Raw genomic sequence first — 115343 nt, 5'->3', positions numbered from 1 at the left:
AGAGTCCGACGATGCCGGTCCAGTCCGCGTTGACGAAGTCGTGCCAGTGCGGCTTCTCGGCGGGCAGGCCCGCGATCAGCAGCGTGACGAGCGCGATGCCCACCGGCAGGTTGATATAGAAGCACCACGACCACGAGATGTTTTCCGCGAGCCAGCCGCCGACCACGGGTCCGAGCAGCGGCCCGAGCAGCACGATCAGGCCGAACATCGTCATGCCGATCGGCATCTGCGAGCGCGGCAGCCGGGTGCGGATAATGGTCTGCGCGGTCGGGATCATTGCGCCGCCGACGAAGCCCTGGCCGATGCGGCCGACGATCATCATCGGCAGCGAGTCCGAGAGGCCGCACATCGCCGAGAACAGCATGAACAGCACCGCGTTGCCGAGCAGGAAGTTGCGCAGGCCGAACACGCGCGTGAGCCACGCCGCGAGCGGAATCATCACGATCTCGGACATCAGGTAGCCGGTCGAGATCCACGTGCCTTCGGTGCCGGTGGCGCCGATTTCGCCCTGGATCTGCGGTAGCGCCGAGTTCGTGATGGAGATGTCGAGCGTGGCCATCAGCGCGCCGAGCGCGCCCGCCGTCACGGCGATCCAGTCGGTCAGGTGCGCGCGCTCCTCGTGGTGCGGAGCGGGCTGCGCACCGGCTGCCGCATCACTCATGACGGTTCTCGGCTTCGATGCGGCGCGCGTCGTCGTTCGCCGAGCGCGTGTCGACGTCGACCGTTACGGAGAGGCCCGGCAGCAGCACCTTGCGCGTTTCCGGACCCGTATCGATACGGATGCGCACCGGCACGCGCTGCACGATCTTCGTGAAGTTGCCGGTGGCGTTTTCCGGCGGCAGGAGCGCGAACTGCGCGCCGGTGCCGGGCGCGAAGCTGTCCACCACGCCGTGCAGGTCGGTGCCCTTCAGCGCGTCGATGTGCAGCGTGGCTGGCTGGCCGACCCGCATCCGGCCCACCTGGGTTTCCTTGAAGTTCGCTTCGAGATACACGTTTTGCACCGGCACGACCGTCATCAGCCGCGTGCCGGGCTGCACGTACTGGCCGACGCGCACCGTGCGGTCGCCGACGCGGCCGTCGAGCGGGCTGTAGAGCGTCGTGTCGTGCAGGTCGAGCCGCGCCTGACGCAGCGACGCCTGGCCGGCTTCGACCTGGGCCTGGGCCTGAGCGATCTGCGCCTGGGTCGCGCCGATCTGCGTCTGCGCGGCCTTCACCGCTGCCGCGTTCGCGGCGAGCGTGGCGCGCGCCTGGTCGCGCGTGCTGACGAGGCTTGCGAGCCGCTCGCTGGTTTCCGCTCCGGTCGCAACGAGCGGCGTGTAGCGGCGCACGTCGTCTTCCGCGTGCTGCAGGCTCACCCGCGCCACGTCCTGCTGCGCTTTCGCCTGCGTGACGTTGGCCTGTTGCTGAAGAATGTCCGCCTGTGCGCGCTGGATGTCTGCTGCGCGCGCATCGATGGTGGCCTGCGCCTGGTCGAGCGACGCCTGGTACTGGCGCATGTCGAGTTTCGCGAGCGGCTGGCCGGCCTTGACCGTCTGGTTGTCGCCGACAAAAACGTCCGTCACGTAGCCGCTGACCTTCGGCGCGATCGTCACGCTGTCGGCCTGCAGGTAGGCATCGTCCGTGCTCTGGATGAAGCGGCCGACCGTCCACCAGCGCGCGAGCCAGAGCGCGCCGACGACGAGCGCGATGAGCCCGATGATGATCAGCACGACGCGCGTAGTCGGTCGGCGCGCGGCCTCGGCCTTGGGTTCCTGCGATGCGCCGCCCCGTGGTGGCGCGCCTGCGGTTGTAGACATGATTCCGGTTCCGTTTGAGCAGAGCGCGCACAATTATTCCAGTTGGAAAAATTGTGTCAAGTGATATATTTCTGTCGGTAAGCAGCCGGATCAGGAAGACAGGAGGACAATTCAGGGATGAACGAAACCAGACGATTGCGACGGCCGGCCGAGGGCGGCTATGCGCGCGGCGACGAAACGCGGCGGCGCATCATCGAGGCGGCGATCGAGCTGTTCGGCGAGAAGGGCTTCACGGCCGCGTCGACGCGCGAGATTGCGGCGCTGGCTGGCGTCAATGCGCCCGCGCTGCAGTATTACTTCGAGAACAAGGAGGGCGTGTTTCGGGCGTGCGCCGAGTCCATGGCCGACGACGTCTGGACCACGTTCGCGCCGGTCGTCGAAAGTGCGCAGGCGACGCTTGAGACACACGACGACGTTGACGCGCTGGTCGACGCGTTCATCGCGATCCAGGATGCGCTCGCCGAGCGCATGCTGCACGCGCCGAAAACATCGAGCCAGAAGCTTTTCTTCATGCGCGAGCAGTCAGGCCACGAGCCGCAGATCGGCTCGGAAATCCTGGAAGCGCGGGTGCGTCGCCCGCTCAATCAGGTCAGCGCGCGCCTGGTGGCGAAGATCTCTGGCAGTGCACCTGACGATCCCGTCACACTGATCCGTATGGTGAGCCTGTATGGCCAGTTGATGCTTTTCCATATCGCGCCGCGTTCTGCGCTGTCGATACTCGGCTGGTCGGAAATCGACGCGGAGAAAGAGGTGCTGCTGAGATCGACGGTACGGGAGCAGACGCGGGCGCTGCTGCGGATGTGGCACAGCGAGGGTGCGGCACTGGCAGCGTCACCGGACGGCGGTGCTGCGCCGCGACGCAGGACTTCCACGCGTCGAACTGGCTGAGCGCCTTCCGGTCGAGGTGACGTGATCCGGTGCCAGCAGGCGTTCTTGCGATGAGCGTAAGGCAGGACGGACTGGATTGATGGATACGTACAACCCCGAGCGGGCGCCTGAGCCCGAAGCATGGCTTGAGCTTGACGAGCATGAGCGGATCCTGCTCATCGAGACTTGGCATCGATTCGCGCGAATCAGTCTCCCCAGCGTCACGATGCACGCCGCATTGCATGCGGTTGTCGAAAACCAGATTGCCCTCGGGCTTGAGCCTGTGGTGCGGGCGATGGAGCGCCTCAGGAGCGGGGGACTCACGCGGCACGATGCTGTCCATGCGATCGGCTCGGTCGTCGCAGAGTACCTGTTTGACATCCTGAAGTCCGACCAGAAGAACGATGCCGCAACGTCGCAGGCTCAATACATCGCAGCGGTGGAGCGGTTGACGGTGGCGAGCTGGTCTCATGGCGGGCGCTGATGCGCCCGCCATGAGGACTGCAACCCTGGTTGTCTCGCACGAGGCCGGATTGCCGCATGGTTGCGGAGGTGAGATGCTGGCAGCCGCAGGCGTAGCGCCTCCGTTAAACTTTCCCGGAGGGGCCATCGCGGGCATGGTGGGCAGGGGTATTGAGGACTGCTCAGGGGTATCCAGGTGTATCGAGCGCGACGGAAACCAGCGTCCGGCTGCGGGAGGTGATGTCCGCTTCAGGCGGCTCGAGTTTCACGAGAAAATCGGTATCCGGCTGCATCAGTCTGCCGAGCTGCTCCTGCACCGCTCCAAGCCGCATGAGACACTGGACCTGCCAGTTCAGTCCAACCATCAGCCAGTCTGCCGTACCGTTCCAGTCGCTGCGCAGAATGGTTCCTGTTGTGCCATGCTCCTCGGCGAATCGCTCGATGCGCTTCTCGATCACCCGAACATCGTCCCGAAAGATGGTGCCCGCGATACGTAGTGCGATGGTGTTCGAAACCTTGTCGTGCGACAGATATACTTCAGCGATGCCGTTCAGATGCCGCGACACGCTTTCGATATCTTCCGGTTCAATGTCGTCCTGCACGCACATCGAACCCGACAGGACGTAGGGACATTTTTCCATCAGGAGCTCCGGTTCATGCTGATGCAGATCGGATAGCCTTCTGCGTTAATCGTTGAGCCGGCTACGATCAGACTGGTGCCGGGCACTGCGTGCTGACGAACGGGGCGCGCCTGTGCGCGGCAGCTGCCGTCCGGGCAGGTCGCGCAGTCTGGCAAGCAGCCTGACATGATCCGGAGGGCCGAGAGCGAAGAATGACGGTTCGCCGTAACGAATGCGGCTGAATATCGCGCCGGCACTCGCCCATCTGCTGGCGAAGCGCCCCAGCGCGTCTTCGACCACCTGTTCGTCGTCGGCGGCAAGCGCGCCACGTATGCGGAGGACGAGTGAATGGGTAACGTCGTCGGTTGCAAAGTAGACCTCGGCCGGATTGGCGATGCTCTCGGCGAACTTTCTCGCGTGAACGTGCCTGAAGTCGGCGCGAACGGGCAGCGCGCCCTGGATCTGGTAGTTGACCGTCATGGTGAACCTCCGGGAAGCGATCTGCGTTGGCGGGCGCCGTGCAGGCAGTTGGGCTGTCGAGACTGTCAATCCGACGCCTTCACCGGTGATTTTATAGTCGTTTGATATTTTGTCAAGTGGAGAATTATATCAAATGGATGTGTTCGGGGAACGCCTGAAGAGCGAGAGATTGCGTCTGGGCCTGAGCCAGTCTGAGTTCGCGGTATTGGGCGGGGTGAAACAGCACGCGCAGTTTCAGTATGAAAAAGGCATGAGGCGGCCGAACTCGGACTATCTGGGAGCGCTCGCGGACGCGGGCGTGGACGTCTACTACCTTCTTACCGGCGAAGAGGCGGCCTGTCTGCAGAGTGAGGAAGAACGGCGGGTTGTTGCCGGTTTCCGGCGACTCGAGGCACATGAACGCGAAGCGCTCCTCGCGCTCATCGAGGCGTTTGCCGAATCGAAAGGGCGATAGGTCCGCTGCCGCCATGCGGCTGTACCGCTGAACGTTGAAGGCTGTGGCCGGTTGCCTTTGTGCTGGCGCGTCAAGAACCGGAATTGCGGCTTGCGGTTGACTCCACCGACTTCGCCCTTGCTGCCTTCATGAGGCATTGCCAGCTTTGAGCCGTGAGCCCGAGGCTGGTAATGCCGGCCGGCACGCTCAAGGCGTCGACGTGGCAGGATGTCGGCGCCCGACCGAGCAGGATCCGGTTGCCTCGGGCCGGGCTCGAACCCGGGCTGGTGGATCTGATCCATCATCGGACGCCGTTGACGTGTGAGTTGGCTGACTTGCCCGGAAATCGGCGTTCCGGATCACAGGCAGGACCACGTGCCCCGAACAGGAACGCTACAAGCCGGGTATCCAGTAATGTCTCTCCCGATCCTGCACGGATCCATCAAGGTTTCCTCCACTCTCCTCCGTCACAGACCCGCGCCTGCGATTTGGCGAACGTGAGATCGAGCTCCATGCTGCGGGACCGGGTGCTCGAAAAATTGTGGACGTCTCGATCTACTGTTCGAACCGCACGAGCACTTTCTCGATCGTGGTGAAGTCTCCCGGACCCTTGACCATGGGTTGCGGAGCAGCGTAAATCAGTGTGCTGATGATCTCGCCGTCTACCCCGGTGCCCACCTGCGAAATGCCAGGATGGATCGGGCCGTACTCGTTCAACAGGTTGATCGCAGTAGACTTGCCGCCCGTAGACGGGGCGCCGAGCTGGCCGACACTGTTCAGCGTCACGATTTCAGCGAGGCCCATGGTCACATACCTGGTTGGCGCTTTGACAACGATGCCGTCCTTGTACTGGATGCTGCCAGATATCTGATATTGCGGCACCCACGAGAAGTCATTGTCCTCGAGATACTCGAAGGACGCAGGGGGCATCCAGCGCGGGTCCGGTTTATATGTTTGCCGACATGATCGATCAGGTCATTCACCCGCATCTGCTGTTCACGTAACCGGACAAAAAGCGGAACGCCGTGGCCGGCATCGGACACTAGCGGCCGTGCGCGCCGCGCTGCCAGCCGGTGGCAAGCAGCGCGCCTGCGTCCTTCGCACCCATCGGGCGACCGAGATGAAAACCCTGCCCGAACATGCAACCTTTGACCCGCAGCCGATCGAGACACAGCTCGTCCTCGATGCCTTCCGCCACTGCCTGCATGCCCAGGCTGCGCGCGAGAGCGAGTACCGCGTCGACGATCCGCTCGCTGTCGCGGTTGGTCCGCATCGACTGGACAAAGGACCGGTCGATCTTGAGCTTGTCGAACCGGAGTTCCCGCAGGTAATAGAGGCTCGAATACCCCGTGCCGAAATCGTCCAGCGCGATCCTCATTCCGGCCAGCCGCAATGCCTGCAGGACGGTTCGCGCTGCGTCGAAATCGCCGACGAGCGCCGTCTCGGTGATTTCGATTTCGAGCCGTGCGGCCGGGAAGCCCTCTTCGCGCAGCGCGGTGAGCAACCGCTCCGGAAGCTCGCGATCGCCCAACTGGGCTGGCGAGATATTCAGTGCGAGCGAGACGGCTTCGCCGGGCCACTTCGCGGCGTCCCGGCATGCGCGGCGCAGCAGGTTTTCCGACAGACGCTGGATGAGCCCGAGGTGTTCCGCGACAGGAATGAACCGCTCTGGCGAAATCCAGCCGCGCTCGGGATCGTGCCAGCGCGCGAGTATCTCGAAGCCGAAGATCCGGTCTGCCTGGATATCGATCAAGGGCTGATAGTGCGGAACGATGGCTGCGGTCTCGATCGCGCTTCTGAGTCCGCTCTCCAGGGCCGCCGTTTCTCGCAGCATTTCGTGCATGCGGTTTTCGAAGAAGCGGAAGCCGCCCGGGGATTCGCGTTTGGCCTCGCTCATTGCAACGTCGGCTGCGCGAAGCAGCTCGCCCGCGTCTTCGCAGTCCGACGGCATCAGCGCGACGCCGATCGCGGCGTCGAGGCTCACGTATTTATCCCGCACCTTGACAGGCTCTCGAATCTCTTCGAGCAGTCGCGCCGCAAGGCGTGCCGCGGCGTCGGCGTAGGCTCTGCGGTCGAACGTCGCCACGATCGCGAATTCGTCGCCCGACAGGCGCGCAACCGCGTCGCCGCTTCGCACGGCCACGCTCAGGCGGCGCGCCACTTCGAGCAGCACCAGATCGCCGAACTGGTGGCCGCACAGTTCGTTGACCGCCTTGAAGCGGTTCAGGCTGACGACGAGGACCGCGGCGGCGCACCTGCCGCTCTGCACGTTGCCCAAGGTCGACTCGATGCGGCCCGTGAGCGAGTCTCGGTTGTACAGCCCGGTCAGGCGGTCATGCCGCTCGAGGCGTTTCACGTCGGCCGTGCGCTGGCCGAGCGACGCTTCGAGCATGCTGTTCAGTTCGCGAAGTTCGTCGTTCTGCGCCCGGGTGATGGCAGTCAGCCGCGCGGTTTCGCTGGCGAGGCGCTTGTGTTCGAGTGCCTGACCGATGCTCGACAGCAGGTCGTGCTCGTCCCACGGCTTGTTCAGATAGCGGAACACCGCGGCCTCGTTGATCGCTCGCACGACCGCGTCGATTTCCGCATAGCCGGTGAGCAGGATCCGCATGGTCTCCGGATACAGGGCACGCACCCGCGCGAGCAGGTCGGCGCCGCTCATGTGCGGCATCCGCATGTCCGAGATGACGAGATCGACTGTCGTTGTTTCGAGTATCTCGAGTGCAGCCGCGCCGCTGTCGGCCGCGATCACGCGGTAGGGATGCGCCCTCAGCACGCGCCTGAGCGACGACAGCACGCCAGGTTCGTCATCCACGAGCAGCACGACTGGCAGGAGCGAGCATGTCGCGGGCTGCTCGATGGCGGCATCCAGGCTTGCGGTCGGGTTCATTCGTCAGCCTCTGTCCCTGTCTCGGCGGTATCCCTCATGTATAACGTCCGCGAGCGACGGGTATCGTATGAGGAGAAACGCGAGCCTCTGGCGCCAGGCTCAGCGCATACGCGCCGGCGGTCCGGTCAGTGCGTGACGACAGGCCGTTGCGTGGCCGTCGCGGCCGGGCAGCCGATCGGCAGCAGAACCCGGAAACAGGCGCCCTGGCCCGGTTCGCTCGTCACCTGGATCGTGCCGCCGTGATGCGTGACGATGCCGTACGAGATCGACAGCCCGAGGCCCGTGCCGAGCCCCACCGGCTTGGTCGTGAAGAACGGATCGAAGATCCGCGCGAGGTGTTCCCGCGCGATGCCGCTGCCGGTGTCTTCCACCTCGACCCACACGTTGCCGTCCTCGTGCCCGGTGCGCAGCGTGATGCGGCCGTGACCGTCGATCGCCTGCACGGCGTTGACGAGCAGGTTCATGAACACCTGGTTCAGCTGCGACGGTATGCACTCGATCTCCGGAACCGGCAGATACTCCCGTACGAGTTCGGCCTTGTGCCGCAACTCGCTGCCGACGATCCTGATCGCGCCCTCCAGGTTGTCCTGAAGATTCGCGAGCTGCCTTTCCGTCGCGTCGACGTGCGCGAAGTCTTTCAGACCTTGCACGATGGCCCTGACGCGTTGCAGACCGTCCATCGATTCGTGCAGCAGCGTGCCGACGTCCTCGCGCAGATAGTCGATGTCCAGCTGCTTCTTCAGGTTGACGAGCGCGTCGCGCGACGACCTGCAGAGGTCTTCTTCCTGCTGCTCGTAGGCCCGCAGCATGTCGAGCAGATCGTTCGCATAGCCTCGCAGCGTGCCCAGATTGGCGGTCACGTAGCTGATCGGATTGTTGATCTCGTGCGCGACACCGGCCGCAAGCTGACCGATCGAAGCCATCTTCTCCGCATGGACCAGCATGCCGTGCGCCCGCGCCAGCTCGTGAATCAGCGCCTCCTGCTGGGCGCGCTCACGCTGCAGCTCCGCGTGCGCGAGCGCGAGCTGGCGCCGGTCCTGCTGGAACGCTTCGACGGCGTCCGCCATCTGCGCGATCTCGTCGTCGCCGTGCACCGCCGGCGGCGTGGCGTGGCTGTCGCCGAGCCGCAGCCGCTGGCTGACGCGCTGCAGGCGCGCGAGCACATACCCGACCAGAAACACACGAATAAAAATCCACGCGAATGCGAGACTCGCCGCGACCAGCAGCGCCATCCAGCGCTGGGTGCGTTCGGAGTGCGCGGCGAGCGTTTGCACCGCGTCCTGGAAGTCCTGCCGGTAGCGCGCGGAACAGCGTTGTGCCGCGGTGACCATCTCGCCTGCTGCGATGCGGGTCTCGTTGCGAAGCTGGCTGGAGCGGGCACGCGCACGGAGGGCGGCGCGCGTCGCCGCGGCCTGGGTGGTGGCTTGACTCGCGGTTTGCGTGGAGGCCGCGGCCGCGTGGCCCCCTTCCAGGTCCCTCAGTTCGCTTTCGCGCAGCTGCGCGAGCACGTTCGCGACGTTTCGCAGCAGCTGGCTCGACTGGCGCAGATCGAGCACGGCTGGATCGTCGGTCGACGCGGCCAGCTGATCGGCTAGCTGGTCGAACACGGCGAGGTCGCGCGCGAGACCCGCATAGTTCTCGTTCATCGTCCGTACCGAATCGGCGCTGTCGAGCTGTGCCGATTCGCGCTCGATGAGCAGCGTCTGCTGGACGAGCGCCTGCGCCTGCTGCAGGCGCAGCAGCTGCTCCTGCGCGAGCGAGCGCGTCGCGTCCGTGACCGCGCGCAGCGAATACAGCGCGGTCACGCCGGCGCCCGCGATCAGCGCAGCAAGCACGATCGCCGCGACGAGCATCTGGTGACGCAGCGAGCGAGGCAGCAAGGTACGGATCATGTCGATGAGTGCATGAAAGGAATCGCAGGCGATGCGTTACCGTTTCCAGATGCTTCGGTAGACGTTCCGATAGCCGTTGTCGGGGTCGTACCTGCCTTCGGGGCCGCCATCGAACGCGATGTTGGCCGAGTCGACGAGGTGCACCGGAGCCACATAGCCGGTGACGGGCTGATGCGCGAGCAGACGGTTCAGCTCGTCGATGAGCTGCCAGCCCTGCATGTTCAGCGGGTCGGCCACCGTGCCCGTCTGGAACGTGCCGGCTTCGATGCGCAGGAACGCTGCCGCGCTACCGTCGCCCGCCGAGAGCATGCTGATGCTGCCGCTGTGGATGTCCGCCCGGGTCAGTTCCGGCGCGGCATAGTCGAAATAGATGTCGTTGATCGCGAGCGCGACGTTCCAGTCGCTGCCGTAGCGCGCGAGCAGGTCGCGCGTCACGGCCGCCATCTTCGTCGGGCACGCGGAGATTGGCAGGTCTTGAACTTCGAGCAGCCGGCAGCCGCTGCAGGCCCGTATCACCTTTGCCATCGCGTCGGCCTTCGCGCGGGCAATGCCGAATGTACGGTCGGTGAAGATCACCACGTGCGCGCGGCCTGCCGATGCCTCCACCGCGGCCATCGCGGTGACACGCGCCACGTCGATGGGATCGGTCGACACATTCATCGCGACGGGGCCGTCGTGCATCGCGCCGGCCTCGGCGGCGACGTGCCAGCCGACCACTGGAACCTGTCCATCCGAAAGCGGGTCCAGCAGCGAGCGGACGCTGGCCGCATCGATGCCGATCAGAACGATGCCGTCCGGCTTCTGCGCGATTGCCGACTGGATCGCGTTGCGGCGGCCTTCCGGCGTTCCGCCGGCGTCGACTATTCGCGTTTTCCAGCCGATCACGCCAGCCGCTTCGCGCACGCCCTGCGCGACGCCGAGCACACCGCCGTTGCGCAGATCTTCCGCGACAATCGCCACGGTCGCATGCGCGCGCGCCGCGGGTCCGGTCCGCGGACCGGACCACCGCAGGTCGTGTGCGGTGGCGTTCGCTACGACCTGGCGCACGCTGTCGTCAACGTGGGCGTCAGCCGCTGACGAGGATCCTGCGGCGTGCGCGCACAGCCGCAGGCCTGCCAGCCCGATGGCCAGTGCGACGATGAACTGCCTCGTATGGGAATGCACGTGCTCCTCCAGTGCGGCGGCCGCGGCTGACACCTCGTGTGGGCGTTCGGCCGGGAGTGAAATGCACCGCTCCTGTCCGCTGTTTACGGTCAACCGCCCACCATGCTTGATGCGCGCGTGGTACTGGATAACCCTGTGCGCGATGCGTCGGCGTCCGTCCGCCTGCTCGGCATGTACCGTCAGCACCGCCGAATATGCGCATCGCATCAATGCGGTCGTGCTCAGGAAATCCCTGATATACGGACGGCCCATCGCGGCCGACATGCAGTCATACCGTGCGCAACTGGTACGGGTGGCAGGAGCCGCAATGGAACCGGTAGGAGCAGACAAGCTCGCATTCGCAATCGCCGATCTGGTGGATGTCGGCGTATTTGCCGTGGATCGAGGCATGCGCGTGGTGATCTGGAACGGATTCATGGAGCGCCATAGCGGCCGTGCCCGCGCCGACATGCTCGGCGGCAGCCTGTTCGACGTGTTCCCGGATCTGCCGGAGAAGTGGCTGCGGCGCAAGTTCGAATCGGTTTTCCTGCTGGGTTCGTATGCGTTCAGCGGCTGGGAACACCGCCCGTACCTGTTCCGCTTCGACCATAACCGCCCGATCACCGGCGGCCTGGACGCGATGCGGCAGAACTGCACGTTCATTCCGATCCGGGATGGCGAGGACGTCACCGCGGTCTGCGTGACCATCACCGACATGACCGACATCTGCATCGCCTATCAGGAGCTGCAGAAGCGCGAACGGCTGGTGAGCGACGCACTCGAGCAGCTGACCGAACGCAACCATGAGCTTTCATCCGCGAACGCCCAGCTCGAACAGGCACATCAGCAACTGCTGCAGTCGGAGAAGCTGGCTGCGATCGGGCAACTGGCGGCCGGCGTTGCGCACGAGATCAACAATCCGGTCGGCTTCGTGCTGTCCAACCTGAATTCGCTCGAAAGCTATGTGCACGACCTGCTCGAGGTGATCGACGCGTATATGGGCGCTGAAGCTTCGCTTGGCACGGAGGAGCGGGGACGCCTGTCGGCCGCGCGCCGCGATGCGGATCTCGACTACGTGCGCGAAGACGCGCCGGCGTTGCTGCGCGAGTCGCGCGAAGGGCTTGCGCGCGTGCGCGAGATCGTCGTGGACCTGCGGGATTTTTCGCGGGTGGACACCAGCCACGCGTGGGAATGGGTCGATCTGCACCGGTGTATCGAGTCCACGCTGAATATCGTCGGCAAGGAAGTCCGGTATCGCGCGGAACTGGTGCGCTGTTTCGGCGAGTTGCCCCAGGTGCGCTGCATCCCGTCGCAGATTGGACAGGTCGTGCTGAATCTCGTGATCAACGCGGCGCATGCCTGTGCCGGCACGGGCACCGACGCCGTGTCGGGCATGGTCTGCGTGCGCACCGGTATCGTGGCCGGAGAAGATGCGGTCTGGATCGAGGTGCAGGACACGGGATGCGGCATCGCGCCGGAAAACATGAAGCGCATTTTCGAGCCGTTCTTCACGACGAAGCCGGTTGGCCAGGGCACCGGTCTGGGGCTGTCGGTGACCTACGGCATCGTGAGCGCGCACGGCGGCACGATCGACGTGCGCAGCGTCGTCAACCAGGGCACCACGTTCCGGATCGTGCTGCCGGTCGATCACGCCGGGCCGCGGCCTGCGGTGGAACACACCGCGCTTGCGGTCGGCAGGTCTTGAAGTCTTGAGGGAGTACGGTCGCCATGAGCGAAATGCTGCTTAGCGACGTGCATCGCGACGTCCTGCAGGAGATTACCAACATCGGCATGGGTCGCGCGGGCGCGGCGCTGGCGTCGCTGCTGGGTACGTTCGTCACGCTCAGCATCCCGTCGGTGCAACTCGTGCCGCCCGCCGCGCTTCCGGCGCTGCTTGCCGGCTGCGCGCCGGGCGTGCTGGCGAGCCCGGTGATCAGACAGGCGTTCAAGGCCGGCGTGAACGGAGAGGCGGTGGTGATGTTCGGGCCGAACGGGATTGCCGGGCTGCGCGGGATGATGGGTTACGACGACGAACTCGCCGCGCACGAGCATGAAGTCCTGACGGAAGTCGCCAACCTGCTCGTCGGCGCGTGCGTGCAGCGCGTGTTTGAACAGCTTGGGCAGCAGATCACGTTTTCCGCGCCGACCGTCGAAGAAGCCATCCGCCTCGATGCCAGCGCGCAGCGATGGAGCGTCGCGCTGCTGCTGCACGTGCATTTCAGTCTCGAGCAGAGCGGTTTCATGGCGCATCTGGCGATGCTGCTTCCCGACAGCGCGATCGTGCGCATACGCGCCGAGATCGACCGGATCATCGGCGAATGATGTCCACAACATGAACGAGAGAGGGCCGCGATGAGCGAACCTGAAGAGATGAATGGGCCGGCTGCGACGGCTGCCGAAGTCGAGGCGGGGCAGGCGGGTTCGATCCTGATCGTCGACGACGAGCCGGGCGTGCTGTCGGCGTTGCGCCGGCTCCTGCGCAGGACCCGATACGAAGTCCATACCGCCGAAAGCGGGGCCGCGGCGCTGGAGCTGCTCGAAGCGCATTCGATCGACCTCGTGATTTCGGACATGCGCATGCCGCATATGAGCGGCGCCGAATTTCTCGCGCGCGTTCAGCAGCGCTGGCCGGACACCGTGCGTTTGCTGCTGACGGGTTATGCGGACATCGGCTCGGTCGTGAGCGCGATCAATGAAGGCGGCGTGCATCACTACCTGCACAAACCGTGGGACGACCAGGACCTGCTGCTGACCGTCAGGCGCTCGCTCGAGCAGCATGCGTTGCGACAAGAAGCGGCCCGGCTCACCGAACTGACGCGGTCGCAGAACGAGCAGCTGAAGCAGTTCAATGCCACGCTCGAAGCCCAGGTGAAGGCGCGCACCGAGGAGATCAGCCAGACGGTCATGTTTCTCGAGAAGGCCGAGGAGGAGCTGAAGCGCAACTTCACGGCGATGCTGAAGGTGTGCGCGAACATGATCGAGATGCGTTGCGGCGCACTCGGCGGACAATCGACACGGGTAGCGGACCTTGCGCGCCGGCTTGCGCTCGCGTCCGGCATGAGCGTGTACGAGGCGCAGGAAATCTATTTCGCGGGGCTGTTGCTCGGCATCGGCAAACTGGCGTTGCCCGATGCGGTCGTCCAGAAATCGATCGACAAGTTCACGCCGCCCGAATCCCGCTGCTACTATCAGCATCCGTTGCACGCGCAGATGGCGCTGATGCCGGTCGGCAACCTGCAGCCGGTTGGCGTGCTGATCCGGCATCAGCACGAACGCTACGATGGACGAGGAACGCCCAGCGGACTGAGCGGTGCCGACATTCCCGTCGGCGCGCGGATCCTGTCGATCGCGCGCGACTATGAAGGCTTGCAGTCCGGCGCGCTGCTCGGCAAGGTGGTTTCGGATCCGCAGATCGTGTCGATCTTCCGCGCGCAGTCCGGACTGCGCTACGACCCGCTGCTCGTTGAGAGTTTCCTGAAGCTGCTCAACGAGAAGCTGACAGGGGACAATGATCACGTCTGCATCGAGACGGCCCGGCTCAAGCCGGGCATGAGGCTCGCGGACGACCTTCGCACCCCAAAGGGGGTGCTGCTGATGACACGCAGCAGCGTACTGGAGGCGCATCACATCGCCCAGATCAGGCGCTTCGAGGAATCCGAGGATGCGCGTTTTTCGGTCTATATCGCCCGGGACAATCCGGTGGTTGCTGACCGGACGGCGGAATGTAGTGCCGACACAGGTGTGGACGGGGTCCAGCGTGTACGGGTTACTGGGGCCTGAACCGCGTTTTCGCCGTCTGGGACACTCGAATGCCGATTCCCGGCTGGCCGGGATCGATGCGGAGAAAGTGGTGCTGCCGGGGACTGTGGGGGGAGAGCAGGCGCGGCGCTGTTGCGCATGAAAAAGGACGCGCATTGGTTGCGGGTGCCGATGCGGGTGGTGGTGCGAAGCCGCGGGAGGACGGCAAAAGAATAGAGCGGTACCCCGGATGCGCAGGATGAGGGGACAAACCCGGCTACGACCATGGTGCACTACAGCGTGTACACACGTGTATCTACATTTGTGCGGCGTTGGTCTATAGTACATCCATAGTACACACGCCGTGAGGTTCAGATGCATACCACCAGGATTTTCAGGAACGGCAATTCCCAGGCCGTGCGTATTCCTGCTGATCTCGCCTACGACCGCAGTGACGTCGAGGTTGAGATCGAGCGGGTAGGTGACGAGCTGCGTATTCGCCCGGCGCGCCGCCCCCTCGCAGGTGTGCTCAAGAAATTCGCGAAATTCGGCAGCGACTTCATGGCCGAGGGCCGTGGCGACCCGGAGCAGACCGAACGAGAGGGTTTGTGATGCCGCGCTACATGCTCGATACGAACATGTGCATTTACCTCATGAAGAACCAGCCGGAGCAGGTGGCCGTGCGGTTTGCGCAATGCTATGTGGGTGATGTGGTGATGTCTGCGATCACTTATGCCGAACTGGAGCACGGTGTTGCAGTTTCGGAAAATCGGGCTCGGGAGCGGCGGAACCTCGCCGCGCTGATTGAGGACATCCCTGTATTGCCGTTCGATGCGAACGCGGCTGCGGCGTATGGTCCAGTTCGCGAGGCGACGCGCGAACGCAAGAAAGATCAACTCGACAAATTGATTGCGGCGCACGCAGTCTCATTGGATGTCGTGCTGGTCACGAACAACGAGCGAGATTTTGCGAGCTATCCCGGGATTCAACTGGAAAACTGGCTCAATAGCTGAACGCCGAGACGTCCATATGGCGTTGGACGCGCGGCGCCTCGATGGCGGGATCGAACTGCGATGTCTTGTCGGCTACGCTGACCTTTCATCTCGCTGAGCATTTATGCCCGCGCACCTCACCCTCCACCCCCCCGCCCAACCCGACGCCGCGTGGCTCTTCGACACCTATCGCGACTGCATGCGCGAATACGTCGAGCCGGAGTACGGTTGGGACGAAGCGCGTCAGCGCAACGGTTTGACGAACAGCCTGACTCAGGGCGTGTGGCGCATCCTGTTGCTCGACGACGTGCGTTGCGGCTTCGTGCATTGGGAGAACACGCCCGAGGACATCACGCTGAAGCTGATCTGCATCGCGCCCGCGATGCAGCGCAAGCGCATCGGCAGCGCGGTGCTCGATCGTCTCGAAAACCACGCGCGAACGAGCGGCAAGCCGCTCTGCCTGAAAGCGCTCGCCACCAACCAGATCGCGTACAGCTGGTACCGGCGACGCGGCTTCGTCGAGATCCAGCGCGACGCGCACACACGCACGCTCATCTACCACGTTTGACCGACGCACGAAGCGTGAAGCGGACGGACGTCGCGCCCTGTGTCAGCGCCCACATCAACCCATCGCGCATGACAAACATCATACGAACGGCTGTCACGCTGTTTGAATCGCATCGCGACGCATCGTGTCGCGCATGTGCTCCTGCACACGGCACTAGCCGCCGCGCGGGTTCTTCATTAGGATAAGTGCCAGTTCAACTGGCTGCTCGCGCATGACGCGCCGCATCGTGGATGACCGCACCCGTCATTGAAACGCTATTGCGATTCGTACTCTTGTGGCTGCTGACGTCCATCCTCTGGACGGCGCACGCCGCAACGGGCACATCACCGGCATCGGCCGATGCATCGACCACAACGCAAGGGCAACCGTCGTTCGCGCTCTATTACGGCGACGATCCACCCGTCGAACAACTCTCCGCGTACGATGCGGCCGTCGTCGAACCCGACAGCCACTTCGACCCTCGCGCCCATCCGCTGCCGCACACCACGTGGTTCGCCTATGCGAGCGTCGGCGAAGTGCAGCCTTCGCGTCCGTACTATGCGGCGCTGCCGAAATCGTGGCTGGCCGGTACGAACGAATCGTGGGCGTCGCGCGTGGTCGACCAGAGCCAGCCCGACTGGCCCACGTTTTTCGTCGACCATGTGATCGCGCCGCTGTGGGCCCGCGGCTATCGCGGCTTCTTCCTCGACACGCTCGACTCGTACCAGCTCTTTGCCAAAACCGACGAAGCCCGCGCGCGCCAGCAGGCGGGGCTCGTCGCGGTGATCCGCGAGATCAAGGCGCGCTATCCGGACGCGAAGCTGATCTTTAACCGCGGCTTCGAGATCCTGCCGCAGGTGCACGACCTCGTGTACGCGGTCGCGTTCGAATCGCTGTATCACGGCTGGGACCAGGCGCAGCAGCGCTACACCGATGTGCCCGATGCCGATCGCGCGTGGCTGCTCAACCAGGCGCACATCGTCCAGAACCAGTACCACCTGCCGGTGATCTCGATCGACTACTGCGCGCCATCCGACGACGCATGCACGCGCGATACCGTCGAGAAGATCCGCGCGGACGGCATCGTGCCGTACGTGACCGACGGCACGCTGCAGACGATGGGCGTGGGGCTGGCGCAGCCGGTCGAGCGCCGCATTCTGGTCCTGCAGGATCCGCTGCCGCACACCGATCTGAACACGTCGCCGGGCGTGCGCTTTCTGGCGATGCCGCTCAATTACCTCGGCTACACGATCGACTTTCGCGATGCGCACGATCCATTGCCGCAAGGCGATCTGCGGCGCCGCTACGCGGGCATCGTGCTGTGGCTCAACAACGATGTCGCGCGCCCGAACGATTACCGCGCGTGGCTGCTCGCGCAGATCGACGCGCATCTCCCGATCGCGGTGTTCACGACCTTCGGCATCCAGATGGACCCGGTGCTCGCGCAGAAGCTCGATCTCGAGCCCGTTGCAGGCACACCGGCCAACAGCAAGCTCGAAGTGGAATCGTTCGACCCCAAACTGATGGGCTTCGAGATGAAGCCGCGTCCCGATCCGCACGACTACACGCCGGTTCGCGTCGGTGCGCATAGCCGTTCGCTGTTGCGCCTGCGCTCGGGCAACTTCGAGATCGATGGCGCGGCGATCACGCCATGGGGCGGCTACGCGATGCGTCCGTTCGGCGTGTTCGATCTCGGCGCGATCAACCAGTCGCGCTGGGTTCTGCAGCCGATCGAGTTCCTGCGTACCGCGCTGCGTCTGCCCACCGACGTGCCCGTGCCCGATACAACCACCGAAAACGGCCGGCGCCTCGCGATGTCGCATATCGACGGCGACGGGTTCGCGTCGCGGGTCGAGTTCCAGGACGGCGAGCATCCGAATACCGACGCCCAGCCCGAATACTCGGGCGACGTGCTGTACCGCGTGCTGCGCGACACCGGGATGCCAACCACGGTGTCGCTGATCGAAGGCGAAGTCAGCGACGACGGTCCGTTCCGCAAGTTCGCGCCGCATCTGCGCGACATCGGCCGCCGCATCTTCGAGCTGCCGAACGTTGAAGTGGCCACGCACACCTACACACACCCGCTGCAGTGGATGCGCGTGACCGGCCTCGGCAATCCCGACGAGAAGAACGCGACCACCGAAGGCGCGAGCCAGACCAACAACACGGGCCGGTCGATCGATATCCCCGGCTATCACTTCAGCATCGATCGGGAGATCGGCGGCTCGATCCAGTACATCGACACACGCATCGCGCCCGCGTCGAAGCCGGTGCGCATGGTGCTCTGGAGCGGCGACTGCCAGGTACCGGCGCCGGTGCTGAAGGCCGCGTATCAGGCGGGTGTGCTGAACATGAATGGCGGCGACACGCTGATCACGAAAAGCGACCCGACCTGGACCGCGATCGCGCCGCTCGGTGTGATGAAGGACGGCTACTACCAGGTGTTCGCGCCTAACCAGAACGAAGAGCTGTACACGGGGCTCTGGCACGGACCGTTCTATGGTTTCGACCGCCTGCTCGAAACCCTGCAGATGACCAACACGCCGATCCGCTTCAAGTCGATCGACGTCTACTACCACATGTTCAGCGGCACTAAATATGCGTCCGTCGCGGCGCTTAAGGAAGTGCTGAACGCGGTACTGAAGCAGCCGGTGACGCCGGTGTTCACTTCAGAATACGCGCGCATCGTGCTCGATTCGCTCGACACCAGCATTGCGCGCCACGACAACGCGTGGGTGGTGCGCAACGCGGGCTATCTGCGTACGGTGCGGCTGCCGGTGGGCAAGGTGCCCGACATGGCGAACGCGCAGGGCGTGGCGGGCTATCTGCCGGGGCCGGGCGGCACCTACGTGCATCTGGCGGACAGCGAGGCGCGCTTCACCGTGATCGATGCGTCGCGCGCGCCGCGGGTGCCGTATCTGGCCGAAGCGAATGGCAGGCTCGATCATTTCGAGCGCGCCGGCCGCGGCTTTTCGTTCGACCTGCGGGCGCATGTCGCGCCGCAATTCAGGCTGGCCAACGCGGGCGCATGCCGCGTGAGCCAGCGTTCCCTTCCTGGCTCTGCGGATAGCGTGCATGTCGACGTCGCGTGCGGCTCCTGAACGGCAGCGGCTGTTTTCGCCGGCCGTGATCGCCATCCTCGGCGCGCTCGTCGCGCTGATGCTGGCGCTCGCATTTCCGCGCGAGAAACTGGAGGAGCGGCTGCTCGGCGGCGCGAACGTCGACAGCCTGACCATTGCGTATCTGGAAGCGTGGCTGCGCGTCGATCCCGACAATGCCGACGTGCTGTCCGAGCTCACGCGCGAATATCTGAAAGGGCAGCGCATCGCGGACGCGGAGCGCATCCTCGCGAGGCTCGCGCGTTCGCACGATCCCGGCACGCGGCAGATGTCGCTGGCCATCCGGCTCTCGATCGCGCAACGCCGGTTGTACGGGCTGAAGCAGGACGATCCGCTGCGGCCCGCGCGCATTGTGGACGTCGACGCGTTGCTGCACGAAGCCGCCGGCTATAGCTGGAACGTCGACCAGCTGAAGGCGCTCGCGCAACAGGCGCGCGGCCTGAACGACGGCGCGCTGGCCAGCCAGTTCTATACGCAGCTGATCGACGCGGACCCGCTGCATGCAAACGACTGGCGAATCGAAGAAGCGAAGGTATCGCTCGGCAGCGGCCACTATCGCGAAGCCGCGGATGCGTACTTTGCCGCGCAGGTGAACGCGCCGACGCTCGGCGAGCGGCGCACGCTGTTCCTCGCTGCGTTGCACGCGCTGCAGGGCGGCAACCTGCTGCAGCAGGCGCTCGATGCCGCGAACCAGCACATTGGCGATCTTGCAGACGATCCGGAGACGCTGCGCTATCTCGCGAATCTCGCGATCGCGGCGGGGCGGCCGGATGTCGCGGAGGGCTATGTGAAGCGGCTGCTCAAGATGTCGATGCGCCGTCCGCACGATGAAGGCCCGCGCTTCGACTACGCAGTGTGGCATCCATCGCGCCATCGCGAAGGCGCGGATACGTTCGCACAGCCAATGCGCATTCCATCGCGTGGCGTTGGCGGTGCGCGCTGGATACGCGTGGCCGCAGCGTTAGACCGCACCGCTTCGGATGCTCGCGCAAACGTTAGCGCGGGAGCGGCGGCGAGTACATCGGCGAATGCGACGACGAATGCGGCGGCGAATGCGACGACCACTGCCACAACAGCCGCAAAGCCCGAAGACCCACTTTCGCCCGCAACGAGCGACGAAGACCTCGCGTATCGCGTGTTTCTCGCGAACGGTGACGTCGCCAGTGCGCAGCGCGTCGCACAACGGGCGCTTGATAAGGCGCCCGGTTCGATGCTGTGGCTGGCGCGGCTCGCGCAGGTATCCGAATGGAACCATCAGCCCGACGTCGCGCTGCGCAGCTGGCTGCAGATCGCGCAAACGCGTGGCGATGAACAGGCGTGGCAGCAGGTTGCGCGTCTCGCGCCGGGACTCGACGACGTGCATGCGCTGCTCGTGGTCACGATGCATCAATCCGCGCTCGATCCGGACAACCTGAAGCTCGTCGACCGCGTCGTCGATGCGTATGAACGTCTGGCCGATCCCGACGGCGGGCTGCGTTTTCTGGAGGCGCGCGAAGATGGCCGCATGCGCCGGCCGATACTCGAACGCTACGCGGCGCTCGCCGAGCGCAAAGGCGACGACGATCTCGCGCTGCGCACCTGGCAGACGCTCGAACATGAGTACGGTCCGAATGTCGCCTACGCGTACAAGATCGCGACGATGCTCTACGCGCGCACCCGCTTCGACGCCGCGCTGGCCGCGATGCACGACGCGCAGAAGGTGGCGGGCAAGGACGACGCCGACTACTGGCGCTTCCTCGCGTTGCTCGCGTCGATCGACCAGAACCGGCAGGCGGCGAACCAGGGCTACCAGGGGCTGATGCGAAGCGGCCAGACGACGCCCGACGACTACGACATGATGGTCGGCTACTACAGCGATTCGCCGCTGGACGCAGGGCGCCTCGCGGAACTCTCGTACCGGCGCACCGGCCAGGTGCGGATGCTGCAGCAGGCGGTCTACAACTATCAGCGCGCACACGCGTGGGGAAGACTCGCCGCGCTGCTCGATTCGCTTACGCCAAACCAGCTAGTTGCCGCGGAAAAGTCGCCGGCCTTTCTGCTGGCGCGCTCGGAGTACGAACATCAACGCGGCGAACTGGCCGCCGCGACCGCCGACATCCGCCGCGCGGTGACGCTCGCGCCGGACAACGGCGACGTGCGCGCCGCCTACGTGTGGGACCTCGTCGATCGCGGCAGCGACGTCGATCTGCGCCGCGCGTTGAACCGCTACGCAAGCGCTGCCGAAACGGATCCGGCACTGTCCGCGCCCTACGGCGCCGCGTACCTGCGTCTCGGCGAGGGCCGCGCGGCGCTGCACTACCTGCATCAGCAGGCCGCCACGTCGAAACACGATCCGCTGTGGCGGCTGACCTGGGCCGATGCGCTCGACCTGAACGGCCGCGCGGACGAAGCGTGGCGCCTGCGCCGCCAGGTGTGGACCGAACTCGCCGAGCGCCGTCGCGATCCGCACGCGGCAGCGTTGCCCGACGCGGAGCAGGACGATCTGCGCGGCCGGATGGTCGGGCTGACGCAGCTGTTTGCCACGGGGGACACGTCGCGCGCGGTGCTGATCGAGATGCTCCGCGAAGACCGCGCTGCGAGCCGAACCACGAAGCTCGGGAACGACACGTCGCAGCTCGGCGAGATGAGCGAGTTCGACAAGCTGCCGCCCGCGAAGCAGCAGGCGCTGCGCAACCAGCAGGCAACCTATTCCGCGATCGCTCGCGAAGCCGCGATCTCGTGGGCGCAGAACGAGAACGAAAGCGATCTGGAGCGGCTGTGGCTCGAGAAGCAGTACGTCGATCGCAGCACGCGCCCGGTGTATGCGCAAGCGCAGCTCGCGATCAACGATGGCGACGTCGTCACGCTCACGCGCCTGCTCGACAGCGTGCCCGACCTGATTCCGCGCGAGAACAAGGTGGATGCCGAAGCGCTGACTGGCCGCTACGCGGATGCGCAGACCGACGCGTTCGATGCCGCGTCGCGCCTGCCGGATAACCAGACGATCCAGCCGCTCTTGAAGGAGCAGTTGCTGCGCAACGCGCAGTCGGTGGCGGCGGCGCAGCGCTACGTCGACCAGGGGCCGCTGCGTTTCAACGAACAATCGGTGACGGCGGGCATGCGTCTCGGCGATACGCAGTCGCTGCAGCTGCGTCTGATGCAGCGCGAGCAGTCGTCGGACGGCACGACGCTGCCGACGGTGCCGAAGAACGACCGGCTGGCGGAAGGGGTGTACACCCATGAAGGGCAGAACGACGAGGAGCACGTGACGCTCGGCCAGCGCGACGCGCTCGATTCGTTTACCGAAGCGAAGCTCGAAGGCACGCTCAACGTTACGCCGTCGCTCACGTTCGCCTATGCGCTCGGCTATCACCAGCTCGCCACCGAAACGACGCAGCTGCAGGTGGGCGGCACGAAGGACTTCGCATCGGCGGGCCTCACGTGGCGCTTCGACCCGCACTGGTTCACGGGCGGACGCTACGAATACGCGCGCTTTCACGGGCAGGACTGTGGCTATCTCGGCAGCGGCCAGCTGTTCGAGCTGAACGGCGGCTACAAGCTGCGCGTCGATTATCCGGACTACACGGTGCGCGCGGTCGTCGCACATGGCCAGTACAGCGCGGACGGCACGCCGGGCACGCAGCTTCGGCAACTGCTGCCGGTCGGCACGGCGTTCGACGCGCAGTCGTTCATGCCGCAGACCTTCACTCAGGCGGGCCTCCTGTTTTCGTTTGGCGATGACCTGACCGAGAGCTACAGCAAGGCATGGCGGCCAATGTTCTCGGCGGGCCCGATACGCGACTCGCGCGCGGGATGGTCGGGCGCGGTGATGCTCGGCGTCGCGGGCAGCGTGTTCGGCGATGACCAGATGCTCGTGTACGGCCTGTATCAGGGCGTATCGGCGACGAACTCATCATCGGTGAAGGAAATTGGTGTGCGGTACCGCTATCTGTATTGAACCAGCACGACGAATGGAGAACGAGATGGAACAGACACACATCGAAGCGCGGCCCCGCACCTGCATACGCACGCGCAGCTCGGCACGCGCGGCCGGCTGGATGACCGCGGCGGCGCTGGTGCTGGCAGGGACGTTGAGCGGCTGCGCGGTCGTCGATCGCAGCAGCGCGCCGCAGCTCTCGAAAACCGATACGTGGGCGCTGCTGCCGCTCGCGAACAACACGGAGACGCCGCAGGCGGGCCAGCGCGCCGCGTCGATCGCGCAGAGCCTGATGACGTCGTATGGCTACACGAACCTCGCGCGCTATCCGGCGTCGAGCGACGACGAGACGCTGTTCGACCCCGCGAAGCCCGACCAGCAGCAGGCGGCGCTCACGTGGGCGCGCCAGCAGAACGCGCACTACGCGCTGACCGGCGCGGTCAACGAGTGGCGCTACAAGGTGGGCGTGGACGGCGAGCCGGCAGTCGGCATCACGTTCGACGTGATCGACGTGCAAAGCGGCAAGGTGATCTGGAGCGGCACGGGCAGTCGCACCGGCTGGAGCCGCGATGCGGTGTCGGGCGTCGCGCAGAAGCTCGAACGCGAACTGCTGTCGCAGCTCGCGCATTGACGCGGCGAGCCGATGCGCGCAGCCTTTCCTTTACGCGAACCGGTCAGGGCAGAGCATGAACACACGCGTTCCTGATGACGTGCCAGCCCGCTCGAGACTGCGACGACGCCAGCAACAGAGCGTCGGCGCCGGCTCGCGCTGGGCGCAATGGATCGCGCCGTCGCGCGGGGTGATGCGGCGGCGCATCGTGGCGCTCGTCGAGACGATCGTCGCGACGGTCGGCGAGATCGCGATCTGTGCGCTGTTCGCGCCGCACAATCCGCTGCTGATGCATACCGGCTTCGTGTGGACCTGGATCGTGCCGGTGGTGATCGCGCTGCGTTACGGCAGCATCATCGGCGGCTGCTCCGGGCTGATCCTGCTCGCTGCCTGGTATGTGTTCTATCCCGGCGGCGACGTGGCCGTGACCCACTTCGGTTCGATCGCTAGCACGCTGGAGCAGCGCGGCGCGCGCGTGTTTCCGGTCGGCTTCTTCTTCGGCGGCTTCGCGCTCACGCTGCTATGTGGGCAGTTCGGCGACATCTGGACCACGCGGCTGCGGCAGGCGCGCGTCGCGAACGACTACCTCGCGGAACGGCTGTCGATCCTCACGCGCAACCAGTTCATGCTGCGCCTGTCGCACGAACGGCTCGAACAGGACCTGATGAGCCGTCCGGCCACCTTGCGCGATTCGCTCGTACGGCTGCGGCAACTCGCGTTCCTGCAGGACGCGACGCCCGCGCAGCAGGGCGACGTCACGTTGCGCGGCGCGCAGGCGTTTCTTGAAACCGCCGCGCAGGCGTGCCAGTTCGATGGCGCGCGCATCTATGCATGGCGCGGCGGCAACGCGTTAAGCGAGCCGGCCGCGAGCATCGGCCAGCCGTTCGAGCTCGATGTCGAAGACCCGCTGGTGCTCGAAGCGCTCGAATCGCGCACGCTGGTGCACGTCGGTTCGGCCACGCAACAGCAGGCCGCGCGGTCGGCATACGTGGTGTGTGTGCCGCTCGTCGATGCGCTGAAGGAGCCGATCGGTCTGCTCGTCGTGCACAGCATGCCGTTCCTCGCGCTCAACAACGACAACCTGCAGTTCCTGCTCGTGCTGTGCCACTTCTATTCGGACGGCGTGCGGCATGCTGCGGTCACGCGCGAAATCGTGCAGGCGTTGCCGTCGTGCCCGTACGAGTTCGCGCTCGACTACGCGCGGCTCGTGCGATTGACGCGCGATTCGGGCGTGGCGTCGTCGCTTGTCGCGCTGGTGTTCGACAATGACGAGCGCAGCCAGACGTGGTTCCAGAACCTGCTGCGCACGCGCCGCGCGCTCGACGCGCAATGGGCGATCCGCGACGACCAGCATCTCGCGATGCTCACGCTGATGCCGCTGTCGGGCGAAGGCGCGGTGGACGGCTATCTGCTGCGGATCGAGGAGAGCATGCGCGCGCAATACGGCGTCGATTTCGAGTCGGCGCACGTCGCCGTGCATGCGATATCGGTGCCGCCCGATGCGGCGCTCGATGCGTTGCGTCGTCTGCTGGAGCGCTGCGATGTCCGCCTCTGAAACCGCGCGCGAACCGCTGGCATCGCCGCCTCCGCCTCTGCCTCCGCCAGATAGCGGCAGCAATGGCCAGCGCCGCGCCCGCTTCTGGCTCGGCGTGATCGCGAACATCGTCGGCGTGACGCTGCAGATCGGCGTCGCGGTGCTCGCCGCGCGCAGCATCGTGGACCCATCCGCCGATGTACTGGCCGGCTTGCCGTCCGAGGTCGTTGCGCTGCCCGCTGCACAGACGCACAGCAACACCGGCTTGCTGCTGCTGTGCCTCGCGATCAACGCGCTTGCTGCCGTGGTGCTCGCGCTCGGCACCGGCTGGGTGTTGCCTGCGCGCTACCGTCAGCCGAAGCGCTCGGTGTTCGCATACCTGTGGGTGCTGTATTTTGCGGTGCCGTTTGGCGGACTGCTGTGCACGCTGGGTTCGCTCGCGGTTGCGGCATCGTTGCGACATCGCGACCGCAATCTGCCGATCGAGCGCGTCGAGGAACCCGAGTTTTCGTCGAGCCTGATGGGCACCGTGTCGTACGGCCGCGGCGCGCGGCTGAAAGCGGAACTGCAGAACGCGGATGCGTCCACGTCGTTTCGGATGACCGCGCTGCTCGCGATGCAGTCGATGCCGGTGCGTACCGTCTCGCCGCTGCTGCAAAGCATGCTCGCCGATCCGCTGGACGACATTCGCCTGCTCGCGTATGGCATTCTCGACAGCCGCGAGAAGCTGCTGACGCAGCGCATTCTCGCCGAGCGCGCGAAGCTCGACGGCAAGAATCAGCGGTCCGCCACGGGTGTCGCACGGCGCCGCGCGAACAAGGCGCTCGCCGAGCTGTACAGCGAGCTGATCTACGAGAACCTCGTGACGGGCGACGTGTACCGCAACGCCGCCGATCAGGCGGATGCGTACGCGAGCGCGGCACTGGCCGACGGGCCGGACGACGCATCGCTCTGGCGACTGCGCGGCCGTCTCGCGCTCGACCGGCGCGATCTCGATGCGGCGGAGACGCTGCTGCAGCGGGCGATCGATCAAGGTTTTCCGCGCGAACGGATGCTGCCGTATCTCGCCGAGGCCGCGTATCTGCGCCGCCAGTACGCGCGAGTGCGCGAACTGCTCGCGGAGATCGGCCAGCACGGCACGCTTCCGACGATGCGGCCGGTGCTCGAATTCTGGCATCCGCGCGCCACGCCCGCGCCAGCGCCGCGCCCAGTATTCAAACCTCAGCCGCGCCCGCGCGGCGCGTGATTCACGATACGCCATGCGATGAGCACATCCGCCAACAAGACGACCAGCGCGAAGACCAACGCGGCGACCAGCGCTGGCTATCCGAACGACCTGCCGCGCGCGCAATCGGCCGACATCGGGCTGTTGCTGGAAGGCACATTTCCATACGTGAGCGGCGGCGTGTCGAGCTGGGTCAACCAGGTGATCCGCGCGTTTCCGGAGTACACGTTCGCGCTGTGCTTTCTCGGCAGCCGGCCGCAGGACTATCCGAAGCAGTCGTACCCGCTGCCGGACAACGTCGTGCATCTCGAAAACCACTACCTGTACGACTTCCCGCCGCCGCCGATGGTGCAGCGACAGCAGGGCGACGCGCACGCGTTCGGGCGCTCCGCCGAACTGCACGAGCATCTGCGTAACCCGGCGATGCGCAACGCCGCGGGACGCATGCTGAAGGACATGCTCGCCGATCTGCGGCCAGGCGGCGCGCTCGGCGAAGACGCGTTTCTCTATTCGAAGGAAGCGTGGGCCTATCTCACGGACCAGTACCGGCAGTTCTGTACGGACCCATCGTTCGTCGATTACTTCTGGACCGTGCGGATCATGCACAAGCCGCTATGGCAGCTTGCGCAGATCGCCGAGGGGTTGCCGGACGTGCGCGTATTCCATACGGTATCGACGGGTTATGCGGGCTTTCTCGGCGCGCTCGCACGTTATCGTCACGGGCGGCCGCTGCTCGTATCCGAACACGGGATCTACACGAAGGAACGCAAGATCGATCTGTTCCAGAGCCAGTGGATTCGCGACAACCGCACGATCTTCGAGCGCGACGTCGCGCAGATCGGCTACTTTCGCGACCTGTGGGTGCGCTTCTTCGAAACGCTCGGGCGCGTGTGCTACGACGCGGCGCACGACATCATCGCGCTGTACGAAGGCAACCGGCGCCGGCAGATCATCGATGGCGCGCCCGATGCAAAGACCGCGAGCATTCCGAACGGCGTGAACCTCACACGGCTCGCGCCGCTGCGCGCGCAACGCGCGCCGGGCGTACCGAAGACACTGTGCCTGATCGGGCGCGTCGTGCCGATCAAGGACATCAAGACCTTCGTGCGTGCGATGCTGACCGTGGTGCGCGAAATGCCCGATGCCGAAGCGTGGATCGCGGGTCCGGAGGATGAAGACCCGTCGTATGCGTCGGAGTGCCGCGCGCTCGTCGAGAGTCTCGGCCTGCAGGACAAGGTGAAGTTTCTCGGCTTCCAGAAGATCGACGAACTGCTGCCGAAATGCGGCGTGCTGGTGCTGAGCTCGATCTCCGAGGCGTTACCACTCGTCGTGCTCGAAGGGTTCGCGGCCGGCGTGCCGTCGGTCACCACCGACGTCGGTTCGTGCCGGCAGCTGATCTACGGACTCGAAGGCGACGATGCGGCGCTCGGCGCGGCCGGCCGCGTCGTGCAGATCGCCGATCCGCGCGCGCTTGCGGACGCCGCGCTCGATCTCTTCGCGGAAGCGAACTGGCATGCGGCGCAACGGGCGGGCATCGCGCGCGTGGAGCGTTACTACACGCAGGAGCAGATGATCGGCTCGTATCGCACGCTGTATCAGCGCCTGACCGCGCTGCCCGATCTCGCCGACGCGGAAGACACGGCGGCGCATGCACATGCTCATGATCCAGCTCACGCGGCGCATGGCCGCGAGGAGGCCTGAATGGCCGGCATCGGTTTCGAACTGCGCAAGATGCTCCGGCGCGACACGCTGCTGGGGATGATGCAGGCATACACGTACGCGGGGCTGATCAGTTCCGGCCCGTGGATCCTGTCGATCGTCGGCATTCTGATGATCGGCGTGCTGAGCCTGCCGTTCGTGCTGCCCACCTCGCTAATCACGCAGTTCCAGGTGTCGGTCACGTATCTGATTTCGGTGTCGCTCGTGCTGACGGGGCCATTGCAGCTCGCGTACACGCGCTTCACGTCGGACCGTCTGTTCGAGAAGCGCGACGATCTCGTGCTGCCGAACTTCCACGCGGTCGCGTTCGTCGTGACGGTCGCCGCCACAGTGCTCGGCGTTCTCGCCGTGTGGCTGCTGTTTCCGCAGCAGACGGCGGGCTACCGGCTGCTGATGCTCGCGGGCTTTGTGATCGTCGCGAACATCTGGATCGCGACGATCTTCCTGTCGGGCATGAAGCAGTACATGTCGATCATCGTCGTGTTCCTGATCGGCTATGCGCTGACCACTGGCGCCGCGCTCACGCTGAACCGCTTCCGCCTGAACGGCCTGATGAGCGGCTTCGTGCTCGGGCAGACGGTGCTGCTCGCGGGGCTCCTCACGCTGATCTACCGCGACTACCGTAGCGACCATTTCATCTCGTTCGAGGTGTTCCAGAAGCGCTACCGCTATCCGTCGCTGATGTGGACGGGCTTCCTGTACAACCTCGGCATCTGGATCGACAAGTTCATGTTCTGGTACGCACCCGGTACCGGGCAGCCGGTGATCGGGCCACTGCATGCGTCGATCATCTACGACATCCCGGTGTTTCTCGCGTACCTCGCGATCATCCCGGGCATGGCGGTGTTCCTGCTGCGCATCGAGACCGATTTCGTCGAATACTACGACGCGTTCTACGACGCCGTGCGCGAAGGGGCGTCGTTGCAGCACATCGAGCGGATGCGCAACGCGATGGTCGAGGCGCTGCGCATCGGGCTGTGGGAAATCATCAAGGTGCAGACCATTGCCGCGATGCTGCTGTTCGCCGCGGGCGCGGTGGTGCTCGCATGGCTGCGTATTTCCGCGCTGTATCTGCCCCTGCTGTATGTCGACGTGATCGCCGCCAGCCTGCAGGTGGTGTTCATGGGCGTGATCAACGTGTTCTTCTATCTTGACCGGCGGCCTATCGTCACGGGGCTCGTCGGCGGCTTCGTGGTGTTGAACGTGATCCTGACCAGCGTCACGCTCGCGCTAAATCCGGCGTGGTATGGCTACGGGTTCGCAGGTTCGCTGCTCGTCGTCGTGCTGGCGAGTCTCTATCTGCTCGATCGCAAGCTCGACGTGCTCGAGTATGAGACGTTCATGCTGCAGTGACTCGGCGCATCGTCGTTACGGCCGCGCCTGCGTTCGCCGGATCAGGCGATGCCATGCGAACTTGAGTCCACGGCGCAGTTCGCCGTTCAGCACGCGCCCCGTCACGGTCGTGACGATGCCCCACAGCAGGGCGGCCGGACGAGGCAGCCGCATGATCGGCGCCACCCAGAGGTGAAACAGCGGGCGACGAGCGAACCTCGCGTGGAAACGTTCGTACATATCGTGCAGGCTGCCGCGCTCGGCAATGCGCCGGCGCAGCAGATAGAACGGATGGTGCGACAGCAGCATCCGCGTTTCGAAGTCGCGGATATCGTCCTGGGTCAGTCCTTTTCCGCGGAAGCTGTCGAGAATGCCGCCCAGACGTTCGACGAAGATATCCGGCGCACCATAGCCTCCGGAATTATTGCGCTTGCAGGCCAGCATGTATTCGGTCACGTACGCGTTTTTGTTCGCGAGAATCGCGGCACGCATGGCGAGATGAACCTGCACCAGATTGCAGCCGCAAAACTGGCGCGCGTCGACGTCGGCCTGGATGCGCCGGTTGATCACGATGGCCGAAATGAACGTGATGAGCGGGCCGACCGCGCGCAGGAATCGTCCCGCCTCCGTGTATTCGCGCATCGCGCCGGCGCGGCCTGGATATTCCGCATCGGGGTCGTTGTCGTAACCGAATGGACGCAGGCACAGCACGCCGTAGTTGTCCGCTTCGAGCAGCGCGACGACGCGCGCGAGCGTGCCGCGTACGTACAGGTCGTCGTCACCCATGATCTGCACGTAGTCGCCGCGCGCTTCGTTGAAGCACTGCGCGATATTCGCATCGGAGCCCAGGTTCTCTTCGTTGCGGATGTAGCGAACGGGCAGCCCCGCTTCCACCGCGCGCGCGACGACCTCGGTCGTCTCATCCGTCGAATGGTTGTCTGACACGAGAATGTCGACCTTGCCCGCTGGCAGCGACGGCATCTCGTCCCGCAGCCTGTCGAGATTCATGCGCAGATACCGCGCGCGATCCAACGTAGGAATTGCGATCGTCAGCTTCGGCGAAGTCGCTGCGTTCATGCCGTGGTTCTCCATGTCATGTTGCAGCGACGCCAGATGACGATGGCCGCCGGCAGGTTCAGCGCGCAGTTCAAGGTGACCAGCACGGCGACGAGACCGGCGGACGAATAGTGCAGCGATGCATAGAAGGCGGCCGGCACCGTGATCGAGGTGCCCACCACCGTGAGCCAGACGAACGGTTCGCGGCGAAAGCTGCGCAGATGCAGCGCGAGGCCGCCGGTGAACTGGCTGGCGAACGCGAACACGAAGAGCCCGAGCAGTTGCGGCCACGGCAGCAGGCGACGCATGACCGGCAGCGGCGCCATGAGCCACGCCAGAACGAGGATGGCGGTCGCGCCCGCTGCAAATACGCCCAGGGTGACGCCGAAATCGCGCGAGAACAGACGGTCCAGATGTCGCCAGTCGCGCGTGGCCGCGGCGTTTGCCATGCCGGGCACGTGGCGTAGCAGCCAGGACTGCGCCACGAGTCCCAGCATGTTGACGATCGCGAGCGACAGGCCCAGTTGCCCCGCGACCACCGGACCCTGGGTATGGAACAGGATCGGGATGTTGATCTGCGTGAGCAGGTAGCCGCACAGCCAGTTGACGCCCAGCCGCCATTGCAGCGGCCAGACTTCGCGCCGCCACCGATACGTCTCGTCGGGTGCGCCGCATGCGATCGCGACGAGCGGCCGATGACGTTGCGCGAGCCACAGGAGCGGCACGCACAGCGCCATCGCGGGCATCGTCGTGACGGCCCACAGGCCGCCGCCGGCGGCAAGCGTCGACCAGCACGCGACCGAGCCGAGCACCGCGAGCGTGAGCCGCACCGAATACACCTGCGCGATCTGCCCGCTACCTTCCAGTACCGCGAGAAACGGCAGCACGACGAGGCCGCCCGCGGTGAATACACAGAGCACGAGCCAGCACGACGTCCATGCGAAGCCGGCCGGGGCCTTCGCGCCGAAGAACAGCCAGCCTCCAGGCAACAGCAGGAGCAGGAACGCGATCGCCGCGATTGCATACCAGCGCACCGACTTGCGCAGCAGCGACCGGAAGTGGGTCTGGCGCGCCCCCTCGAGCCGGTTGCCGGCGGTCCAGCGCAGCCCGACGAATGAGTGAGCGGCGACCTGCAGCAGCACGGTGGAAAGCCCGAGATCGAACAGCGTATAGAGCGACGCGACGCTCGCGAAGCTGTAGTACCAGCCCTGCAGTTCCGGCGTCAGGAAGCGCACCGCGAGCACCGTCGTGACGAGGCCCGCGCCTGCCTGCCAGACGCGCAGCGCGAGGATCGACGCAAGCTCGGGCCGCAAGCGCCGGCCGGGCAGCGAGACGGTTTCCTGCGCGCTCATGCGTGCTCAGAACAGTTTCGCGGCAAGGTCATAGTCGCTCGGGCGGCCCACGTCCAGCCAGTGCTCGAAGATCGGAAAGCACGATACGCGTACGCCGCGGCGGATCTGCTCGTGCGCGACGTCGGTCATATGGTAGGCGCCGTTCCTCGGCAGCGTCGCGAACACGCGCGGCGACAGGAAGTAGATGCCGCTGTTGATCAGAAAGCTGAACTTCGGCTTCTCGTCGATATGCACGACCTGCGAATCCGTGGTGCTGACGACGCCGAACGGCACCTGGAAGCTGTATTGCGTCGCGGCGATGGTCAGCGCCGATTCGCTGCGCAGATGGTACGCGAGGAACATGCTGATATCGAGGTTGGTCAGGATGTCGCCATTGAAGACGAGCGTCGTGTCGTCGCGGCAGGGCAGGAGCGATAGCGCGCCGCCGGTGCCGAGCGGCTCGTCTTCGTGCAGATAGTCGATCGGGATACCGAAGCGTTCGCCGTTGCCGAAGTGATCGACGATCTTCTCGGGCAGGTAGTGCGTCGAGATGAAGATGCGGCTTGCGCCATAGCTGACCAGCTTCTCGATGCTGATTTCCAGCATCGGACGTCCATTCACATGCAGCATCGGCTTCGGTGTATCTTCGGTGAGCGGCCGCAGCCGCGTGCCGAAACCGCCTGCCATCACGACCGCCGTGAAGGGCCGGTTCACATAGGCGGGCGAAGAATTCATGCTCTCGTGATCGACGATGTCGACCGGCGCGCCGAAGCTGTCGACGAGAATCAGCTGGCGCAGCGAATAGCGGCGAAACAGCGCGATCCGTTCGGCGTGCGTCGAGCCGATGTGCGCCGTAACCGGCAGCGGCCGCGAGGTCTTTTTCTTGACCTCGTGAATGTCGCGCGCGGTGGCGTCGAGCCGTTTGCCTTCGAGAAAGGCGCGCCGCACGTCGCCGTCGGTGACAATGTTGACGAAGCGTCCCGCGCCGTCGTAAATCAGTGCGCATCCCAGCGATCCGCTCGCCTGGATGCGGCTGACGACCTCTGACATGCTGTCGTCGAGCGATATCTTCAACCGGTCGATGCGGCTCTCACGCGCGTCGCTGAGGCTGCCGTACGTGGGTCGGGTTCGAAGCAATGACGGGTTGATCAATGATGGATTCATGATTGCAAGTGCTCCCAGTGCCGGTGTCCCGGATTCGAGTTGCTACCGAAGGTCGTGAAAGGTTTTGCAGCGCAAGCCGGCCAGATCCCGCGATACGAGTTCGCGGACGATCCGCTCGGTCGTGCCCGGCCTGTCGTACGGATTGGCCGCGCGCGCGGTGAGCTGTCGAAACTCGGGGGAGAGCGCGCGGCCGATCGCCTCGGCGATGTCGGCCGCGTCTTCGCCGCATGAGATGACGCTCTCGCCGCGTGTGCGTCCCGCCTGGCGAGGGCCGATGTCCACGCTCGGCACGCCGAGCGACGGAACCTCGATGATCGCGCTCGACGAATTGCCGGCCACCGCCGCGGCGTGCCGCGCGGCCGACAGATACAGCTGCGTTCCGAGCGACATGAAGAAGCAGTAGCGCCCGCTTCGACGCGCCGCGTGTTCGGCCAGCAGCCGGTTGATCGCGAGCCCGCCCGCGTCCGCGTTCGCGCCGGTCATCACGACGGCGTAATCCGGAAAGCGGTCCAGCGCATCGAGCAGGCCGCTCAACTGCGCATCGGGCGCGCGGTTCGATAGCGTGGCGGGATGAAATGTCACCAGCAGATACGGGCGACGAGGTTCGAGATCGAGTCGGCGCGCGGTGTCCGCTTCGTCATACAGGTCCAGCGTGCGGATGTTTTCGACGCCCAGCGCGCCGACCGCGAACACGCGATCCGGCCCTTCGCCGAGCTGGATGATGCGGGTTCGATACGCTTCGGTGCTCGTGAAGTGCAGATGGCTCAGCTTCGTGATCGCATGCCGGAACGAGTCGTCGATCGCACCATACGTGAGTTCGCCGCCTTGCAGGTGGGCTATCGGAATCCCGCACACGGTTGCGGCGGCGGCCGCGGCAAACGCTTCGTAGCGGTCGCCTAGCAGCACCAGCAGGTCCGGCGCGATCCGCTGGAACGTGTCGCCATAGCGGATCATGCCGAGTCCCATCGCGGTGTGCACGCCCGCTTCCGTCGCGCTGTCCATCAGCACCTCGACGCGTTCGTCGATCCGGATGCCGTCGCTCGCGATCTCCCGCCACGTCGCTCCGTGCGCGCCGGCCAGATGCGAACCGCTGACGAGCAGCCTGACCGTCACGTCCGGCGCGGCCTCGAGCGCGCGGATCAGCGGCCGCAACAGACCGTACTCAGCGCGGGTACCGGTGAAGACGCAAATCGTGCGCATAGCGTGAATCCTGTGTCGGGTAGTCGTGATGGCCTCACCAGGTTTTCGCACCGAACGTCCAGGTGCCGTAGGCCGGTCGCATCGGATCGATCAGTGCCGGATGCGCCTGCTTCGCATACGCGAAATCCGGCGGGTCCGCAAACACGAGCTTGAAATCGACGCCATCGGACATGTACAGCCAGGTCGGATCGCCGGCGGGATGCGGGGCCATCGACGCCATGCGCGCAAGATAGCCGGGGAACAGCCCCGGAATGTCGCCGCGCACGATAGGCGGCCCGATGCGCTCCGTAGGCAGCAGCGTGTGGGTGGGCACACCGTTCGCGGGCGCCACCGACGTAGCGGGATACTGGCCATGGTCGCGTTTGTACGCAGCCAGCGCGTTCGCGATGTCGAACGCCTCGGCGACGCGTGCGTCCGCTTCCACGTGTTCGTACGCCATGCTGATATCGATGTAATCGCCGAGCTGCCGCTGCCACGGCACGCCGCGCAGGTAGGCGCCGACCACTGCAAGCACGCGCGGTTCGGTGAGCGGGATGATGCCGTTGCGGACCGTGATGATCGCGTGCGGTCTGTCGAACTGGTAGTCGCCGAAGTTGAAGCGCTTGCGCAACGCTTCGTTCGCGACGATTTCGACTTTCGGCGGCCAGGTGGCGTACTCGTCGACCGCGACGCCGAGCCGTTCGCGCGTGCGATAGACGGCGACCAGATTGCCCGTGTATTCGTAGTTCCACACCTTGCGGTCGCCGATGCGATACGCGGCGTCGTCGAATACGAAGGTGCGGACGTCCGCGAGCGGCGCTTCGTGCGTGCGGATGAACGCCATGATCGCGCTCTGACGGATCCAGTCGCGCCACAGGTCGAGCCCGGTGACAATGCCGCTGCCTATGGACGCGCCGATCACGTAGCCGAGCAGCAGATCGCGTCCGAAGCCGCGCAGCAGGGCGACTTTCGCGAACGCCAGATCGAGGAGGTTCGCGAACGAGATCAGCACCAGCGCGAGCCCGGCAAGCGCCGGCAGCACGTTGCGGCTTTCGTAGAAGTTCGGCAGTTCCGGCGCCTTGCCGACGATCAGGTACGGATAGGTGGCCGCGGCGAACAGCACCCAGCCGAGCGCGGCCTGGGCGAGCGCGGCGCGCAGCGTGGTGCGGCGTTGCCGCCGCGGCGCGATGCGCAGCAGCAGGAAGCAGAGCACACCGCAGGCCGCCAGCATCAGATGAGGAACGCCGCGCGACGAGATCGCGAAATAGTCGCGCAGCACCGGCCGGATCGCGCGGAACGAGTCGACGAGCGACGAGATCAGGATGCGCCGGTCGATGTCGTTGTAGTCGCCGTATAGCGTCGATTTGACGCTCGTGAGCCGCTTCACCAGCGCGAACACGAACGGTAGCGCGAGCAGCGCCGCGTTGTGCGCGGCGAACCGGCGAAGCGGCGCGCGCGCTTCGCGCACAATCGCGCGCAGTGCCGCCGGTACGTCGCGACGATGCGCGTACAGATTTCGCCAATCCGGCAACCACGCGCGCGCATCGATCTGTTTGCCCACATCGCGCGCCGCCAGCAGCACGAGCACCGCGACGAACAGCACGATCAGCGAGTTGAGATAGAACGAAAAGAAGAAGAACGGCAGGCTCGCCAGCAGGTGTCCGCGCCGGCCGGGCGAAGCCAGCAGCAGCGCGCATCCGGTCCAGAAGGACGCGATATACACGTTGTACATCGCGACGCTCGTGAGGAAGCGGATCGACGCAACGTGCGTCGCGGCGTAGATCAGGAACAGCTGGATTGCATCGTCGCGGGACACCACGCGCTGCCGGTGCAGCACGTACGCGGCGACCGCACCGGCGACGACCCACGCGACGAGCGCGGTTGCGCGCATCGTCAGCGATGGATCGGCGGTCGCGTTGATCGCGTTGGTCAGATAGCCGCCCCAGAAGATGCCCAGCTCCTTGCCGATGCGGATGCTCTGCGCGGGTGGCTGGAAACGCCACACCCAGTCGTCCCAGAAGTAGCCCGGATTACACGCGATCAGCGCGGTGCCGCCGAAGATCGCGATCAACGCGATAGGCGTCCATCGCATCCACGTCACGAGCGACCACAGCCGCGCGGGCGTGCGCCGCGGGTCGCGCTCGCGTTGCGGCGCGACGGCGTCCGCGTTCGCGCGCGGCGGTGTCAGCGTCGAGACGTCGTCGCGATCACTCATGGCTCACCATGCGCACCAGCCACCGTCGACGACGATGTTCTGGCCGGTGACGTAGCTCGACAGATCGCTTGCGAGGAACAGCGCGACGCCCTTGAAGTCCTCTTCCGTCGCCATGCGGCGCAGCGGCGTGCGCTGCGTATAGCGCTCGACGAACGCGGCAGGTTGGTCGCGCCACACGCCGCCCGGGCTCATCGCATTCACGCGCACGTCGGGCGCGAGTGTCGTCGCGAGCCAGTTCGTCAGTTGCGTCAGCGCGCCCTTGCTTGCGCCGTAGGCGGCTGGATTGCCCATTGTCGTGCCCTCGTAGAGCCGCCAGTCCGGACCCACGACGCCGTACAGCGACGACACGTTGATCACCGCGCCTTTGCCGGAGCGCCTAAGCCACGGCAGCGCCTGCTGCACGAGTTCGAATGCCGCGGTGACGTTGACCTCGAACGCCGCGCGCCACGCTGCGCTCAGCTGCTGTTCGAACGGCACGGCCCAGCCTTCGAGCTGCGTGGTGCCGACGAACGCCGCGCAGTTCACGAGCACGTCGAGGCCGCCGTACTGTCCGGCAACGCGGCCGGGCAGCGCGCGCACGCTCGCTTCGTCCGCGAGTTCGACGTCGAATGTGGCAACCGTCGCGGACGCCGACCGGCGTAGCTGCGCCGCGCTTCGTTCGAGTTCGGGCAGCGTGCGGTCCGCGAGCGCGATCGTCGCGCCGGCCTCGGCCAGCGCCTCGGCAATCGCCGAGCCGATATGCCCGGCTCCGCCCGTGATCAACGCGGTCCTTCCCGACAGAGACATCAGTTCCGATATGGCGCGCATCGTTTCGTGTCGATCCATCCTGGTGGTCGTTACAGGCGCGGCAGGTCCACCCAGCGCCGTTCTGCCGCGGCTGCTTCCGCGGCTGCAATGAAGCGGACGACTTCGCATCCTTCGTCGAAGCTGCACAGCGACGACGCGTCGCGGTCGAACCACGCCTGCAGTTGCGCGCGATACGTTGCGTCGCGATCGTCGCCGCAATGCGTGATCTCGCCGTTGAGCGTCAACGTGCCGTTGACCAGATCGATACTCGCGCTCAGATCGCGTGCATTGATCGCGATCGTGCGCGTCGGCGTGCGGTCGAGATAGTTGAGCGAGATCGTCACCGCGGGGCAGCGCTCGTGTCGCGACAGCATCGAATAGACGTCCTCGCTGTCGATTTCGAGTCCGCTCAGATGTCCACCGACAGCGGCAACCGAAAGCGGGCGCCCGCACAGCCAGATTGCGAGATCGATTTCGTGCGACAGGTCGCGCAGCACGCCGCCGCCCTCTTCGCGGCGCGCGGAGTACGACGCGCGGTAGTCCACATGCGGCCGCCATTGCGGCAGGTATTGCCCCGCATAGAAGCAGGCACTGTAGAGCGGGCGCTGCGCGAGCGCGTCGCGCAACGTCTGGACGTGCGGATGAAAGCGCAGGTTGTACGCGACCGACGTATGAAACGCCCGCGCGAGCGGCATGTCGTCGCTCGCGCGGAAAAGCGGCTTTTCCACGAGCGTATGTCCGCCGAAGCCGGCCCGATCCAGTTCGCGCAGGGTGTCGGCGTGGCGGCCGGTGGCGTTGGCGATCACGACATACCGCGGGTCGCACGCGGCGATCGCATCGGCCACGCTCGCGAAACGCGCCGCGACCGGGAAGGGCGCGTCGGCACGCTTCGTCACGCACGCGACGTCCGCACCGAGTGCGGCCGCGAGCCTGCTGTGGCGCGCGCCGATCGATCCGTAGCCGATGACGAGAAGCCGTGTGCTCATGTCAGATCGGCTCATCGGTGGCATAGGCGCGCGTTGCGAGCGTGCCGACTACACGATCCCATTGCGCCGGCGAAATGCCCGAACCTGGCCGGCGCACGGTCAGGTTGTCAGGCGACAACGCTTCGCCTTGTTCGATCGGCCGGCTCGCGACGATCGACTTGCGTGCGACTACGCGATTCGGCAGCTCGGAAGCCGACGGGCGCTTGCGGCCATCGCCGAGCGCAGACGTGATGCGTCGTACGGCGTCGACCATGCGCTTGAGCTCGTGCGGTTCGATGCTCGCGCGATGGTCGGGACCCGGCATCGCGCGATCCAGCGTGACGTGCTTTTCGATCACCCGCGCGCCGAGCGCCGCCGCGGCGACCGGTATGTCGATGCCCTCGGTGTGATCCGAATAGCCGGTCGATGCACGTGGAAATGCGGTGCGCAGCGTCAGCATCGCGCGCAGGTTGACCTCTTCGACCGGTGCCGGATATTCGGTCGTGCAGTGCAGTAGCGTGACGCGTTCGAGCGATGTGCCTGATGCTTCCAGCGCTTCAAGCGCGTCTTCCACTTCGCCGAGCGTGGCCATGCCGGTGGAGAGAATGATGGGCAGCCCCATCGCGCCCAGCTGGCGCAGGAACGGAATGTCGGTGAGATCGCCCGACGAGACCTTCAATGCCTGCATGCCGATGCTGGCGAGGAAGATGGCGGATTCGATGTCGAACGGCGTGGACAGGAACGCGATACCTTGCTCGTCACAATAAGCGGCCAGTTCGCGAAACGCCGACGCGGGCAGTTCGAGACGCTTCAGCATGTCGAACTGCGATTCGCTCGCGCCGCTCGTTTGCTTCTGATAGTCCGCTTTCGGCGCGTGACGGGTGACGAGCTTTTCGGTCTTGAAGGTCTGGAACTTCACGAAATCGGCGCGCGCTTTCGCAGCGGCATCCACGAGGCGGCAGGCCAGCTCGAACGAACCGTTGTGATTGACGCCGGCTTCCGCGATGATCGCGCAGGTAGGGTTCACGTCGTGGGTCCTCCGATGAACAGCGTGCGGTCGGGCAGCGGCTTGACGACACGCGCGCCCATCGCGACGACGCAGTCGGCGCCCACCGCGATGCCTTCGCGGCACACGGCGCCGCTGCCGATCAGGCTGCGGTCGCCGACCGTCGCGCCGCCGTTGACGACCGCGGCGGTCGCCACGTGACAATGACTGCCAATCGTGGCGTCGTGCTCGATCAACGCGCGCGTGTTGACGATCGTGTTCGCGCCAACGCGTGCCGCGGGCCCAATGTGCGCCGTATGCATGACGACCGTGCCTTCGCCGAGCGTTGCCGAGCGCGATACGTGGGCACGCGGCGACACGAGCACCGGCAGCGTGAATCCGGCCGCTTTCAGCGCGTGAAAGAGGCGCATCCTCGGCTCCGGCGACTTGATCTGTCCGCAGGTGACGAGCGCGAACTCGCAGTGCGCGCGCAATGCCGCGAGGTCTTCGTCGCAGCCGATCACCTCGTAGCCCATCACATTCCGGACCGGACTGTCGTGACGCTCGACGATGCCCGCGACGCGCCACGCCGCGGTCGCTTCGAGCACGTCGATGACGGACCTGCAATGACCGCCGCCGCCGATCAGCAGAATGTCCTTCATGTCGGCTCCATCGCGCGCACGCCGCTCGGAATGTTGATCAGACGCCGGCTGACGTCGTGGGTGACCGTGAGCGGACCGCACGGGCTTTGCGCGAACATTGGCAGCGAATGCAGCGGCTCCCACACCGGACGCGTCATCACGCCGGCGTCGTTGGTGATATCGAGGCAGGCGTCGCGCTCGGCCTCGTCGTCGAGCAGCAGCGCGCACAGCCAGTAGTTCGCGCGCGTGTCCGGCGGCTCGACGAGGAAGCGGATGCCGGCCGAGTCGAACGCGCTGCAATAGCGTTGCGCCAGTGCACGCTTGAACGCAAGGAACGCGTCAAGCTGTTCGAGCTGCGCGCAGCCGAGCGCGGCGTTCAGATTGGGCAGCCGGAAGTTGTAGCCGATCGCGTTATGCTCGAAGCGCCAGCGGTGCGGAATCTTGGCGGTCGTCGTCAGGTGCTTCGCGCGCTTTGCGATCAACGCGTCATGGGTCAAGATCGCGCCGCCGCCGCCCGTCGTGCAGACCTTGTTGCCGTTGAAGCTCAGCGTGCCCAACAGTCCCGCCGTGCCGCAATGCCGCGCGCCGCGCCAGCTGCCGAGTGCTTCGGCGGCGTCTTCGACGAGCGCGACGCGCCACTGCGCGCAGAGTCGCGCGATCTCGTCGATACGGCACGGAAAGCCGAACGCATGCATCGGCACGCAGGCGGCCACGCGCCGCCCTGAAGCGCGATGCCGGACGCCGCCTGCCACGCGTTCGCAGTCGCACTCGAAAAAATCGCGCAGCGCGTCGGGCGACATGCCGAGCGTTGTCATCTCGACGTCGACGAATGCGGGCGTAGCGGAGGCATGCGCGATCGCGTTTGCCGTGGCGACGAAACTGAGCGACTGCGTGATCACGAGATCGCCGGGCTCGACGCCGGCGAGCAGCAGCGCCATCTGCAGCGCCGTCGTGCCGTTCGTCGTTGCGATCACATGCGCGGCTCCGGTGATCTCCACGAGCATGCGTTCGAACTGGTCAACATACGCGCCGACCGACGACACGAAGGTCGACTCGATCGTCGCCTGAACATAGGCGAGCTCGTTGCCGGCGAAGATCGGCGCGTGCAGTGGCAGCGGCCCATCCGCGCCGCCATATGCGTCGCGAACAATCCGGATGATGTCGTGTGCGCGCGTCATCGCTCAGATGTTGTAGATGCCAGTCTTGTAGCCGGCGAGGTTGTCGCGTTCGACGAACCACCGCACGGTCTTGTCGATGCCGCGACGAAAGCCGTCGAGACCTTCGTGTTCGGGCTTCCAGCCGGTCAGCGCGCGCAGCCGGCTTGCATCGGCGAGCAGGCGTTCTACTTCGCTGTGCTCCGGGCGTAGCCGCGCTTCGTCGGTTTCGATGCGAATGTCGGCGTTCATCGTTTCCGCGATCAGCTTGACCGTGTCGCCGATGCTGATCTCGAAGCCGCTGCCGGCATTGAGCACCTGGCCGACCGCCGCGTCGCAGTGCATGACGGCTTCGAATGCGCGCACGGTATCGGCGACGTAGTTGAAATCGCGCGTCGGGTGCAGCGCGCCGAGCTTGATGGCGCGTCGCCCGTCCGCGATTTGCATGACGATGCTCGGAATCACGGCGCGTGCTGACTGACGTGGCCCGTAGGTGTTGAACGGACGCAGCACGGACACCGGCGTGCCGAACGAGCGATGGAACGACAGCGCGATCTGGTCTGCGCCGATCTTCGATGCGGAGTACGGCGACTGGCCCTGCAACGGATGGTCTTCGGAGATCGGCACGGTCCGCGCGGTACCGTAGACCTCGCTCGTCGACGTGTGCACGACGCGCGCGCCTGAATCGCGCGCGGCCTGCACGACGTTCAGCGTGCCCTTGATGTTGGTGTCGACGTAGGTATCCGGCGAGTGATACGAATACGGAATCGCGATCAGCGCGGCCAGATGCAGCACGACGTCGCAGCCTTCCATGGCCTTGCGCACACCGTTCGGATCGCGGATGTCGCCGGCGAAGATGTCGAGCTCGGAGCGGATCTCGGCGCTAGAACGGTCGAGCCAGCCCCACGAGTTGAACGAGTTGTACAGCACGAACGCGCGAACGTCGTGCCCCGCACGGACGAGATGTTCGGTCAGATGCGAGCCGATGAATCCGTCGGCACCGGTGATCAGGATTTTCCGTGTGGACGACATGCGTTTCCTTGTCAGAAGTCGGCGGCCTTGCGGCGCTCGTGTGGCAACCCGGATGCATCTCGCTAGTCGTCGTCGAACAGGGTCATGTTGCGTTCCAGTTCTTCGCGCGGCAGCAGCGGATCCATGTCTTCCATCGGGCGCGACGCCAGCGTGCCGTCCGGCTTGCGGTACGAACTCGCGCGGAAACGCTGCTGCGTCTGCGAGATTCTCATCTCGACGATCCACGGGCCATCGTCGTCGAACACGCGCGCGATCGATTCCTTCAGTTCCGCGTTCGTCGAAATCAACAGATAGTTGAGCCCGAACGCCGCGGCGAGCTGCTCGAAGTCCGGATTGCCGACGCCGGAATGCGCGTCAGTGCCGACCTGACGGCCATCGAAAAAACGCGTCTGCGTGTTGCGGATGCTTTGATAGCCGTCGTTGTTGCTGATGAAGAGTTTCGCGTTCAGCCGGTTGTGACCGAGGAACATCAGCTCCTGGATGTTGAACATCACGCTGCCGTCGCCCGTGACGAGCACACCGCGGCGGCGGCGATCGTCCGCGATGCAGGCGCCGACGAGCGCGGGGAGGTCCCAGCCCATCGCGCCCATGCATGCGCTCGTGAACGCGATCTGTCCGTCCTTCACGCGATGGTTCTGGTACGCGATGATGCAGCCGTCGAGCGAGTTGCCGCTCACGACGATGTCGGTGTCGCCGAGCTGGCGCGAGAGTTCGTCGTACGCTGCGTAGATGTCGACGTGCTCCTTCTGCAGATGCTCAGCGGCGGGCATGGGCGGATACTCGCGCTTCCACATTGCGCACGCGTCGAGCCAGCGTTGCGGCATCCTGCTCGCGGTCAGCGCGCCGCGTGCGTCGAGCTGCGCGCGAAACGCCGCGATGAATTCGTTCACATCCGCGAGCACCGGCAGGTCGATCGCGATGTTGCGTTTCTCGAGGTCGCCCTCGTCGATGTTCACGAGGATCTTTGTTGCCTTCGGTGCGAATTGGTCGCTGAAGCCGATGGCGGAGATCGACAGACTGGTGCCGATCGCGAGCACGAGATCCGAATTCTGCAGCGCGAAGTTCGCGCGACGCTGGCCGCCGGGGCCGATGCGCCCCTGGAAGCACGGATGCTCGTCGGGGAGCACGTCCAGCGCGCTGATGGTCGACATTGCCGGCACGCGCAGATCTTCCAGCAGCCTGCGGAACGACTGACGCGCGCCGCCCAGCACCACGCCGTTGCCGTACAGCACGACGGGCCGCTTCGCCGCTGCGAACAGTTCCGCCACCTTGCCGACCGCATCATGATCGAGCTTCGGCGTCGCGCGGTGCTCGGGCTCGTAGCCGCGCTGCTCGTCGGGCTCGATCATCGCGGACTGGATATCGAGCGGCAGATTCAGCCACACAGGCCCAGGGCGGCTCGCACGCGCGAGGTACAGGCACTTCTCCAGTTCATGGCGAACGTCCTCGCTGCGCGTGACCGTCACCGCGTGCTTCGTGACGGGCTGCGCCATCGGCGTGATGTTGATTTCCTGCGGACCGACCTGACGCTGGCGCCCGTAATCCGCCATGATCGCCGTTCGCACCTGGCCGGAGATCACGAGCACAGGGATCGAATCGACCCACGCGCCAGCAACCCCGGTGAGCGCGTTGGTGCTGCCGGGGCCGGTTGTGACGAGGCACACGCCGAGGTTTTCGCTCACGCGCGCATACGCGTCCGCAGCGATTGCGCAGGCCTGCTCGTGGTAGTTGCACCAGTAGCGCAAACCGGGCGCGCGGCCCAGCGCGTCGCATAGGTACATGATGCCGCCGCCGGACACCATGAACACGTCCTTGACGCCCGCTTCGGCCACGCGCTGGAAAACATAGTCCGCCACACTGATCGTCATCTCGGTTAGCCCGGTCGAAAGTTAGTCTGCGCCCAACATCGAGGCCTTCATGGGTTCGCGCGTGCGCGTCTGACGCATGGCGCGAACGCCTGCGCTTCTGTCATGCTCCGCTCGCCGCGTGCGACGTGCCATGCCAGGGTCCTGTGAATCGCGTCGTCGAGCGGAATCGCGGCACGTACACCCAGTTCCGCTTCGACGCGCGCAAGCGAAGGCAGATACGCGGACGGCGCCGCGCCCGGCACCGGCGTGCCCTTGACGACGACGGCATCCGCGGGCGCGCCCGCCGCCTTCGCGACGCGCTGCGCGAGCTCACGGATCGATACGGCTTCGTTGCCGCCGACGTTGTACGGTGCGCCGCTGCGGCCGCGACTCATGATCGTGAGCAGCCAGACGACGAGATCGGCCGCGTAGAGATACGAGCGCAGCGGCGCGCCGTCGCCGCCCACGACGATCGTGCGTCCATGCAGCGCATCGCGAATGAAGTTGCCGATCGCGTAGTTGTGCTCGAGCGGCAGATACGGGCCGACGAACGCGAAGCAGCGTGCGATCCGCGCATGGAAGCCATGCTGTTGCGCGGCCGCGGCCGTCATGATCTCCATCATGCGTTTCGTCTGTCCGTAGACGGTTCGCTCCGATGCGTAGTCGGCGAGCCCGTTCGGACCTTCGGCGTATCGCGTGCCGTCGCTTCCTTCCGACGGCAGATAGACCGAACCCGAACTCGTCAGCAGAATCGATTTCGACTGATGCCGGACGGCCATTTCGATCACGCGACGCGTTCCGTCGATTGACGTACGCAACTGCCGTTCGGCCCAGTCCGCGCGCTGGTCCACATTGCTTTCGGATGCGGCATGCAGGATGTGCGTGCACGGTTGCGCGGGCATCTCGAAGCCCGTTACGTCTCCCTCGACGAAACGCAATGCGTCGTGGTCGCGCAGATGCGGCGCGCGCGCGTCGAGAAAGTGTTCGGGCGCGCGGCTGAGCGCGGTAACGGTGAGGCCGAGCCGATGCGCGTCGTTCGCCCAGAGCACCGACTCGATCAGCCAGATGCCGAAAAAGCCGGTGGCGCCGGTCAGAAACAGATGCGCGCCGCGCAGCTCGGACCAGACCGGCGCGAGTTCCCGGCAGACGTGCTCCAGATCGTCGCGAAACAGCGAGTAGCCGTGCGGAATGTCATGCATCGCTATTCTCGAAGTTGATGCGCTCGTGTTCGACGACCATCGGGCGCCGCACGGTGTGCGTGACGAGCAGGCCGATGTATTCACCGAGCAGCCCGACGAGCAGGAACAGCATGCCGAGGAAGAAGAAGAGGCTGATGGCGAGCGGCGCGATGCCCATCTGGAATTCGCTCCATGCCATCAGCTTGCGAACGAGGTAGTAGATGCCCATCAGAAAGCTCAGGCCGCTCATGCAGACACCCATGACGGTTGCGAGCCGCAACGGCGCCTTCGTATGATTGACGATGCCGAGCAGCGCGCTGTCTAGGTACACGAAGAACGTGCCCTTCGATATGCCGCGCTTTCTGACCGGCTTGTCGAAGGGCACCTCGGAGCGCGGGAAGCCGAGTTCGCAGATGAGGCCGCGAAAGTACGGGTAGGGGTCGTCGATGTCGCGCAGGATGTCCATCACCGCACGGTCGTACAGACCGAAGCCGGTGAAGTTCTGTACCTGCTCGACGTCGGAGATGCGTGTGATCAGCTTGTAGTACGCCTTGCGCAACAGCGGCTTGATGCCGCGCTCCTCGTGCTTCCTGCGCACCCCGATCGCGATCTTGAAGCCTTGTTCCCAGCGCCGGAGGAATTCGGGCAACAGTTCGGGCGGGTCTTCCAGATCCGACGCCATGCCGATCACCGCATCGCCGCCGGCGAGCAGCAGCGCGTGATAGGGCGAGCGGATGTGACCGAAATTACGCACGTTGACGATCGCTTTCAGGCGCTTGTCCTGCTTCGCGATCGCGCGTATCACGTCGACCGTTCCGTCGGTCGATGCGTTGTCGATCAGGATGATCTCGTACGCGTACTGCGGTACCTGAAGCATCGCCTCGGTAATGCGGGCATGCAGTTCCGCGATGTTGTCCCGTTCGTTGAAACAGCCCGCGACGATGCTGATCAGTTTCCGGTTGCTCATCCGCGCTGTGCCCCCTTGAAAGTGAAGCGGTCGTGGCCGACGTACGAGATCACCATGCCAGCGGCCATAAGCCCGCCCTGTGCGATCCAGAACGGCACGCCGATCACGTTGACGAAAAGCCACAGCCCAGCGATGCCGATCAGCGCGTTGCCCCCATAGACGACGTAGCAGCGCAGGTACTCGCGCAGCCAGCCGCCGCTCGAACGGAACACGAACAGCTTGTACGCGAAAAACGCCTCGGTAATGCAGATGACGTTGGCGATCGCACCGATCGCGACGATGTGGAGCCAGCGGGTCAGTGCGTAATAGAGGCCGGTCGACACGCAGTACGCGAACGCGGTATTGAACCCGCCGATCAGCAGGAAGCGGAGGCCCTTGCCCCCGGTGCGGCGATTCGCGATCGCGAGCAGCGCTCGTCGGGGGCTGTGCGTCATGACCGGTCCGGGAGCGGCGAAGGGCCGGGCATCAGAAGTTGACGCCGAGATACGTTTCGATCCTGCTTGCCGCGTACTCCAGCTGTGCTTCGCCGAGCCCCGGAAATACGCCGATCCAGAACGTGTTCTCCATCACGATGTCCGTATTGGTGAGTTCGCCGCTGACGCGAAAGTGGCGCCCGCTCATGTACGGCTGGCGGGTCAGGTTGCCGGCAAAGAGGAGACGCGTGCCGATCTTTTCCTGGTCCAGGTACGTCAGCAGGTCGACGCGGCGCACGCCGGCTTCCGGCCGGATCGTGAGCGGAAAGCCGAACCACGACGGATCGGCGTTCGGCGTCGCGGTGGGGAGCACGAGCTGCGCTTCGCAGGTCTTCAGGCGCTCGGCGAGCCACGCAAAATTGCGCCGGCGCGCTTCGATGAAGCGGGGCGCGCGCTCCAGCTGCGCAAGCCCGCACGCGGCCTGCATGTCGGTGATCTTGAGGTTGTAGCCGAGATGCGAGTACGTGTACTTGTGATCGTAGCCTTCGGGCAGTTCGCCGAGCTTCCAGCAGAAGCGCTTCGTGCAGGTGTTGTCCTTGCCCGGCGCGCAGTAGCAGTCGCGACCCCAGTCGCGGAACGACGCCGCGATCTGCTTCAGTTCGTAGCTGTTGGTGAAAACCGCGCCGCCTTCGCCCATCGTGATGTGGTGCGCGGGATAGAAGCTGAGCGTGCCGATATCGCCGAAGGTGCCGACGAGCTTGCCGTCGTAGGTCGAGCCTAGCGCGTCGCAGCAATCCTCGATCAGCCAGAGGTGGTGGCGCTTGCAGAGCGACGTGATCGCATCGAGATTGAACGGATTGCCGAGCGTATGGGCGAGCATGATCGCTTTCGTTTTCGGCGTGATCGCGGCTTCCACCTTCGATGCATCGATGTTGTACGTGCCGAGCGCGATGTCGACGAATACCGGCACCGCACCGAACTGCAGCGCCGGATTGACGGTGGTGGGAAAGCCCGCGGCGACGCCGATCACTTCGTCGCCCGGGCGGATCGCGCGGTCGCCGAGCTTCGGCGACGTCAGCGTCGAGAAGGCAACGAGGTTCGCGGACGATCCGGAATTCACCGTGATCAGGTGCTCGACCCCGAGGAACGATGCCAGCCGCTGTTCGAATGCATCGTTGAAGCGGCCAGTCGTCAACCAGCCATCGAGCGATGCGTCGACCATCGACACCATTTCGCGGGCGCCGATGACCTTGCCCGATGGCGGCACCGTGGAGACACCGGGGATGAATTCCGGCGTCCGGGCGGCTAGCGCGCCGTACTCGTTGACCAGTTGAAGAATCTGCGTGCGAAGCTGTGCGAGGTTCGAGGTCAAGAATCTACTCCAGGTAAGCGCGAATCTGGGCGTGACTCAATCGATGCATGTCGGCGCTGTCAATAAAGGCCTGGTGCCATTCGACGATCCGGTCGATCGTCTGCGCAAGCTGCCAGCGGGGTCGCCAGCCGAGCAACTCGCGGGCCTTCGAGCTATCGAGCCTGAGCACGTTTGTCTCATGCCTCGCGTCGTCGCCTTGCGCTCGCCATCCTGCATGGCCGCCCCATTGCGACGAGAACCGCTCGACGATCCATTGCACGGGCCGCGTATCGGCGTCGTCTGGAGCGAAGTTCCACGCGCCGGCGTACTCGGAGCCTTTTTCATAGAGCGCCTGCGCGAGCTTCAGATAGCCGCCGAGCGGCTCCAGCACGTGTTGCCACGGCCGTACGGCCGCCGGGTTGCGGATCGCGACGGGCTCGCCCGCGGATAGCGAACGGACGATGTCCGGGATGAGCCGGTCCTGCGCCCAGTCGCCGCCGCCGATCACATTGCCCGCTCGCGCGCTTGCGAGCGCCACGCGATGCCGCGCGAAATCCGTGGCATTGAAGAAGCTGTCGCGATACGACGCGGTAATGAGTTCGGCGCAGGCCTTGCTGTTGCTATACGGATCGAAGCCGCCGATGCGGTCGTTTTCCCGATAGCCCCACATCCATTCGCGGTTCTCGTAGCACTTGTCGCTCGTCACGTTGACGACCGCGCGCGCGAAATCCGTGCGCCTGACGGCCTCGAGCAGATTGACGGTGCCCATCAGGTTCGTCGAATAGGTTTCGAGCGGCGCTTCATACGAGCGTCGCACCAGCGGCTGCGCGGCCATGTGGATGACGATCTCCGGGCGATGCGCGTGCAGCGTCCCCGCGAGTCTGTCGAAATCGCGAATGTCACCGATGACGGAACGCATCGACGCGCCGACGTTCGCGACCTCGAAGAGACTCGGCGCGGTGGGCGGCGCAAGCGCATAGCCGGCGACATCCGCGCCAAGCTGCTGGAGCCACAGGGACAGCCAGCTGCCTTTGAACCCCGTGTGTCCCGTAACGAGCACGCGCTTGCCGTGCCAGAACGCGCGGTCTACACCCATATCTTCCATGGCGCGTTACCCGTGGACCACAGCTGTTCGAGATAGGTCTTGTCTCTGAGCGTATCCATCGGCTGCCAGAAGTCGCGATGAAACCACGTCTGCAGTTCACCCTTCGACGCGAGCCTCTCTAGCGGCTCGGCTTCCCATGCGGTGTCGTCGCCTTCGATGAAGTCGATCACTCTCGGGTTGAGGATGAAGAAGCCGCCGTTGATCCACGCGTTGTCGCCGCGCGGCTTCTCGCGAAAGCTGCGCACGACATGACCTTCGAGGTCCAAAGCGCCGAAGCGTCCCGGTTGCTGCGTGGCGGTGACGGTAGCGAGCTTGCCGCTGGAGCGGTGAAATTCGATTGCAGCGGTGACGTCGACGTTGCCTACGCCGTCTCCATACGTAAAGCAGAAGTCTTCGCTTCCGAGGTAGCTGCGGACCCGCTTCAGACGACCGCCCGTCATGGTTCGCTCGCCCGTGTCCACCAGCGTCACTCGCCATGACTCGGCGCTGTTCTGATGAACGTCCATCTTGTTGTTGCGCATGTCGAGCGTGATGTCGGACATGTGCAGGAAATAATTCGCGAAATACTCTTTGATTACATATCCCTTATAGCCGCAGCACACGATGAAATCGTTGATGCCGTGCTGGGAATAGATCTTCATCACGTGCCACAAGATCGGCCTGCCGCCGATTTCGATCATGGGCTTCGGTTTCAGATGCGTTTCTTCGGAGATTCGGGTGCCCAGTCCACCGGCAAGCAAGACAGCTTTCATGTCTCGTGGCGTCCTTAGTATTCCGACCGCGCTAAGATAGCGCGATGCCGGTTTGAGTGCCAGCATTGTTTTGGTGTTTTCGCCTGCTTGATGCTGCGCTTAAGAGTTACGCATAGATGAAACAGCTTCAGGCGCTCTTCTGGCTGCTGCCTAAGGGTTTACGTCAGATTGGAGAATGCATTTCCGTGAATTTCTATTTGAATATTTGCTTGAATTACATTAGCTTTAGGACAATCTATCTAGGGCAGTTGTATCCGCAGCGGATATTGAATGGGTATGCGACACATGGCGATGTGCCGGTGCATCGCCGTCAAGACGCGCGCGAGACGTGTGTCGACGCGCTGCTACTGGAGTTCCGGAATGATGAAGGTGCGGTAGTTGAATGACGTGGGAACGTCGGGAAAGTCGCCGGGCGAGATGCCGCACATGCCCAGGTACTTCGCGTCCCACGTCTGGTCCGCTTTGCGTTCAAGGCGGAAGTGCCGTTGCGGAGAGCACTTCCTGTCCATGTTGTTCAGGTTGGACAGCATCTGCCATTCAATGGTCACGCGTTCGCCATCTACCTTGCATATCTTGCCTTGCAGCAGCAGTGTCGAGGCAGGCGTCGCACACACATCGGGGCGATTCTCAGCGGGAGAGAACGACAGCGCCACCTGACTACCAGGCTGAAAATAATTCAGCGGCGTGCGCAGGAAGCCCTGGCCGATTTCGTCGGTGGCAGCGGCCCCATAGAGCTGCACGAACATGTTCAACGTGCGGCGCCTGTCGAGCTTCGTTGCGAGGCCGAGCGACTGGGCCACCTGCAGACGGTCGTCCTGCATCAGCACGGCTTTGAGGGTGTCGGGGTCGTCGGCGAGAACCGCTTCGGTTGCCGCGGAATGGTTCGAGCGGTTGAGCAGATAGGGATTGGGGTGATACTGCATCAGCAGCGTGGTGATTTCATCGTCGCCGGAGCGGACCGCTAGCATCAATGGCGTATCGCCGCGCGCGTCCTGGGTGTTTTGCCGTGCGCCCTTGGTGATCAGAAGCCGGATCAGCGGGGGGTAATGCGCTGCGACCGCGCGCGTCAGGTCGTCGTTGTAGTCGAACTGCGCAAGCGCGCTGAGCGGAACGGTGGAGCACGCAATGAACGCCAGAAGGGAAGCGATTCTCATGCTGGCGTTTGCATCCATGAGCGGCTAACATGTCTGCCGATGTTTCTAAAGGGCGTTTCCACAAGCCGGTACGACAGTTCCGCGAGGCAAAGCGAAGCGATCAGGACGGCCGCGAACTGCAGCGCATAGCCTGCGCGCGTCAGCCTGAAGAAGTCGGGTACGTATTCGTACAGCCGGAAGTAGAGATCGTTGTAGACGTCGATGATCAGCATGTGCCCCAGGTAAAGCGAGTAGGAGCGGGAGCCGACGTATTCGAGAAACGTGGATATGCCTGGAACCGGCACGATCCATCCGCGCTCGAGCGAGGCAAGCGCCACGAGGACCGTGGACACCGCGCCATAGCTGATGAACGCGGCGCTTGAAACGGAGAAATAAAACTGGCCGCTCGTGCCATCCAGAACCTTGGTGTTCGTCACGCCCGGGAGCAACGTGAGCAGCGCGCATAGCGCAAGGCCGATCAGCGTTTTTGTCAGCGGATAGAGCCTTGGGCTTAGCGCGAGCAGCACGAAGCCGGGCAATTCGGCGCGCTTGTGCCAGTTGGTCTGCGAGCCCAGCACGCGTTGATAGCTCGGCAGCAGCAGGGCAAGCATGGCCCCGTAAAACAGTTCATCGAAGCGGGTATGCGACAGGTTCGCGATGCTGGCCGCGGTTAGCGGCCTTGCGACGAAGAGGACGAGCGCGACACCCACGCCAAAAGCCACGAGGCGTCTTGGCGTGCTGCCGCATAGCACGAGAAGGACGGGTGCGATCAGATAGAAATGCTCTTCGATGGACAGGCTGTAGTAATGCGCGAGGTTGCTGGTGATGCCGCCATAGACCATCGCATAGTTATAGATGCCGCCTGCGAACGCGACGCCTTCGCGAAAGATGTCCTGCGGCCTGGCGTAGCTCTCGATGCTGCCGTTCGCCGCCATGATGACCGCCACGAGCCAATAGAGCGCGATATAGAAGAACGCGGATGGCGCGATGCGAAACACGCGGCGCACATAGAATTCGGCGATCGCCCGCTTGCCGTTTTGCAACCGTTCGAGCGTGCTTGAGCCGGATTTCGCCGGTAACGTCCGAAGAAAGGAGGTCGTGACGACGAAGCCGGAAATGACGAAGAACAGATCGACGCCGGTAAAGCTTGAATAAAGGTAGGGCGAAAAGAGTTGTTTGAAGGGCGCGTGGACCAGGATGGTTAGCAGAACGGCGATCGCGCGAAGACGTTCGATTTCGAGGTTCTTGCGAGTGGTCATCGATCCTGTTCCAGAAGAGAGGAGCGCGTTCCTGCGAACGATTGTACCCGTGTAGGCGTATCCGGTGTGAGTCGATTGGCCATATCCAGGCCAACCGTCCTACATTTCCGACGACGATTCGTGCTGCTCGATGCCTCGCGCCACCTCGAGCATTCGTGCGCGCTTCGCAGTAAGGCGCCGCATGATGGCGGCGCGGGCCGGCTTCTCCAGGGTTCGATAGACGAGTGCCGAAAGCACGGTGGAGATCGCCAGAAACACCGCGACGCGCCCGAGGATCATCGGCACGTGTTCCTTGAGGTTCAGGCCGGGGTCGACCCGGAATAGCGGAAAGACGAGCGTGTGAATGAAATACAGCGAGTAGCTGATGTCGCCGACGAACAATAGCAGCGGAAGCGACAGCAGCTTCGATGCGATGCTCTGCTCGCGGATCAGGAAATAGATGGCCGGCGGTACCGCGGCGATATAGAAGAAGTGCGTGGCCGTATTCTCGAAGAACCGCGGCATCGAAAACACGATCTCGCTTAAAAACGACGCGACGATGTAGAGGATCGCGCAGACGCCGGCTAGCAGGCCGAGCCGATCCATAGCCATGGCGCTAGCGTATTGCTTGCGCGCGAGCCACATCTCAGCAATCCCCATGCCTGCAAGGAATTCGAAGCAACGGCCATAAGGGCAGTAATAGACGAGCCAGGAATAGACACCAAGCGAACTCGATTCGCCAAGCGTTGCCGCGATCCAGTGCTGCGTTGCATCGGAATCCGCCAAGACAAGAAACATCGCGCGCGCGAAAATCGACGCAACGACGATGAAGAGCCCGCGCGACATCGACGGCTGGTTTTGCTGGCGCATCACGATGAGCGGCACGAACAGCACATAGAAGAACAGTTCCGTGCTGACGGACCAGGCCGGATTGCCGAAATACTGCGACACGGTCACGTTCACGTCCTGGACGACCGCATACACCCAGGACTGCACGCCGAGGAGATAAAGCGGCAACGTGGCGACATAGAGGGACGCGCCGGAGGTGTCGCCGTTCGACAACGACCGGCAGATGTTCAGGACGAAGTTGAACAGCACATAGGCGATCAGCAGCGGGTAGAGGCGCGCGATACGTGCACACAGGAACTGCGCGATGCCTTCCGAACGGTTGGCGGCGATCCGGTGTGCATAGTTGTAGTACATCACGAAGCCGCTGAGCACGAAGAACATCGTCATGCCCAGAATGCCCGTCTTGATGAGCGCCGGTTTAGCCGATGTGGCGCCGAGCGGCAGCATCAGCAACGTGACGTGATTGGCGACAATCAGAAGGGCGGCGAATCCTCTGAGGCTCGTCAACGGGTGGATCGTCGGTCGCATGGTCGAGGTCCAAATCCTTTGCCGCTGCTAACGATACCCCTTGAGGTTTTCGCTGGCTAGACCGTGATCGGCAAGCCGTGCAATGTTTTCGCCACGTGTGGGAGGCGCAGGTCGACGTGGTCAGGGCGCTTGATGCGCATATCGCCGCGCGCCGTGCTTGTTGTTTACGCCTCCACTGCAACGGACCCGAACAGACGCTCGAGCCGGCTGCGCTGCGCGGGCAGCAGACCGGGCGTCGCCGAAGCCTGGCTGATGCGGGCGCGCCAGTACGCGCCATTGAACAGTTGCGTTGCGCCACCCGCCTTCAGCACGTGCTCAAGATGCGAGATCGCGGCTTCGACGTTCTGCGGAGTGTAGGGGTTCGTAAAGGAACTCGTATGGGGCCTTGCGTTCATGGGTCGTTGTATGGGTCTGTTCTGCATGGTAGCGTCGGGTCTCTCACCAGGCTGACGGACCATCTTGGCCTCGATTTATTTCAATCGTTCGTACAGCGCGGGCCAATCGACCGCGACGAGCGGAATGGTCGTGTCGCCGCGCGCGGTACGAGAAAAAGCGCATCCAGCCGTCGAGAAAGATGCCGAGGCCGGGACGCAGCAGGCGCGGCGGCCGCGCGACGAGCGGCGCTACGGTGCGCGGAATCTGCGCGGCGAGTTCGTCGAGACGCGGTGCGCTGGAAGCGTTGCCGCCTTCGCTCGCGAGAAATGCCTGAACCGCTTCGTCCACCGTGCGGCTGCACAGTTCGACGAACGTCACGCCGAGGTCCTTCAGGTGCACCGTGATCTCGTCCGGCGTGGTGTCGTGCCGCGGCACACGCTGCAGGATGACCCGCCGCACGTGCTCCGGCGCCGCGCGGAAGCTTGTTTCGCCGTGATGCAGCGCTTCGGTGAAAAGCGGGTAGCTGGCCAGCCACCCTCCCGAACGGACCTCGTCGAATACTACAACGCTGTGCACGAAGGGGCGTCGCTGCAGCACATCGAGCGGATGCGTAACGCGATGGTCGAGGCTCCGCGCATCGGTCCGTGGGCAATCATCTGGGTGCAGACTATTGCCGCGATGCTGCTGTTCGCCGTGGGCGCGGTGGTGCTCGCATGGCTGCGCATTTCCGCGCTGTATCTGCCGCCGCTGTACGTCGACGTGATCGCGGCCGGCCTGCAGATGGTGTTCATGGGCGTGATCAACGTGTTCTTCTATCTCGACCGGCGGCTCATCGTGACGGGGCTCGTCGGCGGCTTCGTGGTGTTGAACGTGATCCTGACCAGCGTCACGCTCGCGCTGAATCCGGCGTGGTATGGCTACGGGTTCGCAGGTTCACAGCTCGTTGTCGCGCTGGCGAGCCTTTACCTGCTCGATCGCAAGCTCGACGTGCTGGAGTATGAGACATTCATGCTGCAATGACAGGTGGAAGAATGGACCATGGTCGGCATCGCTCAACCGGTATTGCCGTCGATTTGGATCGCAGCGCCTGGAAGCGGGGAAGGGAGAAGGGTTGCGACTGTCACAGACCAGCAGAAGCCGAAGTTTCGGCCAGACATTGTCTTGCAGGCGACAATTGGCTGATTTCGTGCTGGTTATTGGATAGTCGCCGCGACGGATTTACATCAGTCGAAGCACAATTCTCTGGAGAAGCGACTGCAGGTCGCGTCTCGTATCAACCACGAGGTGAATGAAAACGGTTCCGTCTCGCACTTGATAAATAGTCGGCCCTGAACAATTCGTTTTGTCACGCAGATGAAGCTACGCCGCCGAGAGCGCAGCGGTTTGGGAGCAGATCAAAGCGATGAGAATCAGGGCGTAAAAAAGCCGCAGCTTGCGCAGGATCATCCGCAGATTGTGGCCAGCGCCGCACGGCACCGCATGTATTGCATCGCCTAACGAACCCTTGAGCCAATTGCGATCGAGCCGGCCTTCATGTGGCCGATGGCCGGCTCGATCGCGCTGCGACGCCGGATCATTGCTCGCAGCCCGCGCGTAATACCGCGTCGCAAGCCCGGGTGATAGACCTTCACGCCTTCAACGGCGACGCCCTTGTAGTCGCGATCGACGACGGCAATCTCCGCTTGAACGTCGCTCAAGATCGCCGCCTGTTCCAATGCTTCGGCCAGCGTATGCCCGTCGTACGGATTGCCTGGCATCGAGCGCGCTCCCACCACCAAGCCCTCCCGATGCGTCGTCGTGATCGACACCTTCACGCCGAATTCGTAAGGCTTGCGGGCTTTGCCCTTCGCCAGGCACTCGACTTCCGGCGCGTGTAGTGCGTACAGCTTGTTCTTGTCTTTTTGCTTCTGCGACAGAATCCGCTTCGTACGGCCGATCAATTCTTCCAGCGCCGCGCGGCTTTGCTGCGCCACTCCATCGAGTTGCCGTTCGACGTCACGCATCACACGGCCCACGCGCGAGCGCAGGGTCCGCAGCGCCTTCTTCATCCGCTTGTACTGCTTCGCGTGCGCATAGCGGCCGATCTGGCTCTCCAGACGCGGCGCTTAGCAAGTCTTCAGCCTGCCGTGCCGCATCTGCCAGCGAAGCCCGACTGGCGCACATCGACGCGAACGGATGCGGCGCGCAGGAGAATGATCTTGCCTTGTTTGTCGGACTGGACCCGATAGAGCAGTCCCGGATCATCCGTGACGGAATGGACGCGATCATGGTGCAGCGGATCGCGCGCGAGTGGCTCGACATCCCTGTGCAGCAATTACTGGCGAGTCTTCGTCTTCCTGCCAGTACTATCAACCGGAAGATCGCGCAGGGGAACGACTGAACTTGAGCGAGGCTGACCGGGCAGCCCGGGCTTTGCTGATCCATGCGCACGCAAACGACGTATTCGAGGATGGCAGGTTGGCGGCAGAGTGGATGAAACATCCCCACGCCGAGCTACGCGCAGAGCGTCCGATCGATATGCTGGACACGCAAAGCGGCTACGATCGAGTCAGGGAGATCCTGACGCGAATCGCGTACGGTATTCCCGTATGAGGGTATTCCGGCTGGCCAAGGACAGGTCCGCCCAGATTCGGGCAGTGTTGCCATCCCGCAGAACTGAGGTCGTGTCTACGTAATAGTCTTGTGTCTCGGCATTGCCGACGAACACCCAGTTGCCGGTCAACGCTACGCTCGATGCCACCGCGAGCATCGCACCGAACAGCCACTTTCTGACCATGCCGAACCCCTGATTTCTTGTGTTCACGTGCTCGCCTGTGCGAGCGCGTAATGTTCGTCATTCAGGTTATCGGCGTGCTTTCTACGTCCTTGAGATGCGAAAGCCGGTGATATGCAGGTCGGGGTTCGACGGCTAGTTGTGGCTGCGCTCCGATGCACGCTCGGCTGCGAATACGAAGGCCTTGTCCATCCGGTACTTTGTGACATAACCGATTGCAAGGCCGACTACTGCTCCGACGTACCGCATGGCCTCGGTGTGAAAGTGATGCTGGAACAGGAATTCGCTGCCCCAGAAAATCGCGGTGGTGAAGACACCGGTCGACGTGTACAGCAGGAACGTGCCGGCATCATGCTGCACGTTCTTTGCCTTCCAACGGAATATCCAGCGCTTATCAAGGGCGTATTTGACCACGAGCCCCACCGCGGTCCCGCATGCAACCGAGAGAGGGATCGAATAAGGGCCGGGGTAGGCGCGTACTGCGATAGCCTGAACAGCGATATTCGACGCCGTGGACAGGCAGGCAAACAGGGCATACAAAATGGCTATGGTCATCTGGGCCTCATGGCTTCCGGAACAAGATCAGCGTCCTTGCTGGTCGGTATCGAGAAGACTTAGGCATCTTGGGTTCGCCTTCGCCTTTCTCAGAATCTCCGCGATGAAGGTGAGCATCGCCAACGCCTCGATGCAGAATCCCCACAGCCAGACGAGTCCGTGCTTTGCGGTCTCGGAGCTACCGTCACCGAATACCGCAGATGCCAGTGAATAGAGAATCAGACAACTTCCTATCGCGAACATGGCGTCACATCCCGTGCCGTTGAATCTGTTGGACACAAGCCGTCGAGCTGCCCAGAGCGCTGCCGGCACACTCGCAATCAGAGAGCAGACCATCAGCGCCCAGTACGGACCGTCTCGTAGCGCATTAACCCATGTCGAGGCGGACAACGCCACCGTGAACCGGTAGCCAATTGAGTTTTTCGAGGACGGATCTTCGAAATACCTGTAGCGGTCCGGAAGGAAGGGACGCGCCATTCGTATCCCGTTCGTCAACGGTCCAAAGAACGTTGCCGGCTGTTTGATGAAAAGAGGTAGTAACCGAAGGCGGCTGGTCGCGAAAATGCCGGGGCAAGGGAAGTTCTCGCTGAATCCGGGCGTATAAAAGGTGCCGCCAATTCCTTTCACGCATTCATCCGGCAGGTGGAGTGCCTTGACGGCTCGGTGAGGTCTGTGAGCGAAACGCAGTACTTCGCCGAGATACGTGTCCATGTTGTTTGCGAGCTTGATGTTGTGAGCCAGACCGGCATTGGTCGGGTTCAACGCCGAGAAAGCAATCGGAGCTGCGACACCCACTACAGCAAACACGATGCCGACGTATGAACGCCAGCGCCTGAACATCAGAAGGCCGACGGCAAGTCCAAATGCCGCGGCCAGCGGCACGTATTGCTGTTTGCTCAACCCAAGGAAGATGAGACCGGACAGCGCGACGCTCACCAGGACCCGAGTTGGCTTGCGGCGGATGGTCCACATCAACCACAGCGACGATGCGCAGATAAAGGTACCGAAGATGACTGTAAATTCGTTGTAGAGCGTATTGAAGAACGCGAGGTAGGCGAAGTCTCCGAACATCAACGCGAAGGACACGGTAAGCATGACTCGTTGCCACCACGCCTCGGCAGCTGCAAGCAGCAGCGCGATTGTCGCGAACGTCGCGAGTGCCCGTATCGATCCGATCCATCGATAGTCAATGTGTGCGCCATACGCGTGCAGTTTCGTCGCGATATATGGGAAAAGATCGTCGATCGAGACGAGACAGAGATCGCGGTGGTAGTCCCGATCGTAGATCAGGTTGTTGACCGGGCCGTCCCAGTGCGGGTCCAGTTTGTGGGAACCCGTGTCAGGCCACAGGCCGACGCAGCTTTCGACGCGAAGGAAATCGTAGTTGTTCGGATACGCGATGAGCGGGGAAGCGCCAACTATTGACGCCATTTTCGCGAAGGTGAGCAGCAGGAAAACAACGATAAAAAGTTGATGCAGGCGAACCGATGTCTCTCGGTTGCCAGATTGCGGAAAAGCCATTCTCTCCAGCCGTCTTATGGCCTTGCCAAGCATGAAAGGCCGCCTGGCTGTAGTTGTAAGTCTAGTATCTTACCGTGTCTTTCTTGCTGATGGCGGCAAATGATTGAACTGTTTGGTCAGAACGCTAGAAATGCTTCGTGTGGATTCGACCCTAAGCACGCTTGTATTGCAGAGGCGAGCGCCGAACTCAGCCCGAGACGTAGCTCGGGCTACTAGTCACGCGTGCCGGAGAAGGCTGGAAACATTTCGTTGCCTGATGTGGACGATGTAATGGTCCACAACTATTTATTTGACTGGCAGTTGACGCTCATTCAGTCGTTGCTGCCGTCTTTGGACTAACGGCCGGCGCCTTGAGCATCAGCCGCCGCAGCGCTCGTTGAGCGGGTTTTTCGAAGTAGCGGTAGCAAAGTGTGGCCGTTCCGAACACCGTAAGAACGAACGCGATGAATAGCCACTTTGATCGGTAGTCCAGGCGCATGCCAAAGGCCGCGGCAACGGTGACCGCTGTCAGGATGATCGGGAAGTGCAGCATGTACACCGAGTAGGTAAGCTCGCCGGCGCGCTGTACCCATTTGATCAACGGCAATCGAGGGATCGGCACACACGCGAAAGCGAGCACCACTGGCGGGATGCAGATCACCATCCTGAAATAGCCGTTGTCCGGCCAGAACGAACGACACCAGGTCAGCACGCCGTAGTACGCGAACAGAGCGATGGCCGCGAAGAGCGCGAGACGGTATCGGACGATCCATCGATGAACGATGCACGCGCATCCGCCGAGATAGAAAAGCGCAAAGCATTGGAGGAAGTTGTTGTCAGGCCGGAAGCGAACGAATGCGATCGAGCACACGAACGCGATAAGCAATGCCATGGCCCCTGACTGGCGGAAATACCTGCAGACCACGAAAAACGAGATATAGGCAAATACTTCGACGGAGACGCTCCACGTCACCCCGTTGAACGAATCGTTGAAGGGGTGCTGAAGATTTCCCAGCATCAACAGATGAAGAAAGAACGTGAAAGGGGTGTTGTTCACATACACGAAATCGCTGCCGATCATGGACCGATACGACAGTTGCATCAACGCAATGTACAAAAGCGTGGCGATGTGTAGCGGATAAAGCCTCGACAACCGCAGTGCAAAGAACTCCCTGCCGGTTAGCTGACTGCGGAGGGTGTTCTGATACTTCCAGAAAAATATGAAGCCGCTGATGCACCAGAAGTACTGAACCGCAAGAAATCCCCGATCGAAAAAGGGGCTCAGGATGCACTCAAAAGGAAGTTCGCTATGTGGCGGATTGCCATAATGGTTTCCTACGTATGTCAGAACTGGATAGTGAAAAATCAGAACGGAGAACGAGCATAGGAACCGCAAGATTTCGAGGTTTGCAAGTTTGTGTTCTGGTTCGCTGGCCATGTGTTCGGTCCGGTGTGTCCAGCCAGATCAACAATTTCTGGCTCTCGTGAAGCGCGAATTCTATCACCGGAGGCATTGCTCCAAACGATCAATTTGCCGCGCCGCGCGGTTGCCTGTGACCCTTTAAGCGGTCGGGATAACGGAGGTGTAGTTCATCGCCTTAGAGTCGAAGTCGCAACGCTGATTCTTGGAGTCTGGATGGCGGCTCCGCGGCGACGCGCCTAAGGAACGCAGACGCGACTCAGGCACGCCAACGGCGTCTCTGGTTAATCTGAAGGCACCACCACGACGGAATCAAGTCAATCGATGTTTGAGGTGGCCGTGGGGGAGCAAACGTCTGCGCAAAATCCGAAGAATCGGCCGCTCGATGCATAGGTGAGCGACCATTCCGATGATCAGGGCAAACACTACGCAGAACGCCGAATAGGTCGTCGCTGCGAGCGGCCGGAATGCGTTTGCATCCAATCCAAATTTGTAGCTCACGTTGAAAACAAGCTCTATGGCGAGGACGTGAAAGAGGTAGATCGAATAGCTTGCGTCGCCCCCGAGCTTGAACAGTGTGTTACGGAAAAACGATGATCCCTCAAAGGCCAGTAGACCGATCACGAGCATCGATGCCGGGTACTTCCAGGGAATTGCAGGACCCAGACCGGGGCTGCGCGTCAAATAAAAGATAATTAGTGCGGTCGCTACCAGGACAGCGCCAATGGCTTTGTTGATGAGGTATTTCTGGATGATGAAGTAAGAAATCATCAGACCCACGGCAAACTCGATAAACCGATCGAGAACAAAGTACTGCATCGGCTGGGTATCAGGAATGGGTATGCGCAAGAGAGAAATCGCAACCAGCGAAACGAAGCAGGCGACAAATGCTTTCGATCGAAATGTGACCATCAGCAAAGCAGCAAGCGCGTAAAAGGAAACCTCGTACTCGAGCGTCCACGCTGGCCAATAGATCGGATGCCATGAGGCCCCGTAGACGGGCAGAATCACCAGCGATCCTGCAAGCTCTTCGGCGGACGGATGCTCAGCCCATATCCACATCCGAAACAGGACGTACGCTAATGTGGCAATCCAATAAATGGGGTAGATCCTGATCAACCGGCGGGTCGCAAACGCGCCGGCGCTCTCGTCGGAAAGCATTGCCATGCCGATCACAAGTCCGCTGATCACGAAGAAGATGTCGACTCCCGCAGCTCCAACCATCAATCGCGGTTCGTATCGTGAAACTACATGGTGCGCGACCACAGCGAGCGATGCAAAGAATCGCAGAAAGTGAATCGAGTACAGCTTTTTGTCTCCCACCATTTTTCAGCCCGGCCGCTCGAGCAATAATGTAATGAAGATATCTTACCGTGTCTTTCCAATCTGGCGTCGGCAGGTCGACATGAACACCCGGTTGTCGTGTCAGATGGCGTTTGAGAAATTTGAAACGGGTCCAGCCGATGCGTGGTGGAGATGCGCGAAATTGATATTCGAAGCCCTGGCTGGCGTCTATCGTCGATGCGACGGGGCAGGCCACGCATCTTGTGAATGGGTATCCCGTCGCGCAGAGTTCGCATCGACTCTTGGCCTGCCGGGGATTCGGTGATGTCGATTAGTCGAGGCACAATCGGTCGCGACAGGCGAAGACTCGATCGCGCGCTATCATAGCGGCCGATCCCATATTCCGACCCGCTCTGATCGTGCGCACTGCCCGCAGTTCAAACGTATTTCCGATCCTGTTCCTATCCGCATTCGTGCTTGTCGCGATAGGAGCGCTCTTTGTTCTCCAGGCGCGCGGCCAGATAACGCCGTTGCTGACTGGCGATGCGCAGTTCTCCAGGGACGCGTTCCTGACCTACACACCCGACTACAAGATGACCTTCATGCCAAAGGCAGTTCTGGATGAAGTGTCAGTCAAGGAAAATATCAGGCGCATGCCTGACGGAACGTTCCCGGCATCCGCTGGCCGTCTCGAAACGGCTCCGTTCATGCCGACGCGCTATCTTGGCGTTCCCGTCAAAGGCTCCGACACCAACCAGAGGAACCTGTACAGGCAGAAGTCGATCGTGGAGATCGAGTGCATTCGGACCGGCGATACGATCGATCTTTTGAAAGGGCAGTCAGAAGAGTGGTTCATGTCGACGGTAAGGATTCGGGATGGATGGTGCGATGGACCGGTGAAGGTTATCGCAGTTTCAAAAGCCGACACCCTCCACGTAGGAATCGGGACACCGCTCAAGATATCGGCCCTTCAATACTTCATGAGTGGCACGGTTGGCGTAGTGGTGGCAGCGATGCTCGCGTTTGTGCTGTGCGTTCTCGTATCGGTGCCATTTATCGCGCTGCCGAATTTCGGATGGGGATCGCGCCTGACTTTGGCAGCAGGGTATCCGTCCGTGTTCGGATACATGGCGTTCATGCTTGTCTGGTATTCGGGCGCAAATCCCTTCGTGCTGCAACTGACCGCCTGGGTGTTCCTCGGTACACCAGCGGCACTGTACTGGGCGACACAACGGCGCCACCCTGTCGCCGATTGCCACGAGGAAGACGTTCGACGATTTGTCCTGGGCTTGCTGGTGCTCTGCACGGTCCTTGTACTGCCGTACGTTGTGATCGGTACAGGTGGTGGGTACTGGTTCTCTGCGTACGCTTTCTTTCCCGCCTCGTGGACGACCGACAACATCCTGTCCATGCAGGAAGTCCGATCGATCATCTACGTCGGAGCCATTCATCCTTACCCGCTGGCCACCTGGTCAATATCAGATCGAGGTATCGTTCAACCCGGCACGCTCTTCGCGTTATTCGGATTGCCATGGCTCCGTCAACCGATGCTGGAATGGCCGGTCGGTATCTACGCGCAAGCACTTTTCGCAAGTGTGCTGCAGGGTCTGGCGGTGCCCGCGGGAATGGTTTTTCTGTCGAAGTACATGAAGTCCAACGTTCGTTCCATCCTCGTTGGCGTCATGCTCGTCTGTACGCCATTCATCATGTTCAATTCGGCATACGCGTGGCCGAAGCTCAGTGCGGGCCTTCTCGCGTTGATCGCCATACTGTGGTTTCACTTCTCGGTGCAGACCGGAAACCCGAGATCGATGTGCGTTGCTTTGCTCATTTTCGTTTTCGGCGTGCTCAATCATTCGGCGTCGCTGCTGACGATTTGCGTGCCGATGTGTTATCTGGTGTTCGGGCTGTTAGCCGGCGACCTCAAACTGGACCTTGTATTGAAGGCATTTTCGGGCGCGCCCATACGGCTGGGACTCACGGTGGTCCTTTCTGTCTGCCTGCTTCAATGGGTGGAAGCGATAGAACCGAAATCCAGTTTCCCATTGACATATCTATTGACAGGTGACGGCCGGTTTGGAATGTCCAAGGCACAGATCTGGCAGGCGGTCATTGCCCATTTCCGCGCGTTTACCGTGGAGTCGTTCCTGCGGGAAAAAATTCTTGATCTGAGAGACCTGATCTGGACAACACGTAGCGTGATCGCGCGGGACAATGGCTCTCAATGGTCGCTCCCGGCGATCCGTGCGCGGGAATTCTTTAGCCTTCTGCCAGCGATGGGACCCGGTATGCTCCTGGCGTTCGTCATGAGTATGGTCGGGCGGCGGACACGACCGAATCAGGCTGGTAGCGCGGACGAGTCGATAGATCGTGGGCTCTTGCTCATGGGGCTAAGCTGTATCGTGAGTCTGCTGCTGGTTGTGCTCCTTTGCGGGATGGAGGCAATCGTGCTCCAACTGCCGTATGGGATCATTTTGTGCCTGTTGACGGTCATGCTCCTATCGTGCCGGGGAAACAAATTGGCGCTGTCATTGGGAGTGCTTGCACAGGTCCTCAATCTCGCCTTTGTCTGGTATTTCGGTGCCGCTCAACTCTGGAACGCGTTTGCGTCTGGCTCGTTCTACAGTTGAGTGAGAATCGCACCAAATCTTTCCTGCCGGGATCCGTTACGAAGGTCCGCTTTGCCGTGCACGCTGCTCATGCATATTCAACATGCGCAGCCACGTCGTAGGGCGTGGCATACGCGTGTCCCAACACCAACGAAATATGGGATCATTGCCCACCGAAAATTCTGTGGCGCACTTCTCATGCTTGGCAAAAAGCCTCACCTGATCCCGTTCCTGATCAGTCTTGGGTGCCTGTCCGGACTGCTGGCGATCTGGGTCTCGCTCTATGGCCCGTCCTGGCCATATCGAGATTCGTTCGTCTATTTTCTACTTCTCGACCTGTTCAGGGACGGGAAGATGACGTTGCTGAGCTTTATCCCCATCAGAAACAACGAGCACCTCGTCGCATTTCATTACGCTTTCGGTGTCGCGATCCTGCTGCTCTCAGGCTTCAAGATCAAGGCGTTCATTGTTTTCAACGCAGTGCTCCTGGCCGTCACGGTCGTATATCTGTACGTGACTACGCAATCTTCAGGACGCGACAGGATCGCTGGCGCGATTCTGCCTTTCGTGATTGCGATCGGCCTGTCGAATGCGGCGCAGGCGAGCTATCTGCTGTGGGAATTCCAGATCTGGTTGTACATCGATCTGGCGTTGCTGGCGATCAACTGCTTTCTGATCGAGCGATACGCGCTGCGTGCGTACCCGGTGGTATTCGTCCTGTGTGTGCTCGCAACGGGCAGCGAAGCTCAAGGAGCATTCCTTTGGGTGGCGTCGGCGATCCACATTTTCTGCGCGGTGAACCTCGGCGCAGACACGTCGAAAAAGCGTGCTGGTACCGCGATTATCGTTTTGCACGTCGTGCTCTTTCTTGCGGCGGCATGGCTGATAACTCGAGTCACTCACGATCATCCGGCAGTCGTTCAACCCGCTCACGGCGTGATTCCAAGAGTCATGCAGCGTGTGACGTATCTGATCCAACTGCTGGGAAGCGGTTTTGGTGTGAGGAGTGAGAAGTTCGCGCTCTGGGCCGGACTAGTGTCGCTCCTGTGCTGGATGGTTGGTACCGTGTACGCAGCGCGAGCACGCTTCGCTACGAGCGTTTCGCGTGTTGCACTCGTGCTGACGAGCACCGCGTTGCTCTGGGCGGGTGCGTTTTCTGTCGGACGGGCGGACCTGGGCATCGATTGGGCGCTGTCGCAGTTTCACGCAGCGCCGATGCTGATGCCGTTCTTTGTTGGCCTTGGACTGTACGGAGTCGGGTTGCTGGATCGCAGAAAGCCGGCATTCGCGCTGGTGCTCCTCGTCGTTGGCATTGCGCCAACGTTTACGTCGATTCCCTTGGGATATGTGCGGTCGGCGGACATCAAGAAGGATTCGATGATCGCAGTGGCGGCGGAATGCGCTGGCGGGTCGGATTTTCTCAAGCGGCATGTGGACGGTCTCGAATCGCATCCGATACTGTTCGATGCGTTTCAGAAATATCAGCCCCGGCTTTGTGCCCAGATGTCGCACCTGGAGCGAGATAAGAAGGTAGCGGCAATGCCTGACGAATGGGAGCGTCTTGCAGCGGGAGACGACCATCACAGGAAGGCGCTCTCGACCCTGTGGGACGAATACCTCGTTCGTGGCGACCTGCAGGATGCCTTTCCCGCAAAGAGTCCAACTCGGGCACAGGACCTGCTGAAGTGGGCCGCCTCGGATGCAGCTCATGGAAGCGGGTTCAACCATGAACTCCTTGGGCCTTACGCCGCGGACTATATCGAGCTTGCGAAGAAGCTGTAGCGAGCGGCCCGACGAAGCGTTACTGCGACGGTTTGGCGGGCCCGGCGGACAGGCTCACGCTAACGTGCGGTTCATCGTTTCTGCGGCTCGGCAAGCAGGCCCGCTTGAGCCAGTCGAGCACCGGAACTTCAATCAGTTTGTGGATAGCTACACCAACCGCCAGAGACTCCACGATTAGCACGCATGACATGAAAACCGGATGAGCTTTTGCCGGCATTCCCCATTGGTCAAGGTGAACGCCTGTGAAGTCGAGCGTGATGATGTGAGTCAGGTAAATGCTGTAGCTGGCTGCGCCGCCAAGTTGCAGCCAGCGATTCTCGAAGATGCGCGCGCGTTCGAAGGACAGCGCTCCGAGTAGCAGCAGCGTTGCGCCAACGCCTAGTTCGAGCGGTCGGGCAAGGTGGAAAGCGTGCGGATCTTCCTGGATGATGAGCACCGCGGACTGGTAGGTCCACAGCAATGCGATACCGGCGATAACGCACAACGCACCGACGGTCGGCGGAACCCGTTTGCCGCGCGCGACGAGTTGCGCAATTGCCATCCCTGCGCAGAATTCGAGGCAGATTCCGGTCGAAAAGATGGCGTCAGTTGGTGAACTTGGAACCGGAATACGTAGCAGACCAATCGCGCCGAACAAGACCATGCAGACCACGAACGCCTGCTGTCTATAAGCGATGAGCGCGGCGGTGGCAACGGCATAGAACAGCATTTCGTACATCAATGTCCACGCAGGGAAGTAGATGACGTGCCAGTTCGATCCGAAGTGAGGGATCAACAGGAAGGACCGCCACAGCAGGTCCAGGGGCTGGGGCTCGCCCCACGTGTGATAGCGAAAAAATGCATATACCGCCGTGGCAAGCCAGTACATCGGCAGCACACGGATGATTCGCTTTGTCGCGAATTGACCGGCGCTTTCGTGTTTGATCAGCGCGAGCCCGATAACGATGCCGCTAATGACGAAGAACACATCCACCCCGGCAGCGCCGACGAGGACGTGCTGGTTGCCGAGGCCGGTAGTAACGTGGTGCACGACAACAGCCAGCGCGGCGACGAATCGCATGCAGTGGACGGAGTTGAGCTTGTCGTTTGCTTTCATGGTGGGGACGGCGTTCGATGGCAATGTGCGCGGGCGATATAGTACCGCGCAATGACGCGGCGGGCGCCGCATGGAAAGGTCGAGTGAAATACTTTCGGCCTTCGGTCGCCATGCGACTGGGGACAATCCTGCGCTGAACTGTTTTTCAGGTATAGATCATGACGCCAGCCATCGCTGACGTCCGGAAACCACGGCTGGAAGGATGCCTCCCCGACACCCGGCGATGCCTCAGCGGGGTGCACATGTGTCAAAATTCCGCGAATCTTCAAATCGCGTACCGAATCGAATCGAGTCATGAATATCAGCTGGGGCAGCCGTAAGTTCGAGGCCAATGGTCTTGTGGTTCTTTTTTCGTTGATCGCCGTTGTGCTTCGGATCGCGTTCTGGGCATACACCGGCAGGGTGTGGGAAGACTCGCTGATCGCGCTGGCGTCGGTCCAGAACATGTGGGATGGCCTCGGGCTCACTCAGCATGTCGGTGAGGCGCCCATCTACAGTTTCTCGTCTCCGCTCGATGTGATCGTTCTGGCTTTGGGCGAGTGGGCCAGGCAGGGGATCACGGTGATTCGCCTTGCCAGTCTCGCGTCGTCGGTTATCGCGATCGTCCTGGCCGGGAAAATCTTCGAACGATGCGACGTGAACCGTGTCGGGCAGATCGCGTGTTTCAGCTATCTTGCGTGTGACCATCTGCAGATCTTTTTTGGCATGAGCGGGATGGAAACGCAGATGGCCACCGCCTTGGGGATCGCGCTGGTTTACTTCAGCATCTCTCAAAACGCATGGGCGTTCGGCGTGTCTTGCGGATTGGCCATCCTGGCTCGACTTGAGCTTGCCGTGGTCGTGGCCGTCTGTGCGATTCCGTTTCTCGTCGATTTTGTGCGATTTGTCGGGGATACGAAGACTCGAGGTCGGATTGTCAAAATCGCAATTGCGACTTTCGGCCTGCTCGTCCCATGGGTCGCATTTACGACGATCTACTACGGGACACCGGTCCCTCAAACGGTAACCGTTAAAAGCTTCGCAAATGGCTCGCCTGGTCTGTCAGGAGCTGGCGGCTATTTAGATCACATGTGGAAGCAGGTGGCACCTTTTCGAGAATTTTGGTTCGTGAATACTGCACCTCTTCCGGACGCGTTGCTCAAAATCGTGGTCGCGGTGATGGTGTTGCTCGCGCTTGTTGGGTTGTTTGCCGCGATCTGGAACAGGTCGCCAATCTGGACAGCTGGTTTGTCGGCGTTGGGATTCTGGACCTATATGGTTCTCTGCCACGTGAACCCGTACTTCATGTGGTATACACCACCGTTTATCGCGATTACCTTTTTGACAATTGCTTACGGCATATCTGCGCTAAACAGCATGTCGAGAAGTGGTGCGATCATTCTGTCGACTCTGTCGGTTGTCGCATACGCAATTCATTTGCCATTTACTTTGCCTTTGGACAGGATGCAACAAATCTCGATCGAAGATGGGGTGCGCCAACGTACTGGCATTGCCCTGCGCGAGATGATGAAGCCGGGCGATACCGTGTACCTCGAACCCTTGGGCTACGTGGGCAGCGAGGTGAGAACCAGAACCGTCTACGATAATCCGGGGCTGGCTTCAAAGGTCGCGTTTCAGGCTTACAAAAAATATGGCTATAAGATGATGGAAGCGTTGCGACCGAATTTTCTCGTGCTGCGCGTCGGAGATATTCCGCTGGTCGAGTCGCAAATGCCAGATTTGCTGAGCGGCTACACACAATGTTTTCATATCGATAGCGGAACCGGTAATTATCTGTCCTTGCACGGACTCTCATATTCGATCGGCGGAGATCACGAATTTTTCATCTACAAGCGAAAATCAATGTGATGTTCGGACCTCGGCGGTCCTTTCAATGCGCGTTTTGCGATCAGCGCCCGAGGTTGCAGCGATAGGTCGATCGTCAGATTGTTTGACCGTAAACGGAATCTGGCGACCCGCGGTGCTGCGCTCGCTGGTGGGCGCTGGAACCCGAAGGGCTTCCCTGTGCTCTATACGTGCGCGAACCCGTCGACAGCGGTTCTGGAAGTCGCGTGCATGCGACCGGACTCCTTCCGCTGTGCAACCTGCATCTCGTGTCGATAGACGTTCCGGATGAGTGGATTATGTCGGCATATGAGCCACAGCTACTGGATGACTGGCACGTGTTGGAGCGGGATCCGGTATCGACCGTCAGGATTACGCAGGGATGGCTCGAGCGAGGGGAGCAGTTTGTCATGCGCGTACCTTCGGTCGTGTGTCACGCAGACAGCAATCTGGTCCTGAACACGCGTCATCGGGCCATGCAAAAGGTCCGGGTCGTGGAAAACGAGCCTTTCGCGATGGATTTCCGCTTTTCAGATGGACCCTGCTTGATGCGGTGCTTCTCCCGGCAGGTCAGCAATAGACCTGATGAATGATGGCAACCGGGCTGCCGGTACCCATGCCGGAGCGGGCCGTGTTCAATCGCGCCTCGCAGCCTTGACGTGACAGTCGGCCAACCGGTCGAAGTACCTGAGCGCGGCGGACATTAGCCCTATCTGCTTGCGACACGTGTCTTCGGTGTCGGCCCGGACGATCCAGCCCCTCTCACGCATCGACTTGAGCCGCGCATGCAGCATCGCGGGCGAACCAGGTTCGCTTCTGCCCATCTATAGCTCTTTCTCTGCGTCGACAGGCTGTAATTCATCGAGCGCTTCGTCGCGATGACGACCGGTTACCCGAGCGTCACGCTGATCGTCTTCCATGCGCTCAAACTGGCGCCTTCGCTGCAGACCAGACGTCCCATCGTACGGCACGAGACCGGCTGAACGCAGCACGGAACGAACCCGGTACCTCAGTGAGAAAGCGCCGGGGCGCCAAGGCGCACGGAGTCACGCAGTCGCCGCAACCAGGCCGAACAGACGCTCGAGCCGGTTGCGCTGCGCGGGCAAGAGGCCGGGCGTCGCCGAAGCCTGGCTGATGCGGGCGCGCCAGTACGCGCCGTTGAACAGATGCGTTGCGCCCCCCGCTTTCAGCACGTGCTCGAGATGCGAGATCGCGGCTTCGACGTTCTGCGGCGAGTAAGGGCTCTTGAATGAACTCGCAGGGTGCCTTGCGTTCATGGGTCGTTGTACGGTTCTGTTCTGCATGGTCGCGTCCTGTCTCTCATCAGGCTGACGGACCATATTGGCTGCGATTTATTTCAATCGTTCGTACAGCGCGGGCCAATCGACGGCGACGAGCGGAATCGTCGTGTCGCCGCGCGCGCGGTACGAGAAAAAGCGCATCCAGCCGTCGAGAAAGATGCCGAGGCCGGGACGCAACAGGCACGGCGGCCGTGCGACGAGCGGCGTCACGGTGTGCGGAATCTGCGCGGCGAGCTCGTCGAGACGCGGTACGCTGGAAGCGTTGCCGCCTTCGCTTGCGAGGAACGCCTGGACCGCTTCGTCGACCGTGCGCGTACACAGTTCGACGAACGACACGCCGAGATCCATCAGGCGCGCAGTGATCTCGTCCGGCGCGGTGTCGCGCCGCGGCACGCGCTGCAGGATGGCCCGCCGCACCTGCTCCGGCGCGACGCGGAAGGCGGTCTCGCCGTGATGCAGTGCTGCGTTGAAAAGCGGGTAGCTGGCCAGCCACCCTCCCGGCATGCGCGCCGTTTCCGGCGCGACGCGATTGCCCGCGCCATGCATGCCCGTGTGTCCGACCATGGGGTCGGGCATCGGCAGTTCTCTCAGGTTCATTGTTATTGATTTTGTAGTGTTTTTCAGGCACCGCAGACGGCGAAGCGATGCACGGCGTACTACCGTTCCCCGATCGGCAGGGACTGATGATCTGTCCCAACGCGCATGGAAAGGCAACAGTTTCGGGGTAGCTTGCGTAAAGCGCAAGCATGGAAAAATGAAATTTTAAAATTCTCGCGACGGATTCCGTCTGCTGGCACCGTTCAAGCAGACAGAACGCCGCGCGGAGAGGCCGCACGGCTCCTGGCTCGAGGAAGCCGCTTTACTAACCTGTCAGCTTGCATCGGAGGTCTACATGAAGTCGATCTACATCGCGAAGGCTGTGACAGCCGCCGTCGTGACGCTCGCCGCAACGGCGACGTTCGCTCAGGCCGTCATCGTTGCGCCGCCCCCACCGCCACGCGTCGAAGTCGTGCCCGGGCCGCGCCCTGGCGCGGTCTGGGATCCGGGTCACTGGGCGTGGCGCGGCGGGCGTTACGTGTGGATCGGCGGTCACTGGCAGGCGGTGCGTCCGGGCTACCGCTGGATTCCGGGTCACTGGGTCCAGCGTGGGCCGAACTGGCGCTGGGTGCCGGGGCATTGGGCCTGATCGCGGCCACGCTTGCAGGCCGCGCCGTCGAAACGGCGCGGCAGGTTTATGTCCGCCACGCTGTCGTCGTATATTGAGCGGCGCGCCGGCCGCCTTGCCGCGCAGTCGTTCGTAACGACGCGCGTCGGGGCCGGCCGGATGGATCGTGCAGTGAACACGAACGTAGTCATCTCAGAGGGAGCACCGGCACGTGAAGCAGTATTGCGCCGCGTATCCGGCGGCAGGGGCTGTCGCGCGGCCGCATCGGGGCCCGCGCCGGAGCAGCGCGCCTTGAGCGATCGCGACACAGGTCACAGCAGCGGACGCAATGACGGACGCAACGGCGGCCTCGACCCGGACGCCGAGCTCGTCGAACGGGTCGGCCAGCGCGACGCCGCTGCCGTACGCACGCTGATTGCGCGCAAGCTGCCGCGCCTGTTGCGGCTGGCCACTCGCATGCTGGGAGACCGTATGGAAGCGGAGGACGTCGCGCAGGAAGCGTTCGAGCGGATCTGGACGCATGCGCCGCGCTGGAAGGCGGGCGAGGCGAAGTTCGACACCTGGCTGCATCGGGTCGCGCTGAACCTCTGCTACGACCGGTTGCGCGCGCACCGTGAGACGCCCGTCGACGACGCGCCCGATGTCGCCGACCACGCCGCGACGCCCGCCGAGCATGCGGAGCGGCAGTCGCGCGACGCGCAGATCCGCGCGGCGCTCTCGTCGTTGCCCGCGCGCCAGCGCGAGGCGCTGGTCTTGAACTACTACCAGGAACTGTCCAACATCGAGGCGGCCGCGCTGATGGGCATTTCGGTCGACGCGCTCGAAAGCCTGCTCGCGCGGGCACGGCGCAATCTTCGCGCGCTGCTCGTCGAACGCGGCGAGGGCAAGGAAGCATCATGACATCTGAACCGAACACTCCCCAGCATGCCCCGATGGGCGAAGCGCGCTTTCGCGCGATCGTCGACGCGTACGGCGCCAATGCGCAGCGCTGGCCGGACGCCGAACGCGACGCTGCGCGCGCGTGGGCCGACGCGCATCGCGACGACGCGCATGCATTGCTCGACGCCGCCGCCGGCATCGACGACTGGCTCGACCGCTACGAGGTCGCGCCCGCGAGCGACGCGCTGCATCGCCGCATCGTCGCGTCGGCGCCGCGCGGGCGCACGCTGCTGGCGCCATCGCGCGCGCGCTCGTGGTGGTCCGGCGCGGCACTCGCGGGAGTGGGGCTGCTCGGCGGCCTGACGGGGGCGCTCGCCGTATCGTTCTTCGTGCTGTCGGGCGCGCCCGACGCGAGCCGGACGTCGCTGCACGATCCGTCGTATCTGACCACAAGCTTCGGCGGGTCTTCCGCGGACTGGAGTGACCAATGAGTAGCGGTGCTTCGCGATGGATACTGGTCGCGTCGGTGGTCCTGAACGTCTTCCTGGTGGGCGGGCTCGCGGGCGGCACGGTGCAGTGGTTTTCGTCGCACGGCAAACGCGAGGTAGCCGCGGCGCGCGCACCTGGGCGGCCGCTGCGCTTCGCTGCCGAAAGCCTGTCGCCGGAGCGGCAGAAGCAGTTCTTCGAAGCGCTGAAGAGCGCGCGCCGTGAAGGCCGTGCGGACGCGCGCGAAGCGCGGGCAGGGCGCGAGGACGTGCTCGATATCGTCGCCGCGCGGCAGTTCGATCGCGCGGCGCTTGACGCGGCGCTCGCGCGCACGCGCGCCGGTGATGTCGCGTTGCGCACGCGGGTCGAGCAGGCGGTCGCGGATTTCGCGGCCACGTTATCGCCCGACGAGCGTGCGCGTTTCGCCGAAGGTTTGCGGATGAACGGTCAGTGGCGTCTGCCCGGCACCGCGAAGAAGCCGGCATCGGGTGCGGAACAGACGTCGCAGGCGACGGCAGCGAGCGCCGCGTCTGACGGCGATTGAAAAATACCGAAACAAAAATCGCCGCAGTGCGCGACGGATTTCTCCGCGATGACCGTTGAACAGGACATCGAAGCACGAAGGAATCCGCATGGCCACCGAAACTGGTAATGCAGGCCGGGCGAACCCGGCCGCGATCGCGCTGAACCGTTTCGGTCTCGGCGCCCGCCCCGACGATCAGCCGCCCGCCGATCCGCACGCCTGGCTCGTCGCGCAGTTCGACCGCTATCAGCCGCTGCCGGCCGCGTGGTCGTCGCAGCAGACGAGTACCGCGATCGCGCAGGAAGCCGCGCAGCAGCGCATGCAGGCGACGCAGAACGCGGGTGGTTTCAATGCCAATGCGGGTAACGGCGCGGGCAATGGCGCAGGCAACAACGCCGTCATGCCGCGCAATCAAGCCGGCGCGCAGAATGCCGCGAACAACGCAGCCAACAACGCCGCGAGCGACCCCGTCGCGAACGCGCGCCGTGCCGTCAACATGATGCTGCGCCGCGAAGCGCGCGATACCTACCGCGAAGCGGTGGATGCGCGCATCGTCAGCGCGCTCGATACGCCCGCGCCGTTCGTCGAGCGTCTCGTGCATTTCTGGGCGAATCACTTCGCGGTATCGGTCGACAAAGGGCCGGTGGCGGCCTTCGCCGGCGCGTTCGAAATGGAAGCGATCCGCCCGCACGTGCTCGGACGTTTCGAGGACATGCTCGTCGCGGTGGAGCAGCACCCGGCGATGCAGCTGTTCCTCGACCAGACGCGCTCCGTCGGCCCCGACAGCACGGCGGCGATCCGCGCGGCCGAGCGCAATCCCGACGTGAAGCGCGGCCTCAACGAGAACCTGGCGCGCGAGATCATGGAACTGCACACGCTTGGCGTGCGCACCGGCTACACGCAGCAGGACGTGACCGAATTCGCGCGCGCGATGACCGGCTGGAGCATCGCGAATGCGCTGGGGCGGCGTCCCGATCTGGGGCCGCCCGGCACCTTCATGTTCCGTCCGAACCTGCACGAACCCGGCGCGCGCACGATACTCGGCCGCACGTACGACGAGCCGGGCGAAGGCCAGGCGCGCGCGGTGCTGCATGACCTCGCGGCATCGCCCGCCACCGCGAACCATCTCGCGACCAAGCTCGCGCGCCACTTCATCGCGGACAACCCGCCGCAGTCCGCGGTCGATCGTCTCGCTGCCGCGTACACGAAGAGCAACGGCGATCTGCCCACAGTGTACCGCGCGCTGATCGATGCGCCGGAAGCATGGGCGCCCGCCGACGTGAAGTTCAAGACGCCATGGGAGTGGACCGTGTCGGCGATGCGCGGGCTCGGCTGGCGCGATCTCGGCGGCATGCAGGGCGCGCCGCTGCTGACGCAGCTGGGTCAACCGGTCTGGCGGCCGGGTTCGCCCGCCGGTTACGACGACATCGCCGCGAGCTGGGCCGCGCCCGATGCGCTCGTGCGCCGCGTCGAGGTTGCGCCGCGCCTTGCCGCGCGTTCGGGCGAAGGACTCGATCCGCGTACGCTGGGCGGCTCGATGTTCGCGGGCAGTCTCAGCACGCCGACCGCGACCGCCGTGTCGCGCGCCGAGAGCACGACCACGGCGCTTGCGCTGCTGATCGTGTCGCCCGATTTCCAACGGAGATAGTCATGCTTTCACGCCGCAGATTCATGCGCTTCGCCGCTGCCGGCGCAGGCGCGATCCTCGTGTCGCCGCAGATCGCGTTCGCGAGCGTCGAGACCGAGCGCCGCTTCGTGTTCGTGATCCAGCGCGGCGCGGCCGATGGGCTGCACATCGTCGTGCCGTACGCGGACCCAGCGTATGCGCGGCTGCGCGGACCGATCGCGGTCGACGTGGCGGGTGCAACGAAGCTCGACGGCACGTTCGCACTGCATCCGTCGCTCGTCGAGACGGCGAAGCTGTACGACGCGAAGCAGGCGCTTTTCCTGCACGCAGTGTCGTCGCCATATCGCGACCGTTCGCACTTCGATGGCCAGAACGTGCTCGAATCCGGCGGCAGCGCGCCGTACCAGGTGAAGGACGGCTGGCTGAATCGCCTGACGCAGCTGTTGCCGCCCAGCCGCGACAACGCGATCGCGTTCGCGCCGACCATTCCCGCGGCTTTGCGCGGCAAGGCGGAGGTGTCGTCGTACGCAGCGTCCGCATTGCCGCAGGCGCCGGACGATCTGTTGATGCGCGTGTCGCAGCTCTACGAAGACGACAAACAGTTGCGCCCGCTCTGGCAGGAAGCGATGACGGCGCGCGGGCTCGCGAGCGATGCCGGCGCGCGCCAGGACCCCGCGAGTGTCGGCAAGCTCGCGGCGAGCTTCCTCGCGAAGAACGATGGCCCGCGTATTGCGATGATCGAGACGGGCGGCTGGGACACGCACAGCGGGCAGATGCCGCGACTCGCCAACCAGCTGAAGGCGCTCGACACGATGATCGCGGCGTTGCGCGACAACCTCGGCCCCGTCTGGAACCAGACGACGGTGCTGGTTGCCACGGAATTCGGTCGCACCGCGGCGGTCAACGGCACGGGTGGCACCGATCACGGCACCGGCACGGTGGCAATGCTGTTCGGCGGCTCGGTGCAGGGCGGCCGCGTGATCGCCGACTGGCCGGGACTCGGGCAGTCGAACCTGTACCAGGGCCGCGACCTGAAGCCGACCGCGTCGCTGGATGCGTTCATTGCGGGCGCCGCGAGCGAAAGCCTCGCGCTCGATCCGCAACGCACGAGCGCGCAGCTCTTCGCCGAGGCGAACACGCCGAAGCCGATGACGGGTCTCGTGCGCACATGAAGGGAATGACGCGATCGTTTGCGCAGAGAGGAACGGTTGCGGAGTGCAGGAGCGGGTGGCGTGCCACGGGTTAGCCTTGGGTTCGTCTGGGGTACGCCGTCATGCAGATTGATAAACACAACGAAGGGAGCGTTCAGATGAAAGCAAAGATGGAAGCAAAGCAGCGAACCAGTTGGCGTCTCGGTGCGGCGATCGCCGCGTGTGTCGGCGCATCGATGCTGTCGGCGTGTGTCGTCGCGCCAGCGCGGCCGCCTGAACCTGCGCCGCGCGTTGAAGTCATGCCCGCGGCGCCCGCGCCCGGCTATCACTGGGTGAAAGGTCACTATCGCTGGGAAGGTGGCGCGTGGGCGTGGGTGCCGGGCCACTGGGCGCCGGGGTACTGATACTGGGCGCGACGTGAGCGTTCGCGCTTGCGTTGGCGTCCGGGCTGCATGGAAGCCCAAAATGCAAGACGCCGCCGCGTGGTCATCCAGCGGCGGCGTCCTGTTTTGCGGGCCGTGTTATGTGCTGCGATGCAGACACATCACGCGGCTCGACGAAGGTTTGAAGCAGAACGAAGGATCGATCGGTGATCCGCTTCAGGCCGCGATAGCGCGGCGGATCGCATCGGCGAGTTCGCCTGGTGCGAACTTTGCGACGTAGCCATTCGCGCCCGCGTTGCGCACGTGCGCCTCGTTCGCGGCACCCGTCAGCGACGAGTGGATCAGCACCGGAATGTCGCGCAGACGCTCGTCGCCCTTGATCTGGCGCGTGAGCATGAAGCCGTCCATTTCCGGCATCTCGAGGTCGGTCAGCACGAGCGCGATGCGGTCGCGGATGTTGACGCGCTGCGACTGCGCATCCTGTGCGATCTTCTGCACGACCTGCCATGCTTCTTCGCCGGTCTTCGTCATCGTGTACTTCGCGCCGATCGCGGTGAGTGCTTCCTCGATCAGCTTGCGCGCGAAGCCGGAGTCGTCCGCCGCGATGATCTGTGCCTGGCCGAGGCTGCCGAGCGCGTCGCCGACCGAGTCCGGATCGACGTTCGGATGCTGGGCCGGGAACACGTCGCGCAGCACCTGCTCGACGTCGATCACCTGCGCGAGACGCGAGTCGCCGGTGTTACCGTCGATGCGCGCGATGCTGGTCACGAGGCTACCGCCTGCCGCGCCTTCGGCCGACAGCACCTGGTTCCATTCGAGACGCACGATGTCGTCCACTTCCTCGACCGCGAACGCCTGCGTCGAGCGCGCGAATTCGGTGACGAGCAGGATGTTCAGGCCACGCTCGGGCGTGCAGCCCATCAGGTGCGGCAGATCGATCACCGGGATGATCTGGCCGCGGATATCGACCGCGCCGAGCATGTAGGGCGCGGCGCCTGCGATCGGCGTCACGGCCGGCATCGTGAGGATCTCGCGCACCTTGAATACGTTGATGCCATAGAGTTCGTGCGGGTCTCCCGCCGACACGCAACCGAGCCTGAACAGCAGCAGTTCGAACTTGTTGGAGCTGGTGAGGTTGGTGCGTTCGTCGAGCGAGGTCTGATCAATCGTCATGTGTGGTGGCTCCAGGTTACGCGGCCAGCTGCACACGCGCTTGACCGGGCGATCCGCGGCAGGCGTTGGGCCGCGGTGTTCAGACCTGATAACGGCGCGTGGTTGGGGAAGTTGAGGCGGGGGGATGCCCTGGGGGGCACGGTAAGCCTGACAGGTAAACCTGTTGTAGGGTGCCCGCAAATATCGTGATTCAAGTTTTCGCGTCAGGAGTTCGTTATAGCGATGGTCGGCGTATCCATCGTTTTCGAACCGAACGATCCGCGAGGACTGTATGGGACACGGTTATCGAGGCTGTCGAGGCCCGTCCGGCGGGCCATTGCGGCATCTGACGCGAATTATCGTTTCATTTGAACCGGGCATTATTGCCGGCCCGAAAACGTTTGCACTCACAATTGTCTGGATTAATCGCGCGCAAACCGGTTCGGTCATGCAAATGCAATTGCCCGAACTGCGGTCAATTTCCCGGCATTTTCGACGCCTGTCTTTTCTCTCCAATCCGGATACTTGCTGACGTACCTGCATGAGAACGCGCGCCCAGCCAGGTTTGCGGTTCCGTGTAGCAGGTGAGGGTTTTCCGGTGGTGCCCTAAAGGAAACCAGAACCCTTGCCGTTAAAAAGACTGCCCACTCTGCGCGCCATTTTGTGTCTGTCCGACACGGGATTCGCTGATGGGTGGAGCGGCCTCCCCGGGTCGTGCCTCGAACTCAACTCTCTCTGAGGAACTTCAAAATGCGCAAGCTCTTTAAAGCGTTTGTCCGCGATGAGCGCGGCGTCAGCGCGATGGAATACGCAATCATGGCCGGCATCGTCGCTGTCGCCCTGACGGCGGTCGGTACGGCTTTCAGCAGCAACATCTCCAGCCTGTTCACCACGATGAACACGAAGGTGACCACCGCTGCCAGCAGCTGATAAGTGAACAACGGCGGGGGAATCCGCCGAACTCACGGATTCCCTTTCCGGAGCCGATCATGCAACTGTTGTCCGTTGCCTTCCGTCTTCTTTCGCTGTGCGTGCTGTTCGCGCTCGCAGTGACCGACGTCCGGTCGCGACGACTTCCCACAGGCCTCGTGATAATCATCGGCCTTCTTTTTCTCGCGGACGCGCTCGCGCGTCGCATGCCGGTGGCTGACGTGATGACTCATGTCGCAGTCGCCATCGCCGTATTTGCTGCCTGTGCCGTGCTGTTTGCCTTGAACCTTCTGGGTGGCGGAGATGCGAAGCTCGCAGCGGCCATATTTCTGTGGGCTGGCACGACGCTGATGCTGCCAGCCTTCTTTCTGATTTCGATCGCGGGGTTGTTCGTAGCCCTGCTCAGTTTCGTCGCAGACCGTCTGCGCCGCCCGCAGGAGGCGCGCCTCGTACGCGCGCTCACGCTGTTTTCCAGCGCCCGCGGCTTGCCTTACGGCGTGGCGCTCGCGGCTGGTGGCGGCATGGTCATCGTGCTGCCGGCGCTGCTGTCGTTGACCAACGCTAGATAGGACGGCTCTTCATGTCCAACGTCATCAAGATTGCCCTGCTGTTCATCCTCGCGATTCTCGTTGCGCTGATCGTGCGCACGGTGGTTGCCAGCGCGTCGCATCCGAAAGTCGTGGCGATCGAAACCGAAAAGGTGCGCGTGAGCGCTGCGGATCTGCCCCAGGGCCTGCTGCTGCGCGACGCCGATCTCGAATGGAAGGACATGCCGGTGGGCAACGTCCCGCAGAACGCGATCATCGAAGGCGCGCAGAACGCGAACGGGCAGAACCCCGCTGCACAAAGTCCGGCCGACGTGAAGGGCGCCCTGCTGCGCCACCCGATTGCGGCCGGTACGCCGATTACCGTCGACGACGTGATCCTGCCGAGCGCACCAGGTTTCCTCGCGGCGACGCTCAAGCCTGACATGCGCGCGGTGTCGGTCGCAATCGACGATGTGTCCGGCAATGCCGGGCTGATCCAGCCGGGCGACTATGTCGACCTGCTGTTGACGCAGAGTATGGATCGGCGTACCGATGCACCCGATCTGGCCGTTTCGAGCGAGACCGTCGTTCAGCAGGTGCGCGTGCTGGCGGTCGGTTCGGAGATTAGCAGGCCGAAATCCGCGAACGGCAACGGTCCGGACGCCAACGTTGCAGCCCGCACCGTGACCCTCGAAGTGACGCCGCACATGGGCGAGTCCATTGCAGTAGCGGCGCGGCTCGGCAGCCTGTCGCTCGCGTTGCGCAGCTTCGCGAAGGCGAGCCGGGACGACGCCGCTGCAAGCGACACGTTGTCCGCATCGGCGAGCGCTCCCGTCTGGGCCGGCGACATCTCGCGCGCCGTGCGCGAACTGCCGCATGCGCACGCCGCGCCGGTGGCAGGACCTGCTGCGGCGCCGGCGGCGGCGCCCGCGCCGCGTACCGTGATGATCTATCGAGGCTCGGACAGAGCCGACGCCTCGAGCAGCCTGACGGCCGACAGTGGCGTCGGTACCGGCGCGCCGCCGTTGCCGGTGGGAACGGCCGCGCAGGCTGGCCCGCAACCGCATTAAAGCTGGTGAGGCCGACAGTGCATCCTTCAGGAAAAGCAATGACCAAGCAGTTCAGTTCCTTCTGCGCGACAGCCTGCGCGCTCATCCTGGCGTTCGGTGCGGCAGCGCCCGCCGGCGCGGCGACGCCTCGCGCGCCAGCCGTCGATAGCGCGACGCCGCTGGTGTCGGCGTACGCGTCGGACAACCTGAAGGTTACCGCGGGCAAGGCCGTGCTGCTGCGCCTCAATGAGGACGCAACGTCCGTCTTCGTCGCGGACCCGAACATCGCCGACGTGCGCGCGCCGTCGCCGCGGACCGTCTTCGTGATGGGCAAGAAGGGCGGTACGACCACGCTCTATGTGCTCGGCAACGGTAACCGCACGATCCTGCAGCGGACCGTCCAGGTGGCGCGCGACATGGACATGCTGCGTGCGCTCGTGAGCTCGCGATTTCCGAGCATGAACATCCAGGTGACGGAAGGCGCGGGCTCGCTGCAGCTGACGGGCGAGGCGCGCTCCGCGGCCGACGCCGATGCAGTCGTGCAGGCGCTGACGCCGTACCTCGAGGACAAGGAAGTGCTCGTCAACCGGATGACGGTGGCGCAGCCCCAGCAGGTCGAACTGCTGGTTCGCATCACCGAAGTGGACCGCAATGTCACGCAGCAGCTCGGCATCAACTGGCAGTCCCTCGGCAATGCGGCAGGCAACTTCTATACGGGCATCTTCAGCGGCCGCGCGATCTATGGCTCGACCCTGAGCGCGACCGGCGCGACTCAGGTGAGTCTGCCGAGCAACAACGCGTTTTCTCTGTTCGGCGCGTTCACGACCAACAACTGGAATATCCAGGCGTTGATCGATGCGCTGAACCAGGAAGGCCTGGTCACCGTGCTCGCCGAGCCGAACCTGGTCGCGTTGTCGGGACAGACCGCGAGCTTCATCGCAGGCGGCGAGTTTCCGATTCCGGTATCGCAGATCAATGGCGCGCTCTCGGTCGACTTCAAGGAGTTCGGTGTGAAGCTCGATTTCACGCCGACCGTCATGTCGGACGACCGCATCAGCCTGAAAGTGCGTCCTGAAGTCAGTCAGATCGACACCGCCAACAGCATTACCGAAGGCGGTACGACGATTCCCGGCCTGTCGGTGCGACGCGCGGACACGACGGTCGAACTCGGCGACGGCCAGACCTTCGCGATTGCCGGCCTGTTGCAGACCAACAGCAACGATCTGATCTATCAGGTTCCCGGTCTGGGCTCTATTCCGATTCTCGGCAAGCTGTTCACATCGAAGAGTTACCAGAACAACAAGACCGAACTTGTGATCATGGTGACGCCGTACATCGTCAAGCCGACGGACCGGTCGAAGCTGCGCGACGCGCTGCAGGAGGTGACCGCGCCGGGCAGCGACATCGAATACAGCCTCCAGCACGATGCGGGCACCGCGACTCCTGCGCCCGCGGCATCGAACCAGCCGCGTCTCGTCGGCGCGGCCGGCTACGTCTACTGAGTCCCGTCATGAAGCTCGCTCGCATTCTTCAAGTCGCATCCGCCTGCGCCCTCGTCGCGGGTCTCACCGGCTGTCCGCAGCCGCCGCTCGACATGCCGCATCAGTCGGTGATCCACTCCGACGGCGAGACACTGTCGCCGCCGGACTGCGACGATCTCAAGCGCTCCTCGCTGCTGCTCGATGGCGGGTTCCGCCGCCCAAGCGTGGCGTGGGGATGCACGACCTATACCAACCTCGCGGCGCAGATCGCGCATCCCGAGCATTTCAACAACCCCGTGCCGCTCGGGCCAGCCGATGCCGCGCTCGCGGCGAGCGCCGTGCGGCGTTATGAAACGGGCAAGACGCTGTGGGGCGCCGGGTCATCGTCCGGCGGATCGTCGTCGGGCGACATGTCGTCGTCGGGCAGCAAGTGACGGCAGCGCAAAGGGAAATCACGACATGAGCACGCTCAATTTCGCCAAACCGAAGAATGCTGCCCGCGCGGCCGAATTCGTTGCGTTTGTCACCGACAAGGAAACCGAGCAGGTCCTGAAGAGCTATGTGCTCGAGCAGGCGATGCCGCATGCCTACGTCGCGACGGGCAACATCGACGACGCGATCGCGTATCTCGGCAAGATGGACCGTTCGCCGCAGTTCCTGCTGATCGATCTGCACGGCTCCGTCATGCCGTTGTCGGATCTCGGCCGGCTGGCGGAAGTATGCGAACCGTCGGTGCAGGTGATCGGGATCGGTGACCGCAACGACGTCGGCCTGTTCCGCAGCCTGCTGAAGATCGGCGTGCGCGACTACCTCGTAAAGCCGCTCACGGTGGAACTGATCAAGCGTACCGTCAACGTGTCGGAAGGTTCGGTTAACCAGGTGATGCTGGCCCGCGCCGGTAAGACCATCGCGTTCGCCGGCACGCGCGGTGGCGTGGGCGTGACGACGCTCGCGCTGAACGTGGCGCGCCACCTCGCTGAAGACACGCATCGCCGCATCGCGTACGTCGACCTGAATCTGTATGGCGGTTCCGCGAACAGCATGCTCGCCATGCAGAGCAACAACGGTCTCGCCGACGTGCTGCAGAACGTGCACCGGCTCGACCCGCAGTACGTGGAGCGCACGCTGGTCGCGAAGGGATCGCGCCTCTACATGCTGTCGGCCGAGCTCGACTACGGCATCGCAAACCCGTACGAAAAGGGCGGCCTTGCTCGCGTGCTCGCGCTGCTGTGCGACAGCTTCCACTATGTGATCCTCGACGTGGCCAATTCCGCCGACCCGCTCGCGAATGAAGCGTTCGACCATGCGTCGCGCGTCTACCTTGTCGCGGACCGGTCGGTGCATTCGACGCGCGAGGCGGTGCGCAAGCTGCGCTTCATCGAGGATCGCGACAACAACCCTGCGACGTCGCTGCTGCTCAACAACGTGAGCATCTCGAGCGCGGGCAAGGTGGAACAGGCCGATTTCGCCGCCGCGCTGACCCGCAACGTGCTGTACGAAGTGCTGTACGAACCGAAAGCGGTCTCGCTTGCCGAGAACCTCGGCGAGGCGCCGTCGGCGAAAACGGTGAGCGGCTTCAACCAGATGATCAAGCGCATCGCGAGCGACCTCACCGGGCAGAGGATGCCCGAGGAAGCGAACGTTCTCAGCAAGTTCCGGCTCAGGAAACGGTAATGTTCGGGCAAAAGAAAAGCGCAGCGGTGGAAGACGTCGAGCGCAAGAGCGCCGCGGCGGAAGCCGCCGTCGCCACGCCGGCCGACCGGCTGGCGGCGCTGGCCGTACCGGTCATCGCGCCGGTGAGGACGACGGGCGGCGAAGGCAACGAGGCGCTCGTCCGCTCGGACCTGTTCCGCGTGATCCGTAACGGCGTGTTCACATCGATGAACGCATCCGCAGTGGTCGGCAAGACCCGCGAGCAGATGAAGCCCGGCGTTGAACAGCTCGTGCTCGAGATTGCGGAAAAGGAGCGGCTCAACATCACGCTGTCGGAGCAGACGCAGATCGTCGGCGAACTGCTCAACGACATGTTCGGCCTCGGGCCGATTGAGCCGCTGCTCGCGGACGAGTCCATTACCGACGTGCTGGTGAACGGCCCTGATCAGGTCTACGCCGAACGGCACGGCCGGCTTGAGCTGACGCCATATAAATTCCGCGACAACGCGCACGTGATTAACGTCGCGCAGCGAATCGCGGCGGGCGTCGGTCGGCGCGTCGACGAAAGCAGCCCGATGGTCGACGCGCGCCTCGCGGACGGCAGCCGGGTGAACGTCGTGCTGCCGCCGCTCGCCATCCGCGGCGCGTCGATCTCCATTCGTAAGTTCGCGAAGCGCAATATCACGCTGCACCGCATGTCCCAGCAAGGCAACCTGTCAGCGGCAATGGCGACAGTGCTGAAGCTCGCGGCAACCTGCCGCCTCAACATCATCGTGTCGGGCGGTACCGGCTCCGGCAAGACCACATTGCTCAACGCGCTGTCGCATTTCATCGACGCGGGCGAGCGGACCGTCACGATCGAGGACGCGGCCGAACTGCAGCTCGTGCAGCCGCACGTGGTCAGTCTCGAAACGCGGCCGGAGAACGCGGAAGGCCTCGGTTCCGTGAACCAGCGCGATCTCGTGCGCAATGCCTTGCGGATGCGCCCGGACCGCATCATCCTCGGCGAAACCCGGGGTCCGGAAGCGTTCGACGTGCTGCAGGCAATGAACACCGGCCACGACGGTTCGATGACGACCATCCACGCGAACACGCCGCGCGACGGCATTACGCGTCTGGAGAGCATGGTGATGATGGCGAACGGCAACCTGCCGCTGATGTCGATCCGCCGTCAGATCGCGAGCGCCGTGCACATGATCGTGCAGATCGAGCGGATGCGCGACGGCATGCGCCGCATCACGCGCGTCACCGAACTCGTCGGCATGGAAGGCGACGTGATCATCACGCAGGATCTGTTCACGTTCCGCTACGACGCGAGCGCCTACAGCGAAGAAGTGAAGGGTGTGTTCGAAAGCTCGACGGTGCGACCTGCCTTCGCTCCGCGCGCGGCGTATTACGGCCTCGAAGAGGCCCTGCTCGAGGCGATGAAGATATGAGTCTGGTCGACCTCGTCACCTATTCGGCGTTCGGCGTCATGGTGCTGGTCGGCATCATGGTGATCCTCGTGCAGGATATGCGCCGCAACCGCCCCGAAGCACGCATCAGCACGCGGATGCAGGACCTGTTCTCGATCCAGCAGCTGCCGGCGAAGGCCGGCAAGAAGCCCGTGGATCCTGAGCTGTTCCGGGTGACGAAAGAGACCAACCTGCTGATGAGCTGGCTCGAGCCGAAGCGCGAACGCCTGCGCACGGTGGGCGGCTCGAAGGGTTTGAAGATCGTGGTGACCGCGACGGTGGCGGCGTTCATCCTGGCGCTGCTCATGGCGCGCTTCATGCCGCTGCCCGCGCTCGTCAAGCTGGTGCTGCCGTTCGCGTTGCCCGCGTACGCGTGCAATCGCGCTTACGTGTTTCTCGTCAATCGTTTCCGGCAAAAATTTCTGGACGGCTTTCCCGACGTGATCGATCTGCTGGTGCGGGCCGTGCGTGCGGGCGTTCCGGTGACGCAGGTCATCATTTCCGCGTCCGACGAAGTCAAGGAGCCGCTCAAGACCGAGTTCAAGCTGATGGGCGATGGGCTGCAGGTCGGCCTGGATCTGGAGGAAGTGCTGGACTCCGCATCCCGCCGCATCGAGATCGCGGACTTCTCGTTCTTCTGCGTGTGCCTGATGCTGCAGCGGGAAACGGGCGGTCAGCTCGGCGAAACGCTGGAGAACCTGGCGGGCATCGTGCGCACGCGTCGCGAGGTGCGTCAGAAGACGCGCGCGCTGACCGGCGAGGCCCGCATCACGACCAAGATCCTCGCCGCCATTCCACCGCTCATCATGCTGGCGATGTACGGCGTGAACCGGACCTACATCCAGGTGCTGTTCGAGTCGGACAGCGGCCAGAACCTACTCACCTATGCGGTCGTTTCGGTCGTGTTCGGTGTGGTGGTGATTACCAAAATGTCGAAACTGGATACGTCGCGATGAGCCAGGATTCCGCCCAGACCCTGATCAACCTGCTGATGCTGTTCGCGCTGTTCGCGGGGCTTGCCCTGTGGTGGCTGACCAAGCATGGCGGGCAGCGTGGCCGCATCGCCGAGCGCGCACGCAATGCGGTGCTGTCGCAGCGCGTCGACATCGTGCGGATCGACGAAGAGGAAGAGGCGACGTGGCGCACAAAGCTTGCGCAGCGTCTCGCGCGGATCGGTGACCGTCTGCCGCTCTTCAACGTGGAGTACCGGCTCAAGCTGCAAAAGCAGATGGTGCGCAACGGTTATCGGCATCGTCACGCGGTGTCGATCCTGCTCGCCGTGAAGTTCGTGGTCGGGCTGATCTGTGCGGCGTTATCGGTGATGCTGGGCTCGCACATCCCGGTGATTGGCCAATATCCCGCTGTGCGCGGCGCGATGATGCTGATGGACTTCATCACCGGCATGATTGTGCCTGAATACATCGTGCAGTTTCTCGGCGCGCGGCGCCGCAAGCAGATGGCGGGCTGTCTGCCTGACGCGCTCGATCTGCTCGTGATCTGCACAAACGCCGGCAACAGCCTCGCGGTGAGTATCCGGCGCGTCGCCGATGAAATGCTCACGATCTGCCCGCCGCTTGCCGACGAGTTTTCCCTGACCGCCGACGAACTGAAGCTCTCCGGCGACAACACACGCGCGCTTCAGGCGCTCGCCGAGCGTATCGACCTGCCGTCGATCCACGCGCTGATCTCGACGCTCGTGCAATCGATGAAGTTCGGAACGCCGATCACACAAGCCTTGCGTACGCTGTCGCGCGCGGAGCGCGTCGCGCATATCGTCAACCTCGAAGAGAAGGCAGCGAAGCTCGCACCGAAGATGGTCGTGCCGATGATGATCTTCATTCTTCCAGCTGTGGTGGTCATTGCGGCCGGCCCTGCTGTCATCCAACTTCTGGGCGTACTGTCACAATGATGCACACGTTCTTCAACCACCTTGCCGGACGCGCGGGAAGCACCGTCTCCCGTCTCGGCACGATCGCGGCCGCGGCTGCGATGACCATGGCGCTAGGCGCCTGTACCCTGAGCCGTGTGACGGAGGTTCAGCCGTTGCCGCCTAACAAGACGCCGACTACCGCGAGTGAAGCACATATCGCGGAAATGGCGCTGCAGTCCGGCAACATCCAGCTCGCGACCAACGTCTATCAACACATCGTGCAGACCAACCCGAATTCGGTGGAAGGCCTGACCGGGCTCGGCAACACGCTTTACACCGTCGGCGACTACACGCGTGCCGGGGTGTACTACGAGCATGCCAGCGCGGCCGATCCGAAGGCGTTGCCGCCGCTTATCGGCTCGGCGCGCGTCGCGATCCATCAGCGCCGCATCGACGACGCGATCGGCCTTTACCGCCGCGTGTTGACGATGTCGCCGGACAACGCGATGGCCCAAGCAGGTCTCGGCTCGGCGCTCGACATGAAGGGCGATCATGCCGGCGCACAGGACGTGCTGCGTGCCGCGCTGAAGGCGCATCCTGGCGACCCGCTGCTGTCCATCGACCTCGGGCTGTCGCTGACGCTCGGCGGCAATCCGCGCGATGGCGCCAACGTACTGCTCGACGTTACCCGCTATCCGGAAGCGCCGCCGCAGGCGCGCCAGGATCTGGCGCTCGCTTACGGTCTGCTCGGCAACGACGATGCGGCCGCCACGATTCTCAGCCAGGACCTGCCGAAGAAGTCAGTGCAGGACAACCTGCGCTTCTACGAAATCCAGCGTGCCCGTCTGTCCGGTCAACCCGCGTCCGTTCCGGGTGCGCAATCGGCCACGGATGGCGCGCTGGCCACACGCAGCCTCGCGAGCGCGCGCGCCGATCTGCCGGTGGTCAACGCGGTCGATATGCCCACGCAGGTGCAGGGGCCGTTGACCGCGCGTTGAACGGTAGCTGGAGAAATGCAATGAAAGTGAGATTCCTGCCGTACTTCGCAACCGACGTGGCCGCCGATGCGTGCGCCGCTGGTGCGGATCGCCCGGTTGCAGCGGTCATTCCGGGCACTCGTCACGTTGCCAGCGAAGCGGAGGCGACGAAGCAGCTTAGCGCGTCGCAACTGGCCGCGGAAGTCGCGATGCGGCTCGCGGCAATCGCGGTCTTCTCGATCTTCGCGTCGGCGGCGCTTCATCAGTTCCTGCGCGACCCGTCGCGCCTGACGCTGATTCTGCTGGTGTGCTCCGAGTCGCTGACGCTGGCGCTTGCCGTCGCCACGCGTGTGCCGCGGCAACGCGACTGGAACGCGGTGACGGTTCTGGTCGCTATGTTCGCGAGCTTTTACTTCCTCGCGTTCAGCATGAAGCCGGGTGTCCGGCTGATCCCGGAGTTTGTTGCCGCCGGGTTGCAGATCGCGGGGATGATCGTGCAGATCGGCGCTAAGCTCACGTTGCGCCGTTCGTACGGCATTTTGCCGGCGAATCGCGGTGTGGTAGTGGGCGGACCGTACCGTTTCGTGCGGCATCCGATCTACCTCGGCTACTTCATCTACAACGTCGGCTTCCTGCTGCCGAGCTTCGGTCTGCGGAACCTGCTGGTGCTGCTGGTGCTGTGGACCATGCAGCTCGTGCGTATCGTTCGTGAAGAGCGGGTGTTGCGCAGAGATCCCGCGTATCAGGCGTACATGCAGCGCGTGCGTTACCGGTTCATTCCCCGCGTGTTCTGAGCCGGAAGCGAAAGCGACATTCGAGAGATTGTGCGGGACGACGCCCGCGCCGGCCTTCGGGCTGGCGCGGGCGTTCTGCGTTTGGGTGGCGAATTGTTCGCGCCGCATGCGTCTGGAAATCGTCCCGAGCATCGGCGGGGCAGGCTGCCGTTCGGTGCGTGTTCTTTGTCGCCGAGCAAAACGGGACGGCATAGTGTTCATGGACACCATGCCGTCCCGTCTGATCTTGCCAAGTCGTCAACTTACCTCAGCGTGCCGTAGAAACCAGCGAGATGGACTGGGCTGCTCTGTCGACCATGTGTTCACTTCGTCAACACGACTTCCGTGTAGCCGGAGCCACTGCCGCCTGAAACGTTGCACTGCATGACGAAGGAATTGTTTTTGTACTGACAGTCTTCACCATAGCCCGCGCCGTTCACAGATGCAGCCGAGCAGTGTGTCGAAGGCCCGCTGCCGTAGCTCGACTCACCCGGCGATTCCCCTCCCGCATCGTCCCACCAAAATGCGATTGCCGCTGCCATGTCCGAAGTGCCTCCACCCGATTTCATCGCTGAGATCTGTGCGCAGCTGGGAGCGAAGTTGGCTGCGGTTTGCGTGGCTGGATTGAAACAGTTGGGCACTGCCGCCGATGGCGCGCTGGTCGGCATGGACGCGACGTTGCCGTTTGTAAGTCCCGTTTGTACGTAAAGCGAACAGTTGGACTGAGTCGACGTTGCAGTCGTGAAGTACTGCGTCTGGCACGTGTAAGTTGTGGTGGTAGTGGTGACGGCCGAACTGCCGTGCCCGCTGGTCGACGATGAGTTGACTACCGAGCTGCAATTCGAACTGGGGCCGCCGTTCACGCCCATGAACTGATAGAGATTGTTGGAGCCGGACTGCACCGAAGGGACCGTAAAGCTGCCTAGCGAAGTCCACGTGCCCTGGTACAGTTGAGAGCCAGATGCGCCCGTGATCGTCGTGTTCCCGTTGCTGGTCTGCGCAGTGACAGTAACCGTGTATGTGTAGTTGGTGTTCTGACTCGGCGATTCTCCATTGGCGACGAGCGACGAATAGAACCATTGCTGGGCGTTAGGGGGAGCGCCATAGGAGTTCGCGCCTGTCACGCCGCAACCGCTACGGCTCACGTTGCCGTTGGTCTGGTTATACAGTGCGATGCCGAGCGGCTGATTCGGCGTCATGGTGGGCATCGTGTTGTTGCTTGGCGCTGACACCGTGGTGTCGCTGCTGGTTATGTAATAGTAGTTTCCGCTCGAGCCCGTCGAGAAAGTCGGCACTGTTGAATAGTCGTAACCGCCGCCAGATTTGGTCGGGACTTCGTAGAGGTAAGCCGTGTTCCGGTCGCACGCCTGTTTTACGGTTGACTGGAAACTGGCGCTTGCGGTAGTGATCGGCGAACCTGCCGTAGCAGTCGCATTGACGGTAATCGCCGGTGATATGAGCGAGAGCAGGGTCAGGTTGACGGTGGCCGACGCGGTCACCGTCACGCTGTAGGCGGGCGCGGCGGTGTTGGTTCCGATCGAGCCATTGGTCGTGCCGTTGGCATTGGTCGTGACGGTCGGAGTACCGCGCGTCAATGCCGGGGGCAGGATGGCCTGATTGAAGTAGTTCGTCGCCACCGTTTGCGCGGTGGTCGCGGCGCTCGTGCCAGTGAATGCGCTTGCGCCCGCGACCGCAGCCTCGTCGACTGCGTTCTGCAGCGCGGCGCGCACCTGCACCAGACGTGCGTAGTCGAACGACAGCCCGAGGATCAGCATCATCGGAACCAGCAACAGCGCAAAGGTGACCGTGACGGAGCCGCGCGTGTCTCGCCACAGGTGAAGCGGGTTGCGCAGACAGCGCGATGGGATGAGTGTGTGCATCAGGGCATCCTCAGGAGCACGGAGCCGTGCAGGTGATCGTCTGGTTATTGCGCGGCCGCGCGTAAGCGACCTGTGTGAGCGTCGTGAGCGCTGGGAACAGGTAGCTGATCGCCGAGCCGTACTGATAGGTCACCTTCACCACGATGACGCTGTCGCCGGGCGTGCCGGCGGTCGGAATCACGTTGGTTGGCGTGGTGGCGAGCGTCTTCGCCGTGCTGCCCAGGCTGCTCGCCGTGACGGCGCACGAGGCATCGCTTTCCCAGTCGACCGTGGCCCCTGTACTCGTATAGTTCGTCACGCTCGCAATGGCCGCTGAGAAAGTGCCCGCGCCCGACGTGCTGTTGGTCGCGTAGGGTGACATTGTCAGCTTGCCGGCCGTGCAGAAATTGCCAAAGGTGCCACTCGTTCCGCCCGTCGCGCCCGCCGCCTGTTGCGAGACGAGGTCGGCGATCGACGTGGCGGCGTTGGCCACCTTCATGTTCACGCGCACGAAGGCACCCAGTTCGTAGATGCCGAACATCACGGCGAACATCATCGGCATCACGAGCGCGAACTCGATTGCCGCGGTGCCGCCCGAATGTTTCCAGAGTCGTCGGAGCGTGTTCAGCATCAGTAGGCCTCCGTCTGAAAGGCCACGGTAGAAAGCAGCATCGTGGTACCCGAGTAGAAAGGGGACGCCCACGGCATCGGATAGCCGATTTCCAGCAGCACGTCGTATTTCGAGTACACGTACGCCTGAGTCTGTGTGATCGTGTTGTTGGATAGCGTCGCGGCGCTCATCGACGTGAATCCCGACCCGGTCGGAGAACCGGACGGAGCGGCGGCCAGGTAGACCTGGATGTTCGACGTGCAGTTCGGAATGAGGTTGTAGCTCGAGAGCGTCAGGTCGTTGCAGATGTCCGTCACGAGGGTCGAAGAAAACGTGCTCTGCTGCTTGCTGTTCAGCGTGCCAATGCGAATCAGGCGCGCGACATCGCGCGCCGCGTTGTCCATCATCGACTGGGTGGCATAGGTGACGCCGAACTGGAAGCAGCCCCAGAAAATGGCGAACATCATCGGGAAAACAATGATGTATTCGAGCACCGTGGCGCCCTGCTCGGACGCCCAGCAGGCTGCAAGCGAGCGTGAAGACGCGCGGCTGGCGCGAAAGAGTCCACGCGGCAGCGCGCCAGCGGCGCGCGCGATCGCCGCGCCGGACTTTCGCACGGCGGTCTGACAGTCTGAATTGCACTGGTTCGGTGTGCGTGCTTTCATCGGCAGCGAACCCTGAAATGTTAGGTAAGGGGCATTGGCGCAGTGCGCGCTGGACAGATCCGGGTACGGCCGGATCAGCGGCCACGCCGCCTGTCTATCGATCGAGCTTGACGCCCTAACTATTGATAACGGCGCGAATGCCGTTCACTTGAGCGGATGCAGGGAAAATGCGCAGGCAAACGTTTGGCTAAAATGCGGTCCGTGAACGCATTGCGCGAACCGGAACTCGTCGTGCCGAGGCATGCCGCTTGCGCAGGAAGTCGCCACCAATGCGACAATGCGGTATTCGCATACTGTGTATCCGGTGCGATCGCAACGAAATCCGTTCAAGTTTCTCTCGGATTTGTCGTTGGAGTATCTGATGGGTAGGGCGGCCCAGCTGTGGCGGACCGTCTGCCGGGCGTGACGGGCGCAGGTTATCCCGCCACGCCGGGTTTGTTCAGAATATTGGGGTTTCGTCCGGACTGGCTGGTCGCGGCGTGGAGAATGGCGGCAGATCCGTTGAACGGGGCGGCGCATTATCCGCTTATGCTGCATTTTCGCGTGATCTGTAAATGCTCCGCCGTACTGTACTTGCGTAGGGCGTGTCATACACTCAGTGGAAAAGACCGTGAGAGAACTGCACGAAGCGCGTGGATTTAACGAATACGTCGATATAACGAACCACCGTGACCGCAATCAGTGAACACTTTGGGCCGAGGGAGCAGTCGCCAGTGCCGGACATGCAAATGGACAAGCGCCATCTGATCTATCTCTCGCGGGAACCTTCCGCGGACCTGACCGCCCGCTTCCGCGAAGCGGGCTGGGACGTGGAGACCGTCCAGTCCACGCGCTCCGTTGCGCGCCTCGTGCGCGACCGGCCGGTCGCGGGCGGGCTCGTGGATCTGTCGGGCTTCGCCGGTTCGGACCTCGATTCGATCGAGGCCTGCCTCGCGCTGCCGAACGTCGGCTGGGTGGCGATCGCCGCCGCGGGTCAGCTGAGCGACATGCGTCTGCGCCGGCTCGTGCGCGACTACTGCTTCGACTACATCACGCTGCCGGCGCGCCCGGAGCGCATCGTCGACGCGATCGGTCATGCGTGCGGGATGGTGTCGCTCGAAGAGCCGTCGCTCGGCGACGCCTCGCCGTCGGGAGAAGGTCAGATGGTTGGCGCGAGCGAAGTGATGCTGGCGCTCTTCCGCGTGATCCGCAAGGTCGCGACGACCGATGCGCCCGTGTTCATTTCAGGGGAATCCGGCACCGGCAAGGAACTGACGGCGGTGGCCATTCACGAGCGTTCGCGCCGCCGCAACGAACCGTTTGTCGCGATCAACTGCGGCGCGATTCCGCCGCACCTGATGCAGTCGGAGCTGTTCGGCTACGAGCGCGGCGCGTTTACCGGCGCGAACCAGCGCAAGATCGGCCGGGTGGAGTCGGCGAACGGCGGCACGGTCTTCTTCGATGAAATCGGCGATCTGCCGCTCGAAAGCCAGGCGAGCCTGTTGCGCTTCCTGCAGGAGGGCAAGGTCGACCGGCTGGGCGGTCACGCGCCGATTGACGTGGACGTGCGGATCATCTCCGCGACGCACGTCGATATGGAATCCGCAGTCAACGAAGGGCGCTTCCGGACCGACCTGTATCACCGCCTGTGTGTGCTGCAGGTCGATGAGCCGCCGCTGCGCGAGCGCGGCTCGGATATCGAGCTACTCGCGCTGTACATGTTCGAGCGTTTCAGGAAAGAGGCGAGCCAGCGGCTGCATGGCTTCACGTCGGACGCGCTGATCGCGATACGCAACTACGGGTGGCCCGGCAACGTGCGCGAGCTCGGCAACCGCGTGCGTCGCTCGATCGTGATGGCGGAAGGCCGGCGCATTACCGCGCGGGACCTCGAACTGACCGATCATGTCGAAGTCGTGCCGGTGACGCTGTCGCAGGCGCGTGAATCGGCTGAGCGGCAGGCCATCGAGCTTGCGCTTCTGCGCCATCGCGGGCGGCTTGGCGAGGCAGCCGTGGAACTGGGCGTGTCGCGCGTCACGCTGTACCGACTGTTGAGCTCGCACCGTATGCGTCCGGTCGAAGGCGGCGACGACGACGCGTCGCCCACCCAGGCGCGCACCTGACGCGCAGCCGCCGGGCCGCCGCAGCGATGCGTGCGGCCCGAACGCGGGTTTGAATCGATGGTTTGCGAAGCGAGGGATTGAAGCGCCGAAGCGACGATCCGGCTCGCCGCGAAGGCGCGAGCGCAACGCGCTCCGCGCCTTCCAGCACCTACCAGTTTCGAATCAGCGAACCAGCGTCATCACGAACGGCAGCGTGCGCTGCGCGGTCACGCCGAGCGCGATCAGCTCGCCGTTGATATCCGTTGCCTCAAACGACAGCGTCGTGCCATTGCCGTACTGGCACGTCGTCGAGCCACTGTTCTGCAGCAGCACCGTGCCGTCCAGCACGTGCTTACCGGTCGTGCGCGGCGTCATCGTGCCGGAGATCGCGCAACCTTCCGCCGTGCCCGAGAAGCTGCCGTCGCTTGCGACCGTCAGGCTCGACGTACCCGATGCGAGCGCATCGGTCCATGTGCCGACCACGTCCGAAACGTTGAGCGCCGTGCCGTAGACGGAGTTGTAGCTGCCGTTGAAGGTCAGCGAGCCGGCGGTGCCGGTGATCGAGGACTGCGCGACGAAAGTGCCTTCGAGGTCGCTCGCCTCGGCGGTGGTCGAGCCAACGAACGCGACCGCGGCCGGGTCGCTGAACGCGTTGTTGGTGGCCGTCATCGTGCCTTGGACAAGCGCGACGAACGTGCCCGAACTGGAGTACAGGCTGTAGTACTGGCCGTTCTCCAGCACCAGCGTGAGCACCGAGGTGGCCGCTGCCGAGGCGCCGGCCCAGATGCCTTCGGGTGGCGTGTGCGTGGTGGTGGGAACGCACTCCTTTTTCAGCAGCTGGTAGTTCGTTGCACAGGTTTGGCCGCCTCCGCCGCCGCACGCGGCAAGGGCGACCGGCAGGGCGAGCAACATCAGTTTCGACAGAATCTTCATTGCAAGGATGCGTTTGTATGTGGTTGTTGTCCGGTGCGATCCTTGATGACAGGAACGCCTCAACAAGGATTACGGTCTTGTTGACGCAGTCCTTTATATGTCTTTCAAAATATTTATTCTGCGGAATGCGCGGTAACGGTGCGGGCCGGCCACGGGCGAGTCTTCACCAGCCTTGCGATGCGATGACGCTCAGCGACCGTACGATTCAACGGGATGCGTTGCAAGCGCGCACGATGGCGCGGCGATACGCGACACGTCCTGCGTGGCGAGTTCGTGGCGGGTACGTCGTACTGCGACAAACAGCAGCGCACCGAACGCGAACGGCCCAATGACGAGATGCAGGTAGTGCGCGCACACCGGGCCGGCCAGCGGATAGAGCCATACAGCCACCAGAATTTCGCGTTCACCCCTCAGCCAGCCCGTACACAGCGAATGCGAGGCGAACAGCGCGAGTGCGATTGCGAGCCAGACGGTGTCGTAGTTGTAGATGTACGGGCTGACCATGAAGGTTCCGGCGACGAGTGCGGTCGCGCGCAGCGCGTGGTGATGTGAACGGCGCCACACCCAGGCGACGCTGACGGCCGCCGTCAATGCTTCGAGACCTTGCGCGGCGTAGGCGATGCCGATGGGGACATGCAGCATGCGCAAGGCGATGAAGACGCTCGCCATCTGATTCCACGGCAGGATACCCTGCGCGATGTAGCGGTTCGCTTCGGTCAGCGCATGCAGGAAGGCCGGCACTGCCGCTACGCCGAACACCGCGACCGCAATGCCGGTAAAAAGCGCTGTCGCGACGGCGGCGGAAAAGAACGCCGTCCACATGCCGGCGCACGCCAGCGCAACAGGAAACAGGATGGCGAGATGGGGCTTGATAGACAGCATCGCGATGCAGATGCCGGCCAGCACTGGGCGCTTCGGCAGTAGCAAGAGCGCGCCCAGCGCAAAGCAGGCGGTGAGCGCACCGTTCTGGCCTTGCGCGATATTGAGCCACAGGCCGGTGAAGCCGAGCATCGGCAGCCATGCTTCATGCATCGGCAACACGCGGCGCAGCAGGCGCACGAAGATCCACGTCGTGCCGAGCGAAAACAGCGCATAGGCGACGATGCACGGCAGCCAGCCGAGTGGCCGCACAATCAGCAAGAAATTGGGCGGATAGAACCACGGCGCGAGCGCTGGCGTTTTCGCCGAAATCGCGAGCGCGATACGACCGAGCGCGTCACGCGACCAGGCGTCGAGCGGGCGGCCTTCGATCGTCAGGCGCGCCGCGGCCCAGAAGGTCGAGAAATCGAACCCGTTCGGCATGCCGAACTTCTTCCAGTTGAACCACGCGTTATGGATCACGAAGATCGTGCACGCAAGCAGGAAGGTCGCGCAATAGGCGCGCAGGCGTGCCGGATTCAGCCAGTGCGCGCGGCTCGAATGACGGGCGATAACGGAATCTGGTTTCATGTCAGAGACTGCTGCTACGGTACCGAAAGCATTGCGCGGTCGCCGTACCGCGCGATCGGGATGGCTTCGCATTCAGCCCGCTGATTTCCCGGTAAGTGTTGCTGGGGATCGCGAGCCAGATCGTGTCGTGGTTGAAGAGGTAGGGGCTTGTGGTCAGGATGCTGGCGTTGAGCGACGCACGGACGCGTTGAAGCATTGATCGATCTGTCACCGGGACGGTATCGCCGAACCCGCGGGCTCGCCGATACATCGGCGATATGGTGGGGCCAAGGTTTCGAGTCCGATCCCGAGGAACACAAGACAGGTTCCCAGGAAGTAGATGTTGTCCGCCAACGCAGTTTGCATTGTCGTACCAGACAAGCCATGCAAGACGATCAACGGCACGAACATCGGGATAGCCAGCAGAAGCGCCCCGGCCGTCGTCGGCCCATTCAGGCGACGGCCGAGCATGCCAGGCACGATCAGCAACGTGTAGTGACACCACGCCAGCGGCGACGCAAGAATTGCAGTGCTCATCGCAAGCAGGCTGATATCAGCGACACCGGCCTTGCCGCGAATCCGCCAGATCCATGCGCTTACACCAACGCCCAGCATGACCGGAATCGTGTGGGCGAGCGTTGGCAACGCCAGGCGCTCGAAGAATCCGCGGAGCGACACCTCAGTCACGTTCAGGTGCGCATAGTGATGGCTCGCGATCGCCACCAGCCACTCGGAATAGCTCGAACTGCCATACAGGCAAAGCGACAATGCAATCATGGCAAAGGCCGTTGCGCCTGCCGCGAACGCGGGCCGTCGATGACCAGCCAACAGCAGGCCCAGCGGCCAAAGTCCGAAGTTCGGCTTCGTTACGACGATCAGTCCAATCAGCACGCCGGCCACTATGGGACGGTTGCGTTCCAGGCAGAGCCACGCCGCGGCCGAAATAGCAAAAAGCGCAAGATAGATCTGGCCGAGCACCAGGCTGTCGAGGACAGTCGGCGCGAGAAAGACCCACAACACGTGGCTGCGTGGAACTGCCCATTGCTTCCGCCAGAGAAGCGCGGCGACCGCCACAAGGAAAGCCACGGCGTTCAGAAACGTCCAAAGCCACATGCTCAACGGGGCATTGACTGCTCCGAATGCCTGGAACAGCGGCAACACTGTCGGTGGGTTTAGGTTGAGGTCGGCTGCGGAATCAGCGAACTCCCAGGTGAGCGGGTACTTCGCATAAGGGTCTAGGCCATGCGAAGCGGCGCGTCCCGATTCCCAGAAGGAGCCAAAATCATTGAAACCGATGTGTTTGTCAGGTTTCAGCGCGAGGCAAAACGCCGCCGCAGCGATCAGCACATAGACGCAGCCAATATAGAACAGTGATTTCGTCGACACTGAAGCGAACGGCCCGGTCTGGCGCGCTTCAGGACTAGTGTTCGTTTTCATATTGGATTTGTAAGAGGTTTCGCCGACGGGGGGCGATGGCGACTCAGCCGCTTCATGTGCGATCGCAGGCCACGGGGAGCTCGGCGCGCAGCGCACCGACTGGTAGCGCGCTGCGGTTCGATGCATGGTTTGCGGCGGTATATCCTGATATGCCAGAGTTCGCCGATTCGGCAATCGTATGTTTTACGGCGAGATACAGCAGGGCGCAGAAGGCGAACGGACCGAGACCGATGTGCAACAAAAAGCCGGACAAGGAGCCGAGTGCGGGATACAACCAGATCGCGAGCAGGATTTCGCGTTCCCATCGCAACCAGCCCCGTTTCATTCCGCGTACTGCCAGCAACGCGACTGGAATGGCCAGCCACGCTGTGTCGTAGTTGTAGATGTACGGGCTCACCATGAACGTGCCCGCCACGAGCGCCGTGACGCGGGTTTCGAATGAGCGGGAACGCCGCCATACCCAGGCGACCACACAAGTCGACGCGAGCGCGCAGCATGCCTGCGCGGCATACGCGGGCGCAACCGGTACGTGAAGGGCCCGCAGCGCGGCGAACAGGCTCGCCGTCTGCTCCCACGGTAGATCGCCGTTGGCGATGTAGTGACTCGCATCGCTCAAACCATGCAGAAAGACGGGAATGACGGCAGGACTGAACACTGCGATCGAGATGCCGGTGAAGACCGACGCGGTGATCGCAGCGGACACGAAGGCGGTCCACATACCGGCGCAGGCGAGCGCCAGCGGAAACAGCACGGCGAGATGTGGTTTGATTGACAGGAGACCAATGCAGATACCGGCCAGAGCGGGACGCTTCTCAAGCAGCAGGAATGCGCCGAGTGCGAGGCTCCCGGTGATTGCGGCATTCTGGCCCTGTCCCGCGTTCAGCCAGATTCCGGTGAAGCCGAGAATCGGCAGCCACGCCGCACGCATCGGCGCGATTTTGCGTAGCAGCAAGATAAATATGATGCTGGTCGAAATCGCGAAGATCGGATAGCTGATCGGGCACGGCAACAACGCGAGTGGTTTGACCACCAGCAGAAAATTTGGCGGATAAAACCATGGTCCCGGAAACTGGATATGCGAAGAAATCCGTCTCGCGGTAAAGGCAATTGCCTCGTACGAATAGGCGCGCAGCGGGAAGCCGTCGAGGGTGAGACGCGAAGCACACCAGAACGACGCGAAGTCGAATCCGTTCGGCTGGCCAAACTTTTGCCACGAAGACCAGGCGCTTCGCAGCACATAGATCAACGACGCGACCATAACTGTCGCGCTGTAGACGCGTATGCGATACGCATTTAGCCAATGTGCTGGACGCGATTTTGCCGGGGATGGAATCTGCGTATTCATAACGGCGAATAACGGCCGGTCCGGTGCCGGACTTTAATCGCCACCCGGAGCCGTCAGATAAATAACTCTCAAGTCGATCGCGATTTCGGCCGTTAAATCGTTGTAAGCACTGGCTGGGCGGTCCATTGCCGCCATGGCGGATTCGCACCGGCGCCGGCAGCAAAGAAGCGACGGGCGATTGATCAATATCACGAGAATTCATCCATGAGCGATATCGAAGCGGCAGGCGTGCTGATCGAGTTACCGGTGCAGGGACGTTCAGACGCAATACGCCGTACCGAGCTAGTGCGGGAGCTTGCACTGGCGGGCGCGTTGCCGTTGCTCGTCTTGTTCGCTCTGGTCCTCTACACGACGAATGGCCACTTCACCTATTCGTTCGACGATCCCTATATTCATCTCGCGCTTGCGCGCAACATCTGGCTCGGCCACTACGGGCTCAATCTCTCCGAGCCTTCGGCACCTTCATCGAGCATTCTCTGGCCCTTCGTGCTGGCGCCATTTGCGGCGCTGCCAGGCCTGTTCGAATATGTACCGCTGCTGGTGAATTGCGCCTGCTTGATGGGGCTCGTGTTCGTGATCGGCCGTACGTTCGACGACGTGCGGCCGCACTATCGCATTGCGTTGATCGTTGGTGTCGCATTCTGGGTCAACGCCTACGGGCTTGTATTTTCGGGCATGGAGCACAGTCTCCAACTGCTACTCATCGCGATCGTGCTTCGGCCGTATCTGCGCCGTCCGGATTTCCCCGAGGGGCGCGTCGAGCTCCCGCTGTATGTGTTCGCCGCACTTGTCATATTGCCGCTGGTGCGCTACGAAGACAGCGCGATCTCGATTCCTGTCCTTGTGCTCGCTGCGTGGCGCGGCCAATGGCGCGCCGCAGCGGTCGCGATGGGTTTGACCTTGCTGTCGATTGGCGGCTTTTCGCTGTTTCTTCATCTGCACGGCCTCGACGTCCTGCCGAGTTCGGTGATCGCGAAATCCGGCATGACGAGCGGCTTCGGGGTGGCCCGGAACACGCTTGCGAACGCGCTGGTCTCCCCCGGGCTGCTGCTCGCTATTGTCTATCTCGTCTATGCGTGCTGGCGACGTGACCGGGCGTGGGCCATCTTCATTCTCACGGCATGCGTATTGCACCTGGCGTTCGGCAAGAGCGGATGCTTTGGCCGCTACACCGCTTATATTTCACTTTTCGTGGCGCTCTGCGGTGTGCGGCTTCTGAGCGATGGCCGGTACTTCTGGCGTGACGCGATAGCGGCGCCGCTGCTCGGATTCACGCTGGCCTCTGCGACGGTGTTCACGCCCGTGGCCTGTTCAAATATCTATTACCAGCAGGCACAGATGGCTGAAATCGTGCGGTCTCTGGGCGAACCGGTTGCGGCGAACGACATCGGCCTCATCACGCTGCGCGGCGGCCAGTACTTGCTGGACCTTTATGGTCTCGGTTCGATGAGCGCCCTGAAAGCGCGTCTCGGCAACGGGGATCCGGTGTGGATGAGCGACCTTATGCAGAAGAAGGGCGTCCACTACGCGATCATCTACGACGAGTGGTTCCCCAAACGTCCTGCCGCGTTCCGACTCGTCGGCAAGATGAAGCTAACGGGGCTACGCGTCAGTCCCGCATCCAGCGTGGTGTCGTTTTACGCAACCGATGCCGGATCGGCAGAGAAACTGAAGCGTACACTGATCGACTACGCGAAACATCACCAGGCCAGCGAGATGGCGTTCGAGATCGACTGACGTGGGTCAACGCATGGCCTGCGAGATTGTCATGCTGCTGCAGCTAGTTGGTCCGCCTGACATGCAAGCTGAAGCGCGCCCTGCGGCGATCGGTTCGGCGCGACGAGCACGCACCCGTGTATCCGTTCCATGCTGAACTGATGCCCGTACAAACCGGTGCTGCTGCCACTAAATCTTCGCCCTGCGGTGCATGCTTCGCACGCGCGCCTATCCGGCGTCCGTCACCGCCTGCGCAATCTCCCAATCCAGCATCCACTCTTCAAGCTTCGCGGGCGGCAGCGGCCGGCTCAGATGAAAACCTTGCGCGAGGTCGCATTGCAGCGCGCGCAGCCGTACCATCACCTCTTCGGATTCGACGCCTTCCGCCACCACCTTCATCCCCATGTTGTGGCCGAGGTCGATCGTCGAGCGGACGATCGTTTCGTCGTCCTTGTGCTCGCCCATGCCCATCACGAACGACTTGTCGATCTTCAGCTCGTGCACGGGCATGCGCTTCAGGTAGCTGAGCGACGAATAGCCGGTGCCGAAGTCGTCGATCGCGAGGCGGATGCCGAGCGCATGCAGACGGTCAAGCGTTTCGATCGCGTGATTCGGATCGTCCATGATCGCGCTCTCGGTGATCTCGATCCACACCATCTGCGGATCCATCTGGTACTTGTGCAACAGCGCGCTGAACATGTCGGGCAGCGTCGACTGGATCAGCTCCCGCGCCGACACGTTGACCGACACGGCGAGCTCGATGCCCTTGTCGCGCCACGCCGCGCATTGTTCGAGCGCCTTGTTCGCCACCCACTGCGAGATCGCCTTGATATAGCCGGTCTGCTCGGCGAACGGAATGAACTGGTCGGGCGGCACGAAGCCGCGGGTGGGGTGATCCCAGCGCACCAGCGCTTCGACGTACTTGACCTTGCCGGTCGCGAGATCGACCTTCGGCTGATAGTGGAGTGTCAGCTCGTCGCGCTCCACGGCCTGGCGCAGCTCGCTCATCAGCGAGAGCCGCTCGGCGCTGTTCTGGTCGTAGCGGTCGTCGTACGCGACGTAGCCGAGGTTGCCGCGCTTCGCGACGTACATCGCGATATCCGCGCGCCGCAGCAGCACGCTCATGTCGGCGCCATGCTGCGGGAACGTGACGATGCCGATGCTCGCGCCCACGTCGACGAGCTGCCCTTCAATCACGACCGGTTCCTCCAGCGTCTTCGCGATGCGGGTTGCGATCTGCTCGGCCGCGGCCGCATCGTGCAGTGGCAGCAGCACCGCGAATTCGTCGCCGCCGAGGCGCGCGACCATGTCCGTATCGCGCCGCAGCGTGGCGCGCAGCTTGGTCGCGACTTCGCACAGCAACTGGTCGCCGATCGGATGGCCGAGCGTGTCGTTTACGTACTTGAAGCGGTCGAGGTCCATCATCATCAGGCTGAAGCAGCGGCCTTCGGGCAGCGCCTCGCGCACGGCTTCGCGCAGCCGGTCGTTGAAGCGCGCGCGGTTCGGCAGGTTCGTCAGCGGGTCCTGATACGCGAGTTCGGTGATACGGCGCTCGCGCTCCGAAATGCCTTCGCGCATCGCGCTGAACGCGCGCGCGAGTTCGCCTATCTCGCCATGCCGTTCCGTGACTTCGAGCGGCTGCGCGTAATCGCCGACGCCGATGCGCCGCGAAAACCGCGTCAGCGCCGCGATCGGACGCGTGACGCTACGCGCCGTGACGATGCTGCCGACCACCGACAGCGCCACGCCGACGAGCGTGATCAGCAGTAGCGCCGACTGCAGGCTGCGATACGGCGCGAGCGCGTCGTCCAGCGAGCGCTGCAGCAACACGGCGACGGTGCCGCCGCTCGAGGGCAGCAGCACGAGGCGGGTCGCGTAGTTGTTGTCGGCGAGAAGGCTCGCGTCGTCGGTGCCTGGCGCCCGACGCGCGGGCAGCGAGCTGGCGAGCGCGGTCCAGCGCGCGTTGCCGCCGCGATGCAGGAACGACACGTCGAGCGACGTGACGCCGGCCATGTCGCGCGCGGTGGCGTTGTCGATCGCGAAGCCCATCGCGATCCACGCGATCGTCAGCGGCGCTTTCACGGGCACGGCGACGAGCTGGTACAACTTGCCGTTGAGCATGCCGATCGAGCTGGCGCTGCCGCCATGGCTCGCCGTGCGGATCAGCTCCGGAAACGGAAAGCGCTTGCCTGGCGGCTCCGCACCGGTGTTGTCGGCCACCAGATTGCCGTCGAGATCGACAAGCATCGACACGTCCGCGTGAATGCGGTCGCCATGATTCGCGAGCGCGGATGCGACGGTGTTCTCGTCGTGCGTCGCGACGGCTTCGCGAAAGCCGAAGTCGCCGGCGACGACGACCGCGGCCTGCGTGAGCTGCTGGCCGTTCGCACGCAGGATCTGCGTGAGCACGCGCTCCGCGACCGACAGCTGGTCGAACGCATTGGCGCGCGCGTTCGAACGGATCACCGAACTGATGACGAGAAAGCCTGCCGCCTGTGCGGCGAGCATCAACAGCACGACGACGAACGCGATTCGGGCACGCAGGCTGTGGAATCGCATGCGGGCCTCGTTACTCGGGCTTAAGCGTCAGCGTGACGCGCGCGGCGCTGTCAGCCGCGCTGGTGCTGACCGACTGGACGACCGACGCGTTGGCGCTCTGCAGCCGCTCGTGCCAGGTGGTCAGCTTGTAGCTGTCCGCCGGCAGGTTGTCGATCGTCGCAACGCCCTTTGCATCCGTTTTCGCAAACCATGGCGTATCGACGACCAGCAGATAGGCCACCATCTGGTCGTGGATGTTGCAGCCCATCAGCACGAGGCCCGGCTTGTCGAACACCACCGGGTTGGCCGGCGTGTTGTGATACAGGTGCACTTCGAACGTTTTCGTGGGCGAGAACGAGTACACGTCGTGCTCGAAGTTGTCCTTGTTCGGGAGCGTCACCGCCGTGCCGGTCTGCACGACCGAGATGTGCGGAACGAACATGCGCTTCACCTGGTCGATCACCGCGGTGCCGGGCTTCGGCGCTGGCAGCCTGCCACTTTCGGGCGTCGCGTAGACGACTGCGTCGCTGACGGGCGCGCCGTTCTGGTCGACGACCTGCACGCGCAGGGTGGACGCGCACGCGAGCACGGCGTTCAGGCAGAGCGCGCCGGCTACGAACGCGCGCCATGCGATCTGTGTTGCTGTCATTTCAATCGGCCTCGTTGCTTTACTCGCGGTCCTGCACGTCGCGGTACATCGGCGCGAGCTTCGCGAGCAGCTTGTTCTGCGTATGGAATGGGATCCCGTTCTTGTCCATTGCTTTCTGCAGATCTTCGACGAGCGCGTCGAACGCGGCCCGGTCGATGTTCTGTCCTTCGTGCGTGCGCTTCATCGTGCGGCCGGTGTACACGCACGGACCGCCCATCAGCATGCAGAACTGCTCGTTCAGCTTCTGCTTGATGCGCTTGATCGGCGCGCCGTCGAAGTAGGGCGCGGTGCGCGGGTCAGCGAGCACGTTGGCGTACATGTCGTCGATCACGCGCGCGACGCCGGCCTGTCCGCCGAACGCCTGATAGAGCGAGTCGTCCGCATGAGCGGACAGTGCGAAGCCGGACGTCGCGACGAATACGGCGAGCGTGGCTGCCTTCAGGGCAGAGATCGGTCGCATGGTCAGAATCCCAGTTGCAGCGACGCGTATGCGCCGTGCTGATCGTGAATGGTCGCTACGTCGCCGAGTTCGACGAACGCGACGGTGAGCGACACGTGCTTGTTCGGCGCCCACGCGACGAACGCGTCATATGCGTTCTGCTCGCGCGCGAAGCTCAGGTTGTTCGGCTTGGTGCGGTATTCGGCGCCGATCGCGATGCTCTTCGTCAGCAGATACGCGGCCGATGCTTCGAATTCCGGGTGGTAGCTGTTGGAGCGATCGCCGCCGAAGCCGAGCAGGCCGAACTGGTTCGCCTTCGTGAAGCGCAGCGTGCCGTTCAGCAGCAGGCTCTGTGCGAGCAGCAGTTTCGTGGCGGACACGTAGTAGTCCGTGCCCGACGCGCTCGTCGCGCCCACCGCGCGCACGATATCGCCCTGTTCGTTGTGCTTGAACTGGATGCCGGTCGACACCTGCGGTACCCACGTGTCCTGATCGAGAATCGCGTCGCCGAAAAGGCGCACCTTGAAGCCGATCGTGTCCATGTTGAACTTGAAGCCCGAACCGAGGCCCAGCTGCGCGCCGACGTCGCGCGTATCGAACACCTGACGCGCGACCGAGAACTCGAAGCGGTTCGCGATGCCGATTTCGGCGCCGTAGGTGGAGAGCGCGTAGTCCTGGGTATGCAGGTAAGTGCCGTGTACATTGCCGCCGACCTGGCTGGCGGTGCCATAACCGCCGATCAGCGCCCACGGCACGAGGCCTCCGCCCGCGGCGCCTTCCACTTCCGACACGCCGCCCGTGAGCAGCAGTTTGCCGCCCGTCGTCGGCGGCAGCACTGGCGGCGTATCGTCGGCGAGGGCCGCGGTGCACATCGAAATCGCAAGCGCGCCGAGCGCAATGCGCGTGAGTGTTCCGGTCATCTTCTTTTAAGCAGCTGGTGAGCGCTGAAGCGCCGCAAAGGTGGAGCAGCCTGGGATGCTCGACAGGGTCGTCCGATCGATGCGCGCGAAGGCAACGGATGGGCGCGACGGCAGAGGCTGTCGACAGGCTATTTTCAGTTGTTCAGCTTATCGGCAGCGTGAAATTTGACTTGAGCAGCGATCGCCATGTCGACGACGCTTTGAGGGTATTTGCCTACGCCGGGCCGAGCGCGTTTTTTTCGTGCGCCGCTTGTCGCGAAGGTAGCTTTCGTCAACACTTGGGACGGTTTAACGTTTGCGGTTCTGCCGGAACGTTTGCCGCAAGAGGAATTAATCTAACTGAACGGAGGTGCGGGAAGAGTTTTGCCACGGAAATGCGAGTCAGTGCTTGACGCTCGTCATCAAGCTGCTGGTGCAAGGGAAAAAATTCTTCGAAATTTCTCTAAAGGGTCTTTGAACGCCGCCGTTATCTGCAGTTGGCAACCCCGGAGCGATCCGGCTACGCAAAGCTATAGGGACTCCCAACGTTGGGAGTTAGCCAGTTACCTGTCGAGTTCCCGATTCTCGGCGGGCCAACCGACTCGAGCGCTACGCCCGGTCAGAGGCAAACGAAATGAATCGCATCACCGCTATGGTGACGGCATCGGCCGTCGCTTTGTCGTCCGCTTTGTCGTTCGCTCGGTCGTCGGCGAACCCTCGCCGCTTTGCTCACACTTCCCGCGCCGCCTGGCGTTCCCTGGTCGTTGCGAGTGCGCTCGCAGCGGGTGTGCACGCGTATGCCGAGGCCGCAACCACGCTGCAGCTCGTCGTGCCCGCGTATTTCGATGCGGACAGCGATCCGGCGGACTGGAATGCGCTCGCCGTGTCGGCGAACAGCGTGCCGACCACGGTGATCCTCAATCCGAACAGCGGACCGGGCAAGAAGGTCGACTCCACGTATATCCCCGCGATCGCCAAGGTGCATGCGGCCGGCGGCAAGGTGATCGGCTACGTGTCGACGAAGGCAGGCACGCGCGCGCTTTCGGCCGTCGTGCAGGACATCAATCTGTACACGCAGTTCTATCAGGTGGACGGCTTCTTCATCGACGAGATGACGTCCGACAGCAAGACGGCGCACGTGCAGTTCTATCAGTCGATCTACAACTACATCAAGGGCCTTTCATCGACCTACCAGGTGATGGGCAATCCCGGCACCAACGTGCCCGAGATCTACGCAAGCCTGCCGGTGGCCGATCAGCTCGTGGTGTACGAAGACAACGCGGCGAACTATGCGAAGTTCAAGGCGTCCGCGTGGCAGGCGAACTATCCGGTGAGCCGCTTCGTGCACATGGTGTACAACGTGCCCGCAGCTTCGCTTGCGAGCACGATGCAGTTCGCGGCTGCGCATGAGGCGGGCGGCGTATATGTCACGTCGCTGACGCTGCCGAATCCGTACAAGAAACTGCCGGCATACTGGACGACCGAAACCGCGGATGCGGTGATCAAGTAACGGCGTGGATTGCCGCGGCGCGCATTGCGTGCCGCCGCGGTTATTCAGGGTTACGCGACCGCGTAGCCGAGATCGGCCGCGCCTTTGCCCGCCAGCGCGAGCAGCGCATCGTCTCGCGTGTGCCCGGTCGGCACGAGATACAGGTCGGCGATGTCCGTCACCGGATCGCTGAACGGCGTGGGCGCGTGACGTTGCGATGCGAGGAAGTCGCCGATCGGCGCGACGTCGTCGAGCCCGAGAAAACGCCCGATACTCGCCACCGTAGTCGAGCCATCTTCGACGAGATTGCGATATGAAAGCGTTAGCGTATGCGACGCCGGCAACTCGTCGAAGAAGCCGATGATCTCGTCGACATATTGCCCCCAGATCCGCACGCCATCCTCGACCGTCGGCGCCCAGCGTTTGCGCAGCAGCGAGTTCGCGACGTGCCCCGGATCGCGATGGATATGAATGAAGCGCGCGCTGGGCAGCGTTTCGCGAATCAGCCGCAGGCACGAACCCGAGCGCGGCTCGCGCTCCACCGAAGCCGCGCGGCCCGACAGCACCGTTGGGTCGCCATACGCGGGATGCTTGTCGCCCCAGATCGGCGCGCGCATGCCGAGCTCTTCGCGATAGAACCGCTCGACCCAGGATCCGAGCGAGCGCCGGCCGAACGCTTCCACCTGTTCCCGATAGCGTGCGCCCACCACGTCCGGGCGCCTGGCGTCGACTTCGAGCATCTGCTTGAGCAGCACGAAGACGCGGCACTCGTTGGTCAGGTCGATCAGCGGATGCGTGTTCAGCAGCGAGCACAGGAACGTCGTGCCCGAGCGCGGCGCACCGACGATGAACAGCGGAAAGGATTCCATTGCCGCGCTCCCGATGATCGATCTCGTGTCGAGCATACACGCGGGTCAGGCGGTGCCGTAACGTCGGTTGTGCGAGAACAGAATTGCGGTTTGCGGGAGGCAGTTCAGCGTGGGACGTGCGGATTCGCGCTGTGGAACTGCGCCGCGCGAGGACGCATATCTGCGTCAAGCGGTTTGTAATATGCCGGATGGCGGTGCCGCGGGCTGCGTGACCGGCTGGTGCGTGTCAGCGCTCGCGCGCAAAACGCTCAGGAGCAGTGTTGCCACGGATGCCGCTAACGTTTGCGAGTGCTTCGAGAGCAGGCCCACGCCGGAAGGTGAGGCTGCCAGCATCGCATAGATGCGGCCGGCGGAAGGGAAGTGCGCGAGTCAGGAGGCGGACGCGAAGATATGCGTCCACATCGTCGCAAACAGCGAGGAAACGTTGGTTCCAAACGCTACGCCGATTCCGGTGAGTGCAACGGCAACGAAGCCGGCCATGAGCGCGTATTCCATGGCGGAAATACCGCGTTCGTCGAAGCAGATTGAAGTGATGAAGGCACGCATGATGTGGGTTCCGTGTCTGGAGTCCGGTGTGTGTGTCGCACCACGCAACCTGGAAACACGACACACAAAGGCGGTGTAAGGTTTAACGGCAGCGCGCCGGCGCACTTTAACGATGGCAACGAGAATTCCGGGAGGGGTTTTCCCGAGATTCCGGAAAATGCGCTCATCGTTGGCGGCTCCTCACCGCGTGGCGCGTGGTCGCGATCAATTGCTCAAGCGGCAGTGCGGGCTTGCCGTTATATGGGCGATATACACGAATGTGGAGTACGGGCATGAATGTCTGGCCGACAAGCTCCGCGCTGTGGGATGCGCTCCGCGACATCGGAACCAGCATGACGGCATCCTTGCTGTTCGTGGGCGTGATGCTGACGACGGCGATCGCGGTCGAGCGCTTTGTTCCGCATGCACGGCCGGTGGCGCAACGGCACCAGTGGTTCAACCTGCGCTATACGTTTGCGATGCTGGTGCTCGTGGCGGCCGCGCGGCCGTTGCTGATCAGCGTTCCGCTGATCCTCACGCATGCGCTCGGCGCGGGATGGATCGCCTTTGGCCGGGGCGCCATCGGTTGGGTGGCTGCATTCGTCACCGTGCTCGTCTTCACCGATCTGCTCGAATATCTGTTCCACCGCGCTCAGCACCGCTTCTCGTTCCTGTGGAAGATGCACGAACTGCATCACAGCGCCGAGCACTACGACGTCACGCTCACCTACCGCCACTACTGGCTCGAACCGATGCTGAAGGCGATGTTCATGTATCCGTTCGTCGGCATCCTGTTCAAAGTGCCGCCGAGCGTCAGCACGACGGTCGGGATCGTGTTCCTCGTCAATCACCACGTCGCGCATCTGAACCTGCGCTACGCGCCACGTCGTATCACGCTGCTCTTCAGTTATCCGCAATATCATCGGCTGCATCACTCGCGGCACGAGCGCGACTACAACCGAAATTTCTGCGACCTGCTGCCGCTCTGGGACGTGCTGTTCGGTACCCACCGCCGGCTCGGAGCGGATGAGTTCGTCGATGTCGGGTTAAGTTCGGGCGAGGCGCCACGCACGCTGTTGCAGGCATTGCGGTGGCCCTGGGTTCGCAACCGGCAGATGCTCGCTTATCGCGAAGAGATCGCCGCGCCACTCGCAGAGTGAAGCCGCGACGAGTGCGCGGCATGGAAGCGAAACGCTGAAGATCGCCCTTCTACGCAAGACGTCAACTCCCCACACCCAGTATCCCTTTCCCCGACAACGTGCGCCAACGCACAGCGCATGCGCACGCCCGCACATAGCATGAATCGCCGTATGTTCCCCGGTCAGCACGGAGGCGGCGATGGACCACAAGACGCTGTTGAAGGACATGCTTGCCCGTGTCGCCATCGCGTCCGGCATTGTGTATGCCACGCGTGCGCTGTTGTGGCGCGACCGCGTCGCCATCCTGCTCTATCACGACCCCGATCCGCAGACGCTCGATGCGCATCTCGCGTATTTGAAGACCATCTGTGATCTGATCCCGCTGGAAGATCTGCACAAACCTGGCAACGGGCGTCCGCGCGCCGTCATCACGCTGGACGATGGACACGCGGGCAACGCGCAACTGCTGCCCATTTTCGTCAAGCACGGCGTGCGTCCGACGATCTTTCTCTGCAGCCGCATCGTAGGCCGCCCGCGCACGCACTGGTGGCTGTACCCGGGCGCGGAGCACGCCGGAATCGAGCGCCTTAAGCGCGAGACGAACGACCAGCGCCTCGCGGAACTCGAGGTGCTCGGCTTTCATCAGGATGTCGACGATCGTGCAACCGGCCTCACGTTCGAGCAGATCGACGCGATGCGCGTGCAGGTCGATTTCCAGTCGCACACGTGCTTCCACCCGATTCTCACGCGCTGCAGCGACGACGAATGCGGCGACGAAATCCGCCGTTCGAAACGGGAAATCGCGGAGCTGGTGGGCAGCTGCGAACACTTTGCCTACCCCAACGGCAACTACGGAACACGCGAACTCGAATACGTGAAGGCCGCGGGCTACAAAACTGCACGTACCTGCGATGTGGGCTGGAATGACATGCACACGGATCCTTTTCGCCTGCGCACGTTGATCATCAGCGATCACGCGCCGGTTCGCTGGTTCGCGCTGCAACTGACCGGCATCCCGCGCCTGATCGCGTATTGGCGCGCGGGCGGCGGACTGCGTGGACGCTTCCCGCAGTTTTAAAGGCCGCGCTGCACTTCCGCTGAGTAATGTGTTCTGTCGCGCACTGGGTTGCAGAAGCGGAAGCTAGAGTAACGACCAGTACAGGGTACAGAAACCGGGCTTGAGCGGCGACCGGGCCAATCGCCGTCTGGCGACAGGCACCGTACGTCGTTTCCAGCCGGAACCGGACAGCAGGCTCGCGCAATCTTCTGATGGGGTTCGCATGAAGCCAAGAGAATTGGCGCTGGAAAAGCATCGGCCGATGGATATCGGATTCGACTATCTGGCCGTTGTGGATTCGCTGCTCGATCACAAGAAAATGGTCGCGGTGACGACCGCCGCCGTGTTCGCGCTCGGGTGCGGCTACGCGTTTCTGGCGCCGCCCGTGTACGAAGCCAATGCCCTCATCAAGGTCAGCGATTCCGGTCTGTCGCAGCCGACGGCTGCCGATTCGCTGAACTACTACGTCGCGCCGTCGTTCACGGATACCAGCACCGCGGATAGCGAAATTCAGGTACTGGGCTCGCGCCGTATCGTGTCCGAAGCGGTCGCGAACCAGAAGCTTTTCATCGACGCGACGCCCGACTATTTTCCGCTGATCGGCGCGATGATCGCCCGGTACAGCGACAGCCTGTCGACGCCGGGCCTCTTCGGTATGGGCGGCTTCGTGTGGGGCACCGAGCGCATCGAGATGGGCGCGTTCGACGTGCCCGCGCGCTACGAACGCAAGAAATACACGATACGTGCAGTTGCCAATGGCCGTTACGAACTGGACGGACCGGGTCTTGCAGCGCCGCGTGAAGGGCATACCGGCGCGACGGAAACCTTCGACACCGCGGGCGGACCCATCACCATCCGTGTCGACCTGATCAACGGCAATCCCGACAGCCAGTTCATCGTGGTGCGCAAGAGCGAGCCGCTGGTGGTCGAGGAACTGCAGAAGAAGCTGAAGATCGCCGAGGCCGGCACCAAAACGAATGTCATCAAATTGTCGCTGCAGGGCGTCGACCCGACGGTACTGGCGGCAACCATCACCGACATCTCCGATCTGTATGTGCGCTGGAACAAGGAGCGCAAGGCGCGGATCGCGGAAGACGCGCTCGCGCATATCCGCCAGACGATCCCCGAGCTGGAGAGTCAGACCACGCATTCGGAAGCGGCGTACAACAACTATCGCGGCTCCGGCGGCCTGCTCGATCCGTCCGAGGAAGAGCGGCTGCTGCTTAACCAGATCGCCGAGAATCAGGCGACCATGCTGACGCTCAAGCGATCGCGTCAGGAGCTCGGCGCGACGCTGGCCAATACCAACCCGAAGGTCGTCGCGATCGATCAGCAGATGCAGACGACGCAGCACGAGATCGACCGTCTCAAGCAACGGGTGCATGCATTGCCTCAGACGGAGCAGGGCGCGCTGCAGCTGAAGCGCGATGCCAACGTCAACGCCGATCTCGTGCAGGCCATGCGCAAGTACGTGGAGGAACTGCAACTGGTGAGCGCGGGCAAGACGGGCACCGCGGAAATCGTGGATCCGGCGGTAGTTCCGGTCAAACCGGTCAAGCCGATGAAGCTGATCATCATGCTCGGTTCGCTGCTGGCGGGAGCGATGCTCGGCGGTGCGATCGCGACTGTTTACGACCGCTTGCGCAAGGGCGTGACCGATACGGATGCGATCGAAGCGGCCACCGGCTTGAGCGTGTACGCGACGGTGCCCTTGAGCGAACGCCAGCAGGAAATCATGACCCGCGCGGAGACCGGCGTGCCGCAGCAACTGCCGCTCGCACTGTGCTATTCGCGCGACCCCGCCGTCGAAGGCATGCGCATGCTGCGCTCGGCGCTGCAGGTGGATCTGCTGGGCGCATCGAACAACGTGATCATGCTGGCGGGACCGCTTCCCGGCATCGGCAAGTCGTTTCTCACGGCCAATCTGGCCACCTTGCTGGCCGCCGGTGACAAGCGCGTGCTGCTCGTCGATGCCGATCTGCGCAAAGGGGCGCTTTGGCGCTATCTGGGCGCACCTAAAGGGCGCGGTCTTAGCGAGATTCTTCAAGGCGTTGCTAGCGTCGACGAAGTGCTGGTGCAAAACGTCGCGCCTGGCCTCGACCTGCTGCAAACGGGCAGCTATCCCGCGGGCGCGGCGGAACTGCTGATGTCCGAGCGCTTCGCCGCGTGCATTCGGGACGCGTCGGAGTGCTATGACGTCGTGCTGATCGATGCGCCGGCGGTGCTCGCGGTGTCCGATGCCGCGGTGATCGCGCCGTATGCGGGTTCGGTGATTCTCGTCGCGCGCTTCGGCGAGACCTTGCCGGGCGAGATCGACGCGTCGCTCAAGCGGCTCGGACAGGCGGGCGCGCGCATCAAGGGGATCGTGCTGAACAGCGTGAAGGTGCGCAGCAGCCGCTATGAAATGGCGAGGCGGTATGGCACGCATGCCTATGTCGCAAGCCACTACGATGTCTAGCAGCCTGGAAGGTCCCGAGACACTGGCAAGCGAGGTGAGCCTGATCGACGCGAACGCGCCGGCCGTGCGACGCACCGCCGGCACGTTTTCGAGCCAGTCGCTGTTGCGATGGGAGTTCGGCTACGTCGTCGTCCTGCTCGTCTGGGCCTTCTCTGGGCATAGCGAAGCGCTCAAGGCGCTGTCGAACGCATGCGCGCTCGTGTTCGTCTTGCGCATCGCGTACCTGCTGACCACGAGAATTGGCTATCTGACGCATGGCGCCCGTGTCCTTGGGTGCTTAGTGCTCCTGTTCGGCACCGCGAATTTCCTCTTCAATGCAGACCACGCGCAACTCGTGGAAGGCATCAAGATCCTCTCGCTCTTCATGTTCTACTTCGCGGGCGAGACGATGGACGACAGCTACTTCGAAAAGCGCCCCAGCTTCGCGCTGGTGGTGCTGTTCGTCGCGGTGCCCTTGCTTACGGCGCTGATCGATCTGTATCGGGTGGGCGGCGGAGACGGCATCAACGAACAGCCGCTGTCGATCTTTGCGAACCGGAACAACGCGGTCGCGTTCGCGGTGGTCAGCTCGTGGACCTTGATTCTTGCCGGCGTGCGGCGCTGGATGATCGTGGGCTACCTCGTCGTCTGCGTGCTCGCGTTCAAGACGCTGGGTGCGCTGGTGGCCATCGCCATTGCGCTCTATTTCATCTATTTTGGTTTGAACGTGGCGCGCATGCTGGTTGCAGGCGCGATTCCGGTGGTGATCTACGAGACGCTCGGCGACAAGCTGGAGATCCTTAACCGCGCGCAGTCCGCATGGCATTCGCTCAATGCCGTGCTTGCCGAATCGGGCGGCCTCTGGGGGCTCGCGAAACTCGATTACGGGCGCATCTACATGGCCGCGGGCACCAGCGACATTTCGCTGATTTTCCGCCTGAAGCACTGGGTCAACCTGATCATGCTGTACCAGCACGCGTCGCCGCTCCAGCAGTTGCTGGGTCTCGGCGTGGGAAGCAGCGAGGCGCTCACCGACATGAGGCTCGTGCCGCATAGCGACTATATGCGGTTCATTTTCGAGCTGGGGCCGGGCATGTTTCTCTGCTTTGTCGTGCTCAATCTCACGATCATGCGCAGGCTGGGCGGGTACTTCATCTCCATACCCGCGGTCTTCCTGATCATCTATTTCTGCTCCGAAAACCTGGTGACGAACTTCCCCGTGATGTCGTTCTTCTACTTCACGGCGGGCGCGATGGTGAGCAGCGCGCGGCGATCCTGAAGCGGACCGCGAAGGCGATGTGAAGAGAACGTCATGAACACACGACTGAATGTCCTGAACGTCTCGCAGAATCATTTCGTTCGAGGCGGCTCCGACCGGTACTTTCTGTCGCTTGGCGACCTGCTCGCGCGGCAAGGGCATGACGTCGTGCCGTTCTGTGCAAAGAGCGAACGCGACCAGCCTTCGGAATGGGCGCCGTTCTTTCCGCGCGGCGCGAATTTCGATGCGCCGTCGGCAATGGACGTGCTGCGCTATCACTACTCGGTGGCGGCGCGGAACAACCTGACCAGGCTGGTCGCGCAAAAGCGCATCGACATCGCGCATCTGCACATCTACTACGGCAAGCTGACCTCGTCGATCCTGCCGGTGCTCAAGGACAAGGCGATTCCAGTCGTACAGACCGTGCACGACTACAAGCTCGTCTGTCCGGTCTATACGTGCAGCCGCGGCGGCAAGCCGTGCGAGGCGTGCCACGCAAAAGACTACTGGCGCGCACTCGCGTATCGATGCAATCGGGGTTCTTATGTGCGCAGTGCGATTTCGATGTCGGAGTCGTATCTTTCCCGCTGGCTGGGTAGCGTCGACACGATCGATCGCTTTCTGGCGGTGAGCCGCTTCTTTGCCGCGAAGATGGCGGAAAACGGCATCGACTCGCGCAAGATCGAAGTGGTGCCGAATTTTATCGACATCGAGCGCTTCGAGCCGCGCGCCGAACCCGGAAGTTACTTCATTTACTTTGGACGCATCGAGCGGACCAAGGGTATCGGCACGCTGATCGAGGCCTTTGCGCAGTTGCCGGATATTCCGCTCGTGCTGGTTGGCGAGGGAAGCTATCTGGACGAGGCGAAGGCGCTCGCGGCCAGGTGTCCGAACATCGAATTCCTGGGCTTCAAGAATGGCGATGCGCTTTATTCGCTGGTCGGTCAGGCCGTTGCCTCGATTCTGCCTGCCGAAGCCTATGAAAATTGCCCGATGTCGATACTCGAAAGTTTCGCACTGGGCCGCCCGGTGATCGGTGCACGCATTGGCGGTATTCCCGAACTGATCGAAGATGGCGAGGATGGTCTCATTTTCGAGCCCGGCGATGTCGACGCGTTGCGGGATGCTGCGCGCGTGCTGTGGGACCGCCGCGGCCAGGACGTCATGGGTCGGGCCGCGCGGTTCAAGGCCGAACAGCAATTTACGGCAGGCGTGCACTACCGGCGGATCAGCGCGGTGTACGAGTCGCTCGTTGGCCGCTAGCCCATCGCAAGAGGTGACGGATGAGAGGCAAGCATAGCCGGTTGATTCGCCGAAGCGTGGCATGCGCGTGCGTGTGTGTGGGCGGTCTCTGTGCGGCGGCATGGGCCGGTCAGAACGATGGCGAAACGGCACTTCACACCACGGTCGGCGATGCGATGCGCCAGATGCATCTGCCGCATGTTGCCGTGCCCTATGGCGTGCCGCCTTCATACAGCTGGCGTCTGACACCGGTCGTCGAGCATGGCGCCGGGCCGCCGAAGGATTTTCACGCGATCACCGGCTGGGGGCAGATTTTCCGCGCCGACGGCAGCGCGCCGGTTGGGTTTCGTGTCGCGCTGCGCAACCTGCGTACGTACGTCGAGACGGCATCCGGCAAGCTCGAGCTCGTGCAGGAATCGAGTTCGATGGATGGCGGTCAGTTCAGGCCGGACTACAAGGACAACCTGGCCACTGCAGCCGAGATCACACACGACGACGCGGGCAATACGGTGGTCCGAACGAAGCCATCGGCGGTGTTTCATTTCTGGCCGTCCGCCGGCAAGGTCAGCATCGATCCGCGGAGCATACGCGGCGTGCTGGTCGCGGTCGAAGCCAGGATCGAGCCGGAGCCGGGTCAAAGCGAACGGGATGTCGGCAAGCACCTGATGCTTTCGACGGGCGCCGACTACTGGCTTGCGCAAAACTCCAGCTGGGATCGCTACCTCACCAATGTTGGCATCGGCATGGGGCGATTCAGCTATATCGGCACGCAGTGGAAGTGCTTCACGATGACGACCATCAAGGGCGGCAATCCGGCAATGCTGTCCACGCCGATTCTCTGCTAACCGCCGGCTTTTAGAAGCCTTAACAAAATGATGCCTGGGGCTGTTTACTTTCGATCGTTCCTGTTAACCTTTCCGTTGTTTCGACTGCGAAAGGGACATGGCCAAA

General features: G+C 63.3%; 102 protein-coding genes, 3 pseudogenes and 1 riboswitch (1 of these 106 running past the window's edge). Of the genes and pseudogenes, 51 read left to right on the top strand and 54 right to left on the bottom strand.

The window, feature by feature from the left end:
- A protein-coding gene (locus DVS29_RS20850; RefSeq protein WP_118182378.1) for an MDR family MFS transporter crosses the window boundary here: on the bottom strand, window positions 1-661 show its beginning. Its footprint begins 935 nt before the window's first position; 661 of the gene's 1596 nt are visible here — the first part of the coding sequence; the start codon lies at window positions 659-661; its stop codon lies off the left edge, out of view.
- A complete protein-coding gene (locus tag DVS29_RS20845) occupies window positions 654-1796 on the bottom strand; it encodes an HlyD family secretion protein (RefSeq protein WP_118182377.1) in 1143 nt (380 codons plus the stop codon). Before DVS29_RS20845 ends, DVS29_RS20850 begins: the two co-directional genes overlap by 8 nt.
- Before the next feature lie 117 nt (window positions 1797-1913).
- Here DVS29_RS20845 and DVS29_RS20840 point away from each other — a divergent pair, with 117 nt between their 5' ends.
- Together DVS29_RS20840 and DVS29_RS20835 are read left to right on the top strand one after the other, a co-directional pair.
- Window positions 1914-2684 carry a CerR family C-terminal domain-containing protein gene (locus DVS29_RS20840; protein WP_118182376.1) on the top strand — a complete coding sequence of 257 codons (771 nt, stop codon included), beginning with the start codon at window positions 1914-1916 and terminating at the stop codon, window positions 2682-2684.
- A 79-nt stretch (window positions 2685-2763) separates the two neighbouring features.
- On the top strand, window positions 2764-3147 hold the full coding sequence (locus tag DVS29_RS20835; protein WP_118182375.1) for a hypothetical protein: 384 nt from the start codon (window positions 2764-2766) through the stop codon (window positions 3145-3147).
- A 160-nt stretch (window positions 3148-3307) separates the two neighbouring features.
- Here the strand turns inward: DVS29_RS20835 and DVS29_RS20830 are convergent, their stop codons facing one another.
- Complete coding sequence (locus tag DVS29_RS20830; RefSeq protein WP_240655712.1) at window positions 3308-3766, bottom strand: hypothetical protein; 459 nt, start codon at window positions 3764-3766, stop codon at window positions 3308-3310.
- Between the two features lie 45 nt (window positions 3767-3811).
- Window positions 3812-4225 (bottom strand): hypothetical protein, encoded by a 414-nt coding sequence (locus tag DVS29_RS20825; RefSeq protein WP_118182373.1) that lies wholly within the window; start codon window positions 4223-4225, stop codon window positions 3812-3814.
- Between the two features lie 133 nt (window positions 4226-4358).
- On the opposite strand from DVS29_RS20825, the gene DVS29_RS20820 reads away from it, so the two are divergent.
- Window positions 4359-4679 (top strand): helix-turn-helix domain-containing protein, encoded by a 321-nt coding sequence (locus DVS29_RS20820; protein ID WP_118182372.1) that lies wholly within the window; start codon window positions 4359-4361, stop codon window positions 4677-4679.
- A 534-nt stretch (window positions 4680-5213) separates the two neighbouring features.
- Here DVS29_RS20820 and DVS29_RS20815 read toward each other — a convergent pair.
- The 4 genes from DVS29_RS20815 to DVS29_RS20800 form a co-directional block, all read right to left on the bottom strand.
- Window positions 5214-5588, bottom strand: coding sequence for a hypothetical protein (locus DVS29_RS20815; protein WP_118182371.1), 375 nt, complete (start codon window positions 5586-5588; stop codon window positions 5214-5216).
- 112 nt (window positions 5589-5700) lie between these two features.
- Complete coding sequence (locus tag DVS29_RS20810) at window positions 5701-7545, bottom strand: putative bifunctional diguanylate cyclase/phosphodiesterase (RefSeq protein WP_118182370.1); 1845 nt, start codon at window positions 7543-7545, stop codon at window positions 5701-5703.
- A gap of 125 nt (window positions 7546-7670) precedes the next feature.
- Window positions 7671-9437 (bottom strand): ATP-binding protein, encoded by a 1767-nt coding sequence (locus DVS29_RS20805; RefSeq protein ID WP_118182369.1) that lies wholly within the window; start codon window positions 9435-9437, stop codon window positions 7671-7673.
- A 36-nt stretch (window positions 9438-9473) separates the two neighbouring features.
- Window positions 9474-10541, bottom strand: a complete 1068-nt coding sequence (locus DVS29_RS20800) for a substrate-binding domain-containing protein (protein ID WP_420816149.1) — start codon at window positions 10539-10541, stop codon at window positions 9474-9476.
- Between the two features lie 367 nt (window positions 10542-10908).
- Between DVS29_RS20800 and DVS29_RS20795 the strand changes: the two genes are divergently transcribed.
- From DVS29_RS20795 to pelG (DVS29_RS20735), 13 genes are all read left to right on the top strand, one after another.
- On the top strand, window positions 10909-12285 hold the full coding sequence (locus DVS29_RS20795) for an ATP-binding protein (protein WP_118182368.1): 1377 nt from the start codon (window positions 10909-10911) through the stop codon (window positions 12283-12285).
- 23 nt (window positions 12286-12308) lie between these two features.
- A complete protein-coding gene (locus DVS29_RS20790; RefSeq protein WP_118182367.1) occupies window positions 12309-12902 on the top strand; it encodes a chemotaxis protein CheC in 594 nt (197 codons plus the stop codon).
- 30 nt (window positions 12903-12932) lie between these two features.
- A complete protein-coding gene (gene nosR, locus DVS29_RS20785; RefSeq protein ID WP_164707959.1) occupies window positions 12933-14360 on the top strand; it encodes a response regulator c-di-GMP phosphodiesterase, NosR family in 1428 nt (475 codons plus the stop codon).
- 333 nt (window positions 14361-14693) lie between these two features.
- Window positions 14694-14930: a type II toxin-antitoxin system VapB family antitoxin gene (gene vapB / locus DVS29_RS20780; RefSeq protein ID WP_118182366.1), complete on the top strand. Its 237-nt coding sequence runs from the start codon at window positions 14694-14696 to the stop codon at window positions 14928-14930.
- Window positions 14930-15331, top strand: coding sequence for a type II toxin-antitoxin system VapC family toxin (locus DVS29_RS20775; protein WP_118182365.1), 402 nt, complete (start codon window positions 14930-14932; stop codon window positions 15329-15331). The genes vapB and DVS29_RS20775 overlap by 1 nt, the downstream gene beginning before the upstream one ends.
- A gap of 103 nt (window positions 15332-15434) precedes the next feature.
- On the top strand, window positions 15435-15878 hold the full coding sequence (locus DVS29_RS20770) for a GNAT family N-acetyltransferase (protein ID WP_118182364.1): 444 nt from the start codon (window positions 15435-15437) through the stop codon (window positions 15876-15878).
- Window positions 15879-16108: 230 nt separating this feature from the next.
- The gene (locus tag DVS29_RS20765; RefSeq protein ID WP_118182363.1) at window positions 16109-18958 is read left to right on the top strand and encodes a bifunctional glycoside hydrolase/polysaccharide deacetylase family protein; all 2850 of its coding nucleotides are present in this window, start codon (window positions 16109-16111) and stop codon (window positions 18956-18958) included.
- Entirely contained in the window at window positions 18933-22913 is a 3981-nt protein-coding gene (locus DVS29_RS20760) for a tetratricopeptide repeat protein (RefSeq protein WP_118182362.1), read from the top strand. The genes DVS29_RS20765 and DVS29_RS20760 overlap by 26 nt, the downstream gene beginning before the upstream one ends.
- A gap of 100 nt (window positions 22914-23013) precedes the next feature.
- The gene (locus DVS29_RS20755; RefSeq protein ID WP_118182413.1) at window positions 23014-23523 is read left to right on the top strand and encodes a DUF2786 domain-containing protein; all 510 of its coding nucleotides are present in this window, start codon (window positions 23014-23016) and stop codon (window positions 23521-23523) included.
- Window positions 23524-23578: 55 nt separating this feature from the next.
- On the top strand, window positions 23579-25057 hold the full coding sequence (locus DVS29_RS20750) for a PelD GGDEF domain-containing protein (protein ID WP_118182361.1): 1479 nt from the start codon (window positions 23579-23581) through the stop codon (window positions 25055-25057).
- A complete protein-coding gene (locus DVS29_RS20745) occupies window positions 25044-26282 on the top strand; it encodes a tetratricopeptide repeat protein (RefSeq protein ID WP_240655711.1) in 1239 nt (412 codons plus the stop codon). The genes DVS29_RS20750 and DVS29_RS20745 overlap by 14 nt, the downstream gene beginning before the upstream one ends.
- Before the next feature lie 18 nt (window positions 26283-26300).
- Window positions 26301-27962, top strand: coding sequence for a GT4 family glycosyltransferase PelF (gene pelF / locus DVS29_RS20740; protein WP_118182360.1), 1662 nt, complete (start codon window positions 26301-26303; stop codon window positions 27960-27962).
- Window positions 27963-29333 carry an exopolysaccharide Pel transporter PelG gene (pelG, locus tag DVS29_RS20735; RefSeq protein ID WP_118182359.1) on the top strand — a complete coding sequence of 457 codons (1371 nt, stop codon included), beginning with the start codon at window positions 27963-27965 and terminating at the stop codon, window positions 29331-29333.
- A 15-nt stretch (window positions 29334-29348) separates the two neighbouring features.
- Here pelG (DVS29_RS20735) and DVS29_RS37375 read toward each other — a convergent pair whose 3' ends face one another.
- The 23 genes from DVS29_RS37375 to DVS29_RS37365 form a co-directional block, all read right to left on the bottom strand.
- The gene (locus DVS29_RS37375; protein WP_164707958.1) at window positions 29349-30389 is read right to left on the bottom strand and encodes a glycosyltransferase family 2 protein; all 1041 of its coding nucleotides are present in this window, start codon (window positions 30387-30389) and stop codon (window positions 29349-29351) included.
- Complete coding sequence (locus DVS29_RS37370; protein WP_164707957.1) at window positions 30386-31720, bottom strand: polysaccharide biosynthesis protein; 1335 nt, start codon at window positions 31718-31720, stop codon at window positions 30386-30388. The genes DVS29_RS37375 and DVS29_RS37370 overlap by 4 nt, the downstream gene beginning before the upstream one ends.
- 6 nt (window positions 31721-31726) lie before the next feature.
- Window positions 31727-32863, bottom strand: a complete 1137-nt coding sequence (locus DVS29_RS20725; protein WP_118182358.1) for a nucleotidyltransferase family protein — start codon at window positions 32861-32863, stop codon at window positions 31727-31729.
- A 42-nt stretch (window positions 32864-32905) separates the two neighbouring features.
- The gene (gene neuC / locus DVS29_RS20720; protein WP_205962488.1) at window positions 32906-34063 is read right to left on the bottom strand and encodes a UDP-N-acetylglucosamine 2-epimerase; all 1158 of its coding nucleotides are present in this window, start codon (window positions 34061-34063) and stop codon (window positions 32906-32908) included.
- A 34-nt stretch (window positions 34064-34097) separates the two neighbouring features.
- Window positions 34098-36257, bottom strand: coding sequence for a hypothetical protein (locus DVS29_RS20715; RefSeq protein WP_118182357.1), 2160 nt, complete (start codon window positions 36255-36257; stop codon window positions 34098-34100).
- A 3-nt stretch (window positions 36258-36260) separates the two neighbouring features.
- Entirely contained in the window at window positions 36261-37082 is an 822-nt protein-coding gene (locus DVS29_RS20710) for an SDR family oxidoreductase (RefSeq protein WP_205962487.1), read from the bottom strand.
- A gap of 11 nt (window positions 37083-37093) precedes the next feature.
- Window positions 37094-38029 (bottom strand): Gfo/Idh/MocA family protein, encoded by a 936-nt coding sequence (locus DVS29_RS20705; protein ID WP_118182356.1) that lies wholly within the window; start codon window positions 38027-38029, stop codon window positions 37094-37096.
- 1 nt (window position 38030) lies between these two features.
- Window positions 38031-39035 (bottom strand): N-acetylneuraminate synthase, encoded by a 1005-nt coding sequence (neuB, locus tag DVS29_RS20700; RefSeq protein ID WP_240655710.1) that lies wholly within the window; start codon window positions 39033-39035, stop codon window positions 38031-38033.
- Window positions 39032-39655, bottom strand: a complete 624-nt coding sequence (locus DVS29_RS20695; RefSeq protein ID WP_118182355.1) for an acetyltransferase — start codon at window positions 39653-39655, stop codon at window positions 39032-39034. The genes neuB and DVS29_RS20695 overlap by 4 nt, the downstream gene beginning before the upstream one ends.
- A complete protein-coding gene (locus tag DVS29_RS20690) occupies window positions 39652-40812 on the bottom strand; it encodes a LegC family aminotransferase (RefSeq protein WP_118182354.1) in 1161 nt (386 codons plus the stop codon). The genes DVS29_RS20695 and DVS29_RS20690 overlap by 4 nt, the downstream gene beginning before the upstream one ends.
- 3 nt (window positions 40813-40815) lie before the next feature.
- Window positions 40816-41820, bottom strand: a complete 1005-nt coding sequence (locus tag DVS29_RS20685; RefSeq protein ID WP_118182353.1) for an NAD-dependent 4,6-dehydratase LegB — start codon at window positions 41818-41820, stop codon at window positions 40816-40818.
- 62 nt (window positions 41821-41882) lie between these two features.
- A complete protein-coding gene (locus DVS29_RS20680) occupies window positions 41883-43688 on the bottom strand; it encodes a thiamine pyrophosphate-binding protein (RefSeq protein WP_118182352.1) in 1806 nt (601 codons plus the stop codon).
- A 47-nt stretch (window positions 43689-43735) separates the two neighbouring features.
- Window positions 43736-44866 (bottom strand): NAD-dependent epimerase/dehydratase family protein, encoded by a 1131-nt coding sequence (locus DVS29_RS20675; RefSeq protein WP_118182351.1) that lies wholly within the window; start codon window positions 44864-44866, stop codon window positions 43736-43738.
- Window positions 44859-45812 carry a glycosyltransferase family 2 protein gene (locus DVS29_RS20670; RefSeq protein ID WP_118182350.1) on the bottom strand — a complete coding sequence of 318 codons (954 nt, stop codon included), beginning with the start codon at window positions 45810-45812 and terminating at the stop codon, window positions 44859-44861. Before DVS29_RS20670 ends, DVS29_RS20675 begins: the two co-directional genes overlap by 8 nt.
- A complete protein-coding gene (locus DVS29_RS20665; protein WP_118182349.1) occupies window positions 45809-46246 on the bottom strand; it encodes a GtrA family protein in 438 nt (145 codons plus the stop codon). Before DVS29_RS20665 ends, DVS29_RS20670 begins: the two co-directional genes overlap by 4 nt.
- Window positions 46247-46277: 31 nt before the next feature.
- Complete coding sequence (gene rfbH / locus DVS29_RS20660) at window positions 46278-47597, bottom strand: lipopolysaccharide biosynthesis protein RfbH (protein WP_118182348.1); 1320 nt, start codon at window positions 47595-47597, stop codon at window positions 46278-46280.
- A 4-nt stretch (window positions 47598-47601) separates the two neighbouring features.
- Complete coding sequence (gene rfbG, locus DVS29_RS20655; RefSeq protein WP_205962486.1) at window positions 47602-48681, bottom strand: CDP-glucose 4,6-dehydratase; 1080 nt, start codon at window positions 48679-48681, stop codon at window positions 47602-47604.
- Window positions 48663-49433 (bottom strand): glucose-1-phosphate cytidylyltransferase, encoded by a 771-nt coding sequence (gene rfbF, locus DVS29_RS20650; protein ID WP_118182346.1) that lies wholly within the window; start codon window positions 49431-49433, stop codon window positions 48663-48665. The genes rfbG and rfbF overlap by 19 nt, the downstream gene beginning before the upstream one ends.
- Window positions 49434-49777: 344 nt before the next feature.
- A complete protein-coding gene (locus tag DVS29_RS20645; protein WP_118182345.1) occupies window positions 49778-50605 on the bottom strand; it encodes an ankyrin repeat domain-containing protein in 828 nt (275 codons plus the stop codon).
- Window positions 50584-51825 (bottom strand): acyltransferase family protein, encoded by a 1242-nt coding sequence (locus tag DVS29_RS20640; protein ID WP_118182344.1) that lies wholly within the window; start codon window positions 51823-51825, stop codon window positions 50584-50586. The genes DVS29_RS20645 and DVS29_RS20640 overlap by 22 nt, the downstream gene beginning before the upstream one ends.
- Before the next feature lie 99 nt (window positions 51826-51924).
- A complete protein-coding gene (locus tag DVS29_RS20635; protein WP_118182343.1) occupies window positions 51925-53181 on the bottom strand; it encodes an acyltransferase family protein in 1257 nt (418 codons plus the stop codon).
- A gap of 164 nt (window positions 53182-53345) precedes the next feature.
- A complete protein-coding gene (locus DVS29_RS20630; protein ID WP_118182342.1) occupies window positions 53346-53576 on the bottom strand; it encodes a hypothetical protein in 231 nt (76 codons plus the stop codon).
- A gap of 43 nt (window positions 53577-53619) precedes the next feature.
- Complete coding sequence (locus tag DVS29_RS37365; protein WP_164707948.1) at window positions 53620-54153, bottom strand: hypothetical protein; 534 nt, start codon at window positions 54151-54153, stop codon at window positions 53620-53622.
- Between DVS29_RS37365 and pelG (DVS29_RS37360) the strand changes: the two are divergent.
- A pseudogene (pelG, locus tag DVS29_RS37360) lies at window positions 54100-54576 on the top strand (exopolysaccharide Pel transporter PelG); the annotation flags it as partial. The gene DVS29_RS37365 and the pseudogene pelG (DVS29_RS37360) overlap by 54 nt on opposite strands.
- A gap of 339 nt (window positions 54577-54915) precedes the next feature.
- Here pelG (DVS29_RS37360) and DVS29_RS20615 read toward each other — a convergent pair.
- A pseudogene (locus tag DVS29_RS20615) lies at window positions 54916-55661 on the bottom strand (transposase family protein); the annotation flags it as partial.
- Between the two features lie 98 nt (window positions 55662-55759).
- Here DVS29_RS20615 and DVS29_RS37895 point away from each other — a divergent pair.
- Both DVS29_RS37895 and DVS29_RS37890 read left to right on the top strand, forming a co-directional pair.
- Window positions 55760-55936, top strand: a complete 177-nt coding sequence (locus DVS29_RS37895; RefSeq protein WP_240655709.1) for a hypothetical protein — start codon at window positions 55760-55762, stop codon at window positions 55934-55936.
- 2 nt (window positions 55937-55938) lie between these two features.
- A complete protein-coding gene (locus DVS29_RS37890; protein ID WP_240655708.1) occupies window positions 55939-56148 on the top strand; it encodes an MbcA/ParS/Xre antitoxin family protein in 210 nt (69 codons plus the stop codon).
- Window positions 56149-56464: 316 nt separating this feature from the next.
- On the opposite strand, the gene DVS29_RS20605 is transcribed toward DVS29_RS37890, so the two are convergent.
- The 4 genes from DVS29_RS20605 to DVS29_RS20590 form a co-directional block, all read right to left on the bottom strand.
- Complete coding sequence (locus DVS29_RS20605) at window positions 56465-56884, bottom strand: GtrA family protein (RefSeq protein ID WP_118182341.1); 420 nt, start codon at window positions 56882-56884, stop codon at window positions 56465-56467.
- 27 nt (window positions 56885-56911) lie between these two features.
- Window positions 56912-58438, bottom strand: coding sequence for a glycan biosynthesis hexose transferase WsfD (gene wsfD, locus DVS29_RS20600; protein ID WP_118182340.1), 1527 nt, complete (start codon window positions 58436-58438; stop codon window positions 56912-56914).
- A 274-nt stretch (window positions 58439-58712) separates the two neighbouring features.
- Window positions 58713-59822, bottom strand: a complete 1110-nt coding sequence (locus DVS29_RS20595; RefSeq protein ID WP_118182339.1) for an acyltransferase family protein — start codon at window positions 59820-59822, stop codon at window positions 58713-58715.
- A 294-nt stretch (window positions 59823-60116) separates the two neighbouring features.
- Window positions 60117-61130 carry an acyltransferase family protein gene (locus DVS29_RS20590; RefSeq protein ID WP_118182338.1) on the bottom strand — a complete coding sequence of 338 codons (1014 nt, stop codon included), beginning with the start codon at window positions 61128-61130 and terminating at the stop codon, window positions 60117-60119.
- 377 nt (window positions 61131-61507) lie between these two features.
- On the opposite strand from DVS29_RS20590, the gene DVS29_RS20585 reads away from it, so the two are divergent.
- Together DVS29_RS20585 and DVS29_RS20580 are read left to right on the top strand one after the other, a co-directional pair.
- Window positions 61508-63718: a hypothetical protein gene (locus tag DVS29_RS20585; RefSeq protein ID WP_124800671.1), complete on the top strand. Its 2211-nt coding sequence runs from the start codon at window positions 61508-61510 to the stop codon at window positions 63716-63718.
- A gap of 177 nt (window positions 63719-63895) precedes the next feature.
- Window positions 63896-65479: a hypothetical protein gene (locus tag DVS29_RS20580; protein ID WP_118182336.1), complete on the top strand. Its 1584-nt coding sequence runs from the start codon at window positions 63896-63898 to the stop codon at window positions 65477-65479.
- Window positions 65480-65498: 19 nt separating this feature from the next.
- Here DVS29_RS20580 and DVS29_RS20575 read toward each other — a convergent pair whose 3' ends face one another.
- A complete protein-coding gene (locus DVS29_RS20575; RefSeq protein WP_164707956.1) occupies window positions 65499-66575 on the bottom strand; it encodes an acyltransferase family protein in 1077 nt (358 codons plus the stop codon).
- Between the two features lie 294 nt (window positions 66576-66869).
- On the opposite strand from DVS29_RS20575, the gene DVS29_RS20570 reads away from it, so the two are divergent.
- From DVS29_RS20570 to DVS29_RS38255, 3 genes are all read left to right on the top strand, one after another.
- Window positions 66870-68423: a hypothetical protein gene (locus DVS29_RS20570; RefSeq protein ID WP_118182334.1), complete on the top strand. Its 1554-nt coding sequence runs from the start codon at window positions 66870-66872 to the stop codon at window positions 68421-68423.
- 78 nt (window positions 68424-68501) lie between these two features.
- Window positions 68502-68678 carry an RES domain-containing protein gene (locus DVS29_RS38260; RefSeq protein ID WP_338069337.1) on the top strand — a complete coding sequence of 59 codons (177 nt, stop codon included), beginning with the start codon at window positions 68502-68504 and terminating at the stop codon, window positions 68676-68678.
- 20 nt (window positions 68679-68698) lie between these two features.
- Window positions 68699-68992 (top strand): RES domain-containing protein, encoded by a 294-nt coding sequence (locus DVS29_RS38255; RefSeq protein ID WP_338069338.1) that lies wholly within the window; start codon window positions 68699-68701, stop codon window positions 68990-68992.
- Window positions 68993-69034: 42 nt separating this feature from the next.
- Here DVS29_RS38255 and DVS29_RS37885 read toward each other — a convergent pair.
- The 3 genes and pseudogenes from DVS29_RS37885 to DVS29_RS20550 all read right to left on the bottom strand — a co-directional run.
- Window positions 69035-69223: pseudogene (locus DVS29_RS37885) on the bottom strand (winged helix-turn-helix domain-containing protein); the annotation flags it as partial.
- A gap of 222 nt (window positions 69224-69445) precedes the next feature.
- Window positions 69446-69703: a hypothetical protein gene (locus DVS29_RS20555; RefSeq protein WP_240655707.1), complete on the bottom strand. Its 258-nt coding sequence runs from the start codon at window positions 69701-69703 to the stop codon at window positions 69446-69448.
- Window positions 69704-69751: 48 nt separating this feature from the next.
- Complete coding sequence (locus DVS29_RS20550; protein WP_124800670.1) at window positions 69752-70297, bottom strand: hypothetical protein; 546 nt, start codon at window positions 70295-70297, stop codon at window positions 69752-69754.
- Window positions 70298-70592: 295 nt separating this feature from the next.
- Here DVS29_RS20550 and DVS29_RS20545 point away from each other — a divergent pair, with 295 nt between their 5' ends.
- The 7 genes from DVS29_RS20545 to DVS29_RS20515 all read left to right on the top strand — a co-directional run bounded on the left by DVS29_RS20545 (window position 70593) and on the right by DVS29_RS20515 (window position 75935).
- Entirely contained in the window at window positions 70593-70886 is a 294-nt protein-coding gene (locus DVS29_RS20545) for a YXWGXW repeat-containing protein (RefSeq protein WP_118182329.1), read from the top strand.
- 138 nt (window positions 70887-71024) lie between these two features.
- On the top strand, window positions 71025-71765 hold the full coding sequence (locus tag DVS29_RS20540; RefSeq protein WP_420816148.1) for an RNA polymerase sigma factor: 741 nt from the start codon (window positions 71025-71027) through the stop codon (window positions 71763-71765).
- 32 nt (window positions 71766-71797) lie between these two features.
- The gene (locus tag DVS29_RS20535) at window positions 71798-72235 is read left to right on the top strand and encodes a hypothetical protein (RefSeq protein ID WP_118182327.1); all 438 of its coding nucleotides are present in this window, start codon (window positions 71798-71800) and stop codon (window positions 72233-72235) included.
- Complete coding sequence (locus tag DVS29_RS20530) at window positions 72232-72774, top strand: periplasmic heavy metal sensor (protein WP_118182326.1); 543 nt, start codon at window positions 72232-72234, stop codon at window positions 72772-72774. The genes DVS29_RS20535 and DVS29_RS20530 overlap by 4 nt, the downstream gene beginning before the upstream one ends.
- 88 nt (window positions 72775-72862) lie before the next feature.
- Window positions 72863-74401: a DUF1800 domain-containing protein gene (locus DVS29_RS20525; RefSeq protein ID WP_118182325.1), complete on the top strand. Its 1539-nt coding sequence runs from the start codon at window positions 72863-72865 to the stop codon at window positions 74399-74401.
- A gap of 2 nt (window positions 74402-74403) precedes the next feature.
- Window positions 74404-75552 (top strand): DUF1501 domain-containing protein, encoded by a 1149-nt coding sequence (locus tag DVS29_RS20520; protein WP_118182324.1) that lies wholly within the window; start codon window positions 74404-74406, stop codon window positions 75550-75552.
- 215 nt (window positions 75553-75767) lie between these two features.
- Complete coding sequence (locus tag DVS29_RS20515) at window positions 75768-75935, top strand: hypothetical protein (protein WP_420816147.1); 168 nt, start codon at window positions 75768-75770, stop codon at window positions 75933-75935.
- 195 nt (window positions 75936-76130) lie between these two features.
- Here DVS29_RS20515 and DVS29_RS20510 read toward each other — a convergent pair whose 3' ends face one another.
- On the bottom strand, window positions 76131-77087 hold the full coding sequence (locus DVS29_RS20510) for a chemotaxis protein (protein WP_118182323.1): 957 nt from the start codon (window positions 77085-77087) through the stop codon (window positions 76131-76133).
- 729 nt (window positions 77088-77816) lie between these two features.
- Here DVS29_RS20510 and DVS29_RS20505 point away from each other — a divergent pair.
- The 11 genes from DVS29_RS20505 to DVS29_RS20455 are packed head-to-tail and all read left to right on the top strand — an operon-like array spanning window position 77817 to window position 87801.
- On the top strand, window positions 77817-77996 hold the full coding sequence (locus DVS29_RS20505; protein WP_118182322.1) for a Flp family type IVb pilin: 180 nt from the start codon (window positions 77817-77819) through the stop codon (window positions 77994-77996).
- Window positions 77997-78055: 59 nt separating this feature from the next.
- Window positions 78056-78565, top strand: coding sequence for an A24 family peptidase (locus tag DVS29_RS20500; RefSeq protein WP_118182321.1), 510 nt, complete (start codon window positions 78056-78058; stop codon window positions 78563-78565).
- 11 nt (window positions 78566-78576) lie between these two features.
- Window positions 78577-79593 (top strand): Flp pilus assembly protein CpaB, encoded by a 1017-nt coding sequence (gene cpaB, locus DVS29_RS20495; protein ID WP_118182320.1) that lies wholly within the window; start codon window positions 78577-78579, stop codon window positions 79591-79593.
- 38 nt (window positions 79594-79631) lie between these two features.
- Window positions 79632-81074, top strand: a complete 1443-nt coding sequence (locus DVS29_RS20490; RefSeq protein ID WP_118182319.1) for a type II and III secretion system protein family protein — start codon at window positions 79632-79634, stop codon at window positions 81072-81074.
- 8 nt (window positions 81075-81082) lie between these two features.
- On the top strand, window positions 81083-81487 hold the full coding sequence (locus tag DVS29_RS20485; protein ID WP_205962485.1) for a hypothetical protein: 405 nt from the start codon (window positions 81083-81085) through the stop codon (window positions 81485-81487).
- Between the two features lie 25 nt (window positions 81488-81512).
- Complete coding sequence (locus DVS29_RS20480; RefSeq protein WP_118182318.1) at window positions 81513-82727, top strand: CpaE/TadZ family protein; 1215 nt, start codon at window positions 81513-81515, stop codon at window positions 82725-82727.
- Window positions 82727-84142 carry a TadA family conjugal transfer-associated ATPase gene (locus DVS29_RS20475; RefSeq protein ID WP_118182317.1) on the top strand — a complete coding sequence of 472 codons (1416 nt, stop codon included), beginning with the start codon at window positions 82727-82729 and terminating at the stop codon, window positions 84140-84142. The genes DVS29_RS20480 and DVS29_RS20475 overlap by 1 nt, the downstream gene beginning before the upstream one ends.
- Window positions 84139-85116: a type II secretion system F family protein gene (locus DVS29_RS20470; protein WP_118182316.1), complete on the top strand. Its 978-nt coding sequence runs from the start codon at window positions 84139-84141 to the stop codon at window positions 85114-85116. Before DVS29_RS20475 ends, DVS29_RS20470 begins: the two co-directional genes overlap by 4 nt.
- Window positions 85113-86069 carry a type II secretion system F family protein gene (locus tag DVS29_RS20465; RefSeq protein ID WP_118182315.1) on the top strand — a complete coding sequence of 319 codons (957 nt, stop codon included), beginning with the start codon at window positions 85113-85115 and terminating at the stop codon, window positions 86067-86069. Before DVS29_RS20470 ends, DVS29_RS20465 begins: the two co-directional genes overlap by 4 nt.
- Complete coding sequence (locus tag DVS29_RS20460; protein ID WP_240655706.1) at window positions 86066-87028, top strand: tetratricopeptide repeat protein; 963 nt, start codon at window positions 86066-86068, stop codon at window positions 87026-87028. The genes DVS29_RS20465 and DVS29_RS20460 overlap by 4 nt, the downstream gene beginning before the upstream one ends.
- A gap of 20 nt (window positions 87029-87048) precedes the next feature.
- On the top strand, window positions 87049-87801 hold the full coding sequence (locus DVS29_RS20455; protein ID WP_118182314.1) for a methyltransferase family protein: 753 nt from the start codon (window positions 87049-87051) through the stop codon (window positions 87799-87801).
- Window positions 87802-88103: 302 nt separating this feature from the next.
- Here DVS29_RS20455 and DVS29_RS20450 read toward each other — a convergent pair whose 3' ends face one another.
- From DVS29_RS20450 to DVS29_RS20440, 3 genes are read right to left on the bottom strand one after another with little or no spacing between them, the layout of a single operon-like run.
- Window positions 88104-89660: a TadE/TadG family type IV pilus assembly protein gene (locus DVS29_RS20450; RefSeq protein ID WP_118182313.1), complete on the bottom strand. Its 1557-nt coding sequence runs from the start codon at window positions 89658-89660 to the stop codon at window positions 88104-88106.
- Window positions 89661-89670: 10 nt separating this feature from the next.
- Window positions 89671-90270, bottom strand: coding sequence for a TadE/TadG family type IV pilus assembly protein (locus DVS29_RS20445; RefSeq protein ID WP_118182312.1), 600 nt, complete (start codon window positions 90268-90270; stop codon window positions 89671-89673).
- Window positions 90270-90914 (bottom strand): TadE family protein, encoded by a 645-nt coding sequence (locus tag DVS29_RS20440; protein ID WP_118182311.1) that lies wholly within the window; start codon window positions 90912-90914, stop codon window positions 90270-90272. Before DVS29_RS20440 ends, DVS29_RS20445 begins: the two co-directional genes overlap by 1 nt.
- Before the next feature lie 722 nt (window positions 90915-91636).
- On the opposite strand from DVS29_RS20440, the gene DVS29_RS20435 reads away from it, so the two are divergent.
- On the top strand, window positions 91637-93013 hold the full coding sequence (locus DVS29_RS20435; RefSeq protein WP_118182310.1) for a sigma-54 dependent transcriptional regulator: 1377 nt from the start codon (window positions 91637-91639) through the stop codon (window positions 93011-93013).
- A gap of 162 nt (window positions 93014-93175) precedes the next feature.
- On the opposite strand, the gene DVS29_RS20430 is transcribed toward DVS29_RS20435, so the two are convergent.
- The 4 genes from DVS29_RS20430 to DVS29_RS20415 form a co-directional block, all read right to left on the bottom strand.
- Window positions 93176-93925, bottom strand: coding sequence for a hypothetical protein (locus DVS29_RS20430; RefSeq protein WP_118182309.1), 750 nt, complete (start codon window positions 93923-93925; stop codon window positions 93176-93178).
- 189 nt (window positions 93926-94114) lie between these two features.
- A complete protein-coding gene (locus DVS29_RS20425; RefSeq protein WP_164707954.1) occupies window positions 94115-95374 on the bottom strand; it encodes a glycosyltransferase family 87 protein in 1260 nt (419 codons plus the stop codon).
- Window positions 95375-95581: 207 nt separating this feature from the next.
- Window positions 95582-96790 carry a glycosyltransferase family 87 protein gene (locus DVS29_RS20420; protein WP_164707953.1) on the bottom strand — a complete coding sequence of 403 codons (1209 nt, stop codon included), beginning with the start codon at window positions 96788-96790 and terminating at the stop codon, window positions 95582-95584.
- 52 nt (window positions 96791-96842) lie between these two features.
- Window positions 96843-98027 carry a glycosyltransferase family 87 protein gene (locus DVS29_RS20415; protein ID WP_240655714.1) on the bottom strand — a complete coding sequence of 395 codons (1185 nt, stop codon included), beginning with the start codon at window positions 98025-98027 and terminating at the stop codon, window positions 96843-96845.
- Window positions 98028-98339: 312 nt separating this feature from the next.
- Here DVS29_RS20415 and DVS29_RS20410 point away from each other — a divergent pair, with 312 nt between their 5' ends.
- A complete protein-coding gene (locus tag DVS29_RS20410) occupies window positions 98340-99872 on the top strand; it encodes a hypothetical protein (protein ID WP_118182305.1) in 1533 nt (510 codons plus the stop codon).
- A gap of 207 nt (window positions 99873-100079) precedes the next feature.
- On the opposite strand, the gene DVS29_RS20405 is transcribed toward DVS29_RS20410, so the two are convergent.
- From DVS29_RS20405 to DVS29_RS20390, 4 genes are read right to left on the bottom strand one after another with little or no spacing between them, the layout of a single operon-like run.
- Window positions 100080-102410 (bottom strand): bifunctional diguanylate cyclase/phosphodiesterase, encoded by a 2331-nt coding sequence (locus DVS29_RS20405; RefSeq protein ID WP_118182304.1) that lies wholly within the window; start codon window positions 102408-102410, stop codon window positions 100080-100082.
- A 10-nt stretch (window positions 102411-102420) separates the two neighbouring features.
- Complete coding sequence (locus tag DVS29_RS20400; RefSeq protein WP_118182303.1) at window positions 102421-103038, bottom strand: methylamine utilization protein; 618 nt, start codon at window positions 103036-103038, stop codon at window positions 102421-102423.
- Between the two features lie 19 nt (window positions 103039-103057).
- Window positions 103058-103498 carry a group I truncated hemoglobin gene (locus DVS29_RS20395; RefSeq protein ID WP_164707951.1) on the bottom strand — a complete coding sequence of 147 codons (441 nt, stop codon included), beginning with the start codon at window positions 103496-103498 and terminating at the stop codon, window positions 103058-103060.
- A 2-nt stretch (window positions 103499-103500) separates the two neighbouring features.
- On the bottom strand, window positions 103501-104397 hold the full coding sequence (locus DVS29_RS20390) for a DUF3034 family protein (RefSeq protein WP_118182302.1): 897 nt from the start codon (window positions 104395-104397) through the stop codon (window positions 103501-103503).
- A gap of 468 nt (window positions 104398-104865) precedes the next feature.
- Window positions 104866-104947: riboswitch (cyclic di-GMP riboswitch) on the top strand.
- Between the two features lie 216 nt (window positions 104948-105163).
- Here DVS29_RS20390 and DVS29_RS20385 point away from each other — a divergent pair.
- Window positions 105164-105886: a spherulation-specific family 4 protein gene (locus DVS29_RS20385; RefSeq protein ID WP_420816143.1), complete on the top strand. Its 723-nt coding sequence runs from the start codon at window positions 105164-105166 to the stop codon at window positions 105884-105886.
- A 50-nt stretch (window positions 105887-105936) separates the two neighbouring features.
- Here DVS29_RS20385 and DVS29_RS20380 read toward each other — a convergent pair whose 3' ends face one another.
- Window positions 105937-106734, bottom strand: coding sequence for a sulfotransferase family protein (locus DVS29_RS20380; RefSeq protein WP_118182402.1), 798 nt, complete (start codon window positions 106732-106734; stop codon window positions 105937-105939).
- Between the two features lie 369 nt (window positions 106735-107103).
- Entirely contained in the window at window positions 107104-107280 is a 177-nt protein-coding gene (locus tag DVS29_RS20375; RefSeq protein ID WP_118182301.1) for a Flp family type IVb pilin, read from the bottom strand.
- 332 nt (window positions 107281-107612) lie between these two features.
- Here DVS29_RS20375 and DVS29_RS20370 point away from each other — a divergent pair, with 332 nt between their 5' ends.
- From DVS29_RS20370 to DVS29_RS20345, 6 genes are all read left to right on the top strand, one after another.
- A complete protein-coding gene (locus DVS29_RS20370) occupies window positions 107613-108419 on the top strand; it encodes a sterol desaturase family protein (protein WP_164707950.1) in 807 nt (268 codons plus the stop codon).
- 205 nt (window positions 108420-108624) lie between these two features.
- Window positions 108625-109476, top strand: coding sequence for a polysaccharide deacetylase family protein (locus tag DVS29_RS20365; protein ID WP_420816146.1), 852 nt, complete (start codon window positions 108625-108627; stop codon window positions 109474-109476).
- A 241-nt stretch (window positions 109477-109717) separates the two neighbouring features.
- Complete coding sequence (locus tag DVS29_RS20360; protein WP_164707949.1) at window positions 109718-111913, top strand: polysaccharide biosynthesis tyrosine autokinase; 2196 nt, start codon at window positions 109718-109720, stop codon at window positions 111911-111913.
- A complete protein-coding gene (locus tag DVS29_RS20355) occupies window positions 111906-113171 on the top strand; it encodes a hypothetical protein (RefSeq protein ID WP_124800669.1) in 1266 nt (421 codons plus the stop codon). Before DVS29_RS20360 ends, DVS29_RS20355 begins: the two co-directional genes overlap by 8 nt.
- A 33-nt stretch (window positions 113172-113204) precedes the next feature.
- A complete protein-coding gene (locus tag DVS29_RS20350; RefSeq protein ID WP_118182296.1) occupies window positions 113205-114413 on the top strand; it encodes a glycosyltransferase family 4 protein in 1209 nt (402 codons plus the stop codon).
- Window positions 114414-114433: 20 nt separating this feature from the next.
- On the top strand, window positions 114434-115237 hold the full coding sequence (locus DVS29_RS20345) for a hypothetical protein (RefSeq protein ID WP_124800668.1): 804 nt from the start codon (window positions 114434-114436) through the stop codon (window positions 115235-115237).
- Window positions 115238-115343: the final 106 nt, after the last annotated feature.

This window comes from Paraburkholderia phosphatilytica (genome assembly GCF_003443895.1).
GTDB classification, from domain to species: Bacteria; Pseudomonadota; Gammaproteobacteria; order Burkholderiales; family Burkholderiaceae; genus Paraburkholderia; species Paraburkholderia phosphatilytica.
The sequence above is the reverse complement of the archived record's forward strand: the minus strand, read 5'-3'. Positions and strand labels throughout refer to the sequence as shown.

Coding starts and splice junctions, on each gene's coding strand:
- DVS29_RS20795 (WP_118182368.1), top strand. CDS start 10,909: ATGGAACCGGTAGGAGCAGACAAGCTCGCATTCGCAATCGCCGATCTG.
- DVS29_RS20475 (WP_118182317.1), top strand. CDS start 82,727: ATGTTCGGGCAAAAGAAAAGCGCAGCGGTGGAAGACGTCGAGCGCAAG.
- DVS29_RS20830 (WP_240655712.1), bottom strand. CDS start 3,766: ATGGAAAAATGTCCCTACGTCCTGTCGGGTTCGATGTGCGTGCAGGAC.
- pelG (WP_118182359.1), top strand. CDS start 27,963: ATGGCCGGCATCGGTTTCGAACTGCGCAAGATGCTCCGGCGCGACACG.
- DVS29_RS20425 (WP_164707954.1), bottom strand. CDS start 95,374: ATGAAACCAGATTCCGTTATCGCCCGTCATTCGAGCCGCGCGCACTGG.
- DVS29_RS20530 (WP_118182326.1), top strand. CDS start 72,232: ATGAGTAGCGGTGCTTCGCGATGGATACTGGTCGCGTCGGTGGTCCTG.
- DVS29_RS20380 (WP_118182402.1), bottom strand. CDS start 106,734: ATGGAATCCTTTCCGCTGTTCATCGTCGGTGCGCCGCGCTCGGGCACG.
- DVS29_RS20810 (WP_118182370.1), bottom strand. CDS start 7,545: ATGAACCCGACCGCAAGCCTGGATGCCGCCATCGAGCAGCCCGCGACA.
- DVS29_RS20485 (WP_205962485.1), top strand. CDS start 81,083: ATGAAGCTCGCTCGCATTCTTCAAGTCGCATCCGCCTGCGCCCTCGTC.
- DVS29_RS20570 (WP_118182334.1), top strand. CDS start 66,870: ATGAATATCAGCTGGGGCAGCCGTAAGTTCGAGGCCAATGGTCTTGTG.
- DVS29_RS20490 (WP_118182319.1), top strand. CDS start 79,632: ATGACCAAGCAGTTCAGTTCCTTCTGCGCGACAGCCTGCGCGCTCATC.
- DVS29_RS20350 (WP_118182296.1), top strand. CDS start 113,205: ATGAACACACGACTGAATGTCCTGAACGTCTCGCAGAATCATTTCGTT.
- DVS29_RS20710 (WP_205962487.1), bottom strand. CDS start 37,082: ATGGATCGACACGAAACGATGCGCGCCATATCGGAACTGATGTCTCTG.
- DVS29_RS20825 (WP_118182373.1), bottom strand. CDS start 4,225: ATGACGGTCAACTACCAGATCCAGGGCGCGCTGCCCGTTCGCGCCGAC.
- DVS29_RS20410 (WP_118182305.1), top strand. CDS start 98,340: ATGAGCGATATCGAAGCGGCAGGCGTGCTGATCGAGTTACCGGTGCAG.
- DVS29_RS20820 (WP_118182372.1), top strand. CDS start 4,359: ATGGATGTGTTCGGGGAACGCCTGAAGAGCGAGAGATTGCGTCTGGGC.
- nosR (WP_164707959.1), top strand. CDS start 12,933: ATGAGCGAACCTGAAGAGATGAATGGGCCGGCTGCGACGGCTGCCGAA.
- DVS29_RS20420 (WP_164707953.1), bottom strand. CDS start 96,790: ATGAAAACGAACACTAGTCCTGAAGCGCGCCAGACCGGGCCGTTCGCT.
- DVS29_RS20360 (WP_164707949.1), top strand. CDS start 109,718: ATGGATATCGGATTCGACTATCTGGCCGTTGTGGATTCGCTGCTCGAT.
- DVS29_RS20375 (WP_118182301.1), bottom strand. CDS start 107,280: ATGCGTGCCTTCATCACTTCAATCTGCTTCGACGAACGCGGTATTTCC.
- DVS29_RS20695 (WP_118182355.1), bottom strand. CDS start 39,655: ATGAAGGACATTCTGCTGATCGGCGGCGGCGGTCATTGCAGGTCCGTC.
- DVS29_RS20715 (WP_118182357.1), bottom strand. CDS start 36,257: ATGAGTGATCGCGACGACGTCTCGACGCTGACACCGCCGCGCGCGAAC.
- DVS29_RS20455 (WP_118182314.1), top strand. CDS start 87,049: ATGAAAGTGAGATTCCTGCCGTACTTCGCAACCGACGTGGCCGCCGAT.
- DVS29_RS20665 (WP_118182349.1), bottom strand. CDS start 46,246: ATGACGCACAGCCCCCGACGAGCGCTGCTCGCGATCGCGAATCGCCGC.
- DVS29_RS20555 (WP_240655707.1), bottom strand. CDS start 69,703: ATGCAGAACAGAACCGTACAACGACCCATGAACGCAAGGCACCCTGCG.
- DVS29_RS20645 (WP_118182345.1), bottom strand. CDS start 50,605: ATGGATGCAAACGCCAGCATGAGAATCGCTTCCCTTCTGGCGTTCATT.
- DVS29_RS20775 (WP_118182365.1), top strand. CDS start 14,930: ATGCCGCGCTACATGCTCGATACGAACATGTGCATTTACCTCATGAAG.
- DVS29_RS20480 (WP_118182318.1), top strand. CDS start 81,513: ATGAGCACGCTCAATTTCGCCAAACCGAAGAATGCTGCCCGCGCGGCC.
- rfbG (WP_205962486.1), bottom strand. CDS start 48,681: ATGGAAGATATGGGTGTAGACCGCGCGTTCTGGCACGGCAAGCGCGTG.
- DVS29_RS20595 (WP_118182339.1), bottom strand. CDS start 59,822: ATGGCCAGCGAACCAGAACACAAACTTGCAAACCTCGAAATCTTGCGG.
- DVS29_RS38255 (WP_338069338.1), top strand. CDS start 68,699: ATGTCGGCATATGAGCCACAGCTACTGGATGACTGGCACGTGTTGGAG.
- pelF (WP_118182360.1), top strand. CDS start 26,301: ATGAGCACATCCGCCAACAAGACGACCAGCGCGAAGACCAACGCGGCG.
- DVS29_RS20630 (WP_118182342.1), bottom strand. CDS start 53,576: ATGAACGCAAGGCCCCATACGAGTTCCTTTACGAACCCCTACACTCCG.
- DVS29_RS20520 (WP_118182324.1), top strand. CDS start 74,404: ATGCTTTCACGCCGCAGATTCATGCGCTTCGCCGCTGCCGGCGCAGGC.
- DVS29_RS20460 (WP_240655706.1), top strand. CDS start 86,066: ATGATGCACACGTTCTTCAACCACCTTGCCGGACGCGCGGGAAGCACC.
- wsfD (WP_118182340.1), bottom strand. CDS start 58,438: ATGCTTGGCAAGGCCATAAGACGGCTGGAGAGAATGGCTTTTCCGCAA.
- DVS29_RS20355 (WP_124800669.1), top strand. CDS start 111,906: ATGTCTAGCAGCCTGGAAGGTCCCGAGACACTGGCAAGCGAGGTGAGC.
- DVS29_RS20345 (WP_124800668.1), top strand. CDS start 114,434: ATGAGAGGCAAGCATAGCCGGTTGATTCGCCGAAGCGTGGCATGCGCG.
- DVS29_RS20430 (WP_118182309.1), bottom strand. CDS start 93,925: ATGAAGATTCTGTCGAAACTGATGTTGCTCGCCCTGCCGGTCGCCCTT.
- DVS29_RS20515 (WP_420816147.1), top strand. CDS start 75,768: ATGCTGTCGGCGTGTGTCGTCGCGCCAGCGCGGCCGCCTGAACCTGCG.
- DVS29_RS20445 (WP_118182312.1), bottom strand. CDS start 90,270: ATGCTGAACACGCTCCGACGACTCTGGAAACATTCGGGCGGCACCGCG.
- DVS29_RS20575 (WP_164707956.1), bottom strand. CDS start 66,575: ATGAAAGCAAACGACAAGCTCAACTCCGTCCACTGCATGCGATTCGTC.
- DVS29_RS20765 (WP_118182363.1), top strand. CDS start 16,109: ATGACCGCACCCGTCATTGAAACGCTATTGCGATTCGTACTCTTGTGG.
- DVS29_RS20510 (WP_118182323.1), bottom strand. CDS start 77,087: ATGACGATTGATCAGACCTCGCTCGACGAACGCACCAACCTCACCAGC.
- cpaB (WP_118182320.1), top strand. CDS start 78,577: ATGTCCAACGTCATCAAGATTGCCCTGCTGTTCATCCTCGCGATTCTC.
- DVS29_RS20505 (WP_118182322.1), top strand. CDS start 77,817: ATGCGCAAGCTCTTTAAAGCGTTTGTCCGCGATGAGCGCGGCGTCAGC.
- neuC (WP_205962488.1), bottom strand. CDS start 34,063: ATGCGCACGATTTGCGTCTTCACCGGTACCCGCGCTGAGTACGGTCTG.
- rfbF (WP_118182346.1), bottom strand. CDS start 49,433: ATGAAAGCTGTCTTGCTTGCCGGTGGACTGGGCACCCGAATCTCCGAA.
- DVS29_RS20365 (WP_420816146.1), top strand. CDS start 108,625: ATGCTTGCCCGTGTCGCCATCGCGTCCGGCATTGTGTATGCCACGCGT.
- DVS29_RS20435 (WP_118182310.1), top strand. CDS start 91,637: ATGCAAATGGACAAGCGCCATCTGATCTATCTCTCGCGGGAACCTTCC.
- DVS29_RS20465 (WP_118182315.1), top strand. CDS start 85,113: ATGAGCCAGGATTCCGCCCAGACCCTGATCAACCTGCTGATGCTGTTC.
- DVS29_RS20405 (WP_118182304.1), bottom strand. CDS start 102,410: ATGCGATTCCACAGCCTGCGTGCCCGAATCGCGTTCGTCGTCGTGCTG.
- DVS29_RS20640 (WP_118182344.1), bottom strand. CDS start 51,825: ATGACCACTCGCAAGAACCTCGAAATCGAACGTCTTCGCGCGATCGCC.
- DVS29_RS20370 (WP_164707950.1), top strand. CDS start 107,613: ATGACGGCATCCTTGCTGTTCGTGGGCGTGATGCTGACGACGGCGATC.
- DVS29_RS20535 (WP_118182327.1), top strand. CDS start 71,798: ATGGGCGAAGCGCGCTTTCGCGCGATCGTCGACGCGTACGGCGCCAAT.
- DVS29_RS20835 (WP_118182375.1), top strand. CDS start 2,764: ATGGATACGTACAACCCCGAGCGGGCGCCTGAGCCCGAAGCATGGCTT.
- DVS29_RS20635 (WP_118182343.1), bottom strand. CDS start 53,181: ATGCGACCGACGATCCACCCGTTGACGAGCCTCAGAGGATTCGCCGCC.
- DVS29_RS20605 (WP_118182341.1), bottom strand. CDS start 56,884: ATGACCATAGCCATTTTGTATGCCCTGTTTGCCTGCCTGTCCACGGCG.
- DVS29_RS37375 (WP_164707958.1), bottom strand. CDS start 30,389: ATGAACGCAGCGACTTCGCCGAAGCTGACGATCGCAATTCCTACGTTG.
- DVS29_RS20845 (WP_118182377.1), bottom strand. CDS start 1,796: ATGTCTACAACCGCAGGCGCGCCACCACGGGGCGGCGCATCGCAGGAA.
- DVS29_RS20745 (WP_240655711.1), top strand. CDS start 25,044: ATGTCCGCCTCTGAAACCGCGCGCGAACCGCTGGCATCGCCGCCTCCG.
- DVS29_RS20670 (WP_118182350.1), bottom strand. CDS start 45,812: ATGAGCAACCGGAAACTGATCAGCATCGTCGCGGGCTGTTTCAACGAA.
- DVS29_RS20440 (WP_118182311.1), bottom strand. CDS start 90,914: ATGAAAGCACGCACACCGAACCAGTGCAATTCAGACTGTCAGACCGCC.
- DVS29_RS20840 (WP_118182376.1), top strand. CDS start 1,914: ATGAACGAAACCAGACGATTGCGACGGCCGGCCGAGGGCGGCTATGCG.
- DVS29_RS20470 (WP_118182316.1), top strand. CDS start 84,139: ATGAGTCTGGTCGACCTCGTCACCTATTCGGCGTTCGGCGTCATGGTG.
- DVS29_RS20690 (WP_118182354.1), bottom strand. CDS start 40,812: ATGACGCGCGCACACGACATCATCCGGATTGTTCGCGACGCATATGGC.
- DVS29_RS37370 (WP_164707957.1), bottom strand. CDS start 31,720: ATGAGCGCGCAGGAAACCGTCTCGCTGCCCGGCCGGCGCTTGCGGCCC.
- DVS29_RS20540 (WP_420816148.1), top strand. CDS start 71,025: ATGGATCGTGCAGTGAACACGAACGTAGTCATCTCAGAGGGAGCACCG.
- DVS29_RS20675 (WP_118182351.1), bottom strand. CDS start 44,866: ATGCATGACATTCCGCACGGCTACTCGCTGTTTCGCGACGATCTGGAG.
- DVS29_RS20395 (WP_164707951.1), bottom strand. CDS start 103,498: ATGCGACCGATCTCTGCCCTGAAGGCAGCCACGCTCGCCGTATTCGTC.
- DVS29_RS20390 (WP_118182302.1), bottom strand. CDS start 104,397: ATGACCGGAACACTCACGCGCATTGCGCTCGGCGCGCTTGCGATTTCG.
- DVS29_RS20815 (WP_118182371.1), bottom strand. CDS start 5,588: ATGCCCCCTGCGTCCTTCGAGTATCTCGAGGACAATGACTTCTCGTGG.
- DVS29_RS20805 (WP_118182369.1), bottom strand. CDS start 9,437: ATGATCCGTACCTTGCTGCCTCGCTCGCTGCGTCACCAGATGCTCGTC.
- DVS29_RS20680 (WP_118182352.1), bottom strand. CDS start 43,688: ATGACGATCAGTGTGGCGGACTATGTTTTCCAGCGCGTGGCCGAAGCG.
- DVS29_RS20750 (WP_118182361.1), top strand. CDS start 23,579: ATGAACACACGCGTTCCTGATGACGTGCCAGCCCGCTCGAGACTGCGA.
- DVS29_RS20755 (WP_118182413.1), top strand. CDS start 23,014: ATGACCGCGGCGGCGCTGGTGCTGGCAGGGACGTTGAGCGGCTGCGCG.
- DVS29_RS20770 (WP_118182364.1), top strand. CDS start 15,435: ATGCCCGCGCACCTCACCCTCCACCCCCCCGCCCAACCCGACGCCGCG.
- DVS29_RS20500 (WP_118182321.1), top strand. CDS start 78,056: ATGCAACTGTTGTCCGTTGCCTTCCGTCTTCTTTCGCTGTGCGTGCTG.
- DVS29_RS20760 (WP_118182362.1), top strand. CDS start 18,933: ATGTCGACGTCGCGTGCGGCTCCTGAACGGCAGCGGCTGTTTTCGCCG.
- DVS29_RS20450 (WP_118182313.1), bottom strand. CDS start 89,660: ATGCACACACTCATCCCATCGCGCTGTCTGCGCAACCCGCTTCACCTG.
- DVS29_RS20525 (WP_118182325.1), top strand. CDS start 72,863: ATGGCCACCGAAACTGGTAATGCAGGCCGGGCGAACCCGGCCGCGATC.
- DVS29_RS20550 (WP_124800670.1), bottom strand. CDS start 70,297: ATGAACCTGAGAGAACTGCCGATGCCCGACCCCATGGTCGGACACACG.
- DVS29_RS20685 (WP_118182353.1), bottom strand. CDS start 41,820: ATGTCGTCCACACGGAAAATCCTGATCACCGGTGCCGACGGATTCATC.
- DVS29_RS20705 (WP_118182356.1), bottom strand. CDS start 38,029: ATGAGCACACGGCTTCTCGTCATCGGCTACGGATCGATCGGCGCGCGC.
- DVS29_RS20590 (WP_118182338.1), bottom strand. CDS start 61,130: ATGGTGGGAGACAAAAAGCTGTACTCGATTCACTTTCTGCGATTCTTT.
- DVS29_RS20580 (WP_118182336.1), top strand. CDS start 63,896: ATGCTTGGCAAAAAGCCTCACCTGATCCCGTTCCTGATCAGTCTTGGG.
- DVS29_RS20400 (WP_118182303.1), bottom strand. CDS start 103,038: ATGACAGCAACACAGATCGCATGGCGCGCGTTCGTAGCCGGCGCGCTC.
- DVS29_RS20545 (WP_118182329.1), top strand. CDS start 70,593: ATGAAGTCGATCTACATCGCGAAGGCTGTGACAGCCGCCGTCGTGACG.
- DVS29_RS20790 (WP_118182367.1), top strand. CDS start 12,309: ATGAGCGAAATGCTGCTTAGCGACGTGCATCGCGACGTCCTGCAGGAG.
- vapB (WP_118182366.1), top strand. CDS start 14,694: ATGCATACCACCAGGATTTTCAGGAACGGCAATTCCCAGGCCGTGCGT.
- DVS29_RS20725 (WP_118182358.1), bottom strand. CDS start 32,863: ATGAATCCATCATTGATCAACCCGTCATTGCTTCGAACCCGACCCACG.